The organism is Nonomuraea sp. NPDC054003 (assembly GCF_055585125.1).
In genome coordinates this window covers 167,670-280,727 of sequence record NZ_JBVJKR010000010.1, presented here as the reverse complement: position 1 = coordinate 280,727, position 113,058 = coordinate 167,670, and the positions used below count along the sequence as shown (strand labels likewise).

Genomic DNA, 113,058 nt, shown 5'->3' with positions numbered 1-113,058 from the left:
GACGAACCGCCGCTCCTCGCCGAGGAGCATCCGCTGCAGGGCGACGATGCCGAACCCGACCAGCAGGAGCGGGGACGCGACCGCGGCGGCGGCGCCGTAGTCCGCCAGGCCGGCGTTGGCGAAGAAGTACACCTCGGTCGTCAGGACCTTGACGTTCTTGATCGAGCCGAGCAGCAGGGGCGCCGTGAACTGGCCCAGGCCGAGCAGCAGCGCCACCGCGCCGCCGTAGATGAGCGAGGGCCGCACGACGGGCAGCAGGATGCGGAAGAAGACGCCCACCGGCCCGTCCCCGGCCGTGCGCCCGGCCTCGACCAGCTCGTAGTTGACCCGCAGCAGGCCCGCCCGCAGGAACACGTACACGAACGACGTCAGCCCGAGCGCCGTCAGGAACACGATCCACGGGACGGTGAAGACGTCGATCGGCCCGGTGTCGCCGCCGGTCCAGAAGGGCAGCGACCGGATGAACCGGTTGACCGTGCCGGAGTTCGGGGCGAGGAGCAGCCCCCATCCGATCATGCTGGCGACCGGCGGCACCACGATGGGCAGGATCGGGAGCGACGCCATCCAGCGCGCCCGGGGCGGCAGCTGGATCGAGTACCACGCCAGCACCGCCCCGAACACCAGCCCGATGACGAGGGAGCCGAGGCCGAGCAGCAGCGTCGTGAGGATCGTGCGCGCGATGTCGGCGGTGCCGAAGCCGCGGGCGTAGCCGGCGCCGCCGTCCGCCAGCGCGAGAAGCTGCAGGCGGACGAGGGGCGCCAGCACGAGGTACCCGATCACGATGATCGCGGCGATCGGCAGGGCATGGCGGCGCAGCGCTCTCCGGCGGGAGAGGCCGGACCTGGTCCCACCCTTCGGGTCCGCGCCGCGCCGGGCCGCCGCCGGCGGCGCCTCACTGATGCTTTTCACTACTACGGCCTCCGATGGAGCGGACTGGTGGAGAAGGGAGAGACGGGCGTCAGCGACCGAAGGTCTGCTTCCACTCGCTCTGCGCCGACCCGAGCCAGCCGGGCTTGGTCGCCCGGGTGAGGTCGAGCAGGGTGAGCTCCTTCGGGGCCTCGACCGCGCCGGCGACGTTCGGCAGGACGCTGAGATTGTCCTTGGCCAGCGACTCCTGGCCCTCCGCGGACGCCATGAAGTCGAACAGCACCTGGGCCGCGTTCGGGTTGTTCGACTCCTTGAACATGTAGCCCAGGTTCATCGGCGCCCAGCCGGGGTCGGGCATGAGCCAGTCGATGGGACCGCCCGAGGCCTTGATCGGCTTGACCGTCGAGTTGGCGCCCCACAGGGCGATGGAGATCTCGCCGGACAGCAACGCCTCCTGCAGCGGGACGGCGCTCGGGTAGAACTTCGGCTTGAGCGCCGCGAGCTTCGTCAGGTAGTCGGCGCCGTAGGTGTCCTCGAGCCAGGCGTACAGGTCGGCCATGGGAGCGGCCAGGTTGTCCACGAGCCCGAGCTGGCCGCCGCCGTACTTCGGGTCGACGAGACCCTCGTAGGTGGCCGGCGGGTCGGTCACCTTCTCCGTGTTCCACGCGATGCCGAGCGCGGTGAGCGCGGACGTCTGCAGGACATCGTCGATCAGGTAAGGGGTGCCCTTCCATTCGGGACCGGCGCCGTTGGGGCCGACCGGCTCGGCGAAGAGCCCCTCGTCCGCCTTGGTCTTCGCCCACTCGTAGTTGACGTGGTTGACGATGTCGGCCCCGAGCGACCCGGACTTGAGCTCGGCGTCGAGCTTGGCGCTGACCTCAGGTCCGACGATGCGCGTGATCTTGAGGTCGATGTCCGGGTACGTCTTCTCGAAGCGGGTCTCGAGCTCCTTGTTCACCTCGGGGAGCAGGGCCGAGTACAGCGACACCGTGCCCTCTTCAGACGCCTTATTCAGGACCTCGTCCCAGGTCGAGGCCGCCGTCGACATGCCGCCCCCGCCAGGGGCGGCCGCCTGGCCGCCGCACGCCGCCAGCAGTGCCGCCGCGACCACTGCGATGCCCACTCGGGTGGTTCTTCCCACTGATCCAAATCCTCTGCTCGTCAGCCTGGCGGGCAGGGTAGACAACCGTGCCACAGGCCCGTCTTTAGGCGAATCATAGGGATGATTATCAAGCAGGACAAGGGACAGTATGCGGTTAATGGTACGCATGGATCAGCGCAGCCCGGAGGCCGATTCCGGCAGAGTCGGGGCGTACGGGTCGGAGGGCCCGTCCAGGGCGTCCATGACAACGATATTCAAACGGAGTCCGGAGGACGCGTTGTGTGGGGCGGCGACGGTCGGGTAAGTCTGCTGCCATGCTCGACGCGCGCGACGAGGGACGGTTACTGACCGGACGCTACCGGCTGCGGTCCGAGCTGGGCCGGGGCGGCATGGGCACGGTCTGGCGGGCCTACGATGAGCTGCTCGACCGAGAGGTGGCGATCAAGGAGCTGTCCATCCCGGCCTCGCCGCCCGAGCACCGCGACGTCCTGATCGAGCGCACCATGCGGGAGGCGCGCATCGCCGCCCGGCTCCACCACCCGCACATCGCCGCCGTGTACGACGTGGTGCTGGCCAACGACCGGCCGTGGATCGTCATGCAGCTGGTCCGGTCGCGGAGCCTGGCCGACGAGATCTACGACCGCGGCGCGCTGACGGTGCCGACCGTCACCCGGATCGGGATGGAGGTGCTGGCCGCGCTGCGCGCCGCGCACGCCGCCGGGGTGCTGCACCGCGACGTCAAGCCGGCCAACATCCTGCTCACCGCCGACGGCCACGCCGTGCTCACCGACTTCGGGCTGGCCACCACGCTCGACGACGACTCCACGCTCACCCAGCAGGGCATGGTGATGGGCACGCCCGCCTACCTCGCCCCCGAGCGCGCCTCGGGCGAGCGGGCGACCGCGCTGTCCGACGTGTGGTCCCTGGGCGCCACGCTCTACACCGCCGTGGAGGGGCGGGCGCCGTTCGCCCAGGGCGGCAGCCGGGCCGACACGCTCAACGCCGTGCTCACCCGCGACCCGGCGCCCTTCGAGCAGGCGGGCGAGCTGGCGCCGGTCATCACGGCGATGCTGACCAAGGACCCGTCCGAGCGCGCCGACGCCGCGCGGGCGCAGGAGCTGCTGCGGCAGGTGCCCGGCCGGTCCAAGCGCGCGAGGACCCGGCCGTTGACCGCGGCGACGGCGCCGAGGGCCGCCAGGGCCGGGCGGCTGATGGCCTCGTGGTGGCGGGAGGCCGCCGCGGTCGCGGCCCTGGTCACCACCGTCGTCGCCACCGTGTCGCTGAACTCGGCGTCCGCGCCGCGCCGGCACGCCCACCCGATGCCGCAGCCGACGGCCGACGCGCCCAGCGGTGTCATGCGGGCCGAGCCCTCGTCGCGGCCGCGCGCCGGAGAAGCCCGCGAGCAGGGCGTCCAGGTCCGCACGGAGCACACGCAGCGCACCGCAGTCACCGGACACACCACGTCCCCCGCCAGACGGGCGGCCGACGGTTCCGGCCGGGCCCGTACGAAGACGCCCGGCAACTCACAGCCCCAGGGGAAGGCCAAGGGTCACTACAAGTGACTACGTAGATTCCCCGATGCGTGACCCGGGCGGCGCGCCTACTGTCGGCTGACCAGGCCGCGTCCGACGAAGGTGGGTCCATGCGCACGCTGACCGCGTTCCTCTCCACCGTCCTCCTTGCGACCGCGCTCACGGCGCCCGCCGAGGCCGCCCCGGAGAAGCCCGCCGCGGGCGCCGCCGACGTGGTGTTCGACCGGGCCGACTTCGCCGCCGGCACGCCCGAGGGCACCAGCGCGGGCGACGGGCTCGCCTTCGCCACCGCCGCCGGCACCACCTCCTACACCGACCGCCTCGGCACCAGGACGTGGGAGTACGCCCGCTGGACCGGCCCCGAGCGGCCGCTGGAGTTCACCGCCACCGAGCTGATCGCGTCCTGGACGGCCGACGTCCCGGCGGGCAGCTGGGTGCAGGTCGAGGCGCGCGCCCGCAACGCCGCCGGGCTGACGAAGTGGTACGTGCTCGGCCGGTGGGCCTACGGCGAGGGCGACATCGACCGCACGTCGGTGCCGGGCCAGGGCGACGACGACGCCCGGGTGGCCGTCGACACGCTGGTCGCGGCGGAGGGCAGGCAGATCTCGTCCTACCAGCTGCGCGTCACCCTCTACCGCGCGCCCGGCTCGTCCGTCGTGCCTCGGGTGCGCACGCTCGGCGCCATGGCCTCCAACGTGCCCGACCGCAAGACCGTGCCGGTGAGCCCCGGCGGCGGGGCCTGGGGCTCCGAGCTGGACGTGCCGCGCCGCTCGCAGAGCGTCCACTCCGGCCACTACCCCGAGTGGGACGGCGGCGGCCAGGCCTGGTGCAGCCCCACCTCGACCACGATGGTGCTCGGCTACTGGGGCCGCTGGCCGAGCGCGGAGGACACCGCCTGGGTCGACCCGTCCGATCCCGATCCGGAGGTCGACCACGCCGCCCGCCACACCTACGACCACGCCTACCAGGGCGCCGGCAACTGGCCGTTCAACACCGCCTACGCGGGCCGCTACGGCATGGACGGCTTCGTCACCCGGCTGCGCACGCTCACCGAGCTGGAGAAGCTGATCACCGCCGGCGTCCCGGTCATCACCTCGCAGTCGTTCAAGAAGAACGAGCTGCCCGGCGCGGGCTACGGCACGAACGGCCACATCATGGTCGTGGTCGGCTTCACCGCCGACGGCGACGTCATCGCCAACGACCCCGCCTCGGCCACCAACGCCGCCGTCCGCCGCGTCTATCCCAGGGCCGCGTTCGAGAACGTCTGGCTGCGCGGCTCCAGCAGCGGCGGCGTGGTCTACGTCATCCACCCGCCGGGCCACGACCTGCCCGCGACCACGCCCGGCCTGCCCGCCAACTGGTGACATGCGGGGGTGTAACGTCCGCGGACAGGGTGGATCATGGTGTTCGGGCCGTCTTCCCGTTCCCGTGGGGTTCACACCGCTATGCCCGAGAAGCCCCGCCGACGTGACGGAGATTTGAACCTCTTCGGCCCTGCCAGTCCCCCGCTTCGCGCGCCCAGGGGGACAGCATGGCTACGCGGCGTGAACGCGCCGTAACGAAAGGTGCGATACAGCCAAGTATCGCCTCGTTCAGGAGGTTTTCATGCTCAAGCGGACCCTCATCTCGCTTGCCGTTCCCGCCATGCTCGCGACCGGGCTCCTCGCGATGGGCGGGAGCGCGAGCGCCGCCACCGGCGAGCGCTTCGAGTGTCAGCTGCGGACCGTCGACAACGGCAACGCCTCGCTGGCCACCTGCCGCAACCGGGGCGAGTACGTCCACTGGATCCGGTGCGACAGCGGCACCCGGATCGTGGAGGTCAGGGACGAGTTCACCGGTCGCCGCCACGTGCTCGACTGCCCGAACGGCTACCGGCTGAGGAACCAGTCCATCGGCTTCTGAGCCGAAGCAGGAAAGGCCACCGCCTCCAGGGGCGGTGGCCTTTCGCGTGTGCTCAGCGGGTCGGGTCGAACTCGCGCAGGATCGCGGAGGTCTTGCCCGTGGTGATCTGCTCGGCCAGCATGCGACCGGTGGCCGGGCCGTGCGTGACGCCCCACATGCCGTGCCCGCCCGCCACGTAGACGCCGGGCACCCGGGTCGCGCCGACCAGCGGCTTGCCGTCGGGGGTGACGGGACGCGCGCCGACCCAGGTGTCGGTCCGCTCCTCCCAGCGCACGCCGGTCATGAGCGGCCGGGCCGACTTGATGATCGCCTCGACCCGGCGCTCGAACAGCGGCGCGTCCGCGTCGCGGAACTCCATCGTGCCCGCCACCCGCAGCTTGCCCTGGTACGGGGTGCAGGCGACGCGCACGGCCGCCAGGTAGAGGGGGCTCGGCACCGGCTCGTCGGTCGGCACCGTGAACGAGTAGCCGCGCCCGGCCTGGACGCGCGTCCGCACGCCCCACTCCGCGCCGAGCTTGTTCAGCCAGGCGCCGGTGGCGAGCACCACGGCGTCGGCCTTGACCTCGTCGCCCGCGCCGGACCGGACCACGTGCCCGCCGGCCTCGGACGTCACACCGGTGACCCGGAAGCCCGGCCGGATCTCGCCGCCACGCGCGGTGACGGCGGCGGCCAGGGCGTGCGTGAACGCGCCGGGGTCGATGTAGCGCTGGCCGTCGAGCCGGACACCGGCGGTGGCGCCGGCCGAGAGCTGCGGCATCTGCGCGCGCAGCTCGTCACCCTCGAACGCCGCGTAGCGGATCTCCAGGCCGGAGTCGTTGATGCGGCGCAGCTCGTGCAGCAACGAGACGGCCTGCTTCTGGGTCTCGAACGCCGCCATGATCGGCGCCTCGATGGTGGGAGCCTCGACGCCGTTGCCGGTGAGCACGTCGAACGCTTCCAGGCACTCCTCGTTGAACGGGAGGTTGGCCCGCACGGCGCGGCCCCACGAGCGCCAGTTGCAGTGCAGCGCGAACCGGGTCAGGAACGACCACAGCCCCACGTCAGGGGTCACCGGGACGTGCAGCGGAGCGTTCTTGTCGAGCAGCGAGCGCAGCCCGTAACGGAGCACGCCGGGCTCGTTGAGCGGAATGGCCAGCCCCGGGGACAGCCAGCCCGCGTTGCCCCATGACGCGCCCGCGGCGACCCCGTCGCGGTCGACCACGGTGACCTCCACGCCGCGTTCCTGCAGGAACCAGGCGGTGGACAGACCCACCACACCGGCGCCGATCACCACAGCCGTACGCGGCCCACCGTCGATGCCCATTGCTGCCATCCCCTTCCTCAGATAAGGGAAGGATTACCGGTACGCGAGCAAAAGGCGCTGTGCTGGGAGAACAACCGCTCAACGCCTCTTTGTCCATCGGCGACAAAGGCTCAACCCTGGTGGAGCGCGAGCCCGATGATCATGGCCAGGCGCTTCTCCGGCCGGTCGAGCTCCAGGCTGGTGACGGCGGCCATCTTCCGCAGCCGGTAGCGCACCGTGTTCGGGTGCACGCCGAGCCGGGTGGCCACGGCCGCGAGGTCGCCCTGCGCCTCCAGCCAGGCCCGCAGGGTCTCGACGTAGCGGGTGCCGTGTTCGGTGTCGTGGCGGGTCAGGTCGGCGACGGGGCCGCGGGCCGGGGTGCGGCCGGAGGAGGCGGCGGCGCGCAGCCGCTGGAGCAGGATCTCGTCCCAGGACTCGTCGTACACGACGGGGCCCGCGGGCACGGCGGCGCGCAGGGCCAGGCTCTCGTCGGCCTCCTGCCTGCTCGCGGGCAGCTGCGCCGGCTCGGCCGGCCCGCCCACCCCGGCGGGCACGATGACGCCGCGCGGCAGCACGGACACGATGGCGCGCACCCAGTCGCGGGCCGGGGCGGCGTCGTTCCCGCACGGCAGCACCGTGTAGAGCGTGTTGCCGAACAGCGCGCTGCGGCCCGGCCGCGACCAGCCGAACCCGGTGGTCGCCCGCTCGAACGCGGTGAGCACGGCCGCGTGCCGCTCCGCGCCGACGTGCGCCTGCAGCGCGATCACCCGGAACTGGCCGCCGGGCAGCCCGAGCCTGCTGATCAGCGCCGGGGCGTCGGTGGTCCCCTCCACGAGCTGGATCACCAGGTCGGACTCCACCTGGCGTTCGAGGTCGGCGCTCACCCGGGAGCGCAGCAGGTGGAGCGCCACGGCCCTGGCCCCGTCGGCCAGCCGGTCGCGCTGCCGCCCGGCGAGGGGACGCTGGCACTCGACCCAGATGGACCCGAGCAGCTCGCGCCCGGCACGCACCGCCACCACCATGCGGCCGCGCAGCCCGTGTTCGGGCGACGGCTCCACGAACAGCGGCTCGTCGGAGGCGGCCAGGTGGGAGAAGACGCCCTTGCCTTCCAGCAGCCCGCGCATCTCCTCGGGCACCCGCCGGCCGAGGATCGTCTCCAGCCGCACCGGGTCGGCCGTCTGCTGCGAGCCGGAGTAGGCGAGCACCCGCGACATCTGGTCCTCGACGGTGACCGGGTAGCCCAGCTCTCCGGCCAGCGTGTCGGCGAACGCGAACAGGTCGGTCGGGCCCCGGCCCGCCTCGGTCTCACGCCCTTCGAGCACCAGCCCGTACACGATCCCGAGCAACTGGCTCCAGGACACGGCCGGGTCGACCAGCAGCACCGCGACCCCCGCGGCCCGGCCCTCGGCCGCCGTGTCGTCGCCGCTGCCGCTGTCGCTGTCGCGCACCAGCACCGCGGCGGCCCGCGCGGCGGCGCCCAGCCGCACCGCCTCCGGCGCGGACCCGACCCCGACGGCCAGGAAGACGTCGCCGGTCGCCGGCCGCGGATCGGCCGGATCGTGGACCACCACGCTGCGCAGCGGCACGTCCCGGGAGGCGGGCGCGCACACCAGGCGCGTCCCGTATCCACCGAGGACGTTCACCAACCGATCGAGCTTCAGCATCTCCGCCGAAGCGTACCCGGCCTGGTCAGCCCGGTTGCTTCTGGCCGGCGGGCGGTTCCTTCGGCGGTTCTTCGGGCTGGGGGGCCTGGACCGGTGGTTCGAGCTTGTGGCGGGTGCCGAAGGTGTCCAGCAGCGCCAGGAGCATCGCCACCGTCGGGATCGCCAGCAGCGCCCCCGTCACGCCGAACAGCAGCGCTCCGGTGATCGCGGCCGAGAACGAGACCCCCGGGTGGATGTCCACCCCCCACGCGCTGATCCTGGGCTCCAGGGTGAGGTTCTCCACCTGCTGGTAGAGGATGCCCCAGGCGAGCGCCGCGAGCCCGATCCACGGCCGGTCCGAGACCAGCCCGACCACGACGGGCAGCGCGATCGCGATGTACGTGCCGATGGTGGGCACGAACTGGGCCACCACCCCGGTCCACACGCCCAGCGCCAGCCACGACGGCATGCCGAGCGCCAGGAACACGATGGTCGAGGCTGTGCTGTTGATCAGCGACAGGATCACCCGGGCGGCCACGTAGCCGCCGGTCTTGGCCAGCGAGATGTCCCACACGCTGGTGAAGACCTGCTGGAAGCGGCCGGGCAGCCGCCGCGCCAGCCACTGGCGGGCGCGCGGCCCGTCGGCCGACAGGTAGAAGGTCAGCAGCATGAGCGCGAAGATGTTGAACACCATCCCGGCCACGGTGCCCAGCACGCCGAGCACGCCCGCCAGGACCCCCTGCGCGTATCCGGCGGCCTCCTGGGGCGTCAGCTTGACCGATTCCAGGATGTCGGAGACGTTGTAGTTCGTCCCGAACTGCCGGTTGACCCACTCCGTCGCGGCGGCCAGCACGTCCGGCAGGCCCTTGACCAGCAGCGCCACCTGCTCCACGAAGAGCTGCCCGAACAGCACCAGGAAGATCGCCGCGAACAGGCCGAGCCCGGCCATCACCACCGCGGCCGCGGCGCCGCGCCGCATGTGCCGCGCGAGCCTGCCCACCGCCGGCTCCATCGCCAGCGACAGGAACCAGGCGATCACGACGAGGAAGAGGAACGAGCCCGCGTCGGTCAGCACGAACCGCAGGAACATCGCCAGGGCCAGGACGCCGACGACGACGAGCGCGGCCCTCCAGACGTTCCCCGGCGAGAACAGCACCCGGACGGTCGCCGCCGGCGCGGGCTCCGCCTTCTTTCCCGTCGTCATGGACCCTCCCGCGTGCGTCTCCGCCTACGATCTGCCAGGAACATGCCGTTTTACGCGGCTTTCACACCTGGCGGCACGCGTGATCGTCCGTCCTCGCAGGCAGCGTGGCAAGAACCGGTCGGGCGGTTCCCGAGGCGAACGCCGGGGCGGCGGTTCAGCGCGGTTCTCGGGCGGCCGGTGAAGGCGGCCCGCCGGCCGTCACTCGAAGTCGTCCGGGTTGAGCTCGGTGAGCCGGCGCAGCTCGTGCTCGTCGATGCTGTCCTCGATCCCGGGAGTGGCGCCCACCGGGCGGGGCGAGGTCTCCGCCGCCTCCCTGATGTCGCGCTCGACCTCATGACCTGGTTGCTCGCTCATGTTCTCCCCCTTGTCCCCCGTCCCCTGACCCCGGGCGGGTCACCTCAGACGGGCTGCGCCTCCGGACTCGGCACGGTGACCGCCCTCTCGCCGGCGGGCCGAGCGGCACGCCGTCCCAGCGCGTCGCCGGCCCACGCCGCGCCGCCGCCGATCGCGGCGCCCGCGAGCGCCACGCCGAGCTGGGTGGCGATCTTCGTCCCGGTACGGGCCGGCGGCGGCTCGGCGGTCCGCCGCCACGCGTAGAGCCAGCCCGCCTGGGCGGCGGCGTCGATCAGGTACGTGGGCGGGACCCGGCCGGTGAACACGTTGATCAGGTCCAGGCGCAGCTGGGTCAGGGCCGCCGAGGTGCCGAGGCGCTTGGCGTACGGCAGCCCTTCCGGGCGGGCGGCGGCCCGCAACTGGTTGAGCCCGACTCCGACGAGCAGACTCCCGACGGTACGGACCAGGAACCGGTCGGTCTTGGCCCCGTACACCTTCTCGTAGCTGGACATGGACAGTGAGGGCCAGAGCCCGCACGCCATGTTGAACAGTCCTTGCGCACGCGCCAGCCGGACGGCGTCGGCCCGGCGGCTGCTCCTTTCGGCCATGTTCCCGCGGCTGCCCTCGCGGGATGTCGGCAAACCGGGCGGCGTTCTAAGCTTGCGCCATGCGCGTAGTGGTGATCGGTGCCAGCGGCCACATCGGCACCTACCTGGTTCCCCGGCTCGTCGAGGCGGGGAACGACGTGGTCGCCGTGAGCCGCGGCACGCGGCGGCCCTACACCCCCCACGGCGCCTGGCAGCGGGTCACCACGGTGACCGCCGACCGGGCGGCCGAGGAGGCGGCCGGCACGTTCGGCGACCGCGTCGCCGGGCTGGAGCCCGACGCGGTCATCGACCTCATCTGCTTCGAGGAGTCCAGCGCCCGCCACCTGGCCGACGCGCTGGCGGGCCGGATCCGCCACTTCCTCCACTGCGGCACGGTCTGGGTCCACGGCCCCAGCGTCCACGTGCCCACCACCGAGGACGCCCCGCGCCGGCCCTTCGGCGACTACGGCGTCAAGAAGGCCGCGATCGAGGCCTACCTGCTCGACCGGGCGCAGCGCGACGGCTTCCCCGCCACGGTGATCCACCCCGGCCACATCGTCGGGCCCGGCTGGGTGCCGGTCACGCCGGCGGGCAACGTCAACCCGGTCACCTTCCAGATCCTCGCCGACGGCGGCGAGCTGGCGCTGCCCAACCTGGGCCTGGAGACCCTCCAGCACGTCCACGCCGACGACGTGGCCCGGCTGTTCATGGCCGCGCTCGCGGGCCGCTCGGTCACGCTCGGCGAGGCGTTCCACTGCGTCGCCGACTCCGCGGTCACGCTGCGCGGCTACGCCGAGACGGCGGCCGGCTGGTTCGGGCGGGAGGCGCGGCTGTCGTTCCTGCCGTGGGAGCGGTGGAAGGAGACCGTTTCGGCCGAGGACGCCGACGCCACCTGGGACCACATCGCGCACAGCCCCCACTGCGGCATGGAGAAGGCGGCGCGGCTGCTCGGGTTCCGGCCTCGATACTCGCCCTTCGAGGCCATCCGGGAGTCGGTCGACCGGCTGGTCGGGGAGGGTGTCGTCAAGACGCGGTGACCTGCGGCACCGCCTCATACTGCGACCAGTCGGCGCTGATCGCGCCGGCGGTCTTGAGCAGCAGCGGGAGATGCTCCTCGGTGAGCTTCTCCACCGAGGTCTCGGCGGCGTGCGCGTTGACGTTGACGGCGGCGATCACGTTGCCCATGCCGTCGCGCAGCGGGGCGGCCACCGACCTGATGCCGAGCGCCAGCTCCTCGTCGGTGAGCGCCCAGCCCTTGGCCCGCACCGCGCGCAGCGCGCTCTCGCGCTCCTCGCGGCCGGGCAGCCAGCGCGGCGTGATGCCCGACCGGCTCGGCTCGGCCAGCACCCGCTCCACCTCGGCGGGCGGCAGCGCGGCCAGCAGCACCTTGCCCAGCGAGGTCTGCAGCGCCGGGAACCGGGTGCCGATCTGCACCGACAGGGTGACGATCTTGGGGACCGCCACCCTCGCCACGTAGACGATGTCGGACCCGTCGAGCTGGGCGATCGACGACGACTCGTGCGTCCGCGCGACCAGCCACTCCAGGTGGGGCCTGGCGACCTCCCAGAGCCCCATCGAGCGCACGTACGACACGCCCAGCTCCAGCACCCGCGGCGTGAGCGCGAACCCGCCCTGCTCGGCCCGCGCGTAGCCGAGCTCGCTCAGCGTCAGCAGGATGCGGCGGGCCGTCGGCCGGGCCAGCCCGGTCGCGGTCGCCACCTCGGTCAGCGTCATGACGGGCCGGCCGGGCTGGAACGCCTTGATCACGTCGAGGCCGCGGGCCAGCGCCTCGATGAAATCGGGTCCGGTGTCAGCGCGTGCCATCGACGCCTCGCTCAGCAGGTCTCACGGGTAGGACTTTAACGGTCGCGCGTGGCGGAGCTTCGATAGTCGGTGTACGTGTACGGGTTGTCGAGGATCTTCGTTTCCGGGATGTCGGGGTTCATGCCCTTCAGCCAGGTTTCCTCCCCCATGGTGGAGCGCAGGTACTCGACCGTCGACTCCACCTGGCGGCGGGCCGCGGCCAGGTCGACGCCGACCAGCTCGTGCTCGTGCTTGACCACCCGGCCGTTGACGACCACCGTGTGCACGTCGCCGCGCTGCGCCTGGAAGGCGACGTGCCCGTACGGGTTGAGCAGCGGGAACGACACCGGCGACCGGTCGTTCTTGATGAGCACCAGGTCGGCCTTCTTGCCGGGCTCCAGGCTGCCGAGGTCGTCGCGGCCGAGCGCCCGCGCGCCGCCCCTGGTCGCCCACTCGACGACCTGGTCGGCGCGGAGCGCGCAGTGCGTGACGGTGTCGCCCTTGGCGTGCGCCTCCAGGTGGGCGCGGGAGCGGTCGGCGCCGAGCGTGGTGCGCATGGCGGAGAACAGGTCGCCGCTCCACCAGACGCTGGTGTCCATGGACAGCGAGACCGGGATGCCGTGCAGGCGGATCGCCCAGGTGGGCGGGTAGCCCTGGCCGGCGCTCTGCTCGCTCTCGGTGGACACCGAGATCGAACCGCCGGTGGCGGCGATGCGGTGGTAGGAGTCGGGCTCCAGCGTGGCGGCGTGCACGTAGACGGTGCCCGGGGTCATGAACCCGTGCTCGTACATCTGCCTGATGCCCTCGTCACTGGTGGCGCCCCAGACGCCCGCGTGGGTGGTGACGGAGACGCCCAGGTCGCGGGCCACCTCGAAGGCGGGCTTCTCCGGGAAGGCGGGGTCGCCCACTACGTCGAAGGCGAGCTGGAAGCCGAGCATGTCGTCGCCGGTGATGCGGCGGCTCACGAAGTCGCGGAACTCCGGCGCGGCGGTCCACTCGGCGGGCGGCGCCTGGATGTTGCCGTACGCGAGCACGAACCGGCCGGGCACCGACCGGAGCGCGTCCACGGCGGCGTCGGCGTGGTCGACGGTCTGCAGGCCGTGCGACCAGTCGACGACCGTGGTGACGCCGGCGTCGATCGCCTCGATGGCGGCGAGCGTGTTGCCCGCGTGCACGTCCTCGGGGCGGAACAGCCTGCCGTGTTCCAGGTAGTACCAGACGAAGTACTGGGTCAGCGTCCAGTCGGCGCCGTAGCCGCGCATGGCGGTCTGCCACATGTGCCGGTGGGTGTCGATCATGCCGGGCATGACGATGCCGTCGGTGGCGTCGATCTCGATCGTGCCGTCGGGCACCGCGAGCTCCGGCCCCACGGCGGCGATCCGGTCTCCCTCGACGAGCACGTCGGCGCCGGAGAGCACCTCGTGGCCGTCGGTCATCGGCAGCACCGTGCCGCCCCGCAGCACCACGGGGCGTCCGGCCTCGAATTCTGTCATGGTGGACTCCCTCACCCCGAATTCTGCGTACGACTGTCCGTCATACGGTCACCGCTGGTTAAGGGACACTCTGATGACGCTCGGGCGGCCTGTCAATGGTTGACGCTTCTCCTGTTGGATGGTGAGAATGTGCGTCACGGACATCTGTCCGTGTGACGGATATGGAGGGCGGAGCCGGATGACAGCAGGACCACTGTCCGGTGTGCTGGTGGCCGACTTCTCCCGCGTGCTGGCGGGCCCGTACGCCACGATGCTCCTCGCCGACCTCGGGGCCGAGGTGGTCAAGGTCGAGGGGCCCAAGGGGGACGACACCCGGTCGTGGACACCGCCGGCCCGTGGCGAGGCGGCCACCTACTACCTGGGCGTCAACCGGGGCAAGCGGTCGATCGCGCTGGACCTGCGCGACGAGGAGGACGCCGGGCTGGCCAGGGAGCTGGCGCGGCGGGCCGACGTGCTGATCGAGAACTTCAAGCCGGGCGGGCTGGACAAGTACGGCCTCGGCTTCGACGCGGTGCTGGAGGCGAACCCGGGCATCGTGTACGCGTCCATCAGCGGGTTCGGCTCCGGCCCTGGGGCCAAGGTTCCCGGTTACGACCTGATGGTGCAGGCCATGTCCGGTCTGATGAGCCTCACCGGCGACCCGGAGGGCCCGCCGTACCGGGCCGGCATCTCGGTGTTCGACGTGATGGCGGGCAACCACGCGGTCATCGGCATCCTGGCCGCGCTGCGCCACCGGGACGCCACCGGCCGGGGGCAGCACGTCGAGATCAACCTGCTGTCGTCGGCGCTGACGGCGATGGTCAACCAGAGCTCCGCCTACGTGGCGGGTGGCGTGGTGCCGTTCCGGATGGGCAACGCGCATCCGAGCGTGTTCCCGTACGAGCCGCTGCCGGCCGCCGACACCGACCTGATCGTGGCGACCGGGAACGACGGCCAGTTCCGCAAGCTGTGCGAGGTGCTCGGCATCCCCGAGGTGGCCGACGACCCGCGCTTCGCCCGCAACGCGGGGCGGACCGCGAACCGGGAGGAGCTGCGGCCGATCCTCGTGGACCGGCTGCGCGCCAAGACCGCCGTGGAGTGGTTCGACCTCCTGGTCGAGGCCGGGGTGCCGAGCGGGCCGATCAACACCGTCGACGGCGGGTTCGCGATGGCCGAGCGGTTCGGGCTGGACCCGGTCGTGGCGGTCGGCGAGGGCGAGCGGGCGGTGCCGACGACGCGGCACCCGATCCGGTTCTCCGAGAGCGCGCTCACGTACGAGCTGCCGCCGCCCGAGCTGGACGAGCACGGCGCGGAACTGCGCGCCTGGCTGTCCGAGCCGGGCGGGGAAGGCGGCGATCGTGGCTGACCGGGAGTATCCGACCGCGCTCGGCGCGTCCTCGGTCGAGAAGATCACCCTGCTGGGCCACGACCTCGCCGAGGACGTGATGGGCGAGGTGGGCTTCGGCGAGCTGGCGTTCTGGCTGGCCGCCCAGCGCAGGCCGTCACCCGGCGAGACGCGCGTGTTCGAGGCCGTGCTCGCCGCGCTGGCCGACCACGGGTTCACGCCCACCGCGATCGTCACCCGGCTCACCTACCTGTCGGCGCCCGACTCGATCCAGGGCGCGCTGGCGGCGGGGCTGCTCGGCGGCGGGTCCCGGTTCCTCGGCGTGACCGAGGACTGCGGCCGGTTCCTGCACGCCGTGCTGGAGTCCGCCGGCGAGCCGCCGGAGGACGACGCCGGGTGGGACGCGCTCGCCCTGGAGACCGTGCGCGCCCGGCGCGCGGAGGGGAAGTTCGTCCCCGGGCTCGGCCACCACGTGCACAAGAACGGCGACCCGCGCACCCCCCGGCTGCTGCGGATCGCCGCCGAGGAGGGGCTCTACGGGCCCCACCTGTCGCTGTTCGCCGCCATCGGCCGCGTCCACCCCGAGGTGCTCGGCAAGACGCTCCCGCTGAACGGGGCCGGCGTCTGCGGGGCGGCGCTGGCCGACCTCGGGCTGCCGCTGGAGCTGCTGCGCGGCTTCGCCCTGCTCGCCAGGACCGCCGGACTGATCGGCCAGCTCGCCGAGGAGCTGCGCCACCCGGTGGCCAACGACATCTTCCTGTCGGTCGATCTCAACAACCGGTCCGTCGCCCCCGACCCGTACCCCCCTGGAGGCACGCATGGCTGAACTCGTCGCCGTGATCGCATCCACCCACCATCCGTTCTACTACCGCGCCAGCACGGCCACCGGTGAGGACCGGCCGCCGTTCGCCGACGAGTGGGTGCGCAAGGTGGAGGCGTTCCGCGAGACCCTCACCAGGGCCAGGCCCGACGTGCTGGTGATGGTCGGGTCCGACCACTTCCATCAGCTCTGGCTCGACAACATGCCGCAGTTCCTGGTCGGCAAGGCGCCCTACTACGACGCGAACTGGTACAACGAGGAGCGCGAGTTCGGCCTGCCCCGGATGCTCTTCACCGGCCAGGAGGACCTCTCCTCCCACGTGCTGCGCGAGGGCCTCGACGCGGGCTTCGACCTGGCCTTCTCCAACGAGCTGCGGATCGACCACTCGATCACGTGCCCGATCATCACCCTGCGCCCGCAGAACGACCTGCCGATCGTGCCCGTCTACACCAACATCTTCGCGCCGCCGCTGCCTCGGCCGAAACGGTTCGTGGAGCTGGGCCGCACGATCCGGCAGCTGGTCGAGTCGTGGCCGTCGGACCAGCGGGTCGCCGTCATCGGCACCGGGCACCTGTCGCTGGAGCTGGGCGGGCCGCGCCAGTTCGGGCCGCACGGGCCGGACCCGGAGTTCGACGCCAAGGCCGTCGAGTGGATCGCGGGCGGCGACATCGAGGGCTGCCTGGCGGAGGTCACGCTCGACAGCCTGCACGCGCCGGGCAACGCCACCCACGGGTTCATGGACTTCATGCTGATGATGGGCGTCGCGGGCGAGGGCCAGAAGGCCGACTACGTCGACACCTACGATCTGTTCCACACCATGGAGGCGTACTTCACCTGGTACCCGCGCGGAGGCCGGTCGTGAGCAAGTATCTGCTGAACAAGTTCCTGTTCACCGTCGACCGCGACCCCGAGCTGGTCGAGCGCTACCGCGAGGACCCGCGCGGCACGGTCGAGTGGTGGGAGTCGACGCGGGCCAACCTCGTGCTCAACTGCCACGGCGGCGAGGCGTCGACCTGGCTGCGCTTCGACGACGCCGAGCGGGAGGCGCTGGCCGCGCACGACTACGTGCGGCTGTTCGAGATGGGCGCGCACCCGTTCCTCACGCTCACGCTCTTCATCGCCATGTTCGAGCGCGACTACGAGCCTCTCGGGTTCCAGAAGGAGTACGCCCGTAAGCTGGCCCACATGAGCCTGCCCTACCCGGACATCGCGACCTGACCATGCGCGCCGCCCAGATCCACACCTGCGGAGAGCCGCCGGCGGTGGCCGAGCGCCCCGCGCCCGCGCCCGGCCCCGGCGAGGTGCTCGTCGAGGTGTCCGCCGCCCCGGTGACACCGCTCGACCTGCTCTGCGCGACCGGCACGTCCTACTTCGGCACGCCGCCGACCCCGTACGTGCCGGGCGTCCAGGGGGTGGGCGCCGTCGGCGGCCGGATCGTCTGGTTCCCCACCACGGCGGGGATGGCGCCGGGCGACGGCAGCATGGCCGAGCTGGCCGCGGTGCCCGAGAGCGACCTGGTGGAGCTGCCGCCCGGCGCCGACCCGGTGGCCGTGGCGGCGCTGGGCCTGTCGGCCGTGGCCGCCTACATGGCGCTCGGCTGGCGCGGCGAGCTCAGGCCGGGCGAGCAGGTGATCGTGCTGGGCGCGGGCGGGACCGTCGGGCAGGCGGCCGTGCAGCTCGCCCGGCTGGCCGGCGCCCGGCGGGTGGTCGCCGCCGCGCGTTCCGCCGCCGCGCGGGAGCGCGCCGAGCGGGCCGGGGCCGACGCGGTGGTCCCGCTCGACGGCGACGACGCCGGCGAGCTGGCCGCCCGGCTGGCCGCGGCCCTCGACGGCCCCGCCGACCTGGTGCTCGACCCGCTCTTCGGAGTGTCGGCCGCGGCGGCGACCCGGGTGCTGCGCCCCGGCGGGCGCCTGGTCAACCTCGGCGGCTCCGCCTCCGAGACCAGCCCGATCGACTCCTCGACGCTGCGCGGCAAGTCGCTGCGGCTGCTGGGCTACACCAACAACGAGCTGACTCCGGCCCAGCGCGCCGCCGCCATCACCGAGATCGCCGGACACGCGGCGCGCGGCGCGTTGTCGGTCGTTCATGAGATCATGCCGCTCGACTACGCGGAAAAAGCGTGGCAACGTCAGGCGGCGGGCGCTCCTTCGGGGCGGATCGTCCTTTCCGTCCGTTGAGAAGCCGCTACCGTTGTCCGTAGCGCTCCGCGAACAGGAGATCACTCATGAGCGATGCCACTCAGCCGCCGAGCCCCGGCGTGTCGGCCAGCACGCCCAGTGTCGCTCGGATCAACAACTACTTCGCCGGCGGCAAGGACAACTTCGCCATCGACCGCGAGCTGGCGGAGAAGGTGCTCGCGCTGGCCCCCGAGGCCAAGGCCATGGGCGAGCACGTCCAGGAGTTCCGCCAGCGGGTGGTCGCCCATCTGGTCGAGGCGGGCGTGCGGCAGTTCCTGCAGATCGGCGCCTGGCTGCCGGTCGAGCGCAACGTCCACCAGATCGCCCAGGAGCTGGCGCCCGAGTCCAGGGCCGTCTACGTCGCCGACGACCCGGTCGCGCTCAACCACGCCCGCGCCCTGCTGGCCACCAACGAGCGCACCGGGGTGGCGGAGGGCGTCATCCTGGAGCCTGACGCGATCCTCGACCATCCGGTGACGCGGCGGCTCATCGACCTCTCCCAGCCGGTGATGGTGCTGCTCTTCGGCATGCTGCAGTACATCCCCGACGACTTCGGCGCTTACGAGAGCGTGGCCGCCCTGTGCGACCGGCTCCCGCCCGGCAGCTACGTCGCGATCACCCACGCGGTGTTCGACACGCGGCCCGACATCGCCGAGGCGGTCGCCGACATCTACCGCGACGCGCTCAAGCGCCCCTCGGGCGGCCCCCGCACCATGGCGGAGGCGAAGCGCTTCTTCGACGGCCTGGAGCTGATCGAGCCCGGCTTCGTCTACGTCAGGCAGTGGCGGCCGCACACCCCGGTGTCCGACGCCGAGGCCGTCAAGACCTGGATCGCCGCCGGAGTCGGCCGCAAGCCGGGCTGACGGGCTCAGAGCTCGGCGTGGCGTCCCTCCCGGGAGCCCTGGTAGGCGCCGCGCCGCAGACGGGCGAGCGACCCCTCGATCCGCAGCGACGGGTGCCCGTGCCGCACCGGGTCGAAGGACAGGTCCGCGCGCTCCGACAGCGTCGCCCGTACCCTGAGGGTCGCCAGCGGCCGGGCGGGCGTGTCCCGGCGCGCGGCCAGCAGGTGGAACAGCAGCGGGCCGCGCCTGAGCGCCGCGGGCAGCAGGGCGGGATCGGCCGGCACGTCCTCTCCTTCGGGCACGGCGACCAGCCAGACCGGCCCGGCGTCGCTGCCGTACGGCACCACGCTGGAGTACGGGCCCGCGGTGAACCCGGCCCTGGGCCGCAGCAGCCACGGCGCCGCCCCGCAGGTGGACAACAACAGGTCGACCGGGCCGGGCAGGCGCACCGCCAGGCCGAGCACGTCGGGCAGGCGGCCGGGCAGCGAGCCGCCCTTCGACAGGCGGGCGATCACCTCGTACTGTCCGCGCTCGTCCAGGACCGGCACGCCGAGCTCGCCCGCGCCGGTCACCTCCAGCGTGCCGGCCAGCAGGCGGCCCCTCGGGTGCAGGACCCGGCCGCGACGCAGCCGGGCCCCGAGCGTGGCTAGTCTCCTCATCGGCGCCTGAGACTCGGCACCGGGTGGGGACCTTCGGTCTCCAGCCGGTACTCCTCGCCGGACTTGTGCACGTTCTCCTGCATCGCCACCTGCGACGGCGCGGGCTCGCCGCCCATGATCTGCTCCTGCATCCTCTCGAACCGCTCGTGGGCCTCCTGGACGTAGCCGGTGCCCAGCGTGGTGTAGTCGATCTGGGTGGCGAGCAGCTCGCGGATGTAGTCCTTGTTCGGCTCGAACGTGACCGGGGCCGGCAGCTCCGGCGCCAGCACCTGCTCCGGGTCGCGGCCGTCGTGCGTCTTGAACAGCTCGGCGGCCAGGCGCAGGTGCTCCAGCTCCATGTTGAGGTGGAGCTCCCAGATGCTCTTCACCTTCGGGTCGGACTCGGTCTCCATGAACGAGTGGTAGAGGTAGCACTCGTTGTACTCGTGGTTGAGCAGCATCTCCCACCAGCTCTCGCCCGGGTCGACCAGCGACTCGTAGTGGGTGACGTGCTCCTCCTCGATCAGCCCGATCTCCTGGTAGAGCTGGCGGGCGATCGGCTCCATGTAGGTCGGGCCGACGTTCATGTAGAAGTTCATCGTCTGCTGCTCGGCGGCCATGATGGTGAGCGCGTGCAGCTTGGAGATGGGCGCCGCGGTCGACCTGTCGTACGGGTCGCGGACGTTGTCCATCGGGTCGCGGTGGTGCAGGGGGGTCGGCCTGCCCGGCATGATCTCGGTCAGGTTGTCGACGATCTTCTCGGCCTTGCGGTGCTCGATCATCTCGTACAGGTTGGAGTACCTGTAGAGGTGGTCGAAGTCCTCCAGGACACCGAACTGGTAGGCCTGCTTGAGGTACGGGTCGGGCTCCATCCGGGCGACCCAGGCGGTCAGGTCGACGGCGACCTGCTCGTAGGCGATGGTGGTCTCCAGCACCGAGGCGACGCCCGGCAGCAGCCAGTTGACCACCTTCTGCTGCTGCGCCTCGATGTAACGGACCCGGGCGAGCTGCTGCTTGAGCTCGGTGTCCGGGCAGTGACGTGCCAGGTGGTGGCTGAAGAAGATCGCCTCGGTCTCGATGCCGTTCATCGCGATGACGCGGCAGCGCGTGTACGGGTCCGCGTGATCGGGGTCGATGGGCATGACGTTCAGTTCACGCCAGTTACGTATCTGCTTGTCCAGCGGGATGCCCCGCTCCCGCAAGGGATTGAAGGTCATGTGTTTCGCGCTCCTTCGGCTGCTCGACTCGCGTGCGCCGGGGGGTGGGCGACGTCCGAATCGGGCCTACCCGAGGCTTTCGGGAGCAATCTCCTCAGGTCACCGCCGGTCCCTCCAGAAACGGCAAGCGCATGCGTGACCAGCCGGACCACGGGTAGGCACCCGCCGTAATCCGAGAGGAGATGGACCGTGACGAAGACAGTTCCCGAGAAGATGGAAGAGACGGACGTCATCGAACTTCTGATCGCCCAGCACGGCATGATCAGGAATCTGTTCGACGAAGTCGAGCAGGCGCCGCCAGAGCGGCGCGGCGAGTCCTTCACCCGCCTCGTGCGGCTGCTGGCCGTGCACGAGACGGCGGAGGAGGAGATCCTCCACCCCTACGCCCGCACCAAGCTCGACGGCGGCGCGGGCGTCGTCCAGGACCGCCTCGAAGAGGAGCACGAGGCCAAGAAGCTCCTCCAGGAGATGGACCAGGCCGGCCCGGACGCGCCGAACTTCATGCGCAACCTCCTGGCGCTGCGCGCCGCCGTCGAGGCGCACGCCCGCGCCGAGGAGCGGTACGAGTTCGCGAAGGTCGTCCAGCACACCTCCCAGGCCGAGCGGCGCGCGCTGGGCGCCGGCGTCAAGGCCGCCGAGGCCATGGCCCCGACCCACCCGCATCCCGGCACCGAGTCGGCGACCAAGAACGTGCTCGTGGGCACCCCGATGGCGATGATGGACCGTGCCAGGGACGTCATCAGGAAGGCCAGGGACAAGAAGCACTGACTGGGCTGTCCCGGCCGGCCTGTCAGTCGTCCGGCGGCGCGTTCTCCGCGCGCTTGCGCCACATCGGATAGGGCAGGCCGGCCGCCCGGTTGATGACGAAGCCCTGCAGGACGATGACGAACACCGCGACCATCATGATCAGCAGGTGTTCCGGGGTCCGAATCAGGCCCAGCGAGACGATCAGGGTGGTGGCGCCGGCCGGCGGATGCGCCGCCTGGAAAATCGGCATCAGCCCGCAGGTCAGGCCGAGCGCGATGGCGCAGGCCAGGATCCGCTGCCAGTCGATCTTCTCCAGGTCGGGCGGCACGGCGAGCAGCCCGGTCACCGCCAGCGAGAACCACCCGGCCAGCAGGCCTATCAGGTGCCCGACCAGGGTGTTGTGCGGGGCGGACGCGGCGGCCAGCGGCGTGTAGAACAGCAGGAAGGCCGTGGGCCCGAGTGACGGGAAGACGAACGGGGCGTGGGTGTTGTAGGCGATGATCGCCATGAGGAAGATCGAGATGAAGCTGTTGACGCCCGTGTAGACCGAACGCACCGCCCACCTGGGATACCGGTCCTCCAGCGACTCCAGATAGTAGGGCTTCGCCTCGCGGGTCATACGTCGCTCCGCTTCCACCCCGGCCGGAGCGCCGCGGTGCCGATGTTGCGCGGGTCGCGGGCCCGGTAGACGATGTACGGCCTGAACAGGTAGTGCACGGGCGCGGTGAACGCGTGGACCAGCCGGGTGAAGGGCACGATCGCGAACAGCACCAGCCCGGAGATCGCGTGGATGCGGTACTCGATCGGCGTGCGCGCCATGAGCGCCACCTCGGGCTGGAACACGAAGAGGCTGCGCACCCAGGGCGAGACGTCGACGCGGTAGTTGTAGTGCAGCGTCGAGGCGTTGATCAGCGTGGTGGCCAGCCCGAGCGTCAGCGCCGCGACCAGGAAGACGTACATGAACTTGTCGTTGACGGTCGTGGCCAGGAAGACCGGCCCGGTGGTGCGCCGCCGCCAGACGAGCAGGGCGATGCCGGCGTAGGTGAGCACGCCGGCGGCGACGCCGAGCGAGATCGCCAGGAAGCTGTAGACGGTCTCGCTGACCCCGATCGCGGCCGTCCAGCTGTCCGGGATGAACAGGCCGAGCAGGTGGCCCATCAGCACGACGAGCAGCCCGATGTGGAACATCGGGCTCCCCCACCGCAGCAGCCGCGACTCGTACAGCTCGGACGAGCGGGTCGTCCAGCCGAACTTGTCGTAGCGGTATCGCCAGACGAGGCCGGTGACGAGGATCGCCACGGCGATGTAGGGGAACGCGCCCCACAGGAAGACGTCGACGGGTGAGATCACTTGAGACCCCCGGTGATGGCGAAGGGAAGCGACGAGGGGAGTCCGATGGTGTCCAGCCCGACCAGTTCGGGTCCGCCGCCGATCGGGCGGCGGGCCATCCGGGCGGCCTCCTCGGGGGTGCCGGGAGAGGCCCCGGGCAGCGTGCCGCACACCGCCTCCAGCAGTCGCGCGTACGGCGTGGCGGCTTTGACCAGGGCGAACCTCAGCAGTTCGAGCCCGGCCCGGTGTTCCTGGAGCAGCTCCGTGCCGTCCTCGCGCTCCAGGGTCGCGTACTCCAGGACGACGGGCAGGTAGTCGGGCAGTTCGTCCCTGCCCGGAGGCGTCAGGCCGTGCGCCCGGTAGCGCGCCTTGATCGCGGCGAGGGAGAACCCCCGGCGGCGGGTGTCGCCGTCGGTCCACCAGGTCAGGTGCAGCGAGCGGCGGTTGCGGACGTCGAAGACCGCCACGTAGTGCTCCTCGGCCCGCAGCGGCTCCAGGCCCGCCAGGTGCTCGGCGAACTCGGCGACGGCGGACACCGGCGGATGCGCGCCGGTCTCGGCGAGCGCGGCCCTGATCAGCGGCAGCCGGTCGAACAGGGCCCGGTCGGGGTAGCGCAGGCACATCCCGGCCGCCCGCCGCACCACGGCCACGCCGTCGGCGGACAGCCGGGGCCGCCGCGAGGTCCAGGGTGACTTCATCACGACTCTCCGCGCTCGCCTCGTTCGCTGATCTCGCCGGGTTCGGCGCCCAGATCCTCGCCCCTGTCCACCTGACCGCCCCGGGCGCCGCCTTTTGCCCGGTACGGGAACAGCCCTTCGGGGAGGCCGCGGCCGTCCCAGTTGAGCAGGTTGATCCGGCCCTCGTGGCCGGAGGTGTCGGCGGCCGACTCCGAGGTCTGGCGCTGCCGCAGGACGTGGAAGGTCTCCACGGCCTGCGGCGCCGGCCGGCCGGACGCCTCGCCGAACGGCCCCGACGACTCGGTGCCGCCCATCCCCGGGCCGCCCTCGTAGTCGAGGCTGCATCCGCTCAGCGCGGTCTCCTCCAGGCTCCGTACGTCTCCGGCGGCGGCCGTCGGGATGACGTAGCGTTCCTCGTACTTCGCCAGGGAGAGCAGCCGGAACATGGCGTCCAGTTTCTCGACGTCGAAGCCGACCGAGGCGGCGATCTCCGGGTCGACCGGCTCGCCGAGGTTGATCCGCCGCCGGTGGGAGCGCATCGCGGCCAGCCGCCGCAGCGCCAGCTCGACGGGGGCCGGGTCACCTGCCGTGAAGAGCTCGGCCAGGTAGGAGACCGGGATGCGGAGCGTGTCGATGGCGCCGAACAGGTTCCGGTAGTCCTCGCCGTCGTGGCCCGAGGCGGTGATCGCCTCCACCACGGGCGACAGCGGAGGCACGTACCAGACCATCGGCAGCGTGCGGTACTCCGGATGCAGCGGCAGCGCCACGCCGTAGGTGGCGATCAGGTCGTAGACGGGCGAGCGGCGGGCCGCCTGGATCCAGTCGTGCGGGATGCCCGCCGCCTCGGCGGCCCGCCGGACGTCCGGGTCGTGCGGGTTCAGGAACAGGTCGAGCTGCGCGGGGTAGAGGTCCTGCTCGCGCGGGGTGGCGGCGGCCGCCGGGGCCCGGTCGGCGTCGTACAGCAGCACGCCGATGTAGCGCAACCGGCCGACGCAGGTCTCGGAGCAGACGGTGGGCTGGCCGACCTCGATGCGCGGGAAGCAGAAGGTGCACTTCTCGGCCTTGCCGGTGCGGTGGTTGAAGTACATCTTCTTGTACGGGCAGCCCGTGACGCACATCCGCCAGCCGCGGCAGCGGTCCTGGTCGACCAGCACGATCCCGTCCTCCACGCGCTTGTAGAGCGCGCCCGACGGGCAGGACGCCACGCACGACGGGTTGATGCAGTGCTCGCAGATGCGCGGCAGGTAGAACATGAAGGTCTGTTCGAGCTCCATGCGCACCTTGTCCTGGATCCGCTGCAGGACGACGTCGTCGCCCTCGTGCTGCGGCATGCCGCCCAGGTTGTCGTCCCAGTTGGCCGACCAGGTGATGTTGTCCATCCGCCGGCCGCTGATGAGCGAGCGGGGCGCCGCCACCGGGAAGTCGTCACCTGCGGGGGTGTCGAACAGGGCGTTGTAGTCGTAGGTCCACGGCTCGTAGTAGTCGCGGATGTTGGGCAGCAGCGGGTTGGCGAAGATGCTCGCCAGCCGGCGCATCCGGCCGCCCGCCTTGGGCACCAGCCGGCCCCGCGCGGTCAGCTTCCAGCCGCCCCGCCAGCGTTCCTGGTCCTCGTAGCGGCGCGGATAGCCCTGCCCCGGGCGCGTCTCCACGTTGTTGAACCACACGTACTCGACGCCGGGCCGGCTCGTCCACGTCTGTTTGCAGGTGACCGAGCAGGTGTGGCACCCGATGCACTTGTCCAGGTTCATCACCATGCAGATCTGGGCCATGACGCGCATCAGTACTCCACCTTCTGCGCCCGCCGCCGGATCACCGTGATCTCGTCACGCTGGGTGCCGACCGGGCCCATGTAGTTGGGGAAGAAGGAGAGCTGGGCGTACCCCCCGATGAAATGGGTGGGTTTGACGAGCACGCGGGTCAGCGAGTTGTGGATGCCGCCCCGCCGTCCGGTGGTCTCGCTCTTGGGGACGGCGATGACGCGGTCCTGGGCGTGGTGCATGTAGACCGTCCCGGCCGGCATCCGGTAGGACACGATGGCCCGGGCGACCACCACGCCGTTGCGGTTGACCGCCTCGATCCAGTCGTTGTCGGCGACGCCGATGGCCTCGGCGTCCTGCGGGCTGATCCAGATGACCTGACCGCCCCGCGACAGCGACAGCATGATCAGGTTGTCCTGGTACTCCGAGTGGATGGACCACTTGTTGTGCGGGGTGAGGTAGCGCACGGTCACCTCGCGCGCGCCGTCCGGGCCGAGGACGGGCTCGCCGAACAGCCGGTGCATGTTCAGCGGCGGCCGGTACGTCGGCAGGTTCTCGCCGAGCTCGGCGATCCAGTCGTGGTCCAGGAAGAAGTGCATGCGCCCGGTCAGGGTGTGCCAGGGCTTGCCGTGCTCGGTGTTGATGGTGAAGGCGCTGTACTGGCGTTCGGTGGTCTCGATGCCCGCCCATTCGGGGCTGGTGATGGTGGTCTGCGGGTGCGCCTGGGTGGCGGCGTAGGTGATGCGGCGGTCGGCGTCGGCGCGGGCCAGGCCTGCCAGCCCTTCGCCGGCGCCCACCTTCCGGGCCAGGGTGCGGAAGCCCTGGTCGGCGAGGCGTCCGTTGGTGGAGCCGGACAACGTCAGGATCGCCTCGCACGCCTTCTTGCCGGTGTCGATCAGCGGCAGGCCGTCGGCGGGACCGCCGCGCGCGACGCCGTTCACCTGACCCAGCAGCATGATCTCGTGATCCACCTGGTAGGTGACGCCCTTGCAGGGCACGCCCTCGGACGCGGCGAGCGGGCCGAGGGCGCGCAGCTGGGCGGAGATCGCCGTGTAGTCCCGCTCGACGACGGTCACGCTCGGCATGGTCCGGCCCGGGACAGGGGTCGATCCGTCGGCCCGCCAGTCCCGCGCCGCGCCCGCAGGGTTGCCCAGTTCGCCTGGTGTGTCGTGCTGGAAGGGCGTGGCCACCAGGTCGTACCGGGTGCCCAGATGCTCGCCGGCCAGCTCGGACACGCCGTCGGCGATGTCGTTGAAGATCTCGAAGTCGGTGCGGGCCTGCCAGGGCGGCTCCACCGCCGGGTTGAACGAGTGCACGTACGGGTGCATGTCGGTCGAGTTCAGATCGTGCTTCTCGTACCAGGTCGCGGCCGGCAGCACGATGTCGGACAGCAGGGTCGTGGACGTCATCCGGAAGTCCAGCGAGAGCAGCAGGTCGAGTTTGCCCTCGGGCGCGGGGTCGCGCCAGCGCACGTCGCGCGGCCGGACGTCCTCCGGCGCCTCGGTGGCCCGCAGGTTGCTGAGCGTGCCCAGCAGGTGGCGCTGGAAGTACTCGGCGCCTTTGGCGGACGAGCCGAGCAGGTTGGCCCGCCACGCGATGAGGATGCGCGGCCAGTTGCCCGGATGGTCCGGGTCCTCGGCGCAGAACTTGAGCCTGCCCGCCGCCAGCTCACCTGCGACGTGCTCGCCAGGGTCCCGGCCGGAGGCGCGGGCCTCGTCGGCCAGGTCCAGCGGGTTGCGGTCGAAGGTGGGATAGGAGGGCATCCAGCCGAGCCGGGCCGACTGGGCCAGGATGTCGACCGCCGTCATCCCTTCGAAGCGTCCCTCGCCGAGCGGCGAGGCCAGGGCGTCGGCGCGGAAGTGGTCGTAGCGCCACTGGTCGGTGTTGAGGAAGAAGAAGCCGGTGCCGATCATCTGCCGGCTCGGCCGTTTCCAGTCGTTCGCGGTGGCCAGCGTGGTCCAGCCGGTGAGCGGGCGGCACTTCTCCTGGCCGACGTAGTGGGCCCAGCCGCCGCCGTTGCGTCCGATGCAGCCGGTGATCAGCAACAGCGTGATGAAGTTGCGGTACGTGGTCTCCGAATGGAACCAGTGGTTGGTGCCGGCGCCCATGAGGATCATGCAGCGGCCGTCGGTGCTCTCGGCGGTCATGGCGAACTCGCGGGCGATCCGGATGGCCGCGGCGGCCGGCACCGAGGTGATCGTCTCCTGCCAGGCCGGGGTTCCGGGCGAGGCCGCGTCGTCGTAGCCGGTCGGCCAGTCGCCTGGCATGCCGTCCCGGCCGACGCCGTAGCGCGCCAGCATCAGGTCGTACACGGTCGTGACCAGCGGCCCGCCGGGCGTCAGCCGTCTGGCCGGGACGCCGCGCTTGAGCACCGCCCCCGAGCCGTCGGCGGTGTCGAACCGGGGAAGCAGCACCTCGGCGCCCACGCCGTCGGGCAGGCCGTGCAGGGTGAGCCGGGGCAGGACGTCGCCGAGGTCGAGGTTCCAGCGTCCGTCCTCGTGCGACCATCGGTCGGCGACGGAGCCGGAGGGAACGACCACGTCGCCGGTGGCCTCGTCCAGCAGCACGGTGCGCCATTCGGCGTTCTCGGCCGCGGCGTGCTCCCCGCCGAGGTCGGCGGCGCGCAGGAACCGCCCCGGGACGTACGCGCCGTCCTTCTCCTCCAGCCGGACCAGGAACGGCATGTCGGTGAAGCAGCGCACGTAGTCGAGGAAGTACGGCACCTGCCGCTCGACGAAGCACTCGCGCAGGATCACCTGGCCCATCGCGTGGGCCAGCGCGCCGTCGGTGCCGGGATGGGGGTGCAGCCAGTCGTCGGCGAACTTGCTGTTGTCGGCGTAGTCGGGGGAGACCACGACCACCTTCTGGCCGTTGTAGCGTGCCTCGACCATCCAGTGCGCGTCGGGCGTGCGGGTGACGGGGACGTTGGAGCCCCACATGATCAGGTAGGCCGCGTCCCACCAGTCGCCGGACACCGGCACGTCGGTCTGGTCGCCGAACACCTGCGGGGAGGCCACCGGCAGGTCGGCGTACCAGTCGTAGAACGACAGCGCCTGGCCGCCGATCAGCGACAGGAACCGGGTGCCGATCGCGTGGGACAGCATCGACTGTCCGGGGATGGGGGTGAACCCGGCGATCCGGTCGGGGCCGTGCTCCTTGATGGTGTGCACGTGGGCGGCGGCGATCATCTCCAGCGCCTCGTCCCAGGTGGTGCGCACCAGCCCGCCCTTGCCGCGCGCCTGCTGGTAGCGGCGCCGCCGCTCCGGGTCGCCCACGACGTCCGCCCAGGCCAGGACCGGGTCGCCGAGCCGCCTGCGGGCCTCGCGGTACATCTCCACGAGGACGCCGCGCGCGTACGGGTAGCGCACCCGGGTCGGGTGGTAGGTGTACCAGGAGAACGCCGCTCCGCGCGGGCAGCCCCGGGGTTCGTACTCGGGGCGGTCGGGGCCGGCCGTCGGATAGTCGATCTCCTGGGTCTCCCAGGTGATGATGCCGTCCTTGACGTACACCTTCCAGGAGCAGGAGCCCGTGCAGTTCACCCCGTGGGTCGACCGCACGATCTTGTCGTGCGACCAGCGGTCGCGGTAGAAGACCTCACCCGCCCGTCCGCCCCGATAGGACACGTCCCTCAGGTCGCCCGAATAGACGCCCCGGCTGAAGAAGTCTCCGATCCGCAGGAGGGCCCCGGTGGCTCCCTCCTTGGGCTCCTCGGCCGTTCGCTCGTTGACCATGTCGTGTATCTACCAACGGTGACCGTGAGCAACCGATCGAAACCTTATGCGCAGAGTAATGACTCGATTCCGGAGAGTCCGTTCGGGCGGTCGCGTTAGCGCCTGCCCGCGGAGGGCAGACGGCGGATCCACAAGAGACCCGTCCCGAGGGAGCTCCTATGAACACCCCCGTACAGCCGGCACCCGGACCCCCGTGCAATTAGCGGCACTCGTCACGGGAGCCGTGTTCCTGCTGGTCGGTGTGCTGGGGTTCGTTCCCGGCATCACCACGGACTACGACCAGCTCCAGTTCGCCTCGCACGACTCGGAAGCGATGCTCCTGGGCGTGTTCCAGGTGTCGATCCTGCACAACATCGTGCACCTGCTGTTCGGGGTCGCCGGCATCCTGCTCGCCCGCACGGTGTCGGGCGCCCGCAACTTCCTCGTCGGCGGCGGCGTCGTCTACCTGCTGCTGTGGATCTACGGCATGCTGGTCGACCACGACAGCGCGGCGAACTTCGTGCCGGTCAACAACGCGGACAACTGGCTCCACCTGGTCCTGGGCGTGGGCATGATCGCCCTGGGGCTGCTCCTGGCGCGACGCCGCCCGCACGCCGTCCGCTGACCACCCGCCGTTCCGGCCTCAGGACCCGGTCTCGCGGCCCCGGGGCCGGAACGCCGGCACCGCGCGCGACAGCACCCAGCCGACCGCGCCCACGACCAGCCCGACCATGACCCCGGTGAACACGCTGCTGCCGAACGCGAACGTCCGCATCAGCGCCTCCTCCGCGCCGGGCGACAGCCCGCCCGCCAGGTTGCCGCCCAGCCGCGGCGCGTCCTCACCGAACGCCGACGACCAGAGCAGCTGGTGGGTGATCGCCAGCAGCACCCCGTAGGCGCCGCCGATCGCCAGCAGCGTCAGGAACGGGTTCGGCACCCGCCTCCACAGCACGACGCCCAGCCAGATCGCGACCGGCAGGAACACCAGCACGGCGTTGACGACCGGGCCGACCAGCCCCAGATCGTGCGCGATCACCCGCGGCACGCCGAGCGCGGCCAGCCCCGCGACGGCGACCGGTGACATTCCGAGAGAGTTCGTCTTCCTCATCGTCCGACGGTAGGAGCACGGCTCGGCGCGCGGCGTCGCCCCGCGGTTGTCTCCCCCGTACGCGCCCGCGAGTACGGGAACGCGGGCCCCGTAGGCAGAAAGATGTACGCGCCTCTTCGGCCATGAGCAGGATGCGACGACCGAGGCCGCTCGGCCAGGATCGGTGACATGACCACCGGCCTGCTGCTCACCCTGGCCGCCCTCGCGATCGTCGACAGCACCAGCTTCGGCACCCTGGGCATCCCCGTCTACCTGATGGTGGCGTCGGAGCGCGGGCAGGCGCCGCGGCTGCTCCTCTACCTGGCGACGGTGGCGGTGTTCTACTACCTCGTCGGTGTGGGCCTCATGCTCGGGTTGTCCACAGCCATGGAGAACTTCGGCGACGCACTCCACAGCGAGGCCGCGTACTGGGTGCAGCTCGTGCTGGGCGTGGGCCTGTTCGCGCTGAGCTTCCGCTTCGACGGCAAGCGTGGCAAGGGCCCGCGGCTGGAGCCGCGGATGGGCGGGCCGCGGGCGATGGTGCTGCTCGGGCTGACGGCGGGAACGCTGGAGGTGGCCACCATGGTGCCCTACCTCGCGGCCATCGGGATCATGACGACCGCGGCGCTCCCCGCCGGTCAGTGGCTGCCGCTGCTCGCCGCGTACGTGGCCCTCATGTTCGTGCCGGTGCTGGCGCTGCTCGGGCTGCGCGCGACGGCCGCGGCCTGGGTGGAGCCGAAGCTGGTACGGCTCCGCGCCTGGCTGGCCAGGCACGCGGCGTCGGCGGTGGGCTGGACGCTGGGCATCGCCGGCTTCCTGCTGGCCCGCGACGCCGCGGCCTTTCTGTTCTTCGCCGGAGGGTGAGATCAGGCGCTGGCCGCGCCGTCCACCACCAGGTCGTGGCCGGCGACGAAGCTCGACCGGGCCTCGGCCAGCCAGAGCACGGCGGCGGCCACCTCGTCGGGGTCGGCGACGCGGCCGAGCGGCATCGACGGCGCGAGCCTGGCGTCCCGCTCGGCGGGGCTCTCGCCGGGCAGGAAGCTCATGGTCGTGTCGGTGGCGCCGGGGCTGACGGAGTTGATCCGGATGCCGTCGGCGGCGTACTCGAGCGCGGCGGCCTTGGAGAGCACGCTGACGCCGGCCTTCGAGGCGGCGTACGCGGCCATGCCCGGGATGCGGCGGTGCGCGCCGATGTTGGAGGCCACGTTCACGATCGATCCGCCGCCGTGCTCCTTCATGTACGCGATCTCGTACTTCATGGAGTGGAACACGCCCGTCAGGTTGGCGCCGAGCAGGGCCGCCCAGTCGTCGGGGTCCAGGTCGGCGAGCGGGCCGGGGCGGCCCAGCACGCCCGCGTTGTTGACGGCGACGTGCAGGCCGCCGTGCCGGTCGGCGGCGGTGGCGACCATGCGGGCGCAGTCGGCGGCGCTGGAGACGTCGGCGGCGATCCAGTCGGCGGCGAGCCGCTTGGCCGCGTCGGCGAGCCGCCCCTCGTCCCGCCCGGTGATCACGACCGTGGCGCCCTCGGCCGCGAACGCCCGGGCGGTCGCGTAGCCGATGCCGGAGGAACCGCCGGTGATGAGAACGACCTTGCCCTGCATGACAAACCCCTTTATCGAGAACGATCGGTCTAGAATTTGAGCATGAAAAAGGCCGCGTCAGCCCAGCACGGCCAGCGCCTGGTCGGCGGCGTCGTCCAGCCGGGCGGCGCCGCCGGGAGTCCGGCCGAGCACCCGCATCCCCTGCATGAGCACCAGCAGCATGCGGGCGACGGCCCGCGGGTCCTTGCCCCGAGCCAGCTCGCCCTGGGCGCGCGCCCTGGTCAGCGCCGAGGTCAGCACCGTCTCCAGGTGGCTCCAGCTGGCCTCCACGAACGCGGCCGCGGCCGGGTCGCGCGGCGCCAGCTCGACCGCGGCGTTCACGACCATGCAACCCCGCCGGTCGTCGCCGCCGGACTCTTCCGCGTACGTCCTGATCAGCGCGCGCACGGCCGGCAGCACCGGGCCGGGCTGGGACAGCGCGTCCAGGACGGCCGGGTCCATGTTGTGCAGGTAGCGCTCCAGGGCCTTGAGGTAGAGCTCGCGCTTGCCGCCGAACGTGGCGTAGATGCTCGCCCGCGCTATGCCCAGGTGGGCCACGAGGTCGGCCATGGAGGTCGCCTCGTAACCGCGCTCCCAGAACAGCTCCAGCGCACGCTGCAGCGCCGCGTCGGGGTCGAACTCCTTGCTCCTCGCCATACCGGAGAACCTAGCTCTATCCAGAACGATCGGTCAAGTTGAGCAACCGGAGTGTGGCCTCCCGCTCATGGGCCGCCCCGATCCGCCCCCACATCTCCGCCGACTCGCTCAACGCCTCCCGGTCCCCCCGCAACCGCCCTTGGGCCCGCTTCAGGCAGGCGGCGGCCCACGCGTTCTCCTCACCCGCCGCCTTCGCCGCGGCCACCCGCTCAGCGGCATCCGCCTCCCCGCGGACCACGGCCAGCTCCGCCACCGCCGCGATCGCGTACCTTCCGAACATCCCACCGCCACCCTCTCGCCCTTGGCCGTCCGCCGGCGGCGAGGTGTGCGCGAGGGCGAGGTCGGCTTGGTGGATGGCGAGGCGGGCGTCGATGAAGGTGATCAGAGGGGCGTAGCGGGAGACCGGGCCGATGTGGCCGACGGCGATCGCGCGGGCCCGCCACGCCTGGCATGCCGTGTCGTCCCCGCGCAGGCCGTGGGCCAGTGCCACCATGCCGAGGGCGGGAGCCATCCACCGTCCGGGCGGGGCGTCCACGCGCGCCTGGCCGTCCACCATCTCGGCCGCCCGCGCCAGCGCCTGGTCGAAGTCGCCCGCGAGCACCAGCGGGGGCACCAGCCTGCTGCCGGCCAGCGCGGGATGGCTGCCCGTGACGTCGTCGTCCGCCGCCATCCGGGCCGCCTCCAGGGCCCCATGCAGGTCGCCGACGGCGACGGCGAAGAAGGACGCGGTGTGCAGCGCGTCGACGATCTCGATACCGGTCCGCGGGTCGTCGCCGTCCATGGCGGGCAGCAGCTTGAGCCGCTCCCCCGCCAGCCGGTACGCCTCCCTGGCCCGTCCCCCGCGGTCGGCGGCGCAGATGACGGCGTCCAGCGCGGAGCTGGTCAGCACCGGGTCCCCGGTGGCCCGTGCGGCTTCCAGCGCTCGCCCGGCCACGTCCGGCCGCCCGGTGCTCCAGGCGCGCGCCGCCGCCACGTGCGCGGCCACGTACGGATCGTCCAGGTCTCCCGCCGCGGCCGCCTCCGCCGGCAGCGCCCGCACCCGCTCCTCCTCCGGCTCGTCGTCGAACCCGAACCCCGGATGCCTCTCGGCGATCACCGCCGCCCGCGCCAGCGCCACCGCCTCGGCGTTCCCGTCCCCGGCCGCCCGCGCCCTCTCCGCGGCGCCGAGCTGCAGCCGATACGCCTGCCCCGCACGCGCGAACGCCAGCGCGCACTCGGCGGCGTCGGCCAGATCCCGCGCCGCCTCCCCATCCCCAGGAGCAAGCACCGCCGCCTGCTCATAACGCGCGACAGCCTCCCGCAAAAACCTCCGCCCATACGTCAGCCCCGCCAACCGCCTAGCCAGCCGATGCGCCTCCCCACCAACGCCCACCACACCCGACCCGTCACCGTCCGTGCCGGTTCCCCCATCCACGCCCACGCGAGCACCGGCACTCTCCCTCGCACCCGACCCGTCAGCGTCCGTGCCGGTTGCCCTATCCACGCCCACGCGAGCGCCCGCACTCTCCCCCGCACCCATCCCGTCAGCGTCCGTGCCGGTTGCCCTATCCACGCCCACGCGAGCGCCCGCACTCTCCCCCGCACCCGTCCCGTCAGCGTCCGTGCCGGTTGCCCCATCCGCAGTCCCCGCCGCGAACGTCCCCTCGGGGGACGGGAGGGCGGCGGCGTCAGCGGTCGTCGCGGTGGCGAGGGCGGCTCGCAGGTCGTCGGCCACCGCGTCGAAGCGGCCCCACCAGGCGGTGTCGAGGTCGTCCGCGCGGGCGGTGGTGAGCGCGTCGGCCGTTTCGACCGCCCAGGCGAGGTGACGCCGCCGGGCGTCCGGGAGCTCGCCGCTCTCCTCCAGGCGTTCGGCTGCGAAGGCGCGGACCGTTTCCAGCAGGCGCCAGCCGCCGGCGTCGCGACAGTGGACGACCAGGCTCTTGTCGACCAGCCTGCCCAGCACGTCGGCGGCGGCACTCCGGCTGCCGCCCGTCACGGCCACCACGGCATCCAGGCCGAACCCTCCGGCGAACACCGCCAGCCGCCGGAACAGGGCGCGCTCGTCCGCCTCCAGCAGGTCGTGGCTCCAGCCCAGCACGGCCCGGAGCGACCGGTGCCGCCGGTCGCCGCCACGCCCGCCCGCCAGCAACCGCAGGTTGTCGTCGAGCGCCGCCAGCAGACCATCGGCTCCCAGCGCGGCCCCCCGGGCGGCGGCCAGCTCGATCGCCAGCGGGAGCCCGTCGAGCCGGGCGCAGATGCGCGAGGCGACGTCCCGTCCGGCGGCGAACCCGGCGGCCCCCGCCCGGTCGAGGAACAGCTCGACCGCGTCGGACCCCGGCGGCAGCGGCTCGACGGAGACGACCCGCTCCCCGGGGACGCCGAGCCGCTCGCGACTGGTCACCAGCGCCCGGGTGGCAGGACAGACCGCCAGCAACCGGTCCACGAGCGCGGCCACCGGATCGAGCAGGTGCTCGCAGTTGTCCAGCACCAGCAGCGCGCGCCCGCGCCCGAGCCGGTCGGCGATCGCGTCCTCCAGCGGCTGCCCCGGCCGCTCCGCCACGCCGAGCGCCGCGGCCACCGCCTCCGCCACGAACCCGTCGCGCACCGGCACCAGGTCCACGAACGCGCCGCCGTGCGGGAACGACGGCGCCGCCGCCCCGGCGACCGCCACCGCCAGCCGGGTCTTGCCCACCCCGCCGGGCCCTGCCAGCGTCACCAGGCGGGAGGACTCGAAGGCCGCGATGATCTCCGCGCGCTCCGCCGACCTCCCCACGAAGCTCGTGCGCGCCGCCGGCAGCCCCGCAAGTTCCCCCGTCCGGCTCTGCCGGGCGAGCGCGGCCAGCTCCTTGCGGTCGGCGGCCCCGTGCTTGCGCAGCAGCGACGAGACGTGGCTCTCGACGGTGCGGACGGAGATGTGCAGGCGGGCGGCGATCTGCGCGTTGGTGAGGCGGTGCCCGAGCGCGGCGAGCACCTCGGCCTCGCGCTCCGACATCCCTCCGCCCGTCACGGCCCCATCATCGCCCACCGCGCCAGAACGGGTGCGGGTGGGCGGTGAATCCGTGGTGGATCCGTGGTCTATACGGATGCCCCCCGCGGGCGTGCCGCAGGAGCCTGAGTTCAGGTCAACCACCGAAGGGACGCATCATGCTGACGAACATCGCCGACCGGATCGACGGCTTCACCGGTGCCGTGCACCTGCCGGGTGACGAGGGCTACGAGCTGGGCCGGCAGTCGCTGAACCCGGCGGTCGACGCGCGGCCCGTCATGGTCGCGGAGGCGGCGCGGACGGAGGACGTGCGGGCCGCCTTGGTGTCCGCCAGGACGTGCGGGCTGCCGCTGGCCGTGCAGGCCACCGGGCACGGGACGCACGTGCCGGCCGACGGCGGGATCCTGCTGCGCACGGGGGCGCTGGACCGGGTGGAGATCGACCCGGCGAGGCGGGTGGCCCGGGTCGGGCCCGGTGTGCGGTGGGGGCGGGTGCTGCGGGAGGCCGCGGCGTACGGGCTGGCGCCGCTGTCGGGGTCGTCGCCCGACGTCGGGGTGACGGGCTACACGCTCGGCGGCGGGGTCGGGTGGCTGGCGCGCAGGTACGGGCTCGCGGCCGACAGCGTCGTGAGCGCCGAGGTGGTCACCGCCGACGGCCGGACCGTCACGGCGGACGCCGACCGGCACGCCGGCCTGTTCTGGGCGCTGCGCGGCGGGGGCGGCAACTTCGGGATCGTCACCTCGCTGGAGTTCCGGCTCTACCCGGTCGACCTGGTCCATGCCGGGATCGCCTTCTTCCCGTACGAGCGAGCGGCCGAGACCCTGGCCCACTACCGCGCCTGGGCGGCGCAGGCCCCCGACGAGGTGAGCACGGCGGTCATGCTCACCACGCTGCCGGGCGGGACCGAGCGGGTGCTCGGGATCAAGGCCATGTACGCGGGAGCGCCCGAGCGGGGCGAGCGGGTGCTCCGGCCGCTGTGGGAGGTGGCCGGGCCGGCGATCAGGGACGAGGTGCGGCCGGTCCGGTACGCGGACGCGGCCATGGGCGGCACCCCGGCCCGCTACCTCGACTTCTTCCACGACCTGCCGGACGCGGTGATCGGCACGCTGGTGGAGGCCGGGCGGCACGCCACCGTGGAGATCAGGCACTGGGGCGGCGCGATGTCCCGTCCAGGCCCGGACGCGGGGCCGGTCGGGCACCGGGGCGCGGCGTTCTCGGTCATCGTGAGCGAGCGGCTCGCCGGCATGGCCGACGCGCTGTCGCCGCACGGGACCGGCGGCACGTTCCTCAACTTCCTGGCCGACGCCGGGCGGGTCGCGGACGCGTACACGGAAGCCGATCACGCCCGGCTGGCCGAGGTGAAGCGTACGTACGACCCGGACAACCTGTTCCGGCTCAACCTCAACATCGCGCCCCGGTGACGTCGTGCCCCGGGTCACGTCCTGCGACGGGACGTCCATCGCGTACCGCACGGACGGGGAGGGACCTGCGGTGGTCCTGGCCGGGTTCCCCGATCGGGCGGCGGCCCTGCTGGCGGAGCGTTTCACCGTATACCGCTACGACCGGCGGGGCACCGGCGGCAGCGGGACGACCGCCCCTTACGCGGTGGCGCGGGAAGTGGAGGACCTCCTGGCGGTCCTGACGGCCGTCGGGGGCACCGTGGCGCTGGCCGGGTGGGGTCCGGGGGCGGTCCTCGCCCTGGAGGCCGCCCGTCGCCTCCCGCCCCTCGCCTGTCTCGCCATAGCCGGCCTGGGGCCCCTCGTCCCCGCCACCTGCCCGGATCACTCCCACGCTGAGGGCCGCGCGGCCGACACCCACATCGAGGCCGCGCTGCGGCGACTGGTCTCCCACGCTGAAGCGCCGATCCCGGCGGATCTCGCCGCCGCCCGCTGGACGTGGCTGACGGTGCCGGTGCGCGTCATCGGAAACCCCGCGCTGGCGGCCGTCCTCTCCGAAGGCGTCCGGCAGGACGGCTTCACCACCTGAGATTCCCCAGGTCACCGGCTCCGACCATGCGGTCGCCCGCTGCTGAGAGCCAGCGTGACCCGAAGTACGCGGAGCGTCTCCTGGGCGGTGGGAGAACCCTGGCCGAGTGTCTCACTCGAAGAGCTTGTCCACGGAGTCGACCAGCGCGGCCCGCTGCAGCCATCTTTCCAACGTCTTGATGTCGGTGCAGGACATGATCCGATCCCGGTCGTCCTCGGTCACCCGGAACCCGCGCGCCTCCAGCACGACGAGCAGCCCTTTGGCCTCACCCCGGGCCTCACCCCGGGCCTCGCCCTTCGCCATGAGGCTTTGTGCATATTCGCCCTGGTAGAGGTAGGTCTGTGTGGCCATGAGCCGCTCCATTTCTTTCTGCGCGTCCCCCGCCAGTGCCACGGTGACATACTCAGCGTAGCGTCCTGCCTTCTCCGGGTCGATGTGGTCCAGAGCTTCTGTCAGGGTGGCGAGAATGGCTTTGATCTGCGGGTTCTCACTATGGGTGATCGCAGCGATAGCCGCCAGGCCGATGTTGCCGACGGCCTCGGCTACGTCGGTGATGACGGGCGTGTTATCGGGGCCGATCACGAAGGGACGCAGGACCAGGCCCGGATGGCCGGTCTGGATGTGCTGGGACGCCCATGCGGCAACGGCGCGGTTGGGGCAGATGACGACCAGCAACGCCTGACAGCGGTCGCGGGCACGCATGTTGGCGATGTAGGCCAGCCACGTCCAGTGTTTGGTGTCGTCGCGCTGACGTTGCACCTCGGTGATGACCGCCAGTTTGACCTTTCCTTCGGTGAAGAGGAGTGCGGCGTCTGCCCGATAGACAGAAGGGCTTATCTCCGACAGCTCGTTGGAGATGACTTCAGAAGTGGATGAGGGGATGCTTAGGAGTGCGCGGCCACCAATCCGACGACCATGGTCAGAAGGCCCACCGAGGTGGTCACGATCCCCACCGTGACCGCTCGCCTGCGCGCCCGCGGCCCACCCCACCAGTACGCGAGCACGTACGGGAGGAAACCGAGACCGGCGAGCCCGGCGGCCGGGACGGCGGAGACGGCGAGCACGCCCTTGGCCCCGTCGGGGAGCGCGCGGGTGCCGTCGGGGGTGAGGCGGGCGTGCGTCACGTCGCCCGCGTCCGAGTCGGGGGAGGTCGCCACCATCACGGGCCGGCCGCCGTCGTCGGGGACGAACCGGCCGCGGCAGTCGTACCGGCCCCGGCTCAGCGACTCGCAGGACACCACCGTGAGCGTCCCGGGCGTGCCGGTGTGGCCGAGCGTGAGCAGGTAGTCGGGCACCGCCACCGGGATCGGCGCCAGGCAGACCGCCAGCCAGAGCAGGATCAGGACGATCCGCGGGAAGTTTCCCATGCGGGACAGAATGGCGACCGCGGCTTGCGGGTGACTTGGCACCGGCTGCCTCGACCGCGCCGGTGTCGTCAGGCGGGCTTCGGCACCAGCGGGCCCTCGCTGGCCTGGACCAGGACGAAACCCTGGCCCTGGAAGGCCAGTTGCATGGCCTCGCCGCTGCCCCGGCCGATCAGCGCGCCGGCCTTGAAGGTGCGGTTGACGCCGACGTGCAGGGCGGCGCTCCAGCACACGGCCGACTGCCCGTCGGCGAAGGTCGGCATGCGGCTCGCGTCGAGCATGACCGGGGTGCCGTGGGTGGTGACGGCGACCCATCCGGTGCCGGTGAGCGTGGTGTTGAACAGCCCGCCCGCCGCGACCCCGGCCCCCTGCACCCGCTGGATGTCCCAGCTGATCTGCGGCTGGAAGGCGAGCAGGTTGCGGCCGTTGACGGTCAGGCCCTCGTTCTCGAGGTAGAACAGGTGGATGTCGTCGGCGTTGTCGGCGAGGTAGAGCGCGCCCTGCCCGCGCACCCGCATGAGCGAGGCGCCCTCGCCGGTCATGGCCTTCTTGAACAGTTTGCCCAGCCCGCCGGAGCCTTCGTAGTCGAAGTCCCAGTTGCCCTGGAAGGCGACCATCGACCCCTGCTTGGCGAGCACCTCGGGGAGCTCGACCCGGAGCATCTTGCCGTTCTGCAGGGCGAAGCCGGGCGGGAGCTGCTGGGTGTCGAGGTTGCCGAAGATTGGGCTGCGCACGGGTTTACCCTTCAAGATCAGGCGGGGATCCTCTGGTCCACGATATGCGGCGCGGCGGCGGGGCGCGCGAGAGCGGGCCGGGTGAGCATCAGCTCGGCCAGGCTCGCCTTCACCAGAGCGGTTCCGCGCAGCACGGGGGCCAGGGTGATGGCGAACAGCAGGCCGATCACGGTGTTCCAGACCACGAACAGCGCCGGGCTGGCGCCGAACCCGAGCAGGTCGGGCAGCCCTGTCTCGACGGCCCCGGGGATGCCCGCGATGATCCACCCGTACAGCGGGAAGGTCAGCCCGGCCAGCGTGCCCACCCACCAGACGGCGGCCACCACGAACCCGGCGACGGCGATCGGGAAGGCGATGATCACGTGCAGCAGGTCCATGATCGCCTGACCGCTGGCCAGCGGGTTCATCATCCGGCGGAACCAACCGGCCCAGACGGGCGCCTCGCGGTAGCGGGGACGGGCGACGGGGTGGCCCAGCACGCCGGGCAGGGAGGCCCGCTCGACGTCGGCGACGTTCCTGGCGAGCCCGGCGGTGGCGGCCAGCACGGGCAGTCCGACGAACGCGACGGCGGCGCCCAGCCCGGCGGAGACACCGGCGACGACCAGCGGGAACGTGACGAGGGCGGTGGGGAAGGACAGGAGCAGGTAGCGGGAGTCGGCGGCGATGCGCTGCTGGAGGGTCGTCATACCGGCAACGCTACGGATCGGCGGCGGCCGAATCAGTCCCGCGAGCAGGCGGAACGGGGGTAGGGCTATCCCTACCCCCGTGGCGGTCAGCGCTTCAGCCGCGCCCGAGGCTTGTCCTCACAGCGAGCGAGGCCGACGCTGCCGTCAGCCCGGTGCCAGCAGGGCCGCCAGTGCGTCGGGCGCCGCCGGGTGGCGGGCCAGGAGGTCACCTGCCGGGCCGGGGCCGGTCGCCCCGGTGGCCTGCCAGGTGCCGTCGCAGCCCAGCAGGGCCGCGAGCGCGTCGGTGGTGGCCGGGTGGGCGGCGAGCAGGTTCGTGACCGGGCCGCCCGCCGGAGTGGGGACGGGAGTCGGGGCGGGCGCGGCGGTCCATGGCGGGGTCCACGCGTCCACCGCCGCGAGCGTGCCGGGGAACGTCCGTCCGGCTTCGCGTACGAGAACCGGCACCAGCTCGGCGGCCTCGTCCTTCAGGGTGGTGATGAGCTTGGGCAGCCACGGCAGCAGCACGCTGTCGGGCAGGGTCGCGAAGGCGTCGGAGATCAGCTCGACCACGAACGGCGTCAGCGCGGGCGCGGATTCGAGCGCCTGCACGAAACCGCTCAGGTACTGCGGGAACGACGGCACCACCAGCGGGTTGGCCAGCAGCTCGGCACAGCGCGCCCGCAGCTCCGCCGACGACAGCAGGCCGAGCTGGAACCTGGCCGCCCACAGCAGCGCGACCTTGCCCGGCGTCTCCGGGTGCGACTGCTTGACCGCCAGCTCCAGCTGGGCGCGGTCGCAGCCGAGCGAGATCGCCAGGCTCTCCATCCCGGACAGGAACCCCAGCATGGCCGCCACCTGCCGCACCCCGGTGTCGTCGGCCACGAAGGCGCTCGGCAGCAGCGTGCAGTAGTGCGCGTATCCGGTGGTGACGAACCGTTCGACCCAGGCGGGCAGCGCCGGCTCGGCGGACCGGTAGTGCGTGAGCAGCCGGCGGATGCGGCGCAGCACGTCGGGCGCGTCGTCGACGGTGCGCTCGGCCGCCAGCAGCTCCACCGCCCGCGCCCCGAGCTCCTCGGTGAACCGGCGGCTCCCCAGGAGCACGATGGACTCCTCCACCGCCTCCAGCGCGACGGCGGCGGTGGCCTCGGGATCCGTCACCATCTTGCGCAGCCGCTGCTCCAGCACCTGCTCGACGGTGACGCCCTCGTAGCCGAGCTCGATGAGTGCGCGCTGGTGGTGGCCGATGGCCACGTCCCAGCTCTCCTGCCTGGACCGCTCGCCCAGCGCGCGGTTGCCCATGATCGGCCGTACCGCGCCGTCCGGCATCAGGCGGCGCAGCATCCACAGCAGGTGGGAGCAGGGCTCCAGCTCGGGGTCGGTGCCGAAGTCGAGCAGCACCCGGTGCACGGCCCGCTTCCGCACGTCGACGCCGAGCGGCTCCAGCCGGTCGTAGACGTCCTGGGCGAGCGGCGGCAGCGCGGCGTAGCCGACCTCGCCGATCCGGTCGCCGCCGAGCAGGATCTCGCAGAGCTGCGCGACGTCCCTGCGGCCGGGCACGGCGTCCTTCTCGATGCAGGTGACGGCCGCGTCCTGGAAGTCGTACGGGGTGGGTCTGGCGCGGTTGCGCATCCCGGCCAGCAGGATCGACGTCTCGAACACCGCGATGGCGTCGGCGGTGCTGGCCAGGTAGCCGTTGCGGCGGGCCAGCCGGACGATGTCGACGCACCAGCCGAGCAGCTCGGCCTCGTCCAGCGCGTCCAGCGCCGGCGGGCTCGACAGGAATCCGGTCAGCCGGTCGGTCACCGGCCCCTCCGCGACCGGAGCCGCCTTGCGCGGCCTGGTCGTCGCCTGCCGGCCCTTGAGCTGGTAGGTCTTGACGCCGCCTCGGGTGACCGCCTTGGCGTAGGTGGCGGCGGCGATCGACACCGAGCCGGGTGCCAGCCCGAACTGGGCCTCGACGGCCGAGTGGCTGGCCGGGACGATCCCGTACTGCCAGGTCGTGCCGGTGCGCGGGGTGACCTCGTAGGCGGGCTCCGCCGCGCGCAGGCCGAACTCCTCGACCCGGCTGGCGGCGTGGAAGGCGCCGCACACGTACAGGCAGCGCCCGGGGTCGGCGCCGGAGGCGGCCAGGTGCTCGCGCATGCGCGTCCACATGTGACGCTCGCGCTCCTCGTCGCCGGCCAGCCGGGGCGAGTCCTCCGGGGTCAGCCGCCGGAACAGGCTGCCGATCAGCACCATGACCTGCCGGTAGGTGGCGTAGTCGGCTCCGGAGAGCGGCTGCTCCACGTACTGGTCCCACCACTCGGACCAGTGGCGGACCTTGGCGTGGTGCAGCAGGTGCCGCTCCAGCTCGGCGAAGCGGGGCCGCAGGTCGCCGATCTCGATGCCGACGGACTCGTCAGGACGTTCCTGCGGCAGCCACTGGTAGACGTGGTCGGCCGAGCGGTCCACCAGCACCAGCTCCACGCCGGGCGTGTCGAGCGCGTACGCGATGGCCTGGTATTCGGCGGACGCCTCGGTGATGGGCGCGACCACGTTGAGCGGGCCCCAGCCCTCGGGGAAGCCGTCCAGCTCGGTGGCGAACGCCTGCAGCGCGACCGGCAGCCGGCAGTTGCGCAGCTCGTCGAGCACCGGCCGCAGGTCCTCGCAGAGCTCCAGGTAGACGACCTCGGGCTGCTTCTCGCGCAGCCTCCTGGCCATGGCCAGCGCCGAGGCCGGGGAGTGGTGGCAGACCGGGAAGATCTCCAGCGGCTCGGCCAGCGCCCGGTCGACGTCGTCGACCAGGCCCGACAGGATGCCGGAGAGCGCGCCGGGCCCGTCGGCGAAGGTCTCGGCGGCGGCGTGCAGCTGCTCGCGCAGCGCGGCGAACGGGCTCATGAGAGCGTGGCGATCGCCTGGCGGCCGCCTTCGAGGAAGCCCTGCCACTCGCCGCCGTCCTTCTTGCTGCGCGGCTCGACCACGCCGTGCCAGAACTTGTTGAGTATGGCCAGGTCCTCGGGGCTGCGCCGGGCCAGCGAGCCGACCAGTGACCCGGCCAGCGTCGAAGCCCGCAGCGTGCTGTCGCCGAAGAAGTTGCTGTGCAGGATCGCGTCCTCCAGCACGCCGATCTGCTCGGCGGTGGACAGCGCCGACTCCAGCTTCTCGTCGTCGCTGGTCGCCGACTGGGCTGCGGCGCGCAGGTCGGCGAAGCTCTGCAGCAGGATGTCCAGCAGCGACGGCGGCACCTCCAGCTCGATGCGGTGCCTGCGCAGCAGCTCGGTGGTGCGGAAGCGGACGATCTCCGCCTCGCTCCGCTTGTTGGTCACGACCGGGATGCGGACGAAGTTGAAGCGCCGTTTGAGGGCCGACGACAGGTCGTTGACGCCCCGGTCGCGGCTGTTGGCGGTGGCGATGACGGAGAAGCCGGGCTTGGCGAAGACGATGTTGTCGTCGTCCAGTTCGGGGATGGACACGTACTTCTCCGACAGGATCGAGATCAGCGCGTCCTGCACGTCGCTGGTGGAGCGGGTCAGCTCCTCGAACCGGCCGATCACGCCCTGCTCCATCGCGGTCATGATCGGGGACGGGATCATCGACTGGCGCGACTGGCCCTTGGCGATCACCATGGAGACGTTCCACGAGTACTTGATGTGGTCCTCGGTGGTGCCGGCGGTGCCCTGCACGACCAGCGTCGAGTTGCGGCAGATCGCCGCCGACAGCAGCTCGGCCAGCCAGCTCTTGCCGGTGCCGGGGTCGCCGATCAGCAGCAGGCCGCGGTCGGACGCGAGCGTGACGATGGCGCGCTCGACGAAGCTCCGGTCGCCGAACCACTTCTGCTTGATCTCCCGGTCGAGGCCGTCGGAGCGCTCGGAGCCGAGCACGAACAGCCGGACCATGCGCGGGCTGAGCCGCCAGGAGAACGGCTTGGGCCCGTCGTCGACCGACTCCAGCCAGTCGAGCTCCTCGGCGTACTTGGCCTCGGCGGGGGCACGCAGCATCTCATCGGTCATGGCGTATCTCCTAGGTGAGGAAGCTCTTGAGCTCGAACACGAGTTTGTTGATGTTTCCCGAGATGACGGGCGTGCCCAGGTCCTTCAGTTTCTGGCGGAACCACGGGTCCACGCTCTGATGGCCCGAGCTGGTCACCGACCCGACGGGGATGAACCTGGTCCCGGAGCGGTGCACGGCCTCGAACTCCCGCTGCAGGTCGCGGACGTCGTAGAAGTCCGAGATCCACACCATCGCGGTGTTGCGCGGGTCGACGATCTTGGGGCGGGCCAAGGTCATCGCGACCGTCCCGTTCGTGCCGCCGCCGAGTTTGGTACGGAGCAGCACCTCGAACGGGTCACTCACCCACGGCGTCAGGTCGAGCGCCCTGGTGTCGTAGGCGATCAGGTGGACGTCGACCTTGGGCAGCCCGGCGAAGATCGAGGCCAGGATGGTGCAGTTGACCATGGAGTCCACCATCGAGCCCGACTGGTCGACGACCACGATCAGGCGGGCGGGGGTGGTGCGGCGGGCGGTGTGCCGGTAGAAGAGCTTGTCGACATACAGTCGCTCGTCCTCGGCGTTCCAGTTGGTGAGGTTCTTCCAGATCGTCCGGTCCAGGTCGAGGTTGCGGAAGACCCTCTTGGGCGGCACCGAACGGTCGACGGCGCCCACGCTCGTCTGCTGCACCTGGGTGCGGAGCACCTGGGCGACCTCGTCCACGAACCGGCGGATCAGCGCCTTGGCGTTGGCCAGCGCCACCCCCGACAGATTGGACTTGTCGCGCAGCAGCTGCTCGATCAGCGACATGCTGGGCGTGAGCTGCCTGGCCAGCGCGGGGTCGGCGAGCACCTCGCGCAGCCGCATCCGGCGCACCAGGTCGCCTTCCAGCCCGGCGAGCATCCCGCCCAGCTCGCTCTGCCCCGGCTGGGCGCGCAGCTCGCCGGCCTCGCAGCCGAGCGCCTGCTCGAACCAGCCCGCGTCCTGCTGCCAGGCGGCCAGCCGGGTGGCGGTGACGTCGCCCGTGCCGGTCGCGAACAGGTTGAGCAGCAGCTTGGCGGCGAGCGCCGCGGTACGGGCGCGGTCACGGTCGTCGTCGCCCGTCATGAGGCCGCGGAACTCGGGGCCCAGCTCGGGGAAGCGCTGCACCAGGTTGTCCACGGACACGGACGGGTCGAGCAGCTGGGCCGGCAGCCCGAGGTCCTCGACGATGGCGACGCTGGCGGACTCCAGCGCGGGCTGCTCGTCGGCGCCGAACACGCGGGCCAGCAGCCGCCAGAGCAGCACCTGCCGCCGATTCGCCTCGGCGGCGCCGTGGGCGGTCGCGTCGCCGTGGGCGGTCGCGTCGTCGTGGGCGGTCGCGTCGGCGTGGGCGGTCGCGTCGCCGGTGGGGTTGTGGTCGGTGGTCATTTGCGCAGCAGCCGTCCCGCTCGTTCGCGGAGCACGCCGACCGGGTCGCCCGTCTTGGCCAGCGCCTTGGCCGCCTTGGGGTCGGTGGTGCCCAGCGCCCAGTCGCCGTTGTGCGCGGCGACCGGCTTCTTCTTGACCGTGGCCTGGACGGCGAGCGGCTGCAGCAGCCACCCCCCGGCGTCCCAGCGCAGCAGCCCGACGCACGCGGTGGAGGCGGCGAGCAACTCGGGGGTGAGCGGCCCGCACCCCGGCAGCCGCCCGGTGGCGAACGGCATGGTGGCGCCGTCGAGCGTGAGCGTGACCCCGCCGCCGGCCTTGGCCGCCTTGTATCCCTCCACCAGGACCGGCTCCGCGACGCGCGCCGGGTGACGGTCCAGCGGCGGGGTCTCCCCGGCCACCGCGCCCGCGAGCAGCACCCGGGCGGTGGCGAACGGGTCGGTGAGCTCGGCCGCGGTGGCCTTCTCCTCCTGCCAGACCAGGTCGCCGCCGGGAAGCAACGGCATGCCGTCGATCTCCGCGGCCAGATGCTTGGCCAGCGTCGCCAGCAGCACCGGATACGCCTGGAACAACCCCCACACGGCCGGCCCGGTGATGGTGTCGACCTTGCCCGCGGCGACGCTCACCCGTACCAGCCGGGACGTCCCGCCGCCGGCGGGCTCCAGCACCGCGTGCACCTGCACCTGGACGGCGGTGCCGTGCTCGTGCATGTCCGCCCCGAGCGGCAGCAACCGCCCGGACACCGTCTCGGCGCCCTCCCCCGCCCCCGGCCAGCCGGGCTCGGCCAGCAGCGTGGCCCGCGTCCACAGGTCGGCCCAGCGCCGTAAGGGCAGCCGTTCCATCGTGGACACCGGCGACGAGTCACGGAGCTCGGCGGCCAGCCCGTCGAGCAGCACCGCCAGCCGGCGCGCCCCCGGCTCCGCGAGCACGGCCTCGATGGCCTGGTCACCGGCGGCGGCCAGATCGTGCCCCACTCCCCGCCACCCGGTGATGGCCAGCTCGTACAGCCATGACCGGCACCCGACGAGCAGATTGCCCGGTACGGACGAGTCACCGGCGGCGGGCGGGCCGGAGGGAGACCTCGTCCTGCCCAGCGACTCGTCCAGCCGGGTCAGGAGGGCGTCGTGGGCGGCGCCCAGGAGGGCGGACCGCGCGGCGGCCAGGGCCGTCAGGTGCTCGCCGCTCACCGATCCGGCCGACACCTTCGCGGCCGCCTCCGCCACCCGGTCGCCCAGCGGCGTCGCCGCCACCGCTCCGGCCAGCGCGGCGATCGCCGCGGCCCGCTGCTCGCCCACCCGGCCGAAGCCGTGGGACAGCGCGTCGTCGAAGCCGTCGACCAGCTCCAGCGCCTCGGCGAGGCCGTCGGGCAGCCCGCCGACCAGGTCGTTCAGCTGCATCCCGAGCATCAGCGCACCGTCCCGGGGAACCAGTGCATCTCCGCGAGCGGCGCCGTGGTGACCGGCAGCTCCAGGTAGCCCAGGTGGCGCAGGAACCGGCTGAACACCACGGCCGCCGGCTGCGACTCCTGCTGCCCGTCCAGCCTGGCCGCCAGGTCGGCCCCGGACGCCACCGTCTCGGCCCCCTCGACCCGGAGGTATCGGGCGACCCGCTCCGCTCCGTACTGCACGATCGCCTCGTCCACCAGCGACCGCAGGTGCTTGCAGAGCGAGCCGTAGAGACCGCCGCACGGGCGGTTGTTGTTGGTGCTGCAGTTGAAGTCGTGGGATCCGGCGGCGATCGAGGAGACGTACACGCGAGCGATGTCGGAACCGCTCGACACCACCCCCTGCAGCCTGCCGTCGGCCAGCTCGACGAACGGCACCTTGGCCAGCTTGCGCGGCTGGACGGGCGGCACCACGCACGTCACGCTGCTCTGCTCCCACACGGTCGGGTCAGCGGGCACGGTCAACGACCTCCAGCCGGGCTCGGCAATGATCAACGGAACCGGAATGTAGCGAACCTCACCGACAAAGACCGGCGGATCTCTCTCAGCAGACCTTCATGTGACTCACCTAACGTCGAAACCCCATCGAAGGGAGCGATATGGGACACGATCACGAAGGGCAGCGCGTCAGCAGGCGGCGGATGATCGCGGGCATCGGCTCTCTCGGGCTCGGCGGGCTGATCGCCGCGTGCACGGGGCAGCCGGTCACCACCTCCACCGGCGAGTCCGTCACCCCTCAGGCGACCACCGCCCAGGACCTCACCTCGCTCTTCGACGGCGCGAACACCTGCACGCTGACCCCCGCCACCACCGCGGGGCCGTACTACTTCGACGCCGACAAGGTCCGCGCCGACATCCGCGAGGACCGGGAGGGCGTCCGGCTCCGGGTGGCCGTCAAGGTGCAGGACAGCGGGAGCTGCCGGCCGATCAAGGACGCGGTGGTGGAGATCTGGCACTGCGACGCGGGCGGCCTCTACTCGGGCGCCGAGGCGATGTCCCGTGGCGGCGGCGCGCTCTCCGCCTCGTCGCCCGACCTCGACCCGCAGGACGACCAGCGCTACCTGCGCGGCGCCCAGGTCACGAACGCCGACGGCGTCGTCGAGTTCACCACCGTCTGGCCCGGCTGGTACCCGGGACGCTGCGTGCACATCCACGCGATGGTGCACGTCAGCGACGCCCGGGTGCTGACCACGCAGATGATGTTCGACGAGGCGCTCAACGACCGGATCCTGGCGGGGCGGCCGTACGCGGCCCGGGGCGAGCGGGACACCCGCAACGACGGCGACGGCATCTTCCGGGACGAGATGCTCATGAAGGTCACCCCCGACGGCGACGGCTATGTGGGCGCGATCGTGCTCGCCGCGGACCCGGACGGCCGATAGCGGGTGACAGCCGCGCGGGGTGGCGTATAACGTCGCCACCACTGTCCGAGTCCGGCTGACGACGGAGGGCGAGCGGTGCGGTCCTGGGCTGCGTTACCGACCGGCAAGGTCGTGCGCCTGGAGGGCGCCGGCCCGCTGCCGCTCGCCGTCGACTCGCTGCCCCGCGAGGCCCCCGCGATCCTCACCTGCACCGCCCGGGAGGCGCGCTCCCCGAAGGCGCTGGCCTCCGCGATATTGGACGAGCTGGACGCCACGGTGCTCGGCCTTTTCCCCGCCTGGCTGCCGGACGCCGAGGGCATCGACGGGCCCGGCGGGGCGGGCCTGGCCGCCGTACGCACCCTCGCCCTCCGCACCGCCGCCACCAGCGCCCACTTCGGACCGTTCCTCGCCGAGCTGGCGGAACGCGCCCTGCGCGCCCGCCCCGGCCGGCTCCCGGACCTGCGGGCGAGCCTCTCCCCCGAGATCCGGCCCAGCGGGTTCCCGCCGGCGGTGCGGGCCGCGGGGCTGGCCAGGGCGCTGGCCGCCGCCTTTTCCCGGCCCGGCGCGGCGCTCCTGGTTGACGTGCCGGAAGGGCTGTCGCCCGCCGGTCAGGAAGCCCTGGTGGCAGCGGGCGAGTGGCTGGCGCACCGCGCCGGGCTGGGCATCTGGCTCTCGGGACCGCTCCCCGCCGTGGACCGGGTGGAGACCGTCCTCGTCGCGGAAGCACCGGCCCAGGCCGCCTCCCGTCCCGAACAGCAGATCACCCCGGGCAGGACCGGCCACCCGCCCGTCGCCGGCCGCCCGCACCCGGCGAGCGCCGCGGAGCACGCACTGGAGGCCGCGCTGAGCGGGTGCGCGTGGGCCGCCGGCCGGGCCTGGAACCAGACGATCCACCCCGGCGCCCTGGCCTCTCCGGTACGGGCCGACCTGCTGTGGCAGGACGAGTGGTGCGTCGTCGAGCTGGACGGACCGGATCACCGTGAGCTGGACAAGTTCACCACCGACCGCGCCCGCGACGTGCGCCTGCAGATCGCCGGTTACGCCGTGCTCCGGTTCACCGATGTCCAGGTGCTGACCGATCCCCAGGCCGTGGTCCGTCACATCGAGCTTTTCCTGCGGAACCGTCGAGTCTCTCAAGAAGGATGAAACATGTCAGAGCGAAAGCTGTCGCTCCCTGAATTCGCCGCCCTGATGGCGCTGGCCGAGGAGAACGGCGAGATCTCCAACCCCGACCTCCAGGAGCGGCACGGCCTGACCATCGACGGCAAGAGACGCCTCAAGCTCAACGAGCTGAAGCTGGTCGACAGTTGGCGGCAGGGCCGGTCATACGTGCACGTGCTCACTGACAGCGGCTGGGCTCGCCTTGAGGAGGACCTGCGCGCCGGAGCGCTTCCCGCGATGACCGGCTCGCCGAAGGTGATCGCCCGTGGCCTGCAGGGCTGGCTGCGGAAGTACATGGACCGTTCCGGCTTGCGACTGGCCGACGTGTCCACGCCCCTGGAAACCGCTCCGTCTGGAGAGGAGGCCCCGGTGGACGAGCCGGTCGGGCTGCTACCAGGAGACCTGGAAGCGCGGATCCGCGCCGCGTACGCGCGGTTGGCTCCCCGGCCCGGCTCCTGGGTGGGGCTGGCCCGGCTGCGTCCCCTGCTCGGCGACGCGCCCAGGGACGCGGTCGACGCCGCGCTCGTCCGGCTGGAACGGCTGCCGGACGTGAACATCGTCCCCGAGTCCAACCAGAAGATCCTCACGCCCGCGGACCGGGAAGCCGGGGTGATCATCGGGGGTCAGGAGAAGCACCTGCTGTGGATCGGGGAAGCATGACAGGGCCCGGCACCGAGGCGCTCACCGCGCTCAGCTTCAACTACACCGAGGGCGCCGACGACGTCTGGCGGCCCTCGGCGTTCCATGTCGAAGGGCTGCACGGGCACTCGGCGAAGATCCTGCTCGACGGCCTGGCGGAGGCCGGCGGCCAGCGGGAGACGAGCCCGATCGGCGTGGTCCTGCAGGGCCAGCGCGGCACCGGCAAGACCCACCTGCTCGGCTGGCTGCGCGAGGTGACCCAGCGCCAGGGCGGTTACTTCGTGCTGGTCGGGCTGCTGGACGCCAAGGAGTTCTGGGAGAGCGTCATGGTGTCGCTCCTCGACAGCTTCTCCCGACCGGGCGAGGGCGGTGAGACGCAGCTCAGGGCGTTCCTGTCACGACTGGCCGCGCGCGCCGACCTGTCCCGGATGGCCCGCAGGGCCGTGACCGGCAAGAAGACCCTGTCCAGGGAGGAGCTCGACGCGTTCGTCCACGCGCTGCGGGCGATGGACGAGAAGGTCGGGCGCGAGTGTCAGGACACCGCGCGGGCGCTGGTGCTCTACGCCTCCCCCGACCCGGCCCTGCAGGACCTCGGCGAGGCTTTCCTGTACGCGATGCCGGAGGGCGAGACCGGCGACCGGGCCCGCTGGGGCATCCGGCCGATCAACAAGTCGCCGCAGGAGATCGTCAGGGACGTCTCCCACCTGCTGGCGCTCACCGGCCCGACGATCATCGCGGTGGACCAGATCGACCCCCTGATCGCCCAGTCCAGGATCTCCACCGACACCGCGACGGATGACGGCCACGGCGACAAGCTGCTCCTGGAGCGGATCGCCGGCGGCCTGATGGCGCTGCGCGAGGTGACCAGGCGCACCATGACGGTCGTCTCGTGCATCCCCCAGACCTGGACGCTCGTCGAGCGGATGGCGGTCGACACGGTCCGCGACCGGTTCCGTACGGCCGTGCAGCTCATGACCATCCCTGACCCCGAGACCGCGCGCGAGCTGGTCGCCAAGCGGTTCGACGTGCAGTACGGGGCGGCCGGGGTCGAGCCGCCGTACCCGACCTGGCCCGTGCGGCCGGAGGCGTTCGACGAGGCGCCCGGGTTCACCGCGCGGCAGTTGCTCATCACGATCGACAAGCACGTACGGGCATGCCTGCTCAGCGGCGAGGTGTCGGAGCTGACCAGCCTCACCGCGCGACCGCAGCCTCCGGTCGAGGAGCCCGCACGTACCGCGGCCGTCACGGAGGCGGCGGCGCTCGCCGGGCTGGACGCCCGCTTCGCCACGCTCCGCGACGCCGGGGAAGCCCCTGACGTGAACGGCGCCACCGAGGACGTGCTGATGCCCGCGCTGCTGGCGGCCGGGTTGGCCGCGTGGATCACCGAACAGGGCGAGGACGGCCAGGCGTTCAGCGTCGACCCGCCGCCCAGCGCCAAGCCGCCCCTGCACGCGCGGCTGCGGTTCACGCTGGACGAGACGACGGAGGACGAGGCTCACTGGGCCTTCCGGGCGATCACCGCCGAGCACGCGGTCTCGGCGCTCAACCGGATACGCAAGGCGTCGGTGGCGGCCGGTCTGGACGCCGAGGTGCCCAAGCGGCGGCTGTTCCTGCTGCGTAAGCAGGACTGGTCGAAGGGGGCGCGGACGCGGGAGGTGGTCGCCGCCTTCGAGCGCGCGGGCGGAAGGACCCTGTCCTTCACCGACACCGACCTGCGCGTCCTGGCGGCGCTCAGGCACCTGCGCGCGGAGAACCCGCCGGGCCTGGCGTCGTGGCTGTCCTCCCGCCGCCCCACCCGCACGGTCACCTTCCTGGCCGAGGCCCTGGCGGATGTCCGGACCGTCCCGCCCGCGACCCGGGACGACGGCCTGAGGACCGGCGATCCCGCCGTCGGGCGTGCCGAAGAGCAGGAGAGGCCGACAGGTCCGACGGGCCCCGGGCCTGCTCCGTCCGATGACGCCGCCGTACGGAGAGAGGACGCGTCCCCTTCATCCCACGGTCCCCTGGCGCCCTCGCCATCCCGTGAGGACACCCCCCACGTCCCCCTGGGGAGGGCCGTCGGGAGCGGGCAGCCCGTCCAGGTACAGCTGGAGGCGTTGCGGAAGCATGCGGCGATCTTCGCCGGTTCCGGCTCGGGCAAGACGGTGCTGATCAGGCGGCTGGTCGAGGAGTGCGCCATGCACGGCGTGTCGGCCATCGTGCTCGACCCGAACAACGACCTGGCCAGGCTGGGCGACCGGTGGCCGGAGCGGCCGCAGGGCTGGCTCGACGGGGACGAGGGGAAGGCCGCCGACTATCTGGCCGGGACCGAGGTGGTGGTCTGGACGCCGAGGCGCGCGGCGGGCAGGCCGCTCAGCTTCCAGCCGCTGCCGGACTTCGCCGGGGTGGCCGGTGACCCCGACGAGTTCGCCGAGGCGGTGGAGTCGGCGGTGGCGTCGATCGCGCCCCGGGTGAAGGTGGACGCGCGGACGAAGAAGGCGGATCTGGGCCGGGCGGTGCTGCGCAAGGCGCTGGAGCACTACGGCCGCGGGGGCGGGTCGAGCCTCAAGGGGTTCGTCGCCCTGCTGGCCGACCTGCCCGACGGGGTGAGCGAGCTGGCCGACGCCCCCCGGCTGGCGGCCGACCTGGCGCAGTCGCTGCAGGCGGCGATGGACAACGACCCGCTGTTCGGCGGTGGCGGCGAGCCGGTGGACCCCGGCGTGCTGCTGACGCCGTCGCCGGGCAGGCGGGCGCGCGTCTCGGTGATCAGCTTCGTCGGGCTGCCGAACGACGAGCAGCGGCAGAGTTTCGTCAGCCAGCTCCAGATGGCGCTGTTCGCCTGGATCAGGAGGAACCCGGCGGGCGACCGTCCGCTGGGCGGGCTGTTCGTGATGGACGAGGCGCAGACGTTCGCCCCCGGCGGAGGGCGGGTGACGGCCTGCACGCACAGCACGCTGGCGCTGGCGTCGCAGGCCCGCAAGTACGGTCTGGGCCTGGTGTTCGCCACCCAGGCGCCCAAAGGTCTGCACAACCAGATCCCCGGCAACGCCGCCACCCAGTTCTTCGGCCTGCTGAACGCGCCGGTGCACATCGAGGCGGCCAAGGAGATGGCGCGGGCCAAGGGCGGCTCGACGCCGGACATCGCCCGGTTGAGCTCGGGCGAGTTCTACGTGGCGCTGGAGGGGAGCGCCTTCGTGAAGGCGCGGGCGCCGATGTGCCTGAGCCACCACCCGAGGGCGCCGCTGACGACGGAGGAGGTGCTGGCCCGCGCCGCCCGCTGACGGCTAGCGGGTGGACGCCGGGTTGACCTCGCTGAAGGTCCTGCCCACCGCGATGTTGTCGTGGAAGATCGTGCGGCTGTCGACGTCGGTCTTCCCGGAGGCCCACGCGGGCTTGTAGATGCCCCACTTCAGGTAGCCGCTGGTGGTCTTGTCGTCGTTGAAGGTGTTGGGACCGCCGGCGGTCAGGACCTTGCGCCATCCGGGGTTCTTGTGGGTCTGGTACCAGCCGTCGATCTTCCCCTGGCTGCCATGGCTCCAGGTGAACTTGAAAACGAAGTCGTGCCACTGCCCTGGCTTCACGTCGGCCAGGTCGAAGCTGGTCTTGCGGACGGATTCGGGGGTGGAGCAGGCGTTGCCGTCGGAGTTGACCCGGAGCCGCCATTTTCCGGAGGGCTGCACGCTGAGGAAGGCGCTGGGGAACTTGTCGGTCTCGCACGCGTCGCTCCAGGGCTTCCACTGGAACACGATGTCTTCCCTGGAGTCGCGCTGCCAGGTGCTCAGGAGGTAGACGCTGAACCCGTAGTAGACGGTGTCGCCGGAGCGGAAGTGGGTCTCCTTGGTGTGGAGGGTGTGGCTCTCGGCGCGGGTGCTGCCCGCGACCTTCGGGTCGCCGTACTTCAGCACGCTGCGTACCGCGTACTCGCCGGTCCTCGGCAGGTCGTCGACCGTGATCGAGTGGCTGCAGCACTCGTTGAGGCCCACCTTGGGGTGCGCCCCGTTCTCGTAGTCGACGCGGAACGGCGCCGCCGCCGCGAGCTCCGCGGACGCGGGGGCCGGAGCGCCCGCCGTGGTGAGACCGGCGACGGCGAGCGCCGCCGCCGTGATCTGTCGGGGCTTTCCCATGTGCGTGAAGTCCTCTCCGTGACCTGAGATCCCGCGGCAGCTTGCCAGCGGTCGGTATGGAGCCGGTATGCCGTGAGGATGGGAGAGCGCTCTCCGACCTGCTCCACTCTGTGCCTTAACACTCCCTTCCTGCTGACAGGCGACTTGACAGATTTTCCTGACACCATCACCCTCACTTTAGGGAGCGCTCCCCCCTCGCTCCCTGAGGAGACCTCCGTGAGTCCACCCCGCCTGGGGACGCTCGTCACACTCGTCCTCGCCCTCGTCGCCCCCCTCCTCGCGGCCCTGCCCGCCCAGGCCGCCGCCGCCCTGCTGTCACAGGGCAGGCCCGCCACCGCCTCCTCCACCGAGAGCGCGGCCTTCCCCGCCTCCGCCGCCGTCGACGGCGACGCCGGCACCCGCTGGTCCAGCGCCTTCTCCGACCCGCAGTGGATCCAGGTCGACCTGGGCTCGTCCGCCGCGCTCTCCCAGGTGGTGCTGCGCTGGGAGGCCGCCCACGCCACCGCCTTCCAGATCCAGGTGTCCGCGAACGGCAGCGCCTGGACCACCGTCCACACCACCACGTCCGGCCCCGGCGGCACCCAGACCATCGACGTGTCGGGCACCGGCCGGTACGTCCGCGTGCACGGGACACAGCGGGCCACCCCGTGGGGCTACTCGCTCTGGGAGTTCCAGGTGTACGGCACCGGGAGCGGCGAGCGGCTGCTCTCCTACGGCAGGCCCGGCGTCGCCTCCTCCTCGCAGCACGACTCCACCTGCTGGGAGTGCACCCCGGCGCGCGCCTTCGACCTCGACCCGGCCAGCCGGTGGGCCACCGCCGCCTGGGCCGACCCCGGCTGGATCTACGTCGACCTCGGCGCGACCGCCCAGATCACCAGGGTCGTGCTGCAGTGGGACCCGGCCTACGCCCGCGCGTTCCAGATCCAGGTCTCGCCCGACGCCTCGGCCTGGACCACGATCTACTCCACCACGTCGGGCACCGGCTTCAAGCAGACGCTCACCGTGAGCGGAACCGGCCGCTACGTCCGCGTGTACGGGACGCAGCGCGCGACCTCGTACGGCTACAGCCTCTGGGAGTTCCAGGTGTACGGCACCGGCGGCGCGCCCATCACCCCACCGTCCCCCGCCCCCGACCCGGCCGACCCGCCGCGGCTCGTCTGGCAGGACGAGTTCGACGGCCCGGCGGGCGCCAGGCCCGATCCGGCCAAGTGGACCGTCGATCCCGGCACCGGGCCCAACAACGAGCTGGAGCACTACACCGACAACGGCAACGCCGCCCTGGACGGCCAGGGCCGGCTGGTGATGGAGGCGCGCAAGCAGGCCACCCCGGGCTCCGCCTGCCCGCGTGACCCGCTCACCGGCAGCACCACCTGCCAGTACACCTCCCACCGGATGAACACCGGCGGCAAGTTCCACTTCACCTACGGCCGCGTCGAGGCCCGGATCAAGGTGCCCAGGGGCAACGGGCTGTGGCCGGCGTTCTGGATGATGGGCGCCGACTTCCTGACCGGGCGGCCGTGGCCGTACAACGGCGAGATCGACATCATGGAGGTGCTCGGCAAGGACACCCGCACGTCACACTCCACCGTGCACGCGCCCGCCTACAACGGAGGCGGCGGCATCGGCGGCTCCTACACGCTGCCCGGCGGCGCCGACCTCGCCGACGACTTTCACGTCTGGGCCGCCCACTGGGACAGCCGCGGCATCACGTACACGCTCGACGGCCGCACCGTCGTCACCCTCAGCAAGGAAGAGGTGGAACGCACGCGCGGCCCGTGGGTGTTCGACCACCCGTTCTACATCATCCTCAACCTGGCCGTCGGCGGCGACTGGCCCGGCCCGCCCGACGCCTCCACCCCGTTCCCCGCCCGCATGCTCGTCGACTACGTGCGCGTCTACCAGTGAGGACCCCGCCATGAGACTGTTACGCCTGTTCGCTGTGCTCGCGGTGCTGATGGGTGCGCCGCTGTCGGTCCAGCCCGCCCAGGCCGAACCGGTACGGGTGGCGGAGTTCCTCGCCGACTGCCCCTACAGCCACCGGCTGCCCGACGACCCGATCATCTTCCCCGGCCTGCCCGGCGCCTCCCACATGCACAGCTTCTTCGGCAGCCGGATCACCAACGCCCACACCACGCTGGCCGACCTGCAGCGCGGCGCCACCAACTGCAACCCGTCGGTGGACAGGTCCTCCTACTGGGTGCCGACGCTCTACCGGAACGGCACGCCGGTCGAGCCGACGATCACCACGTTCTACTACCTCGGCGAGGGCGTTCGGCCTGACGTGACCGCGCGCATCCAGCCGTTCCCCCTGGGGCTGCGGATCGTGGCCGGCAACGCGCGCGCCGCCGGGCCCGGCGACTCCACCATCGCCCGCTGGTCCTGCCTGCACGCCGGGCACGTGCCGGCCTCGAAGGACTTCGTCACCTGCCCGCCCGGCACGATGCTGGAGTCGTACCTGGACTTCCCGCAGTGCTGGAACGGGCGCGACCTCGACTCGCCCGACCACAAGAGCCACATGGCCTACCCGGTCGGCGACGACTGCCCGAGCAGTCACCCGGTGCCGGTGCCCAAGCTCCGCCAGGTGCTGCGCTACCCGGTCAGCGGTGACCCGTCCGGGTTCCGGCTGGCCTCGGGCGGCGGCTACACCATGCACGGCGACTTCTTCAACGCCTGGCCGGTCGCCGAGCTGGAGCGCCGGGTACGCGACTGCATCCGGCCGATCATCAAGTGCGGGGCCGACGGCAGGCCGTCGTGACCTCCCCGGGCGGGCCGTCTCCAGCGGCCCGCCCGCCTTGGCCGTTTGGGGATGGTTTGCTGGCGGTAGCGATGGAATAGTCAGGGCAATACCCGCGCAAACGGTCTGCGTTAGGGGTGTGCGATGGTCTCGGCTCGACGGCTGCTCGGCAAGCTGGTCTACGGCTCGCGCTACGACAAGGTGCCCTGGGGGCAGCGGGTCTACGTACGCCCCGGAGAGCGGCTGATCCGCGAGGCGCAGTGGCGCAGGCTGCTGAGACGCTCGCCGATCGTGGAGCCCGAGGACTACCAGGCACGCATGCCGCTGGGCGAGATCGAGGAGTTCATCGACTGCACGCTCTGCGGCGAGCCGCGCATGCAGCCGCTGTACGAGCCGGTGGGCGAGGACGGCAAGTGGCGCTACCACGTGGTGCGCTGTCCCTCCTGCGGGTTCCTCTACCGCAACCCGAACATCCGTCCCGAGCGGCTCGGCGACCTGTACGCCAAGGGCTACAGCAAGTTCCTGACCGGCAAGTACGCCGCCAACCGGCAGCGCCGCTACCAGCTCACCATGGACGCGTTCTCCCCGGTCTTCGACGACGGCGCCGGGCGGCGACTGCTCGACTTCGGCTGCGGCGCCGGGCTCTTCCTGGAGCTGGCCGAGCAGCGCGGCTTCGACGCGGTCGGCGTGGACCTGTCGCCCGACTCGGTCGCGCAGGCCAACGAGCGGCTCACCCGGGGACGGGCGTACCTGGGCGCGCCGGAGGACGTGCCGGAGATCGCCGCCGGCGGCTTCGACGTGATCACCCTCTGGTCGGTGCTGGCGCACCTGCCCAGGCCGGTGGACGACTTCCGCCGGTTCCGCGAGCTGCTCGCGCCGGGCGGGGTGCTGATGATCCTCACGGTCAACGCCAACTCGCTGCTGCTCAAGGCGTACGAGTCGGCGTGGAGCGGCTTCACCAAGAACCACCTGATGTTCTACTCGGCCGACACGCTCCCGGTGCTGCTGCGCCGTACCGGCTTCGCGGGGGCGGGCTACGCCCCCTTCTACGGCGACACGATCGAGGCCCGCACCACCAACCTGCCGGAGTCGCTGCGGGCGCGGCTGCGCCGCACGGTGCAGGCCACGGACGGGGGCAACATGCTGCGCGCGATGGCCTTCGCCGACGAGGAGGCGATCACCCGCTGGTCCGGCTCCCGCGAGGTCCGCCGTCTGCGCGCGGAGCCGGCGGCCACCAAGTCCGCGCCGCTGGATCTCACCGGGACGTGACTACCCGGAGGTAGTTGAAAGGCGTACTGTTGGGCCATGGCTGCAACCCCGGAAACGGTGCACTGGCGTGGCGTCCACCACCTCGCCCTCATCACCGCGGACATGGACGCCACCGTCAGGTTCTGGCACGGCGTCCTGGACGCGCGACTGGTCGCCACCCTGGCCGTGCCCGCGTTCAAGCACTACTTCTTCGAGGTCGGCGTCGGCAGCACCATCGCCTTCTTCGAGTACGCCGACCAGGAGCTCGACAGCTTCGCCAAACCGGCCGGCGTCCCGTACGCGAAGGCCGCCCAGTTCGACCACCTCTCCCTGCACCTGCCCGACGAGGACGCGCTGGTACGGATGCGCGACCGGCTCAAGGAGCACGGCTGCGAGGTCACCGACGTCATCGACCACGGCTTCCTGCGCTCGATCTACTTCAGCGACCCCAACGGCATCGCCCTGGAGGCCTCCTGGTGGGCGCTCGACGCGACCGGCAGGCCGGTGGACTACACCGACGAGCGGCTGTTCGCCGACCCCGACCCGGTGCCCGCCGCCCGCGAGCTCCGCGACACCGGCAGGCTGACGCACACGGTCAGCACCCGGCTGGTGGACGGCGTCATCGAGGACCTGCGACGGGAGGGCATCACCCTGGAACGTTGAGGCCCAACACCTGACCGGATTCGCCTGTAAGCACCGTAAACTCCGCGTGGCGACCTCCGGCGTGGGGAAGTCTGCGTACGCCCGGCACCCGGCGACGCAGCCTCACGCCAAGGAGAGACCATGGAGCACCCGATCAAGTCGACCGTGGAGAAGGTCGTCGACGCGGTGACCGGCGGCGGGCCCGCCGAGATCCCCGGCGTCCCCAACAGCGAGCCGCCGTCGCTGGAGGAGCCCACGGAGCCTCGGGAGCCGCTGGCGCCCAAGCCGGACCAGAGCGGGCCGGACACCTTCTCCCCCACCGGCCAGCCCACCGGCGTTCCGCAGGACAAGGTTGCTCAAGGCGGGGCATACCTGACGACCGCCCAGGGGCTCCGGCTGCCCGACACCGACCACTCGCTCAAGGCGGGCCCGCGCGGCCCGGTCCTGCTGCAGGACCACCACCTGCGCGAGAAGGTCATGCACTTCGACCACGAGCGCATCCCCGAGCGCGTCGTGCACGCGCGCGGCGCCGGGGCGCACGGCGTCTTCCGGGGCTACGGCGCCGCCTCGAACGTCACCAAGGCCGCCTTCCTCGCCAAGGACGTCGAGACGCCGGTCTTCGTGCGCTTCTCCACCGTGATCGGCTCACGCGGCTCGGCGGACACCGTACGCGACACGCGTGGCTTCGCGACCAAGTTCTACACCTCCGAGGGCGTGTTCGACCTGGTCGGCAACAACTGCCCGATCTTCTTCATCCAGGACGCGATCAAGTTCCCCGACGTCATCCACGCCGCCAAGTGGCATCCGGACCGGGAGATCCCGCAGGCGCAGACCGCTCATGACACGTTCTGGGACTTCGTCGGCCTGCACACCGAGGGCACCTTCCACACGATCTGGAACATGTCGGACCGCGGCATCCCGCGCTCCTACCGGATGATGGAGGGCTTCGGCGTGCACACCTTCCGCCTGGTGAACGCGGAGGGTGCGACCACGCTGGTCAAGTTCCACTGGAAGCCCAAGCTCGGCGTGCACTCCCTGGTCTGGGAGGAGGCGCAGCTGCTCAACGGCGTGGACCCGGACTTCCACCGGCGCGACCTCTTCGACGCGATCGAGGCGGGCGCCTATCCGGAGTGGGAGCTGGGCATCCAGGTCTTCCCCGACACGCCGGAGCAGATGTTCGAAGGCATCGACCTGCTCGACTCGACGAAGATCGTCCCTGAGGAGCTGGCCCCGGTCCAGCCGATCGGCCTGCTCACCCTCAACCGCAACACGTCCAACTTCTTCGCCGAGACCGAACAGGTCGCCTTCCACGTCGGCCACCTGGTGCCCGGCATCGACGTCACCGACGACCCGCTGCTGGCCGGGCGGTTGTTCTCGTACCTCGACACGCAGATCACCCGGCTGGCCGGGCCCAACTTCCCGCAGATCCCGATCAACCGGCCGCACGCCCCGGTCAACGACATGCTGCGGGACGGCTTCCACCAGGCGGCCGTGCACCGGGGCGTCGCCCCGTACCGGCCGAACTCGCTCGACGGCGGCTGCCCCTTCACGGCGGGCGCGGCCGAGGGAGGGTACGTCGAGGTGCCCACGCAGGTGTCCGGGCGGAAGGTGCGCGAGGCGCCCGCGTCGTACGCCGACCACTTCAGCCAGGCGCGGCTGTTCTGGCTGAGCCTGACGCCGGTCGAGCGCGAGCACACCATCGCGGCCTACACCTTCGAGCTGGCCAAGTGCTACGAGCAGGCGATCAAGGAGAGGTACCTGCGGGTGCTCGCGAACATCGACCCGGTCCTGTGCGAACAGGTCGCCGAGGGGCTCGGGCTGCCCGCGCCGGCTGGTTCCGAGCCGCTGGCGGACCCGCGGCCCAGCCCGGCGCTGTCCCAGGTCGGGCGGACCTGGCCGGCCGACGGCCGGATCATCGGCATCGTCGCAGGCGACGACGACGCGGCGGCGGTCGGCGACCTGCGCCAGGCGGTGCTCGACGGCGGCATGGTGCCGCTGATCATCGCGCCGACGGGCGGCATGCTCGGCGGGACGCTGCCGGTGCAGCGCACCTTCGTCACCGCGCGCTCCGTCGAGTTCGACGCGCTGCTGGTGGCGAGCGCTCCCGCACCCGGCAAGGACGCGTACGGGGCCCGCGACGCGAAGGCGGGCGGCGGTTCGGACGCGGCGGTCGACCCGCGCGTGCTGCTGCTGATCACCGAGGCCTACCGGCACGCCAAGCCGATCGGCGGCTGGGGCACGGCCTCCCAGGTCTTCACCCAGGCGGGCATTCCCACGCAGGCCCCGGGCGTGCTCCTCGGCGACGACGGCACGACGGTCCTGCGGGAGACACTCCAGCTCCTGGCGGCGCACCGGGTCTGGGACCGCTTCCCCGCCGCGGCCGCCCTGACCTGATCAGCTAGCGCCGCTTGCCGGCCCGCTTGACCAGCACGACGACCAGCCCGGCCACGGCAGCCGGGATCAGCAGGAAGATGAAGACGAGCATCAGCAGTTCCGGCAGACCCACGTTCACAGCGGTTTCTCCCCTCGAAGCCGGGGTGAGCGTCCCACGGCGAACCTGCCCGCCACAAGGCGGGCAGGTCACCGGCCCTGGATCCGGAAGAGCAGGTTCGGCCGGCCCGCTGCTCCGGCGCCGGCAGAGGACTACCTCATGTCCAGTGTTTGGATCGTTCCTCCGGGATGGATCAGCGCGATTCTGTTTCCCTGCGCGACCTGATCGGTCAAGAACTCCCACATCGTCACAGCGCGACCGATTCCGTCGGTCAGGGACACTCTGTTGGCTTCAGCGAGCCGCTGCAGGGTCCGCATGGTCTCCCGCTCCACGTTCACCGTGAGGCGCACGAATGAGGGAGGCGCGTGAGAGGCGTTCTGGCCGGCGCCTGCGGCCCGGCCGTCGGTACACCGCGGATCAGACATAAGCAGGCTCTTCCCATCGTCGGTGGACGTGCGAGAGCCACTGCCATACGGATGCGGTGAAAGGGGCGGGCGTAACCAGACCCCTCCTAACCCTCGCGTCGAGCTGTGATTGATGTTCATGCCCCTTCCCTCCCCATTCTCCCGAGGTGGACCCACCTCTCCTGCACCACCACCCCAAGCTGATGGGGACCCCCTGATATCAACCTAGGATCCACATCCACGCCCCATTATGGGCCAGCTCCCCAGGAATGCAAGGCCCGGTACGGCATTCATCCATACCCGCGCTACATTCACTATGGTCGAGATGTTGATCCGATACACATCAAAGGCGTAGATTCGACACATCGATGTAACATCGGTGCATGGGTGTCCGGGGGCGAGAGGCGGACGACGGAGTCCGCCTCGGGAGACAGTAGGAGGCGAAAGTGCCCGAGTCGCACGACCCGCAGGGCGCGGGCGAAGACGTCTGCCCGCGCTGTCACGGCACCGGCATAGCTGACGACGTGGCCGACGCTCCCGAGCCGGAAGAGGTGATCGTCGACCGGACCCTGCCGAGCGAGGAGGGGAAGGACGCCCTGCGACTGGCGATGCGTGAGAAGAGCGCGATCCGGAACCGTAAGTGGATCATGACTATTCTTCTGGTCCTCTTCACGCTTTCGATGGTCGCGAGCCCGGTCGCCGCCGCGCTCCTGCCGGAGCCGAAGGAAACGATCGAAGAGGTCAACAAGGCGAGGGAGCTGATCGCGCCCATCGTCTCGCTCATCGTGGGCTATTACTTCGGGACGCAGAGCAGAGAGTAATTCAGCCCATGTGCTCACTATCCTCCGCAGCCGTGGAGGATAGTGAGCTCGCAGTAAGTCTCAGCATTCAGGGCTCCCGGGTGAGAAACCCGTCAAAGCACCAGCACTTTCCGCACGTCTCCGTTGGGCTCGATGACCGCCAGCTCGTTACCCTTCTCGGTCTGCTCCTCGACAAACTGCCAAACCTTGATCGCACGCCGGACACCATCGGTGATGGACAGGCCCTTGGCCTCGATCAGCCTCCTCAGGATGTCCATCGTCTCCGTGCTCAGGTTTATGGACAGACGCACGAACCCCTTTTTCGCCTCTTTGGGTTTCACCTCTGCGAGCTCCTGCTCACGATCTTGCGCCACTCGCCATACCTCCAGCCTGCTCCAGTAAGGGCCTTCCAGGAAGATTTTGACTACAACCTGTCATGTACCCGCTACCACACGATGCATGTTATCGATCCACATGAAATCCACATGATGAACCGCCCGACCACGCCCTCTGATTCGGACGAAGACAGTCATATATTACACACTTTTTGTGGCTTTTGTCGGAGTTTACGCTGCTAGAAGTGAGGAAGATTCAGTATGCCCAGCACTCGAACCATAGTCGAGCGTCTGATCCAGTTCATCACCACCTACGTACGGTTGCTGTAACATTCACTCAACCGTCGACGGCTTTCATCCAGCCTGAGCGGGGGCGAGAACACACCATCGCCGTGCACGATGCGCACGTGCGGGGCCTGGGGAGGGCTCGCTTCATAGGTGGGGGCCTACTGCAGGTAGGTCATGGATCCTGGCTGGAGGAGGTTGGATGACCCAAGCCCAGGGCTCTCCCAGGGACAAGTCAGACAGGTGTCCCGCGTGCGACGGCACGGGAAGCGCCGGCGACAAACCGGCCGACCCCCGGCCTGACAGCGTGGTCGTGGACCACGCTCTGCCGAGTGCGAGGGATGACGCGTTCAGGCTCGGCGAAGTGTTCGACAGGCGAGAGTAGAACGTTCCAAGCCGCAGGGCCCCTGCACCTACCCCCACCGGGGACCCTGCGGCCGTGGAGTATGCCGCTAGATGCGGAAGCCGCCGCCGTCGGTTTCCGGAGTGCGGGGCAGGGCGAACCAGGTGGCCTTGCCGAGCCGGTCGGGCCAGGTGAGGTAGCGCTGCGGGTGGCAGCCGTAGAAGCCCTCCGACAGGATGGCCACGATGTGCAGCCCTCGGCCGCGCTCGTCGCCGCTGCCGGGGGTGCGCGGCGCGGGCAGCGGCGGGCCGCTGTCGACCACCCCGCAGACGATCTCCCTGCGATCGGCGCTCACCGCCATCTCGTACGGCGGATCGCCGTACAGCAGCGCGTTGGTGACGATCTCGCTCATCATCAGCACCGCGTCGTCGACCAGCTCGGGGTCCACGCCGAGCCCTTCCAGCGCCTTCCGGGCGGTGGCGCGGGCCGTGGCCACCGCCTGGGCGTCGCCGGGCAGCGGCCACGCGTCCTGCGAGCGGCTGTGCGGAGCTGGGCGCAGCGTGGTCATGACGGGCCTTTCCCGAGGACGCCGTTTTCAGACTGTACGAAGACAGGAGCACGGCAGGTTGAGTCCCGGGGTGTCGCCTGGGCGTGACATCTTCGTCACGCATGGGTCAGGTGGCCGAGGCGACGGCGATCCCGAGGCACATCTCGTCGGCGGTGCCGTCGCCCCACACCACGTAGCGCGGGTCGAGCTCCCGGAGCTGCGGGATCTTGGCGCGGAGCCCGGCGTCGTGGGTGCAGGTCACCCGGACCACGTCGCCCCGCCCGACCGCGACGGGCTCGGGCAGCGGCCGGAACGCCTGGTCGTCGAAGTCGTACGCGGGCACGTCGAGCAGGGTCCGCGCCTCCGGCGTGCCGGGGTTGACCTCCACCTTGATGGCGCGGCCCAGCAGGTGCATGTGACCGGCCATGGCGTGGATCCTGGCCGGCCGTTCCACCGGCAGGTCGCAGTGCTGGGTCGGACCCGGCTCCGGCCGGCCGCACCGCTGCGCCAGGGCGTCGACCTGGTCGAGCGACTTCTCGCCGAACCTGCGGCCGAGGTCTTGCACCGCGGCGGCGCGGTCGCAGAGCGGCCCGGACTCCTCGGGCGTGCAGGGCAGCTCGATCGGGGCGGAGAAGAGGACGGTGTCGAACGGCTGGAGCGTCCGGTCGGTCACCCGCAGCCGGATCCCGGACCGGTCGGTGCCAGGCCGCCCTTCCACGCCGAGCGTGTTGTAGTGGACCTGCATGACGAGCCGGCTGCCCGGCGGCATCGCGTAGCCGTGCGACGGGTCGAGCAGCACCTCGTCGGTGCCGGGCGCCCAGTGGGCCACCCACGCGGCGGCGACCCCGCCGTCGCCGAAGCAGGTGTAGCCCTGGCCGGGCGCGCTCTCGTCGAGCCGCTCGGCCTCCGCGACGTGCTCGGGGCCGACCCTGAAGAAGATCGCGTGGTGGACCAGCTCGGTGTTCTGCGGCAGGAACTGGGCGCCGGTCAGGAACACCTGCTCCTCCAGCCCCGGGTCGATGAGGAAGCACCGGTAGTCGTCGGTGCCGCCGTTCGGCGGCGCCGGGGTGTACAGCTCGGGCATGCCCAGGGTCATGAACCGCTCGCCGTCGCGCAGCGGCGAGGGCTCGGGGTCGTGCGCGCCGTGCCCCGCGTGGCCCGTGCCGGGCTCGTACGGGCTCGTCGTGGCCGTCGCGCCGCAGGCGGCCAGCAGCACGGCCGCGGCCAGGGCGGACGCCGTGCGGGTCAGTCGCGTCATGCTTCCACCCTGGCCCATGGGGCCGCGCCGGGCACCCCCTAAAGAGGAGCTACTGACCCCCCAGCCCGGTGTGCGCGACGCCGCGTACGATCTGCCGCTGGAACAGCACGAACACCACCATCAGCGGCAGTCCGGCGAGCACCACCGAGGCCATGATCTGCGCGTACCGGAGGCCGAAGGTGCCCTGCACCACGTTGGCCAGGCCGACCGGCAGGGTCATCGTGTTCGGGTCGGTGGACACCAGGAACGGCCAGAGGAAGTTGTTCCACGTGGTGATGAACGTGAAGATCGACACCGCGGCCAGCACCGGCCGCGAGAGCGGCAGCACGATCGTGAAGAACACCCGCCAGCGGCCGGCCCCGTCCACGAACGCGGCCTGCTCCAGCTCCGGCGGCACGTCCTGGAAGAACTTGTACAGGATGAAGACGATCAGCGGCGCCGCCACCTGCGGCAGGATGATCGCCCACCAGGTGTCGACCAGCCCGAGCGACACCATCTCGGCGAACAGCGGCGCGATGAGCACCTGCGGCGGCACCATGATCCCGGCCAGGATCAGCCCCAGCAGCGCCCGCTGCCCCTTGAACTGGGTGCGCGCGAACCCGTACGCGGCCATCGCCGAGAAGAGGACGGTCAGGAACGTGACGATCACCGCGGTCACCGTGGAGTTGACGGCCCACGTGATGATGCCGCCGGTGCCCAGCACGAGTTCGTAGGCGTCGAGCGTGACGGTGCTGCCGAACCATTCCAGCGGCAGCTTGGTGGTCTCGTCCTCGGGCTTGAGCGAGGTGGCCACCGCCCAGGCGATCGGGGCGATCCAGATGACGGCCAGCACCGAGGCGACCACCAGCAGGACGAGCTGGCTCACGCTGAACCGCTTGGTCATGAGGAGACCTCCGCGCGCTTGCGGAACAGCCGGAGCTGCGCCAGGGAGACGATGACGATCAGGACGAAGAGGATGTAGGAGACGGCTGACGCGTAGCCGATGCGGTAGCCGGTGAAGCCGACGTCGTAGGCGTACTCGATGATCGGCCGGGTGGCGTCCTCGGGCCCGCCGCCGGTCATGAGGTAGATCTGGTCGAACACCTTGAGCGAGGCCAGCAGCTGCAGCACGACGATCAGCGCCGTCGTACGGCCGAGCATCGGCAGCGTGATGGACCTGAGCTTGTCCCAGGCGGACGCCCCGTCGATGGCGGCGGCCTCGTACAGGTGCTGCGGGATCGACTGCAGGGCGGCCAGGTAGAGCAGGAAGTTGAAGCCGACCGTCCACCAGACGGTGGTGAGCACCACCGACCACATGGCCGTGCCGGGGTCGCCGAGCCACAGGACGTCGGTGCCGAGCGTGCCGTTGAGCAGGCCGTACTCGGGCGGGTAGATCATCTGCAGCCACAGGATCGACACCACGGCCGAGGGCAGCAGGAAGGGGCCGAAGAACGACAGCCGCCACAGCCACTGCACGAACCGCAGGTTGTGCACCAGCAGGGCCAGGCCCAGGCCGAGGAGCACCAGCGGGACCGTGCTGAGCACGGTGAAGACGAGCGTGTTCCACAGCGAGCGCCACATGCGCGGGTCGCCGAACGCCTCGGCGTAGTTGGAGAAGCCGACGAAGCGGTCGTTGCTGCCGGCGATGTTGACGTCGGTGAAGCTCATGCGCAGGCCGAGCAGCGTCGGCCAGACGAGGAAGGCGACGTAGACCAGCAGGAAGGGCGCGACGAACAGCAGCCCGTGCTGCGTCCAGCTCCGCTTGACCTGGGCCTTGGCGGCGGGGGCTGTGGTGGCGGGGGCGGCGACGGTGGTCGTCATCATCGCTCCTCGGCGGGGAAGGGGTTCGGGGCGGACATCAGCCGGCCCAGCGCCGCCTTGGCGTTGGCCAGCCCCTCTTCCGGCGTGCGTTCACCGCTGATGACCGGGGAGAACGCGCCGCCGAACTCGATCCACAGCCGGGAGGCCGAGCCGGTGTACCAGACCTGGGGGTCGAGGGCGACGTCGGTGATGACGGAGCGGTACTCCGACTGCGGCTGGAGCGCCAGGTAGTCGGGCTCCTGGAGTGCGGGCAGGTAGGAGGGCACGTGGCCGGCCACCGCCCAGTCGGCGCTGTTCTTCACCAGGTAGGCGATGAACTGGTAGGTCGCCCGTTCCACCTCGGGGTCGCGGTCGCGCTGGTGCGGCAGCACGAACACGTGGCAGTCGGCCTGGGCGGCGCCGCTGCCGAACACGCTGGGGAAGCGCGTCATGCTGAACGGCGTCTTGCGCTCCTTCAGGCCGGTGACCTCCCAGTCGCCGTTCCACAGGAACGCGGCCTCGCTGTTGGTGAACTTGGCCACCGAGGCGCCGTAGTCGGTGGTCGGGTCACACAGCCCTTCCTCGCCGAGCCGGCGCATGAACCGCAGTGCTTCCAGCGCCTTCTGGTCGTCGATGGTGACCTGGCCGCCGTCCTCCGAGAGCAGGGTGCCGCCGCTCTGCGGGTAGAGCGAGTACCACACCCGCCAGGGGCCGACGGTGCCGAGGCCGAGCGCGTCGAAGACCAGCGGCGGCTTGCCGCCGAGCACCTCCTTGGCCTTGCGGAGCTGCTCCAGGAGCTGGTCGGCGCCGGTGGTGGGTCGCAGCTTGCCGTCGGCGCCGAGCAGGCCGGCCCGCCCGCAGAGGTCGGTGTTGTAGTACTGCACCATCGGGTGCGCGTCGAACGGCACCGCGTACAGCGTGCCCTGGTAGTGGGCGCGTTCCCAGATGGGCGGGCTGAAGTCGGCCGCCCGGAGGCCGACCTCGGTCAGCAGGTCCACGTTGATGGGGTCGAGGATCTCGCCCGCGCCGATGCCGGCGAGCCTGGCCAGGTGGAAGGTCGCGACGTCGGGCGACCGGCCGCCGGCGCCCGCCATGGCGATCTTCGTGTAGTACGGCTCGCCCCAGGCGAGCACGTTCTCCTCGACGAAGACGCCGGGGTTGTCCCGGGCGAACGCGCCGACCATCTGGTTCATGATGATGCCGTCGCTCGCGCCGAGGAAGTGCCAGTACTTCACGCGGGTCTGGGACGAACCGAGTCCCACGGGGATGGCGCAGCCGGAGGCGGCGGCGCCGAGGAGGGCAAGGCTTCCGCCGAGCAGGTGCCGGCGGGTGATGGCTGGGGGGTCTTGCACAGTGGCCTCTTCCTTCGCCGAGGAATGTTCTCGCTAACACCAAGGGGCACTGGGGTGGCTATGGGTCATGTTTCGGCGGGGTTACCCGAGTGTTAGCGGTAACAAGCACGCTGTCAAGGTTTGTGCGGCAAGCGCTTGCCACGCCCTTGACCTCGCGGGTTGATAACGCTAACAATCTCTGGAGCACCACCAACCGCGAGGAGCCCCCCGTGCACGACGCCCGCCTCACGATCGATCCCGCGTTCCGGGTGGCGCCGGTGCGGCGCCGGACCTTCGGCACCTTCGTCGAACACCTGGGCCGGTGCGTCTACACCGGCGTCTACGAGCCGGACCACCCGGGCGCCGACGAGGACGGCTTCCGCCGCGACGTCCTCGACCTCACCCGCGAGCTGGGCGTCAGCACCGTCCGCTACCCCGGCGGCAACTTCGTCTCCGGCTACCGCTGGGAGGACGGCATCGGCCCCAAGGAGAGCCGCCCCCGCCGGCTCGACCTGGCCTGGCACAGCACCGAGACGAACGAGGTCGGGGTCGACGAGTTCGTGCGCTGGTGCCGCAAGGCGGGGGTCGAGCCGATGATGGCGGTCAACCTCGGCACCCGCGGCATCGCCGAGGCGCTCGACCTGCTGGAATACTGCAACCACCCGTCCGGCACCGCGCTGTCCGACCTGCGCGCCGCCAATGGCGCCAAGGAGCCGCACGACATCCGGATGTGGTGCCTCGGCAACGAGATGGACGGCCCCTGGCAGACCGGCCACAAGACCGCCCGCGAGTACGGCCGGCTGGCCGCCGAGACCGCCAGGGCCATGCGCATGGTCGACCCCGGCCTGAAGCTGGTCGCGTGCGGCAGCTCCGGCTCGACCATGCCGACGTTCGGCGCGTGGGAGTCGACCGTGCTGGAGGAGACGTACGACGTCGTCGACTTCATCTCGTGCCACGCCTACTACGAGGAGAAGGACGGCGACCTCGGCAGCTTCCTGGCCTGCTCGACCGACATGGAGTACTTCATCCGTTCGGTCGTCGCCACCGCCGACTCCGTGGGGGCCCGGCTCAAGTCGCGCAAGCGGATCGACATCTCGTTCGACGAGTGGAACGTCTGGTACCTGTCGCGCTTCCAGGCGGCCGAGCCGCCGCGGGACTGGCCGGTGGCGCCGCCGCTGCTGGAGGACCACTACCACCTGGCGGACGCGGTGGCCTTCGGCGGGCTGCTCATCACCCTGCTGCGCAACAGCGACCGGGTGACGGCCGCCTCGCTGGCCCAGCTCGTCAACGTGATCGCGCCGATCATGACCGAGCCGGGCGGGCGGGCCTGGCGGCAGACCACCTTCCACCCGTTCGCCCAGGCCAGCCGGCACGCGGCCGGCGACGTGCTGCGGGTCGAGCCGGTCTCTCCCCTGTACGAGACCGCCCAGTACGGGGAGGTGCCGCTGCTGCACGCGGTCGCCACCCACGCGGACGAGGGCGTCACGATCTTCGCCGTCAACCGGGCCACGGACGGGCCGCTCTCGCTGGAGATCGACGCCCGCGCCCTCGGCGGCGCGCGCATCACCTCCGCCACCACCCTCAACGGCCCGGACGTCTACGCCCGCAACACCGCCGACGACCCCGACCAGGTGGCCCCGCGCCCCAACGAGAACGTGGAACAGGACCCGATGCGCGTCCTCCTCCCCCCGGTGAGCTGGAACGTCATCCACCTGTCCTGAAGACCTTTCCAACCCGCACGTACGTGTGCACGCTGGTGGAGATGGGTGGCCTCCTCGATCTCCGCCAGCGGCGTATGCGATTGAGCTTCTCTCCAGGGTTAACAGTTTTTGTAGCGTCAATACACTTGTTTAAGATGGTCGCATGGCTGTACCCTGGTGGCACAGTGAAAGCCTTCCGAGGCGGGATTCATAACGGCTACTGGTCAGGAAAAGCCGTGCCCCGGGCGGCATGCAGAGCAGAGGCGGACCCGGGGCTTACGAAACTCAGCATACCCGAGGCGCCGCTGCACGTCAGCCATGACTTCGGAGGGGCCGCCTTGCATACCGAACTGCCCGGATGGGTTGAGCGGGTGATCTCCGTACCGCGCTTCGCCCCTTATCTCGGCGCGCTCTCGGGTGATCGTCTGATCGCATGGGACTTGTACCAGTGGAACGTCCAGGTCTCCGAAGCGTTCTACGGGCCGCTGCACTGCCTGGAGATCTGCCTGCGCAACGCCGAACACGACCGGCTGCGGACCCGGTTCGGGACGGACGAATGGTGGCGGGTGGCTCCTTTGCACGAGTCCGAGACGGCGAAGGTCGCCACGGCGAAGCAGAAGCTGGCCAGGAAGGGCGTCAGCTTGCCCTCCGCTGATGACGTGGTCACCGAGCTGTCGTTCGGCTTCTGGGTATCGCTCCTGAGCCGGAAATACGATCGGCACTTGTGGGTCCCGGCCTTGCACCGGGCGTTCCCGCGCTATTCGGGCAGGAGAGAGTCTCTACGTGACAGTCTGCAGACTATGGTCCTCCTGCGAAATCGCATCATGCATCATGAGCCGATCCATCACCGGCATCTGGCAGCGGACCATGCCAAGATTTACAAGTTGCTGGGCTACGTGGAGCCGCAGTTCGTCGGCTGGCTGCGAGCCTTTGACCGGGTGCCGGAGGTGCTGACCCGCCGACCCGTGGGGACGAGACCTTGACCTCTCCGCAGGGTTTCGTCTCCCGGGCCGAGATCGCGCGACTGGCTCAGGTGAAACGCCCTGCCGTGAGCAACTGGGAGCGCCGTCACAAGGAATATCCCCGGCCGCGACTCGTCGAAGGAGAGCAACTGTTCTTGGTCGAGGCCGTACTGGAGTGGCTCGACCAGCGCAGGATCCCGAGCAACGCGCTCCTGGCGGATGAGCGGCCAGGCGCGACCTTCGGCGAACGGTTTCGCAGGAATCTCGCGAGCCCTGCAGCACAGCTCCCGCAGGCCCGTCCTGCATTCAGGAGCGAACTCCCCACGACAGCCGACTTGTGGCGGACGCTGGAGCGGCTGAGAGGGACCTACGACATCGTCCGTTACCGCGATCTGGTGCTCAGCCTGATCTATACGCGAGCGCAGGATCGAGTTGAGTGGTCAGACGTCCTCGCAGGCAGCCGAGGTGACGCAACCGCACGGACGACCCCCATCGTCAGCAAGCTCAGAACTGGTGACACGGCCCTCAACGTGGACACGAACATCTCCGCGGAGCTCGTCGAGTTCGCCGACACCGCGGTTGGTGAACTGGGCGGCGCTGGAGCTTTTCGCGCTCTGCTGGATCGTTTCGCCATGTTGGAGCGCAAACGTGGCGGGGAGTTCTACACGCCTCCGTCCGTCGTCCGCGTTCTGGTGGACGTTCTCGCCGCCGAGGCGCCTGGGGAGATCTACGATCCATGCTGCGGCTCGGGGGAAATCCTGCTCACCGCGGCCCTTCAAACCCCGGGCCTCACCGTCCACGGCGACGCCCTCAATGCCGAGGCCCTGGTCCTGGCCAAGATGAACATGGCGCTGCACGGTGTCGACGCCAAGCTAGGCAGTCAGTCGATCGACGTCCTGAGCCGTCCCGGTCAAGCCTTGTCCAGCTATTCCTATATCGTCGCGAACCCTCCATTCGGCATACGCGACTGGTCGCGGGAAGATCCGGCGTTGAACAGGTCCTGGCTCTACGGACCGCCGCCTCGAGGCAACGCGGACTTCGCCTGGCTGCAGTTGGTGCTGGAGCGGCTAGAGCCAGGTGGGCGTGCCGCGGTCGTCATGCCGGCCGGAGCCGCCTTCCGTGGAGGACGCGAGCGCGTGATCCGGCAGGCCATGGTGGCGGACGGCTGCATCGAGTCAGTCATTGCACTGCCTCCGATGCTCTTCTACGGCACGGCGATCGGCGCCACTATCTGGGTCCTGCACCGCTCTACGCACCCCCGGCAGGAGCTTCTCTTGGTGGACGCCACAGGGCTGGGCCGGTTGTCACAACGTGCTCGGCGAGAGTTTTCTGAGGAGGACCACGAGGCGATTCGGGATGTTCTCGCCAACTGGCGTGCGGGTGTGGTTCCGGCTCGCGAGGCGTTGCCCACCGCCGTCGTGACGACTGAGGAACTGAGCAGCAGCGACTACGACCTCACGCCCGGCAAGTACGCCATCAGGAAGCCCGCCGCCAGTACGGACGACTGCCGTCAAGACATCGCAACGCTTCTCCGTGAGCTGGATCGTCTACAGGAACAGGCGGCGAGGGCCGACTTGGCGATGGAACAGGTGATCAGGCGAGCTCAGATCCTCGAATCCCCGTTCGGCGAGTTGCCGCCGGGCTGGCGCGAAGTGACCCTCGTCGACATCAGCGAGCTTACTTCGGGCCCCTTCACCCGTTTCACCCGCGCCTCGGACGACGGTTCTGTGGGCGTCGTCAAGCCACGCAACCTCGACGGCGGGCGTATCTCAGGAACCTTTGACCGAGTAGATGAGGACACTGCCGGCAAGCTGGCAAACTATCGGCTCGCGGAGGGTGACATCGTCTGCACGCGGACAGGAACGTTCGGTCGGCACGCCCTGGTGACCTCCGCGCACGAAGGGTGGATATGTGGAACAGGGCTGATCAGGATTCGTCCAAGAGAGGCAGTCGACCCGCAGTACCTGAGCGACTATCTGAGCTCCCCATGGGTGCTTGACTGGTTGACTCGCAATTCCGCCGGGAGCGTGCTTCCCAGCATCAACACTCGCGTTCTGGGAACCCTGCCTGTGGTGCTTCCTCCTGCGGAGGTGCAGGGGACGATAGGCCGTACCCTCCATGCCTTGAGCGACAAAATCACCGCGCATGAACAGATCGCACGGACTACGGTGGCGCTCCGGAACGCGCTGTTTCCTCTCCTGACCTCGGGGAGAGTCATCCCGCCCGAGTGATACGGCATCAGCTCGTGTCGAATGGCGGTCAGCGCCTCGACCGTCCCTGCTCTGTCTTCCCCAAGAAGGGGTGTCTCTCAGGGAGAGGGCTTCGAGAGAGGACGTATCAGCTTGAGATAGGTGCGGTGCTCTCTCGGACGAGGGCGTCACGATCTTCGCCGTCAACCGGGCCACGGACGGGCCGCTCTCGCTGGAGATCGACGCCCGCGCCCTCGGCGGCGCGCGCATCACCTCCGCCACCACCCTCACCGGCCCGGACGTCTACGCCCGCAACACCGCCGACGACCCCGACCAGGTGGCCCCGCGCCCCAACGAGAACGTGGAACAGGACCCGATGCGCGTCCTCCTCCCCCCGGTGAGCTGGAACGTCATCCACCTGTCCTGACGGTTTCGAGCAGCGTGGTGAGCTCCTTCACCTCGGTGTGGTTGTCGAGCTGCGCGAAGAGCCGCCGGGCCGCGCTCCAGGCCGTACGGGCCTGGTCCGGATCGGCGGTCGCGTGCAGGGCGCCGAGGAACTTCAGGGCCTGCGCCTCATGGAAGGGGCTGGCGAGCTCGCGCCAGATCTCCAGGGCGGCGACGGTGTGGGCGACGGCGAGGGCATGGTGGCCCTCGGCCGCTTCGAGCTCGCCGAGCGCGCCCAGCGACGTGGCCTCCTGGAATCGCGCCCTCCACCGGCGGGCCAGCCGGATGCTCCGGCCGAGCACGTCCCTGGCCCGCGGGTCGCGCAGCTTGACGTAGGTCATGCCGAGGTGCGGCAAGATGGTGATCTCGTCGCTCAGGCTCCGGAGCGAACGGGCCAGCGTCACGCCGCGCGTGAAGTGCGCCTCGGCCTCGACGAGGCTGCCCTCTTCCCGCCGTACGATCCCGAGCAGGCTGTGGATCCGGCACAGCTGCGACGGGAGGGGCACGTCCTCGGCCAGTCGCAGGCTGGCCTCCAGGTGGACGGTGGCCCGCTCGGGGTCTCCCAGGACCCGGTGGCCGTACCCGAGCTGCCACTCGGCCTCGACCTGACCCAGCACGTAGCCGGCGTCCCTCGCCTTCGCCAGCGCCGCGTCGAGGTAGGCCACGGCCTTTCCGGGCTCTCCCCGGACCAGGAACGCGGTGCCGGCGAGAATCCGGGCGTCGACCTCGCCGTGGACGTCGCCCAAGCTCTCGAAGAGCGCGACAGCGGACAGGGCGTGGTCCAGCGCCTCGTCCTCGGCGTGCCTGGGCCCCATGCGCAGGCACTCGGTGAGGTCGCGCAGCATGAAGGCGCGGCCGCGCGCGTCCCCGGCGCGCTCGCAGACCTCCAGCGCGATCCGGCCGGTCGACTCCCAGTCGTCGTAGTAGTCGTGCAGCTCGAAGAAGTTGACGGCCGCATCGGCGAGCTGCCAGCACAGGTCGTGCGCGCCGAGCGCGGCGGCCTGCGCCACCGCGGCCCGGAGCGCGCCTCTTTCGGCCTCGAACCAGGCGCAGGCATCGGAGATCTCGACGTGCGGCTCGTGCGGCGCGCCTTCGGCCGGGAGCGTCGGGAAGACTCTGCCGGGCAGCCCGGTGTCGGCCCGCCGGGCGAGGACCAGCCAGCCGCCGAGCGCGCGGGTCACGGCCGCGTGGATCTCGTGCGGGGCGGCCTCGGCGTCGGCGCGGTCGCGGGCGTGCAGGCGGATCAGGTCGTGGAAGCGGTAGCGGGACTGGCCTGCGGCGTCGGTGCCCGCGACGGTGAGGAGGTTGGCGCTCAGCAACTCGCCGAGGCGGCGCTCGGCCTCCTCCGGGGACGTGTCGAGCACGGCCGCGGCGACCCAGCCCGCGAAGTCGGGGGTGTGCAGCACGCTGAGCAGGTAGTAGAGGCGCCGGGCCGGGGGCGACAGTGCCGTGTAGCTCAGCCCGAGCGAGGCCCGTACGGTGAGGTCCCCGACCGCGAGCTCGTCGAGGCGGCGTCGCTCGTCGCGCAGGAGATCGGCGATGCGGGCGAGGGGCCAGTCGGGCCGGGACGCCAGGCGCGCCCCCGCGGCACGGACGGCGAGCGGCAGGTGGTCACAGAGCCGGACGATCTCGGTCGCCTCCCCGGGCGCGGACCGCACCTGTTCCGGCCCGGTGATCCGGGCCAGCAGCTCGATGGCCTGGGCGGGCCGGAAGACGTCCAGGCGCAGGTGCCGGACGCCGGCCAGGCCCACCAGCCGGGGACGGCCGGTGATCAGCACGCCGCAGGCGCCCGACCCCGGCAGCAGGGGGCTGACCTGCGATTCGTCGGCCACGTTGTCGATCACCACGAGCATCCGCTTGTCGGCCAGGAGCGACCGGTAGAGGGCCGTGCGGTCGCCGATCGACTCAGGGACGGCGGCTCCTTCGACGCCGAGGGCGCGCAGCATCGACTCCAGCGCGCGGGCCACGGCGGTGCGGTCGTCGGCGCCGGTGAAGCCGACGTAGAGCTGGCCGTCCGGGAACGCGCCGGCGAGCTGATGCGCCACGTGCAGGGCGAGCGTGGTCTTGCCGACCCCGCCCATGCCGGAGATCGCGCAGATCGTCGGCGCCTGGCGCCGGGCGGGGGACAGCGCGTCCCTGAGCGTCGCCACTTCGTCGTCCCGGCCGGTGAAGTCGGCGACCGTGGGCGGGAGCTGGCGAGGGACCACAGCGCCTCCGGTCGACGGCCACGCGCCCGACCTCGCGGGCAGGTCGATCCGCTCGTCGCCGCGGAGTATCGCCTCGTGCACGCGGCGCAGCACGGGGCTCGGTTCGAGGCCCAGCTCGTCCGCGAGCAGGTCGCGGACGGCGGCGTAGGCCTCCAGGGCCTCGGTCTGACGGCCGGACCGGTAGAGGGCGAGCATGAGGAGCGCGTGCAGGCTCTCCTGGTAGGGGTGGGCCTTCGCCACCTCGCGCAGCTCGGCCACCGCCTCCGCGTGCCGCCCGAGTGCCAGCTCGGTCTCCGCCCAGCGTTCGTGGACGGTGAGCCGGAGTTGTTCGAGGGACAGCGCCTCCTCCGCGATCGGCCCGGAGTCGAGGAATTCGGCGAACGCGGGCCCCCGCCACAGATCCAGGGCGCGCCGGAAACAGCGACCGGCGGATTCGTGATTTCCTCCGTCGAAAGCCGCCGACCCCTCCGCCGCGAGTTTCCGGAACTGCGCCGCGTCCACCTCGCCGTGGGTGACGAGCAGATATCCTTCCGGCTTTCTCAGCAGTCGCTCCGCGCCCAGTTGGACGCGGAGCTGATGCACGTACGACTGGAGATTGCTGCGCGCCGAGACCGGCGGCCGGTCACTCCACAGAACGGTGGACAGGAAATCGCTGGAGACCGGCTGGTCGGCCCTGGAGATGAGACCGGCGAGCAGTGTCCGTAATTTCCGGGCGTTGCCGAGAAAGTGGTGCCGGCCGTCCTGGATCACCTGGAGTGGGCCTAGGATCTCGAAACGCATCCAGTGTCGCTCCGCCCTGGACATTCATAGAGGAGATCGCCGGCAGTGATCCGCCGCTCGGTCATGCTCGCTGGGGGTGCGGCTCGACGGGTTGGCGTGCCGATTTTAGGTCGTCGCCGTGCCGGGCGCAAAGGGCTTTCCGGGCGTGTCCGGAAGGTCGTGATCTACCTGCCCGTTCGCGGGGAGACGGCCTGCTCGGTGGCCGCTCCGCCGCCGTCACGCACCCGCCACCGTCGGTGATGTAGAGCGGCCATGGCGGCGGTCCGTAGATTCTGGACATCCTCAGGGATCGAATTGACGGCGCGGAAATACACCGGGAGGTGGGCATGGAGACGCAGAAGAACGAGACCAAGAAGCTTGAGCTCAAGGTCCGCAAGCTCGAGAAGATCGAGACGACCAAGCTCCGTGAGGGCAGCGGCTGAGCCAGGACGACACGCCGGAGCCGATCGAGTGTCGATCGGCTCCGGCGTTCCATGCAACGAAAGAGTGCGCGCATGCGGAAACCTCGTGTCAAACGCGTTCATCTGCCGATGGTCCTCCCGGACGGCCGGATAAGAATCGGCCTCGGTCAGTACGGCGTGGCCGCCGAATTGCAGGACGACGCCGAAGGGAACATCGCGCGAATTCTCACCCTCATGGACGGCACCCGGGATATCGAGCAGATCTGCTCCGGCTTCCTGGCGAGCAGTCCGGAGGTGGACCGGGAGAACGTCCGCGAGATCGTCGAGGCGCTCATCGACGAGGGGTTCGTCGAGGATGCCGAGGCGGAGCCGCCCGGCAACCTCTCCGCACGGGAGCTGGAGAGGTACGCGCGCGCCAGCCACTTCTACTCCTGGATCGACACCGTCCCGCGGGAGTCCCCCTACACCGTCCAGTCGAAGATCAAGCAAGCCAAGGTGGGTCTGCTGGGCGTGGGCGGCACCGGGTCCGCCGTCGCGGCGGGCCTGGTGGCGAGCGGCGTCGGCGCCCTGCACGTGGCGGACTTCGACGAGGTCCAGGAATCCAACCTGACCCGGCAGCTCCTCTACACCGAGCAGGACATCGGCGAGTCCAAGGTCGAGCGGGCGGTCGCCCGGCTTCGGGCGCTGAACAGCCTGGTCACGGTGACGGGCAGCGACGTCAAGGCGACCGGGGCCGACGACATAGCCGCGTTGATGGCCGGCTGCGACGTGTTCGTGCTCTGCGCCGACGAGCCCCAGCCGGACATCATGCTCTGGACGAACGAGGCCGCACTGCTTACGGGAACGCCGTGGTTCGTCAGCTTCTACGCCGGGCCGATGGCGGTGGTCGGCTCCTTCCACCCGGGCGAGACGGGATGCTGGCTCTGCGCGCGCCGTGACGAGGACGCGAGGAAGGACGCCTCGGGGGAGCGACAGCTCTTCGCCGAGGGCCGTCCGCCGAACGCGGTGGTCGCCGCCAGCGCCAACATCAGCGGTCACCTGTGCGCGCTGGAGGTGCTGTACCACCTCGGCGGCCTGCACACCCAGGCGCGCGGACGGATCTTCCACTGGAACTTCGCGGTCTGGGACCACACCTACGCCGTGGACGTGGTGCGCCACGACGAGTGCCCCGCCTGTGACTCGGTGGGCGGATGACGGCGCCCGTCGCCATCGACTCGACCGGCACGCTCCTGCTGCGCCCGCTGAGCATCCAGGCGGACGACGACCCGGACAGCGTCATCGTCGGGCGGCCGGAGCTCGGCGAGTTCGTCAGCCTGCCCGCCCTCTACGGCAAGGCGATCGGGCTGCTGGGCGACGGCCTCCCGATCGGCGTGGTCCAGCGCCGGATCGAGGACGAGCACGACGTCGAGCTGGATGTCGTGCAGCTCGTGGAGGCACTCGTCGACCTCGGCTTCGTCGCCCGGCTGAACGGCGCGGACCTGCCGGACGCGGCCGACGAGGCTCCGCCGCCCCACCTGCCCTGGCTGACGGAGAGGCACGTGAGCTGGCTCTTCGGCCGTCCGATGGGGGTGCTGTGCGCGGTCGTGGTCGGCGCGGCGCTCGTCACCCTGTTCGGCCGGCCCGATCTGGTGCCGGTGTACCACGACTTCTTCTGGAGCGACTACATCGGGCTCACGACGCTGGTCAACACCGCGATGTTCTCGGTGGTGATCAGCCTGCACGAGCTGATGCACCTGGCGGCCGCGCGGTCGCTCGGCACTCCGGCGCGCATCGGGTTCGGCACCCGGCTGCACAACCTGGTCGTGCAGACGGACGTCACCGCGATCTGGTCGGTGCCGAGGCGCTCGCGTTACCGCGTCTACCTGGCCGGGACCTACTGCGACCTCTTCCTCCTGGCGATCCTGCTGCTCGTGCTCGCCCACGCGAACCCGCCGGAGGGGGTCGCGGCGCTCCTGCGGGCCCTCGCGCTGGTCACCATGCTGAGCGTGCCGATACAGGCGCACGTCTACATGCGGACCGACTTCTACTTCGTGCTCGCCGACCTCCTGCGCTGCCGCAACCTGTTCGGCGACGGGCTCGGCTATGCCCGCTACCTGCTCCGCCGGGCGGTCGCCGTCGTGAGGCGGGCGCGGCCCCCCGCCGACCCGAGCGCCGAGCTGTCCGCCCACGAACGGCGGGCGGTGCGGATCTACGCGGTGCTGCTCGTCCCCGCCGCGACGGTCGCCCTCGGCACGTTCGCGATCTACACCCTGCCGATCATCGTCAGCTCGCTGATCCAGGCGCTGGTCGCCGTCTGGGGTGGGCTGAACGGCGGCTCCGTGCTGCAGGGCGTCGACGGCGGCCTCTTCCTGCTCGTTGAGGGCGGCATCCAGACGCTGTTCCTGATCACCTTCGTCAAGTCGCACCCCCACTGGTTCCGCCGCTGAGGGTCAGCCGGGGGCGGGGCCGGTGCTCTCCCGTACGACCAGCTGAGGTTCGACCAGGCGGCGGGCCGGCTCGGTGTGGCCCGCCATGCGGTCGAGCAGCAGGTGGAAGGCGTGCCTGCCGACCTCGCCGAACTCCTGGCGGACCGTCGTCAGCGGCGGCCAGAAGTAGGCCGCCTCAGGGATGTCGTCGAACCCGACCACGCTCACGTCGTCCGGCACCCGGCGGCCCGCCTCGCGCAGGGCGCGCATGAGGCCGAGCGCCATCTGGTCGTTGCCCACGAAGATCGCCGTCACCGAGGGGTCGTCGGCCAGGCGCCGGCCGAGCTCGTGGCCGGAGCGCGGGCTCCAGTCGCCCCGCAGCGGCTCGGGGACCGGGCGGCCCGAGGACTCCAGCACCTGCCGCCAGCCGTCGATCCGGTAGTTGGCGTCCAGCCAGTCGACCGGCCCGCCCAGGTGGTGGACGGTCCGGTGGCCCAGGTCGAGCAGGTGGCGGGTGGCCCTGGCCGCCCCGGCGCGCTGGTCGACGGTGACGACGGGGACGGGGATGTCCTCACCGGCGTCGACCGCCACCACGGGCAGGTCGCGCGGCAGGTGGCGCAGGCCGTCGGCGGCGGATTCGTGCGGGGCGAGGATGACGACGCCGTCGACCGCCTGGGCGCGCAGCCGCCGCACCGCCTCCTCGATGGACCGCCTGCTGAGCAGGCTCAGGCTGGCGATGCTGACGCTGTAGCCGCTGAGCCTGGCGGTCTGCTCGATGCAGTAGAGAGTGGACGCGGGACCGTACAGGGTCGTGTCGATGCTGACCACGCCGAGCACGCCCGAGCGGCCGGTGACGAGCTGGCGGGCGGCCAGGTTGGGCCAGTAGTCGAGCTCGCGTACGGCGGCGAGCACGCGCTCGCGGGTTTCCGCCCGCACCCGGTGCGGTGCGTTGAGCACCCGCGAGACCGTCATCGCCGAGACCCCCGCCAGTGCTGCCACGTCGCCCAGCACGGCGGGCCTGCGCGGGGCCTCGGATTCGTCCCCTTTAGCGGCCATGCGCTCACCCCCCTAGATTTGCAATAACGCTAACAGGGAGGCAAAGCCGGTTTCGCGCTGCCTTTCCATCGGACGATTGACGGAACCGAATAACAGAATTAGGTTCGGCCGCTGAGGAGGACCATTGAACCTGCCCCGTATCGGGAAGACGGCCGAGGACCTGCTGGCCGAACTCGCCCGGCTCACCGAACACGACCTGCCCGTGCGCGGCGGCCAGGTGACCTCCTATGTGTACGACACCGGGCGGCCCGAGGTGCACGACGCGGCGGCCCGCGCCTATGCGGCGATGCTGGAGGTCAACTGCCTGGACCCGACGGCGTTCCCGAGCATCGTCGAGATGGAGAAGCAGGTCGTCGGCGCCGTCGCGGACCTGTTAGGCGGCGGCCACGGCATCTTCACCAGCGGCGGCACCGAGTCGATCATGCTGGCGGTGAAGGCGGCCCGCGACGCGGCCTCCCGGCCCCGGGCTAACCTGGTGCTGCCGGTCACCGCCCACCCGGCCTTCCACAAGGCGGCCCATTACTTAGGGGTGGAGGTCAGGCCGGTGCCGGTGGACCTGGGGACGTTCAAGGCCGACGTGCGGGCGGTCTCGGCGGCGATGGACGAGGACACGGTGCTGGTCGTCGCGTCCGCTCCCTCGTACCCGCAGGGGGTGATCGACCCGGTCGGCGAGATCGCGGCGATCGCAGCTGAGGCGGGCGTGTTCTGCCACGTGGACGCGTGCGTGGGCGGCTGGCTGCTGCCGTGGCTGCGCGAGGCGGGCGCGGACGTGCCGCCGTTCGACCTGTCGGTGCCGGGGGTGACGTCGATCTCCTGCGACCTGCACAAGTTCGGGTACGCGCCGAAGGGGGCGTCGGTGGTGCTGTTCGCCGACCCGGCGATGCGGCGGCGGGCGTACTTCGCGTCGGCGGCCTGGCCCGGCTACACGATCATCAACGCGACGGTGCAGAGCTCCCGGTCGGCGGGGCCGCTGGGCGGGGCCTGGGCGACCCTCCAAGCCCTCGGCCGGGAGGGGTACGTCGAGCTGGGGCGGGCCACGCTGGAGGCGGCGAACCGGCTGCGCGCGGGCCTGGCCGGGATCGGCGGGCTGCGGGTGCTGGGCTCGGGATCGACGCTGGTGGCCTTCACCTCCGACGACGTGGACGTGTTCGTGCTCGCCGACGAGGCGCGGGCGCGCGGGTGGTTCCTGCAGCCGCAGCTCTCGTACGCCGGGATCCCGGCGAACCTGCACATCACGGTCACGGGGGTCACGCTGGCCGGGGTGGACGCGATGCTGAAGGTGATCGCCGAGTCGGCGGAGGCCGCCCGGCGGCTCGGGCCTCCCGTTGTCCCCGACGGGCTGGTGGAGCTGATCACCGGGCTGGACCTGGACGCCCTGGACGACGCGACCTTCGCCGAGCTGGCCGCGTCGGTGGGGGTGGACCTGCGGCCGGGGTCCGGGCAGCCTCGGATGGCCGTGGTCAACGCCGTGCTGGACGCGCTCCCGGCCGAGCTGCGGGAGGCGATCCTGGTGCGTTTTCTGTCGGTGATCTATAGCTAGTACGGTTTGCGGTCGTGCTCCCGTTATCCCGTGCCGCCTGGGCAGCCGCCGTCTTCATCGCTCTCCTGCCCACGTGGTGGTTGTGGGAGGAGTGGTCGGCGCCGGAACCGCTGCAAACGCTGGAGTGGGCCGGGCTGGAGGATTTCGAGGACCACGGCGACGTCTACGGCATGGTCCGCCTCTACAGCGGTTCGAAGCCGACGCCGGTGCTGTCGCCGCTGGTCGGCGACCTCGGCGCGGTCGCGGAAGTCGCCTACTGGTATGCGCTCCCGGCGGTGCTGGTGCTGGCCGGGTTCCTTGGCTGCCTGCGGCAGAGCGATCCGGAGGCGGTGGGGCGGCGGGTCGCGTGGGGGCTGGTGGCGGTGGCGGCGGCGGGGCCGGTCACCGCGCAGGACTTCTCGCTGACGGTTCTCAGCCCGGAGTGGTTCGTGGCCATGGCTGACTGCTGGGGGCGTGACCAGGTCTGCTACCTGCTCGCGGCCCTGCTGGTGCTGGCCGCCTCGCTCGGCATGCCGCGCCGTCCCGGCCAGGCCGCCGAAGGGACCGGGCTCAGGGCGGCGGCGCTGCTGGCCGACTACGTGATCTTCTGCGCGGCGCTCGGCCTGGTGATGCCGCTGCTCCCCGAGAGCCGTGACTTCGGGGGGCTGCTCTCCCACTGGGAGCCGGGGACGCTACCGGTGGGTCAGGATCTGGCCCTGCTGGCGCTGCTGTTCCTGTACGTGTGGATCCCGCGTGGCACGACCGTCGGCAAACGGCTGCTCGGGCTCCGGGTGGAGGGCGCCGGGCCGGGGAAGGCGGCGCTGCGGGCGCTGCTCTTCCCCGTCGCCGTGCTGTGGCCCGAGTACGGGGTGCTGTGGCTGGCCGCCGACGCGCTCTGGTCGTTCGCGGACCGGGACGGGCGGATGCTGCACGACCGCCTGCTGGGCACCTCGGTCACGGCTCGTTGACGCAGCGGAGGACCGGGGGCGAGGTGAGCGACGAGGGGTCCAGGGCGGCGTCCGAGGTGACGTGGAAGGTGGCGGTCTCGCCCGGTAGGAGGGTGACCAGCATGGTGTCCACCGACGCGGCGGGGTCGAGGCGGTCCGGGAAGAGGGCCAGGTCGCGGAGGATCGTGCGGGCGGTGACCGTCACGCGGTAGCCGCCGTCCACCCGGTCGGCGGAAGCGTCGTAGGACGCCGGAGGGAAGGCCACGGCCGGGTCCTCGGCGAAGAAGGACAGGGTGCGCGAGTCGCCGAGGCGGACCGAGAGGAGTTCGCGGGAAGGGTCGTCGGGGGTGGCGACCGAAGGCGGGAGCGGCGCCCGCGCCACCGACCGGGGTTCCGCCGAGACCTCCAGGACGTCCTTGGCCAGCGGTTCCCCGTCCAGCCCGAGGCGCGTGACCAGCAGTGAGCCCTGCCACGCCGTGCCCGAGTCGTTGACCACCGCCACCGAGGAACCCTGCACGGTGAGCAGCCGGTCGGCGTAGAGGCGGCGCAGCGCGTACCACAACGGCTTGCGCCTGCCGTCGCCGTCGACCGCCGACCAGGAGGTGACCGGCCAGCAGTCGTTGAGCTGCCAGACGATCGTGCCCATGCAGTACGGCGCCAGCGCGCGGAACCGCTCGACGCCGAAGGTGATGGCGCGGGCCTGGTTGAGCTGGGTCAGGTAGTGCCAGTCGTCGAACGAACCCGGCGCGGGCAGGTGGTCGCCGAGGCCGCGCAGCAGCTTGCCGTTGCCGTCGTCGGCCTTCTGGTGGTGCAGGACCAGCGGGGCGTCGGCGGCCAGCTCCCCGGAGACGGCGCGGCGGAGCGTGGCGTACGCGGGCGGCCCCTGGAAGCCGAACTCGGCCACGAACCGGGGCGTGTAGGTCGCGTAGTGGCGGTAGTCCTCCCGGTTCCAGACGTCCCAGATGTGGATGGTGCCGGTGGACGGGTCCTGCGGCGGGGCGGCGGGGTCGGCCGAGAACGGGCTGCCGGGGATATACGGGCGGGTCGGGTCCAGCTCGGCCACGATCGACGGCAGCAGGTCGTGGTAGAGGCCGCCGCCCCAGCTCCGGCCCGCCAGCTCGTCCTGCCAGCCCCAGTCGGCGTGCCCCTCCAGGTTCTCGTTGTTGCCGCACCACAGCACCAGGCTGGGATGCGGGGCGAGCCTGGTCACGTGCTCGCGCGCCTCGGCGGCCACCTCCGACCGGAACGGCTCCTCCTCCGGGTAGGCCGCGCAGGCGAACGGGAAGTCCTGCCACACCAGCAGCCCGAGCTCGTCGGCCAGGTCGTAGAAGTCCTCGCTCTCGTACAGGCCCCCGCCCCATACGCGCAGCAGGTTGACGCCCGCGCCGACGGCCTGGCCGAAGCGGGCGGCGAGCCGGTCGCGGGTGATCCTGGACGGGAAGCAGTCGTCGGGGATCCAGTTGACGCCGCGGGCGAACACCGGCGTGCCGTTGACGACGAGCCTGAACGCCTCCCGTTCCAGCTCGACCGTCCGGAACCCGATCTTCCCGGTCCACGACGACTCCCCGAGCCGCACGGCCAGCTCGTAACGGTGCTGCTCCCCGTACCCGCGAGGCCACCACAGCCTGGGCGAGGGCACGGTCAGCGGCACGACGGCGGTCCGCTGACCGGCGGCGAGCCGCACCTCCGCCGAGACCCCGGCCACCTCGGCGACCAGGGTGAGCGGCGCCTCGGTGGCGCGCTCGACGCTCACGTGCACGTCCACCCGGCCCGAGCCGTCGGCGGCGACGGTGGCGAGCGGGCGGACCGCGGCCGGCCGGGCGCCGGTCCAACTCTCCAGCCCGATCGGGCGCCAGATGCCGGCGGTGACCAGGGCGGGCCCCCAGTCCCAGCCGAAGTTGCAGGCCATCTTGCGGATGAACGCGTACGGCGCCTCGTAGGCGCCGGGGCGGGACCCGAGCGCGGCCCGCCGCTCCTCGGCGTACTCCAGCGCCGAGCCGAAGGTGACGGTCAGCGTGTTCTCGCCCTCGCGCAGCAGGTGGCGCACCGGGAACCGGTAGGAGCGGTGCTGGTTGGCGGTGGCGGCGACGCGCACCCCGTTCAGGGCGATCTCGGCCACCGTGTCCAGCCCCTCGCACACCAGGTCCGTGCGCTCGTGCTCGTCGCCCGACCAGGAGAACACGGTGGTGTACGTCCACGCGGTGCGGCCGATCCAGGCCAGCCGGTTCTCGTTGTCGTCCAGGTACGGGTCGTCGATGAGACCGGCGGCGAGCAGATCGGTGTGCACGCAACCGGGCACCGTGGCGGACACTGTGGCAGGCACTGTGGCGGGCACGTCCCCCGATGCGGCCGACAGGACCCAGCCGTCGTGCAGGGGTCGGTACGAGCTCACGTGGTTCTCCTTCAGCAGTCGTCGAGCTTGGCGCAGGCCACGAAGTGACCGGGCTCGGCCTCGTACAGGCCGCCGGTCGCGCCGCGCTCGTGATACAGGCAGGTCTCCACCGGCGGGGCGTCCTCCCACGGGGCGTGCAGCCGGGGGACGGACGACAGGAGCTGCCTGGTGTAGGGGTGCAGGGGGTCGTCGAACACCTTGTGCGTCAGCCCCATCTCGACGACCGCGCCGCTGCGCAGCACGACCGTGCGCTCGGCCAGGTAGTGGCCGAGCGACAGGTCGTGCGTCACGTACAGCACGCTCAGCCCGCGGCCCTTGAGCTCGGCGAGCAGGTTGAGCACGTCGATGCGGGTGGAGGCGTCGAGCATGCTGGTGATCTCGTCGGCGATCAGCAGCTTCAGGTCGAGCAGCAGCGCCCTGGCGATCAGCAGGCGCTGCAGCTGGCCGCCGCTGAGCTGGTGGGGGAACTTGCCGAGCACCTCGCGCGGGTTGAGCCGCACGTCCTCGATGGCCGAGTGGACCCGTTCGGTCCACTCCTTGCCGGGGACCGACGGGTAGTAGCTGTCCTTGATCAGCTGGAACACCCGGTCGGCCTTGAAGACCGGGTTGTAGCAGCTGAACGGGTCCTGGAAGACGCCCTGGACGGACCGGTAGTAGTCCCGGCCCGGCCTGACGGGCACGCCGTCGACGGTGATCGTCCCGCCGGTCATCGGGATCAGGCCGAGGATCATCTTGCCGATCGTGCTCTTCCCGCTGCCGCTCTCCCCGATGAGGGAGACGACCTCGCCGGGCCGCACCTCGAAGCTCACCGCGTCCACGGCCGTCAGCGTCCGCCCGCCGAAGGTCCCGACCTTGTAGACCTTGGTGACGTTCTCGACTTTCAGCATCAGGCCTTCCAGCACGCGACGAAGTGGTTGGGCTCGATCTCGTTCACCGGCGGCTCCTCGGCGCACTCGTCGCCGGCCAGCGGGCAGCGGTCGCGGAAGCGGCAGCCCCGCGGCGGGTTGAGCAGCGACGGCGGGCTGCCGGGGATGCCGGCCAGCTTGCGTTCCTCGTAGCGGACGCCGATCTCCGGCAGCGAGTTGATCAGCAGCTTCGTGTACGGGTGCTTCGGCGCCTTGATCAGTTTCTCCGACGGCGCCTTCTCCGCCAGCTTGCCCGCGTACATCACCATGACCGTGTCGGCGATGTGCGAGGTCAGCGCCAGGTCGTGGGTGATGAAGATCATGCTCTTGACGTAGCCGCCGTCGCGGAAGCCGAGCAGCGCCTTGGCCACCGCCTTCTGGGTGGACACGTCGAGCGCGGAGGTGATCTCGTCGGCGATCAGCAGCGCCGGGTCGAGCAGCGTGGAGATGACCATGACCATGCGCTGCTTCTGGCCGCCGGACAGCTCGATCGGGTAGCGGTCGAGCACCTCGCGCGGCAGCCCCACCATGCCGATCCGGCTCTCCAGCTCCTTCCTGTCGAGCGTCACGCCGCGCGAGCGGAGCAGCTCGGTCACCATCCTGCCGATCCGGCGGGTCGGGTTCATGGCGCTCATCGAGTACTGCGGGATGAGCGAGATCTCGTGGAAGCGGTAGTCGTTCATCGCCCGGTCGTCGCCGATCGGCAGCTCGCGGCCGTCCAGCTCGACGGTGCCGCCGACGTGGCGCATCCGGCCGTCCATGCGGATGAGGCTCTTGCCCAGCGTGGTCTTGCCGCAGCCGGACTCGCCCGCCAGGCCGAGGATCTCCCCGTCGTCCATGGTGAAGGAGACCCCGTCGAGCGCCTTCACATCGCCTCTGAGTGTCTTGTAGTGCACCCTCAGCTCGCTGACCCGCAGACTCATGTTTCCCTCAACTTCGGGTTGAAGACCTCGTCCAGACCGACGTTCGCCACGTACAGGGCGCCGACGACGGCGGTGATGGCCGCGCCCGGCGGCACGAACCACCACCAGAGGCCGAGCTGGAGCGCGCTCCACTGGGTCGCGTTCTGCAGCATCAGCCCGAGCGAGACGCCCTCCGTGGGCCCGAGCCCGATGAAGTCCAGCGAGGCGGCGATCAGCACCGAGCTGCCGAACAGCAGGATGAACGTCATGAACAGGTAGGAGCTCATGTTCGGCGCGATCTCCCGCGCGATGATCCTGGGCGTGCCGACCCCGCTCAGCCTGGCCAGGTCGACGAAGTCCCTGGACCGCAGCGAGAACGTCTGGGCCCGGATCGCCCGCGCCGCCCACGGCCAGGAGGTGAGGCCGATGAGCAGCGCCTGCATGCCGACGCTGCGGATGCCGAGGTAGGCGTTGATGATCAGCAGCACGGCCAGGGTCGGGATGACCAGCACGATGTTGGTGAGCATGTTGAGCACCTCGTCCACCATCCCGCCCCGGTAACCGGCGACGAACCCGATCACCATGGCGATCACGGCCGCGATGCCGCCGCCGATCGCGCCGGCCAGGATCGTGGTCCGCAGCCCGTACACGAACTGGACGAAGACGTCCTGTCCCTGTGTGGTCGTCCCGAACCAGTACTCCGACGAGGGCGGCAGCATCGGCATCGCCACGTACTCGTTGGGCGCGTCCACCCCCAGGATGACCGGCCCGAACAGGCCGGTCAGCGCGAGCACGAGCACGATGGAGAAGCCGATGACCAGTTTCGGGTTCCGTACGGCGAAGTAGAGCGCCTCGCGGCGCACCACGCGCTCCTCGGTGGGCAGTGCCGTCGTCGCGGTCATGCCTGCGCTCCCGCCATCCCGGTGCGCGTGCGTGGGTCGATGAGCACGTACACGATGTCGATGATGAAGTTGGCCACCAGCACCCCGATGACGATGAACATGAACGAGCCCTGCAGCAGGAAGAAGTCCTGGTTCTGGATCGCCTTGAGAATCAGGCTGCCGATCCCCGGATAGGAGAAGACGATCTCGGTGACCAGCGCGCCCGCGACCAGCACGCCGAGCTGCAGCGCCAGGCCGGTGATCTGGGGCAGGATCGCGTTGCGGTAGGCGTAGCGGCGGATCAGCTTGGCCGGCGCGCCGAGCGCCGCCAGGTAGTTGGAGTAGTCCGACTCCAGCTCATAGATGATCATGTTGCGCATGCCGATCGCCCACCCGCCCAGCGCCACCAGGAACAGCGACAGGAACGGCAGCGCCCAGTGGTGCAGCAGGTCCACGAAGAACGTCCAGGACCAGCTCGGCGTGAGCGAGAAGCTGTAGCCGCCGGCGATCGGGAACCATCCGGCCACCACGCCGAACCCCCAGGCCAGCAGCACGGCCAGCCACATGTACGGGGTCGCGGTGAGGACGTAGCCGACCGGCAGCACGGTGTTGTCCAGCAGCTTCCTGCGCGCGGCGAACGCGCCGAACCGGTTGCCCACCCAGTAGCTGAGCAGCACCGCCGGGATCATCAACCCCAGCGTGTACGGAACAGCGCCCATGATCAGGTCGGTCACCGGCACCGGGAAGACGTAGATGCTGATGCCGAAGTCGCCCCGGAAGAGCGCGCCCCAGAAGTTCAGGTACTGCTGCCAGATCGGCTCGTCGAAGCCGAAGAGGTTGGTGTAGTAGACCCGCATCGCCTCGACGGCCTCGGGCTGTGAGACGCGGGCCCTGGCCAGCATGCTCGCGACCGGGTCGCCGGGCATGAAGCGCGGGATCACCCAGTTGACCGTGACGGCGGCCACGAAGGTGAGGCCGTAGATGAACAGTTTCCTGCCGAAGTATTGGCGCACGAAGATCTCCCCAAGGGACCCCCTCCGCCCGGAGGACGGGCGGAGGGGGCGCCGTTGTGTCAGGTCAGCCGGCCGCCGGCTGGAGCTGGGTCAGCGTCTCGAAGCCGCCGAGCTCCATCCAGTTGCGCCACATCGTGGGCGCGTGCTTGGGGGCGCCTTCCGCCGCGGAGGGCCAGTTCTTCCAGGTGGCGTTGCTGGCCTGGGCCCACATGCCGTTGTACCAGAGCGGGATGATCGGCATGTCGTCCATGTGGATCTTCTGGATCTTGGAGATGACCTCCTTCATCCCCTCGACGTCGTCCGTCTTGACCTTGTCGAGCTGCTGGACCAGCTCCCAGGCCTCCTTGTTCTCGTAGCGCCCGAAGTTGGTGGTGTTCTGCACCTTCCGGATCGGGAGCTGGAACATGTAGTCGTAGTAGGTCCACGGGCTGCTGGACAGCTGGCGCTCGTTGTTGATGACCAGGTCGAAGTTGCCCTTGCCGCGCTTCTCGACCAGGGCGTTGAAGTCGGGGAACTCGGGGGTGATCTCGATGCCGGCCGCCTTGCCGCTGCTGGAGATGACCCGGGCCGCCTCCATCCAGTCGGTCCAGCCGGTGGGCACCTCGATGGTCAGGCTGATCTTCGAGCCGTCCTTGTTCTCCACCAGCCCGTCGCCGTCGCGGTCGCGGTATCCGGCGTCGGCCAGCATCTTCTTGGCCTCGTCGGTGTTGAACGTGAAGCCGTCGGAGCTCACCACGGCCTGGTCGACGAACTGGTCCCACTGCGGCAGCAGGCCGGTCGGGCTGGCCGCCTTGACCAGGTTGCCGTAGACGCCCTCGACGATCTTCTTGACGTCGACCGAGGTGGCCAGCGCCTTGCGGAAGGCGGGGTCGTCCATCGGCTTCTTGGTGGTGTTGGGCACCAGCCAGGCGGTGTTGGCGGACAGCATGTACGGCGGCTCGTCGTAGTACGAGGTGATGCCGAAGTTGCCGTTGATCAGGTTCGCCACGCCGGGCATGAAGTTGTTGCTGAGGTCCAGGCCCTTCTGCAGCAGCATGCCCATGGCGACCTCGTTGCTGGGGTTCGCCACGTCCACGATGTACTTGGGCTTGGGCTCCATGCCGAGCGCGGTCTTGCCCCACCAGTCGTCACGCTTGACCCAGACCACGCGGTCCTGGTCGTGGCTCTGGTACTTGTAGGCGCCGCTGCCCACCGGGTTCTCGTTGACGCCGTTGAGCACGTCCTCCTCGGAGCGGCCGCTCCACACGTGCTCGGGGACGATCACGCGGCTGTAGAGGTTGAAGTCCCACTCCTGGTAGTTGGCCTCGGAGAAGGAGAAGCGGACCGTCTGGTCGTCGACCGCCTCGACGTTCTCCAGCCAGTCCCAGATGTTGTGGAACGGGACCGTCTCCATCTTGCCGAGGCCGTAGGAGAAGGCGACGTCCTTGGCGGTCAGCGGCTTGCCGTCGGCCCAGGTGACGCCCTGGCGGATCTTGGCCTCGTACGTCTTGTCGTCCGTCCAGCTGCCGCTCTCGGCGATCCAGGGGACGAGTTTGCCCGCGTTCGGGTCGTAGTGGAAGAGCGTCTCGTACACCAGGCCCTTGGTCCCGGTGGCGGAGTCCCACTCGCGGATCGGGTTGAAGTTGGCCGGCGGGCCCCACTGGGTGCCGGTCGTGTACAGCGTCTCGTTGCGGGGCAGCGCGCCGGCGTTGCCCTGGGCGGGCGGGCTGCCCGCCTGGGAGGTCGCGGGTGTCGGTGCGGCGGTGCCGCCGCCACCGGTACAGGCGGCTGCGGCCAGGCCCGCCGCGAGGAGCGGTATGAGAATCCGCGCCCGGGTCTGCATCTGTGCTCTCCTTCCCCCGCCTCGTCGGCGGAGGTCGACCGTCTGTCCAACCCCCGAACGTTGGGCGGCCCGGGACATACGCCGCCGCACGGCCGTCCGCTACTGCCTTGTGGGAGCGCTCCCGAAATGTCGCGGACGGCTTGTCGCTGAACCGGATAAGTACCGCGACGGTAAAATCGGCGCGACGATCGCGTCAAGGGTCGTAACGAGTTTGAGATGCACCTTTCGGAGGACCGGTTAAGCCGAGGGAGCGCTCCCAAGGACGGTTTCGCAGGTGCGCGCCCCTCTCGCCGGTAGTAAGGTGCGTTCACGTACCTGACTAACCGGTTCACATCCAGGGGGCTCGGTGAAGCGACCAACGATCGCCGACATCGCGCGCAGGGCGGGGGTCTCCAAAGTGGCCGTCTCCTACGCGCTCAACGACCGCCCCGGCGTGTCGCCCGCGAAACGCGCGGCGATCAAGGCCATCGCCGAGGAGATCGGCTGGCGGCCCAACAGCGCCGCCCGCGCGCTCAACGGCGCTCAGGCCCGCTCCGTCGGGCTCACCCTGTGCCGCCCCGCCCGCATCCTCGGCGTCGAGCCGTTCTTCATGGAGCTGATCAGCGGCATCGAGACCGAGCTGTCCGCCCGCTCCTACGCCCTCATGCTCCAGGTCGTCACCGCCCCCGAGCAGGAGACCGAGGTCTACCGGCGCTGGTGGGGCGAGGGCCGCGTCGACGGCGCCATCCTCGTCGACCTGCGCTTCTCCGACCCCCGCGTCACGGCGCTGCACGAGCTCGGCATGCCCGCCGTCGTCCTCGGCGACCCGTCCGAAGCCGGCGCGCTCACCCCCGTCTGGGCCGACGACGCCGCCGCCGTCCGCGAGACCGTCGAGTATCTCCACGCCCTCGGCCACCGCCGCGTCGCCCGCGTCGCCGGGCTGCCCGACCTCGTCCACACCGTCCTGCGCGACCAGGCGTTCACCGCCGCCTGCCGGGAGCTCGGGCTGGAGTGGCACACGATCATGCACACCGACTACACCGGCGAGGAGGGCGCCCACGCCACCCGCCGGCTGATGAGCGCCGCCACCCGCCCGACGGCCATCATGTACGACAACGACATCATGGCGGTCGCGGGCATGTCGGCGGCCGACGAGCTGCGGCTCCGGGTGCCGGCCGACCTGTCGATCGTGGCCTGGGACGACTCGCCGCTCTCCCAGATCGTCCGGCCCGCCCTCAGCGCGCTCACCCGCGACATCCCGGCCTACGGCGCGCACGCGGCGCGGGCGCTGCTGTCACTGATCGAAGGGCAAGAGGTCGAGGCCATCCGCGACCAGGCCCCCCGCCTCGTCCCCCGCGGCAGCACCGCCCCTCCCCCGGCCGCACAGCGGCCTGGCTGACCCTGCCGACCACGAGGCCGCCGAAGCGGAACAAGCTCAGCCATCGAGCTGACCAAGAGGTCTCAGCTTGGGCACATCGAGAGCTCGGGTCAGTCCTTGAGCGCGCTCGTGACGGCCTCGGCGAGTGGGGTCGGGGGCCGGCCGATGAGCTGCCGCAGGTCGTCGGAGGTACGGGTGAGCAGGCCGCGCTCGATCGCCCGGTCGATGTCGGCCACCAGGTCCGCCACCGGCTCGGGCAGCCCGGCGCCGAGCAGGAGGCCCCGGTGTTCATCGGTGGTCAGCGGCCGGTACTCGACCGCCCGGCCCGACTGCTTCGACAGCTCGGCCGCGAACTCGGCGAAGGACCACGCCGTGTCGCCGCACAGCTCGTACGCCCTGCCCTCGTGACCCTCGCCGGTGAGGACGGCGACGGCCGCGGCGGCGTAGTCGGCCCGCGAGGCGGTGGCGATCCGCCCGTCGCCGGCGGAGGCGGTGACGGCTCCGCGCTCCAGGGCCTGGGGGATGGTCTCGGTGTAGACCTCGTGGTAGAAGCCGTTGCGCAGGAACGTGTACGGCACCCCGGCGTCGAGGATGGCCTGCTCGGTGGCCTTGTGGTCGGCGGCCAGGACGAAGTCGGCCTCGGGCCCGCCGAGCACGCTGGTGTAGGCGAGCAGCGCCACACCCGCGTCGCGGGCCGCCTCGACGACGTTGCGGTGCTGGGGCTCGCGCCGCCCCGGCTCGCTGCCGGAGACGAACAGCACCCTGTCGCCGGCGCGGAAGGCCTCACGCAACGCCTCGGGCTCGTCGTAGTCGGCGACCCGCACCTCCACACCCCGCTCGGCGAGACGGGCGGCCTTGTCCTTGTCGCGGACCACGGCGGCGACGGGCTCGCCCGCCTTCAGCAACCCGTCCACGACCAGGCCGCCGAGGTGTCCGGTGGCTCCGGTGACGACGAAACTCATGATGCGTGACATCCCTTCTGCCGTTTCCGCCCAGCTTAGGCAGGAAACTCACCCTGGAAGGAGTACACACTTCAAAGTAAGGTACTGACATGAAAGTAAGGGTCACGGAGGAGACGTGCCCGTACCGGCTCGTCCTGGAGCACGTCACCAGCCGCTGGGGCGTCCTCATCCTGCTGGCGTTGGAGAAGCGCACCCACCGCTTCAGCGAGCTGCGCCGCGAGATCGGCAGGGTCAGCGAGAAGATGCTCGCCCAGACCCTCCAGACCCTGGAGCGCGACGGCTTCGTCCGCCGCGACGCCCGTCCGGTCATCCCGCCCCACGTCGACTACTCCCTCACCCCCCTCGGCCGCGAAGCCGCCACCCAGGTCCGCTCCCTCGCCGAATGGACCGAACGCCGCCTCCCGGCCGTCCAGACAGCCCGCGAGGAGTACGACTCCGCGAAGGGCTGAGCGTCGCCTACTCGCCCGTGAGGCCGTCGATCGACTCGCGGATGAGGTCGGCGTGGCCGTTGTGGCGGGCGTACTCCTCGATCATGTGGCACAGGATCCAGCGCAGGTTGGGGGTGTCGCCGTTGGGCCAGGTGCGGCGGGCGAGTTGCTCCGGGCCGCCGACGGCCAGCGCCTCCTTGACGGCGGCGCGGGAGCGGCTCACGGCGTCCTGCCAGAGCTCCATGAGCTGCTCCGGCGTGTCCTGGTCGGCCGAGTGCCAGTCCCAGTCGCTGTCGGCCTTCCAGTCGACCGCGTCCCACGGGGCGTGCGCGTCGCGGCCGTGCAGGAACACCGAGAACCAGTAGTCCTCGACGTAGGCCAGGTGTTTGATCATGCCGCCGAGGGTCATCGAGGAGGCGGCGACGGTCACGTTCAGGCCGGCCGCGTCCAGGCCGCCGATCTTCCACTCGAACGTGGCACGCTGGAAGTCGAGGAAGCCCAGGAGGGTGCCGGTCTCGTCGGCGTTGACAGGAGGTTCCGGCCTGCCCTGCTCGTCTATGTTCGTCATGATCGGTGAGTCTAGAGGCCGATTCTGGGCGGTGTGCCCGCGCCGGCGAGCGCGTGGACGAGGTCGTCCGGATGGGTCAGCTGAGGGTAGTGGCCGGCTCCCTCGATCACCGTCACCGGCCGGTCCACGGGCGTGACAAGCGGGTCGGCCGAGCCCACGACGATGTCCACGGGCACCGTCACCCGGGACAGCGTGCTCGCGAGGTCGGCGCGGGCGGCTCGCAGGGCGGCGACGACGCGGCGGGCGTGACCGGGGCGGGCGAGGTTCGCGGCGGCGCTGACGGTGGCGGGGCTCTCGGGGACGCCGAGTGCGCGGGCCAGCCGGGCGGAGGTCATGCGCCGCAGCACGGGGACGGCGAGCGAGGAGCGCCGCGGCCACGGGACGGGAGCCTGGAGGAACGCCGGGGCGACCAGCACGAGGCGGGAGAGGCCGTCGGGATGGGCCGCCGCGTGGCGGATGGCCGGACCGCACGCCAGGGAGTGGGCCACCAGCGTGGGCCTGCTCCCGACCGTACGGAGGAGCTCGGCCAGCCAGTCCTCCAGAGGCCCGTCGGCGGGGGACGACCGGCCGAGACCGGGCAGGTCGGCGGCGAGGACGGGGGCGTCGAGCCGTTCGACCACCTGCGACCACGACGCGGAGTCGAGCGGCAGCCCGTGCAGCAGGACGTGGGACGGGTGCTCGCGCTCCCCGGTCAGCCACGTCGCGCTGCCCGCCACCCGGTGGAACCCGTACGGTCCGCGCGGCGGGGCCGACGTGCCGAAGCCGGTGGCGACGAGGTCGTCGGCCCACCGCTTGAGCGCCGGTCCGACCGGGGGCATGGGACGCTTGGCGACGGCCTGGGCGGAGGCGGTGTCGTAACGGTCCGCGGACAGGAAGGACAGGGTCTCCGGCTCTGCTCCGGTGATCGTACGGGGGAGGCGCCGCAGCAGCCCGACCGGGATCGTCCGTTCCGGCGCCGGGACTCCGAGGTGTCCGGCGATCAGCTTGACGAGGTCGGGCAGGTGGGGAGTCGCCTCGTCGAGCACCCAGTAGGCGTTGCCCTCGGTCCTCTCGTCCGAGGGGAGGTCGGCGAGGAAGGCGGCGAGATAGCCGAGGTCGACCACGGGCACGAACACCTCGGGGCCTCCCGGGACGGCGGGCAGCCGGCCGCGCCAGAGGTCGGACACCAGCGAGGCGAGGCCGATGAACTGGCCGGGGCCGATCACGGTGGCCGGGTTGGCGATGGTCAGCGGGATGCCCCGCTCCCGGGCGCGGGCCCGTACCGCCGTGTCGCCCTCCCGCTTGGACCCCTCGTAGGCGCCCAGCCTGCGGTAGTCGGGGGCGCCGGCGCCGCTCACCCGGTATCCGCTGATGTGCACCACCCGGCGCAGGTACGTCAGGGTGGCGGCCCAGTCGAGGACGTTGAGCGCACCGGTGACGTTCACGGCTCGCGCCTCCGTGACGCCCAGGCCGAAGGCGAACCGGGCGGCGGTGTTGTAGACGTCGCGTACGTCTGCCAGGTCGTCCGCCAGACCGAGGCCGGGGCGGGTGATGTCGGCGGTCACGACGCGGAGGCCGTCGAGGGGGACGTCGCGCCCGGCGAGTGCGGACGCCAGGCGGTCTCCCCCGCCGCGGACGGCGGCGGCGACGCCGTGGCCGCGCCGCAGGAGCTCCTCGACCAGGGCACGGCCGACGAACCCCGCGGCGCCGAAGACGATCGAGTCGGGTCTCATGGCAACTCCTTGAGAATAGATCGGTCTACATATTTCGTGGGCATGGGTCGGCCGGCCCCGGCCGTCGTTCACAGCAGGGCGGCGACCTTCCGGGCCGCCCGGTCCAGGGGTTCGCGGCTCCGTCGCGCTCTGGCCAGCAGCAGCGCGCCCTCGATCAGGGCCAGGACGGTCGTGGCGGTGTCATCAGCGTCGGGGTGCCCGCCGGCGGTGAGCCGCTCCCGAAGTATGGCCTCCCACGACTCGTACACCTCGGCGCAGACCTGCTGGAGCGCGTCGTTCCCGGCCGCCATCTCCAGGGCGACCGTGGCCACCGGGCAACCCTTGCGCCAGCCCGACGCCTCCAGCCGGTCGGCCAGCAGGTGGATGACGCCGGTCACCAGGGAGACGGTGTCGGGGGCGGTGTCCGCGAGGTCGCGCACGGCCTGCTCGATCTCCCGGCCGGCCCGCCGCAGCGCCTCGGCGACCAGGTGGTCCTTGCCGCCGGGGAAGTGGAAGTAGAGCGATCCCCTGGGCATCCCGCTGGCGGCGATCACCTGGTTGAGCCCGGCGGCGGAGTATCCCCCGGCCTCGATCAGTTCCTGCGTCGCGTCGAGCAGTCGCGCCCGCGTCTGGTCCCCTTTGCGTCCCACACGAGTGAAAATAGACCGGTCTTCATATAAAGCGCAACCGTCCGGCAGTTCTCACCTGCGCACGCCGGGCCCGTCCGCGCGTTCGCCCCGGAGGGCCGAGTTCTGCTGCCACCGCTCGATGACCTGCCGGAAGGCCTCGCTCAGGAGGAGGAGGAGTTCGGCGGAGGTCTCGAAGCGGGCGCCCGCCGGCGTCGTGACCCCGAGGATCTCGGCCCCGCGCCGTGACGCGGCCGCCAGGGCCTCGTTCATCCGCAGAGCCGCGAGGAGGTTCGGGAGCCAGATCTCATCGTCGACGACATAGCGTTCGCGACGCGCGCCGGGAACCCGCTCGCGCCTCAGCATTCCCTGCTGTTCGAGGAAGGCGATGGCGTGCGAGATCGACGCCGGGCTGACGCGGAGCCGCTGGACCAGGTCGGCGGCGGTGAGAGTGCCGGAGTCCGTGATGTACAGGCAGGCCAGCACCCGGGCCTCCATCCGGGGCAGCCCCTGCTGGACGAGAAGCTCGGTGAAGGACTCCGTGAAGTCGAGCACCGCTCGGGGATCACGCCCGTGGTCGTCGTCGGGGATCGGCGGCGCCGGCGGCCGGGACGGCTTGTGCCGGCGCGCACGATGCCGCGCGGCCTCGTGGGCCCGGTCCGCACGGTAGTCGTCGGGCCCGCCGTTGCGGGCGACCTCCCGCATCACGGTCGAGGCGGGCCGCCCCAGGCGCCGGCCGATCTCCGCGTATCCGAGCCCCTCGGCCAGCCCTTCGGCGATGTGCCGACGGTCCTCGTCAGTGAGTCTGCCTCCGGGCATCGGTGTTCGTCTCCCATCCGCCGGCATGCGCGCGCTCGCTGCACAGTATGCATTCACTCCGAGTCTGTTGCAATGTCTGCCTGATCATTCATTGCGTTCAGCTCCAGTCTCATTGCAATGCAAGCATCTAGATACTGCTTCAACAGGAAGGATGCATGCTTTTTTGTGTTGACTGATTCTTGAATGCAATGTAGCTTTCCATGTGTTCAAAGATTTCCGAACAGACGGTGAGCGAGGGGATGATGATGGAACACAGCAACGGCGGCTTCTCCGCGGCAGGGCTACGCAAGATGCGCGAGGTGCTGGCCGAGCATGTCAACTCCGGGAAGATCCCCGGGCTCGTCGCCCTGGTCAGCCGTGGCGGCCGGACGCATGTCGAGGCGCTCGGGACGATGCACCGCGACGGCGGCGCGCCGATGAGCCGCGACACGATCTTCCGGATGGCCTCCACGTCCAAGCCGGTCACGGTCGCGGGGGCGATGGTGCTGCTGGACGAGTGCCGGCTGCGGCTGGACGACCCGGTGGAGCCATGGCTGCCCGAACTGGCCGACCGGCGGGTGCTGAGGCGGATCGACGGCCCGCTGGACGACACCGTGCCGGCGCGGCGGCCGATCACCGTACGTGACCTGCTGACCTCCACGTTCGGGCTCGGCATGGACATGATGGCGCTCGGCACGCCGATCATGAACGCGGTCTTCGAGCGAGGGCTCACGCCCAACCTGCCGGTGCCGATGCCCGAGCCTGACGAGTGGATGCGCCGTCTGGGCGAGCTTCCGCTGATGCACCAGCCCGGCGAGCACTGGCAGTACCAGATCAGCAACGACCTGCTCGGGGTGCTGGTGGCCCGGGTCACCGGCCGGTCGTTCGAGGATTTCCTGCGCGAGCGCGTCTTCGACCCGCTCGGGATGAACGACACCGGTTTCCACGTGCCCGCCGACCGGCTCGACCGGCTGCCGGCTCTCTACGCCCCCGACCCGCAGACCGGCGAGTTCCTGGTGTGGGACGAGGCCAAGGGAGGGCGGTGGAGCGAGCCGCCGGCGTTCCAGGGAGGCGGCGGCGGGCTGGTGTCCACCGTCGACGACTACCACGCCTACTTCCGGATGCTGCTGAACGGCGGGGTGCACGAAGGGAAGCGGATCCTGTCGCGGCCCGCCGTCGAGCTCATGACCACCAACCGGCTCACGCCCGAGCAGACCGCCGCCCGCACCGCCGTGGCCGTCGACAACGTCCACATCTCGCACGGCCAGGGCCAGCACGGCGGCTGGGGCGTGGGGATGGCGGTGCGCACCTATCGCGGCGACTACGCTCCGGTCGGCCAGTTCGGCTGGGACGGCGGCACCGGCACCACGAGCTACGCCGACCCGCACAACCGGCTCGTCGGCATCCTGCTCACCCAGGTCGGGCTGTCCGTCCCGGATCCCGCGCGGTTGATCCACGACTTCTGGACCACGCTCTACCAGGCCATCGACGACTGACACCGACCCCGCGAAGGAGCACACCACCATGTCCATCACCCTCACCGACCAGGACAAGCGCACCCTGCGCACCGCCGCCTACGGCGCCGTCTCGCTGCTGGCCGCCGCCTCCGGCAAGCCCCACAAGGTCGCCACCGGCGGCTCCGTCGCTCTGTACTCCGCGACCGGCCCGGTCGGGCACGCGCTCGCCGAGAAGACCAGAGACATCGACCTGAACGGCAAGTCCGTGGCCGCGCTCGCCGACCATGTGCTGCCGGCCCTGACGGAGGCCATGAGCCTGCTCAAGCGGCAGGATCCGGCGGCGGCCGGCGACTTCCGCGACACCGTCCTCATCGCCGTCGAAGCAGCCGCCCGGGCACAGGAAGGCGAGCCCGGCCCAGTCATGGCGGAGATGGCCCGCAAGATCACCGCAGCCCTCGACGCCGGCTGACGGGATGTCCCGGGGTCCTCTCCGGATCCCGGGACGCGGCGTGCCGGGACCCGGAGAGGACCCCAGGCGCCGCCCGGTCCGTGCGCGAGAGGAAGACCCCGGCGATCACGAGGACCCCGCCCGCGACGACGTTCCAGCCCAGCGGTTCGCCGAGCAGCGTCACGCCGAGCGACGTCGACCACACGGGGGTCACGTACGTCACGGTGGCGGCCACCGTGGACCCCGCCGAGCGGATCACCCGCAGGTTCAGGATGTACGCCAAACCCGTCCCGACGGCGCCGAGCACCACGAGCGCCGCCGCGGCCGGCACGCCCGGCCAGGACGGGCCGCCACCGCCGAGGGGAGCGAAGACGGCCAGCTGGGCGGTCGCGCAGACGATCTGCACGGCCGACAGGGCGGCGGCGGAGCCCTCCCGCGCGGAGTAGAACCTGCGGGTGTAGGCGAAACCGGCCCCGTAGCAGGTCGTCGCCGCCAGGCAGGCGAGGCTCCCGGCCACCGGGGCGCCGTCCACGCCCTGCCAGATCCCGAGGACCACGAGGACCCCCGCGAAGCCGACGAGCAGCCCGAGCAGGCGCCGGGCGGTCGGTCTCTCCTGCGGCACCATGAGGATGACGAACACCAGCGTGGTCAGCGGCGTCGTCGCGTTCCACACCCCGGCGAGCACCGAGCTCACCAGCGTCTCGCCGTACGCGAGGAAGGTGAACGGCACCGCGTTGAGCAGCGCGGCCACCACCAGCGCGTGCCCCCACACGGTGCGGTCGCGCGGAAGGCGCTCGCGCCGGAGCGCGCACACCGCGAGGAGAGCCAGCGCGCCGAAGAGACATCGCCAGAACGCGACCCACAGCGGCGGGACCCCCGCCTCGACCGCGATCTTGATCAGCGCGAAGCTCGCCCCCCAGATGACCGACAGCATCACGAACCCCGGCATCCAGCGCATCCGGCCTCCCTCGGTGTGGCTATGGACGGCATCCTGCTCACGCGGGAATCATGAGTCCAACAAGTCGGACCACCGATGCCATGAAGGATGCTCATGACGGTGCACATCGCGCAGCTGAAGGCGTTCGTGGCGGTGCTGGACGAAGGCGGCTTCGGCGCCGCGGCCGACAGCCTCGGGGTGAGCCAGTCGGCCGTCTCCCACTCCGTCGCCGCGCTGGAGCGGACGCTCGGCACTCCGGTGCTGCTCCGCCAGGGCGGGCCGCGGCCCACCGCGTTCGGCGAACGGATCCTCGCGCACGCCCGCGCGGCCGTCGCGGCCGCCGTCGCCATCGAGGACCTCGTCGCCCGGCGGGACGGCGTGCCGAGCGGGGCCATCAGGCTGGCCGCCCCGCCGAGCGTGTGCCAGGGGCTCCTTCCCGGCCTGCTGAACCGCTGGAGGTCCGACTTCCCCAAGGTCGAGATCACCGTGTTCGAGGGCGAGGACGACGAGGTCGCCGACTGGCTCGCGGACTCCACCGTCGAACTCGCCGTGCTGGTCGATCCGCCTGCGGGCGCCGGGGCGGTCGTCGGCGAGGACGCCTTCCACGCCCTGCTCCGCCGGGACCACCCTCTCGCCGGGGAACCGTCCGTCAGCATGGCGGACCTGGCGGACGACGCCTTCCTGCTGTCGTGCGGCGGCTGCGAGCCGCACATCAGGGAGGTCTTCCGGCGGGGAGGCGTGCCGTTCACGCCCACGCACCGGATCCGCGAGATGGGCACGCTGCTCGCCATGGTGCGCTCCGGCGTCGGGGTGACCGTCGTGCCCGGCCTCACCGCCGCGATGATCGACACCCGGCTCGTCCTGGTGCCGCTCGACCAGCGGGTCACCAGGAGACTGGTGCTCACCGGCCCGCCCGGCCGGCCCTGGCACCCCGCCGCGGAGGCGATCGTGGACACCGTGCGCTGACGCAGAGTTCCCGCCGACCTCTTCACAGGAAGCGCGGCGAGTGTTAAACGATTAACTATGAGCGGGATCGTACGGGACCGCGCCTCGCACAGCAGAGGCATCGGGCATCATCGCACGGTCATCAAAACCCTCTTTACATATAGGGAATACTACGTTATACGTATAACATGCGACCCACCGCCAAGCAGGTAGCCGAGCTGGCCGGGGTGTCGACCGCCACCGTCTCGTACGTCCTCAGCGGGCGGGACCGGCGCGTCGGCGCCGAGACCAGGCAGCGCGTCCTCGACGCCGCCGCCCGGCTCGGCTACACCCCCAACCAGGCCGCCAGGAGCCTGCGCAGGCGCAGGACGCAGCGGGTGTGCCTGGTCCAGGGCTCGTTCGGCGGGGTGCCGACCGACGAGCGGCTGGCCCGCGACCTGCACGAGATGGCCGACGGCCACGGATACTCCGTCGTCACGCTGGCCGTCTACTCCGAGGCCCGCGCCGTGGCCGCGGTCGACGTGCTGCGCGGCGGCATCGCGGACGCGGTGCTCGTCAACAACGTCGGCGACCACCTCACCGAGGAGCTGCTCGCCCAGGTCGTGTCCGCCCGGCTGCCGACCGTCGTGATCGGCAACGGCCCCGTGCCGCCCGGCTGCGACGTCGTACGGGCGCCCGAGACCGAGGTGTCGGCCGAGGCGGTGGAGCACCTGATCGCCCAAGGGCGGCGGCGCGTCGCCTTCCTCGCGCAGCGCTACGAGCTCTACCGCGACCGGCCGATCGGCCGGCTCCTCGGCTACCACACGGCGCTCGACCGCCACGGGATCGAACAGCGGACCGTGGTGTCGGGCGCCGACGACCGGGTGAGCGCCTACCAGGCGGCGACCGGTCTGCTGCGCTCCCCCGACCCTCCCGACGCCGTCTTCGCCGCCAGCGACCGGGCCGCGATCAGCACGATCTGGGCGGTCAGGGACGCCGGGCTGCGCGTGCCCGCCGACGTCGCGGTGGTCGGCGTCGGCAACATCGACGAAGGCCTCATCACCAACCCCCAGCTCAGCACCGTTGGCCCCATCCGGCACGACTACACCGACGTCGTCCGCCTGCTCTTCGACCGGCTCCAGGCCGAGGAGCCACCGCCCGCCCGCGAGATCGTCCGCCCGTGGACGTTCGTGCGGAGGGGCTCCTCCTAGAAGGGAAACCGACGCAGATGTCTCCCCACCTTTCCCGCCGGGACCTGCTCCGCCTCGCCTCCGCCGCCGCGACCGTACCCATCCTGTCCGCGTGCGCCGGCGCCCCGCCCGCGCCGGGCGCCGAGCCCGGCACGTTCACCGTCTACTGGAACGCCGGCCACGACTACCAGGCCTACCGCAAGGTGATCGCCGAATTCGAGCAGGCCAACAAGGTCACCGTCAACTTCCAGAAGTACCAGTGGCCCGACCTGCGCACCCGGCTGCTGGCCGACTTCGCCTCCGGGGTCGTGCCGGACGTGGTCGAGGAGCCCGGCGGGTGGGTGCAGGAGTTCGCGCTCTCCGGCAACGCCCGCTCGCTCCAGGAGTACGTCGACCGCGACGGCGCCGCCATGGGCTTCCCCGCCGACTGGCAGCCGGTCACGGTCGAGCGCAACTCCTACCAGGGCCAGGTGTACGGGGTGCAGCTCCACCTGACGTGCACCCTGCTCTTCTACAACAAGGGGATGCTCGACGCCGCCGGCGTCCGGCCGCCCACCACCTGGGAGGAGCTGCTGGAGGCGGCCAGGAAGCTCACCAAGGGTGACGTGTACGGCATCGCGCTCAACCAGGACCACACCTACGCCAACCCCTGGCTGCTGCAGGCCGGCGTCCGCCACTACGACCCCGGCACCAAGGAGGTGCTGACGCCGCGTGACAAGGCGGTCGAGGCCATGCGGTTCCAGGCCGACCTGGTGCACAGGCACAAGGTGGCGCCGGTGCCGGTGTCGGGCACCGACTACTCGGGACCGCAGAAGCTGTTCTCCGCCGGGCGGGCCGCGATGATCATCACGGGACCCTGGGACCTCGGGCCGATCAAGGAGACCAGCCCCGACATCGAGCTCGGCCTGGCCGCCCCGCTCAAGAAGGACGGGCAGGCCACCAACGCGGCCGGCACCAGCCTGCTCGTGCCGTCCAAGGCCGCCAGGCCCGACCTGTCGTGGGACTTCATCAAGCGCATCACCGCCCTGGAGGTCGAGCGGGCGGCCACCGAGGAGGTCGGCATGCTCATGCCGCGCGTCTCCTGGGCCGAGCTGCCCGAGGTGGGGAACGACCCGCTGATCAAGCCCTTCGCCGATGCGCTCGGCTACGCCCAGGACTCCAGCCAGGAGATCCGGCTGACCGGCCAGTCGGGCAGGTTCGACGAGGAGCTGAAGAAGATGTACCAGTCGGTGGTGATCCAGAACCGGCCGGCGGAGGAGGCGATCGAGGCCCTCGCCGAGACGGCCAAGGGCTTCCTGAAGTGAGCGTGCTCCGCCCGCGCACCCTGTCGGCCAGGTACGCCCGCACCGCTTACCTGTTCCTGCTGCCGGCGATCCTGTTCTTCGCCGCGTTCTTCTACCTGCCGATCGGGAACGTCGTCTCCACGAGCCTGATGACCGGGCCGCAGGCGGACCGGTTCACGGGCCTCGGCAACTACGCCCAGGCCCTGGCCGACCCGTCGGTGCGCCACTCGTTCCTGGTGACGGTCGCGTTCGCGGTGGCGGTGGTGGCGGGGTCGATCGTGCTCGGGCTGGCCCTGGCGCTGGCCCTGGACCGGCCGCTGCGGGGCCGGGTGGCGTTCCGGATGATGCTGCTCGTGCCCTACCTGACGTCGGTGGCGATCGTCGGGCTGCTGTGGCGCAACATCCTCGACCCGGAGCTGGGCGTGCTGAACCGGTCGCTGTCCGCCGTCGGGCTGCCCGAGCAGCAGTGGCTCAACACGCATCCGCTCCTCACCATCGCCGCGATCACGCTCTGGCAGAGCGCGGGCTACACGATGGTGCTGTTCCTGGCCGGGCTGCAGGGCATCCCGGAGACGTTCCACGAGGCGGCGAAGATCGACGGGGCCGACGGCTGGCACCGGTTCTGGCGGATCACGCTGCCGCTGCTGGCGCCGACGACGCTGTTCGTGTCGGTGATGGCGGTGATCTCGGGGCTCCAGGCCTTCGGTCAGGCGTACATCATCACCAACGGCGGGCCGGGCGACGCCACCGACCTGTCGGTGTTCCACATCTTCAACGTGGCCTTCCGCGCCCGCGACTTCGGCTACGCCTCGGCGCAGTCGGTGCTGCTCCTGGTGGTGATCGTCGCCTTCACCCTGATCCAGCTGCGGGCCGGGCGGCGTGGGGAGGTGCAGTACTGATGCGGCGCGCGCTGATCTACCTGATGCTCACCGTCGCCTCGCTGGTGATGGTGCTGCCGCTGCTCTACATGCTCTCGCTGTCGCTGCAGACGGAGGCGGAGACGCTCGCGGCCGAGGCGGTGATCGTGCCGGAGAGCCCGCAGTGGGGCAACTACGCCGAGCTGTTCGAGCGGGCGCCGTTCGGCGACTTCATCGTCAACAGCCTCGTCGTGGCGGGCGCGATCACGCTGGCCCACCTGCTGTTCGACCCGCTGGTCGGCTACGTGTTCGCGAAGTTCCGCTTCCCGCTGCGCAACACGCTGTTCGTGGCGCTGCTGGCGACGCTCATGGTGCCGTTCTTCGTGCGGATGATCCCCTTGTACGTGCTCATGGCGCATCTCGGGTGGATCAACACGTACCAGGGATTGATCACCCCGTTCCTGATGGACGCGTTCGGGATCTTCCTGATGCGGCAGTTCATCCAGCCGATCCCGGACGACCTGATCAGCGCGGCCCGGATCGACGGCGCTTCGGAGTTCGCGATCTACCGGCGGATCATCCTGCCGCAGACCCGGCCGGCGCTGGCCGTGCTGGGGCTGTTCACGTTCGTGTTCCAGTGGAACGAGTTCCTGTGGCCGCTGGTGGCGACCACGACGCCGGAGATGCGGACGATCCCGGTCGGGCTCACGCTGTTCAACCAGGAGTACTTCACGCTCTGGCATCTCACGGCGGCGGGCTCGGTGATCCTGTTCGTCCCCACCGCCGTGCTGTTCATCGTCAGCCAGCGATACTTCGTGCGCGGTATCGCGCTGACCGGCCTTCGTTAGGAGTCATCGAGTGCGCCCGAACGTGATCGTCGTCCTCACCGACCAGCAGCGGTGGGACACCGTCGGCCCGGCCTTCACCCCGAACCTCGACCGCATGGCCAGGTACGGGACGCAGGCCGCGGTGGCGCTGACCCCGCAGCCGGTGTGCGCTCCGGCCCGGTCGGCGCTGCAGACCGGGCGCTACCCGACCACGACGGGGGTCTACCGCAACGGCATCGTGCTGCCGCCGGAGGAGCGGACGCTGGCCCACCACTTCGGCGCGGCCGGTTACGCCACCGGTTACCTCGGCAAGTGGCACCTGGGCAGCCGGGATCCGGTGCCGGCGGACGAGCGCGGCGGCTACCGGAGCTGGCTGGCGTCCAACATCCTGGAGTTCACCTCCGACGCCTACCGGACGATCACCTACGACGACGCGGGCGAGCCGGTGTTCCTGCCGGGCTACCGCTCGGACGCGCTGGTCGACGCGGCGATCCGCTACGTCGCCGACCACAGCCGCGAGCCGTTCTTCCTGTTCCTGTCGTTCATCGAGCCGCACCACCAGAACGAGGTGGACAACTACCCGGCCCCCGACGGGTACGAGGAGCGCTACCAGGGGAGCTGGCTGCCGCCCGACCTGGCCGCGCTGGGCGGCACCGCGCACCGGCACCTGGGCGGCTACCTCGGCCAGATCAAGCGGCTGGACGAGGGGCTCGGCAGGCTGCTGGACGCGCTGCGCAGCATGGAACTGCTGGACGACACGATCGTGGCCTACACCTCCGACCACGGCAGCCACTTCAAGACCCGCAACGACGAGTACAAGCGGTCCTGCCACGACGCCTCGCTGCGGGTGCCGCTGGCGCTGCGCGGGCCGGGCTTCGACGGCGGCGGCGCGATCGCACGGCCGGTGTCGACGATCGACCTGCCGCCCACGCTCCTGGAGGCGGCCGGGCTGCCGGTGCCGGAGGAGATGCAGGGCCGCTCGTTCCTGCCGCTGCTGCGCGACGCCCGCGCCGACTGGCCGGAGGAGGTGTTCTTCCAGGTGAGCGAGTCAGAGGTGGGCCGCGGCATCCGCACGGAACGGTGGAAGTACTACGTGGTGGCCGAGGACGCCGACGGCTGGCACGACCGGGCCGCGCCCCGCTACCGGGAGCAGGCCCTCTACGACCTGGCCAGCGACCCGCACGAGCTGGTCAACCTGGCCGGGCTGCGCTCCCACGTCAAGGAGGCGGCCGGGCTGCGGGAGCGGCTGGCGCGCAGGATGGTGGCCGCGGGCGAGGCCGAGCCGGTGATCGAGCCGGCCGTGGAGAGCGACACGGAGGAGAGGGCGCTGGCCGACCCGGTCGTGCGGCTGGGCGGGCTCGAACCCGTCAGGTTCGGTCACCAGCGCCCGGGTGGTTCGTAGCCCTATACTCCTCCCGTCCTATTGGGAGGATGTGCGCCTTTGACCGCCCCGGTTCCCTCCGCCAGGAAGGCGGCCGAGCCGCTGTGCTACCCCGCGGGCTCCCTGGTGATCATCACCGGGCTGCCGGGGGCGGGCAAGTCGACGCTGCTGGGCCGCCTCTACCCGCTGACCGGAGCCGAGAGTTCCCCGGTCAGGGCGGGTGGCGCGACGGTCGTCGACTCGATGCAGTCCCGGCTGCGCTGGGCGGCCGCGCTCGCCTGGGCGCCGAAGCCGGTGCGCACGGCCGTGGTGTTCGTCACGCACATCCGGCGCATCCGGGCCGCGCTCGGGCGGGGCGAGTCGGTGGTCGCGCACAACCGGGGCTGCGGCCCGCTGGTGCTGCGCGGCTTCGCCCGGCTGGCCCGCCGCGCCGGCGCGGGCTTCCATCTGGTGATCCTGGACGTGCCCGCCGGCGCGGCGATGGCGGGCCAGCGCGCCAGGGGCCGGGTCGTCCCCTGGCGCACGTTCGCCCGTCACCGGCGCCACTGCGCGGCGCTGCTCGCCCGCGTCCGGGCCGGCGACCCGGCCCCGGCGGCCACGGCCCGGGTGCTGGACCGGGAGACCGCCGCGCGGCTGGCGGGCATCAGATTCGAGTGATGCGCACCGCGTCGGCGATCACGTAACCGGCCGTCGTCGTCCAGCGGCTCACGCCGACCACGTTGTACGTGCCCGCGTTCAGGGAGAAGGTGCCGATGCTCCGCCAGGCGCCGCCGCCGGTGCGCTGGTCGACGGTGACGGTCTGGTTGCCGCCCGAGGCCGCGACGATGTGCGGGGTCGCGCTGTTGTACCCGGCGTTGCCCGGGTACCAGACCTCGACGCGGTACGTGCCCGCGCTCGGGATGGTCGCCCGGAACCAGGCCGGGTCGCTGGCGGCCACCGGGTCGGCGAAGCGGTAGTCGGCGCTGTGGCGCTCGGCGGAGAACGCGGAGGAGCCCCAGTTGGCGCCGGCGGTGAAGGCGGCGTCGGCGTTGTCCACGGTGACGGAGAACCCGCCGCCCGAGGCGGTCACCGCGCGGCCCGCGCTGGGCGCGCTCTCCTGGTGGGTGCGGGCGAGCGCGGTCACGTAGTAGGTGTAGGCGGTCCCCGCGGCGGCCGTGGTGTCGGTGAACGTCCTGGACCGGGTGGTGCCGAGCAGGTTGCGGGCGTCGGCGAACGCGCACGGGTCGGCGGCCGAGGGGGTGCCGTTCACCCGGTAGACGGCGTAGGCGGTGCCGCCGCCGTTCCAGGCGAGGGACACGCCGGTCGAGCCGCGGGTGGCGGAGGTGATGGCGGGCGCGGCGGGGGCGGCGGCCGTGCCGCGGGGGTGCGGCAGCGACGGTTTCGCGTAGTGGGCGGCGGCGAGGATGGAGAAGGAGTTGATCCGGTTGGCCCTGACGTCCTTGGCGCTGAAGAAGATGTCGCCGGCCACCTCGGGGTGCTGCCGGTTGAGGTGCAGGTGGTCGCTGAGCTCGTCCGGGTCCTGCCAGTCGGCGCCGTGGCTGCTCACCCCGGCCCGGTAGGAGGCCTGGCCGGCCAGGAGCCGCACGCCGGTGTTCCTGACCACGTCCGCCCACCAGGCGATCAGCACCCGGTAGTCGGCGACGGAGTAGCCGATGTGCCAGTAGAGCTGCGGCGCGATGTAGTCGACCCAGCCCTGCTTCACCCATCGGCGGGTGTCGGCGTAGATGGCGTCGTACGACTGCAGGCCGGAGGTGGCCGAGCCGAGCGGGTCGGTGCCGGAGTTGCGCCAGATGCCGAACGGGCTGATGCCGAAGGCCACGTGCGGCTTGGCCGCGTGGATGCGCTGGTCGAGCTCGCGTACCAGCAGGTTGACGTTCTCCCGCCGCCAGTCGTGCACGCTGGCGAAGCCACCGCCGTACTGGGCGTACGCGGCCGAGTCCGGGATGGTCTGGCCGCTGGCCGGATACGGGTAGAAGTAGTCGTCGAGGTGGACGCCGTCGATGTCGTACCTGGTGACCGCTTCCATGATCACGTCTTCGATGAAGCCGCGCACCTGCGGCAGGCCCGGGTTGTAGTAGAGCTTGCCGTCGTAGGCGAAGCGCCAGGAGGGGTTGCGGCGGGCCGGGTGCGAGGAGACCAGCTGGTTCGGGTCGGCGTGGTTGGCCACCCGGTACGGGTTGAACCAGGCGTGCAGCTCCAGGTTGCGGCTGTGCGCCTCGGTGACCATGAACGCGAGCGGGTCGTAGCCCGGGTTGCCGCCCTGGGCGCCGGTCAGCCACTGCGACCACGGTTCGAGCGAGGACGGCCAGAACGTGTCGGCGGTGGGCCTGACCTGCACGACCACGGCGTTCATGCGCCGCTGGACGGCCAGGTCCAGCCAGGCGCGGAACTCCGCCTGCTGGGCGGAGACGCTCAGGCCGGTCCGGCTGGGCCAGTCGATGTTGGCGACGCTGGAGATCCACATCGCCCGGAGCTGGCGCTTGGGGGTGGCCGGATCGGTCGCGCAGGCGGCGTGGGCGGTCACGGCGGCGGCGGGGGCGGCCGGGACGACGAGGGTGCCGAGCGCGGCGGTGAGTGCCACCAGGACGAGGCGCAGGAGCATGGTCACGAAGATAAGTTTCAGCGCATCGCCATCAGGGTGCAATAGTTTTCACAGCTTTCGCGGGGGCCCAACTTTGCCGGGCCGCCGACGCGCGGGCGGAAAGTTTCCTTTAATACCTGAGTAATGTCAATTATCGACATCTGTCATGAAAGTCCCTTACTGTGCGTGCGGTACCCCCCAGAGTGGAGTTCTCATGACACTGGTACGCACTCGATTAGTAGCCCTCGTCGCCGCCGCCCTCTCCACCCTCCTGGTCCTCGCCGTCCAGCCGGCCCTCGCGGAGCGCGGCACCCCGCTGTCGGACGCCTTCGCCAAGGCCGCCGCCGCCCACGACGTCCCCCGCGACCTGCTCGTCGCCCTCGGCTACGCGGAGACCCACCTCGACGGCCACGCCGGCGAGCCCAGCGCCAGCGGCGGCTACGGGCTCATGCACCTCGTCGACAACCCCACCAACAAGACCCTCGCCGAAGCCGCCGCCCTCACCGGGCAGCCGGCCGCCACGCTGAAGAAGGACGACGCCGCCAACATCCTCGGCGCCGCCGCCGTGCTGCGCTCGTACGCCGACAAGCTCGGCCTCGACGAGGCCGCCAGGAAGGACGCCGGCCGCTGGTACAAGGCGGTCGCCGAGTACGGTCACGCCTCCTCGCCCGAGACGGCCCGCCTGTACGCCGACGCCGTCTACGAGATGCTCGGCCTCGGCCTCCAGGCCCGCGGCGTGACCGTCGAGCCGCAGGAGGTCACCGCCGACCGCGGCGACCTGGCCAAGGCCCGCGACCTCAACGCGCAGGCCGCGGTCGCCAGCCCCGACTACCCGCCGGCCGCCTGGGTCGCCGCCTCCTCCAGCAACTACCGGGTGTCCAACCGCGAGACCAGCTACAACATCGACCGCATCGTCATCCACGTCACCCAGGGCTCCTACGCGGGCACGATCTCCTGGTTCCAGAACCCGGCCGCCCAGGTCTCGGCGCACTACGTGGTCAAGTCGTCCAACGGCGCCATCACCCAGATGGTGCGTGACAAGGACGTCGGCTGGCACGCCGGGAACTCCACCTACAACAACCGTTCCATCGGCATCGAGCACGAGGGCTGGGTCAACGACGCGTCCTGGTTCACCGACGCGATGTACCGCTCCTCGGCCGCGCTGACCCGCCACCTGGCCGACAAGTACGGCGTGCCGAAGAACCGCACCGGCATCATCGGCCACAACGAGGTGCCCGGCGCGACCCACACCGACCCGGGTCCGCACTGGAACTGGACCACGTACATGAACTACGTGAACGGAGGCACCACCAACCCGCCGACCTGGACCACCACGGTCGACAACGCCAGCTCCCAGTTCACCGCCAGCACCAACTGGGGCACCTCGGCGTACTCCAGCCAGCGGCACGGCGCCGACTACCGGTTCGCCGACCCGGTGGCCGCCAGCGACCCGGCCTGGTACTCGGCGGCCATCCCCAGCGCCGGCACGTACCGGATCGAGGTCTGGTATCCCAGTGATCCCGGATACAACAGCTCGGCCCCGTACATCGTGGCGGCGGCAGGCGGTAACCAGACCGTCTACGTCGACCAGCGCTCCGGCGGCGGAGCCTGGCGGAGCATCGGCACCTTCCAGCTCAACGCCGGCACGCAGAACGTCGTGGGCGTCAGCCGGTGGACCGGCGGCACCGGCTACGTGATCGCCGACGCCGTGCGCATCTCCCGCATCTAGATCGCACCCGCGCCTGACGGGAAGCGCCGCGCCGGTGCTCCCCGTCAGGCCCTCCTTCAGGACAGGAGCAGGCTGTCGTCGCCTCCGCTGATGCGGGCCTGCACCATGCGGATGGTCTCCACGGCCTCACGCGTCCGCGCCGCCTCCTTCCGGATGAAGCCGTGGGAGTGCTTCCCGCCGTGCTCCTCCGCCGACCGCGCCATCCGGCCGAGGATCCGCACCCGCTCGTCCAACCGCTGGATGGCGATCCACAGGGCTCTCTCCACCGCGTCCGACTGGGCGCCGACCAGGCTCTCGTCGGACCAGGCGTGTCCCACCCGGCAGACGAGGCGCGCGAGGCCCTCGTCCCTCTGTTCGTACATCGGACCGCCGCATTCCGGGCAGCCGAGTCCGGAGAGGGTGCCACCGGGCTCTGCCAGGGCGGGCTCCTCGCTCAGGAACCGCCCGACCTCCCGCATCATCTCCGTGTCGTCCATCCTGGCCTCCGTGATGACAGGCGTTCTGCTCTGCCGCACCAGCCAGTCGGCGAGCTCCCGTACGGGAAGCGACGGCGCGTTCGGGACCGCGGCGACGGCCGCCTCCGGCATGCCGGGGAAGGCCGCTTCGCCCGGATCCTGCACCGCCACCGCGCCTCCTCTGCGGTCCACCGCGACGCACCCCCGCACGCCGTCGTCGAGCATGCCGCTCAGCACGACGGCGGCCACCCGCTCCCCCGCGTCGAGCGCCGCGCTCATGAAGAGCGGATCGGCCGCGGGGCGGTGACCGTTGTGCCGGGGGCCGCGTGACAGCCGGACCTTGCCCTCGTGGACGAGCAGGTGGTGATCGGGCCTGGCCACGTAGACCCGCCCCCGGCGCAACTCCTGCATGTCCTCGGCCGGGACCGCCTTGAGCGGGCCCGCCCTGTCGAGGATCCCGGCCAGCACGCCGCCGCCCTGGGGCGGCAGGTGGAGCACCACGAGCACCGTGGCGGGGAGATCAGCGGGCAGTGATCCGACCAGCGTCCGCAGCGCCTCCACTCCTCCGGCGGAGGCCGCCACCACGATCGTGTCTCGTCCTACTGTCCACACCTTCTCCCCCTGTCCCGCAGGCGCGGGCTTATGCGTGCGAAGCGGTCGCCTGCCCGGCCATCCGTACGCGCGACTCCATGGCCTCTCAGGGGCCCGGCCCGCTCGCGCAGCGGCTCCGGGCGGAGGGTGATCGGCCGGGTGCCGAAGGCGGCATCGTGCCGCGCCGCCGGCCCGTGACAGGCCGCGCGGGGAGCCCCCGCAGCAGCGGCAGGTGACGAGGTCCCGGGGGCGCCGGCTCCGCGCACACGCCACAGGCGGCCAGCGCCTGGGGCAGGGTGTCGAACACCGGCAGCGGCGACCTCCGGCCCTTCTCCATGAGCGAGATGAGCCGGCGGAGCGCCGGGCTCGCCTCCGCGAGGAACAGGTCGCCGCCCTTGACCCGCAGGCCCCGGCGGGCGGCCACGAGCCGGCTCACCCCTCTCAGGTCGCAGAACCAGAGATCACCGGCCGCCACGACGACGCACATGGCCGGGGACGCGACCAGCGGTTCGAGCGTCTCGGAGAGGATCGGGACGGTCATCGCGTCCAGCTCACCCGCGAGGGCGACGACCATCGTGGTGTCCGCTATCGGCTTCAAGTGAACCGACAAGTACATGTCCGGCCTCTCCTTCGACTTCTCGACACCGCCGTGCGCTTGCGCTCCTTCAGGTGCGGCGCCAGCGGGACTCGCCGAAGCAGTAACCGGCGAACAGCACCAGCCCGAGCGCGACCGCGATCAGCAGCCAGGGCCCGACGGGAGTGTCGGCGAAGGAGCGCAGCGCCTGGTCGATGCCTCCGGCCTTGTCCGGGTCATGGGTGATCGCCGCCTGGATGACGAGGAACCCGGCGAGCCCGGCGATGACGCCGCGGGCCACGTAGCCGGCCATGCCCAGCTTCTCCATCACCGAGCGGGCCCGGTGCGACATCCGCCCGAGGTCAAGCTCCTCGCGGAACTTCTTGGTGACGCCCTGCCGCACCCAGTAGACGCCGAGCGCGATGACGCCGAGGCCGACGGCGCCCACGATCCACTCGCCGGCCGGGAGGTCGAGCAGCATGCCGGTCACGTCCTGCGACTTCTCGTCCTCCGACGCGGCGCGCCCGGCCAGCAGCACGCTGAGCAGGGTGAACACGATCAGTCCGT

The 113,058-nt window shown here is 71.2% G+C and carries 99 protein-coding genes (2 of these 99 running past the window's edge); 45 read left to right on the top strand and 54 right to left on the bottom strand.

Annotated elements, in window-relative coordinates; genetic code table 11:
- Together ACZ6YG_RS26945 and ACZ6YG_RS26940 are read right to left on the bottom strand one after the other, a co-directional pair.
- On the bottom strand, nucleotides 1-909 hold the 5' portion of the coding sequence (locus ACZ6YG_RS26945) for an ABC transporter permease (protein ID WP_466019525.1). Its footprint begins 831 nt before the window's first position; the window shows 909 of its 1,740 coding nt (coding positions 1-909); it begins with the start codon at nucleotides 907-909; its stop codon lies beyond the left edge, outside the window.
- Between the two features lie 49 nt (nucleotides 910-958).
- Nucleotides 959-1,990 (bottom strand): ABC transporter substrate-binding protein, encoded by a 1,032-nt coding sequence (locus ACZ6YG_RS26940; protein ID WP_466019524.1) that lies wholly within the window; start codon nucleotides 1,988-1,990, stop codon nucleotides 959-961.
- Between the two features lie 293 nt (nucleotides 1,991-2,283).
- Between ACZ6YG_RS26940 and ACZ6YG_RS26935 the strand changes: the two genes are divergently transcribed.
- The 3 genes from ACZ6YG_RS26935 to ACZ6YG_RS26925 all read left to right on the top strand — a co-directional run bounded on the left by ACZ6YG_RS26935 (nucleotide 2,284) and on the right by ACZ6YG_RS26925 (nucleotide 5,403).
- The gene (locus tag ACZ6YG_RS26935; RefSeq protein WP_466019523.1) at nucleotides 2,284-3,531 is read left to right on the top strand and encodes a serine/threonine-protein kinase; all 1,248 of its coding nucleotides are present in this window, start codon (nucleotides 2,284-2,286) and stop codon (nucleotides 3,529-3,531) included.
- Between the two features lie 80 nt (nucleotides 3,532-3,611).
- On the top strand, nucleotides 3,612-4,865 hold the full coding sequence (locus ACZ6YG_RS26930) for a C39 family peptidase (RefSeq protein ID WP_466019522.1): 1,254 nt from the start codon (nucleotides 3,612-3,614) through the stop codon (nucleotides 4,863-4,865).
- A gap of 241 nt (nucleotides 4,866-5,106) precedes the next feature.
- Nucleotides 5,107-5,403, top strand: a complete 297-nt coding sequence (locus tag ACZ6YG_RS26925; protein ID WP_466019521.1) for a hypothetical protein — start codon at nucleotides 5,107-5,109, stop codon at nucleotides 5,401-5,403.
- A 52-nt stretch (nucleotides 5,404-5,455) separates the two neighbouring features.
- Here the strand turns inward: ACZ6YG_RS26925 and ACZ6YG_RS26920 are convergent, their stop codons facing one another.
- The 5 genes from ACZ6YG_RS26920 to ACZ6YG_RS26900 form a co-directional block, all read right to left on the bottom strand.
- A complete protein-coding gene (locus ACZ6YG_RS26920) occupies nucleotides 5,456-6,715 on the bottom strand; it encodes an NAD(P)/FAD-dependent oxidoreductase (RefSeq protein ID WP_372452394.1) in 1,260 nt (419 codons plus the stop codon).
- Between the two features lie 101 nt (nucleotides 6,716-6,816).
- Nucleotides 6,817-8,349, bottom strand: coding sequence for a PucR family transcriptional regulator (locus ACZ6YG_RS26915; protein WP_466019520.1), 1,533 nt, complete (start codon nucleotides 8,347-8,349; stop codon nucleotides 6,817-6,819).
- Nucleotides 8,350-8,374: 25 nt separating this feature from the next.
- The gene (locus ACZ6YG_RS26910; RefSeq protein ID WP_148035455.1) at nucleotides 8,375-9,532 is read right to left on the bottom strand and encodes an AI-2E family transporter; all 1,158 of its coding nucleotides are present in this window, start codon (nucleotides 9,530-9,532) and stop codon (nucleotides 8,375-8,377) included.
- A 198-nt stretch (nucleotides 9,533-9,730) separates the two neighbouring features.
- Entirely contained in the window at nucleotides 9,731-9,886 is a 156-nt protein-coding gene (locus tag ACZ6YG_RS26905; protein WP_187281501.1) for a hypothetical protein, read from the bottom strand.
- A 44-nt stretch (nucleotides 9,887-9,930) separates the two neighbouring features.
- Nucleotides 9,931-10,473 carry a hypothetical protein gene (locus ACZ6YG_RS26900; RefSeq protein WP_187281502.1) on the bottom strand — a complete coding sequence of 181 codons (543 nt, stop codon included), beginning with the start codon at nucleotides 10,471-10,473 and terminating at the stop codon, nucleotides 9,931-9,933.
- A 59-nt stretch (nucleotides 10,474-10,532) separates the two neighbouring features.
- On the opposite strand from ACZ6YG_RS26900, the gene ACZ6YG_RS26895 reads away from it, so the two are divergent.
- Nucleotides 10,533-11,489 carry an NAD-dependent epimerase/dehydratase family protein gene (locus ACZ6YG_RS26895; protein WP_466019519.1) on the top strand — a complete coding sequence of 319 codons (957 nt, stop codon included), beginning with the start codon at nucleotides 10,533-10,535 and terminating at the stop codon, nucleotides 11,487-11,489.
- On the opposite strand, the gene ACZ6YG_RS26890 is transcribed toward ACZ6YG_RS26895, so the two are convergent.
- Nucleotides 11,476-12,276: an IclR family transcriptional regulator domain-containing protein gene (locus tag ACZ6YG_RS26890; protein WP_148035457.1), complete on the bottom strand. Its 801-nt coding sequence runs from the start codon at nucleotides 12,274-12,276 to the stop codon at nucleotides 11,476-11,478. The genes ACZ6YG_RS26895 and ACZ6YG_RS26890 overlap by 14 nt on opposite strands.
- Before the next feature lie 35 nt (nucleotides 12,277-12,311).
- Nucleotides 12,312-13,748, bottom strand: coding sequence for an amidohydrolase family protein (locus ACZ6YG_RS26885; RefSeq protein WP_364229365.1), 1,437 nt, complete (start codon nucleotides 13,746-13,748; stop codon nucleotides 12,312-12,314).
- Between the two features lie 178 nt (nucleotides 13,749-13,926).
- Between ACZ6YG_RS26885 and ACZ6YG_RS26880 the strand changes: the two genes are divergently transcribed.
- Genes ACZ6YG_RS26880 through ACZ6YG_RS26855 form a run of 6 tightly spaced genes read left to right on the top strand, consistent with a single transcriptional unit; the run spans nucleotide 13,927 to nucleotide 18,932 of the window.
- Nucleotides 13,927-15,093 (top strand): CaiB/BaiF CoA transferase family protein, encoded by a 1,167-nt coding sequence (locus ACZ6YG_RS26880; protein ID WP_466019518.1) that lies wholly within the window; start codon nucleotides 13,927-13,929, stop codon nucleotides 15,091-15,093.
- Entirely contained in the window at nucleotides 15,086-15,898 is an 813-nt protein-coding gene (locus ACZ6YG_RS26875) for a citryl-CoA lyase (protein ID WP_466019517.1), read from the top strand. The genes ACZ6YG_RS26880 and ACZ6YG_RS26875 overlap by 8 nt, the downstream gene beginning before the upstream one ends.
- Complete coding sequence (locus tag ACZ6YG_RS26870; RefSeq protein WP_148035461.1) at nucleotides 15,891-16,754, top strand: DODA-type extradiol aromatic ring-opening family dioxygenase; 864 nt, start codon at nucleotides 15,891-15,893, stop codon at nucleotides 16,752-16,754. The genes ACZ6YG_RS26875 and ACZ6YG_RS26870 overlap by 8 nt, the downstream gene beginning before the upstream one ends.
- The gene (locus tag ACZ6YG_RS26865) at nucleotides 16,751-17,110 is read left to right on the top strand and encodes a hypothetical protein (protein ID WP_148035462.1); all 360 of its coding nucleotides are present in this window, start codon (nucleotides 16,751-16,753) and stop codon (nucleotides 17,108-17,110) included. The genes ACZ6YG_RS26870 and ACZ6YG_RS26865 overlap by 4 nt, the downstream gene beginning before the upstream one ends.
- Before the next feature lie 2 nt (nucleotides 17,111-17,112).
- Nucleotides 17,113-18,069 (top strand): quinone oxidoreductase family protein, encoded by a 957-nt coding sequence (locus ACZ6YG_RS26860; RefSeq protein WP_466019516.1) that lies wholly within the window; start codon nucleotides 17,113-17,115, stop codon nucleotides 18,067-18,069.
- A gap of 47 nt (nucleotides 18,070-18,116) precedes the next feature.
- Nucleotides 18,117-18,932, top strand: a complete 816-nt coding sequence (locus tag ACZ6YG_RS26855; RefSeq protein ID WP_148035464.1) for an SAM-dependent methyltransferase — start codon at nucleotides 18,117-18,119, stop codon at nucleotides 18,930-18,932.
- Between the two features lie 5 nt (nucleotides 18,933-18,937).
- Here ACZ6YG_RS26855 and ACZ6YG_RS26850 read toward each other — a convergent pair whose 3' ends face one another.
- Both ACZ6YG_RS26850 and ACZ6YG_RS26845 read right to left on the bottom strand, forming a co-directional pair.
- A complete protein-coding gene (locus ACZ6YG_RS26850; RefSeq protein WP_148035465.1) occupies nucleotides 18,938-19,570 on the bottom strand; it encodes a phosphodiesterase in 633 nt (210 codons plus the stop codon).
- Entirely contained in the window at nucleotides 19,567-20,766 is a 1,200-nt protein-coding gene (locus ACZ6YG_RS26845) for a hypothetical protein (RefSeq protein ID WP_148035466.1), read from the bottom strand. Before ACZ6YG_RS26845 ends, ACZ6YG_RS26850 begins: the two co-directional genes overlap by 4 nt.
- 189 nt (nucleotides 20,767-20,955) lie before the next feature.
- On the opposite strand from ACZ6YG_RS26845, the gene ACZ6YG_RS26840 reads away from it, so the two are divergent.
- Nucleotides 20,956-21,534, top strand: a complete 579-nt coding sequence (locus ACZ6YG_RS26840; RefSeq protein ID WP_397196126.1) for a hemerythrin domain-containing protein — start codon at nucleotides 20,956-20,958, stop codon at nucleotides 21,532-21,534.
- 22 nt (nucleotides 21,535-21,556) lie between these two features.
- On the opposite strand, the gene ACZ6YG_RS26835 is transcribed toward ACZ6YG_RS26840, so the two are convergent.
- From ACZ6YG_RS26835 to ACZ6YG_RS26815, 5 genes are read right to left on the bottom strand one after another with little or no spacing between them, the layout of a single operon-like run.
- Nucleotides 21,557-22,132 (bottom strand): HPP family protein, encoded by a 576-nt coding sequence (locus ACZ6YG_RS26835; RefSeq protein WP_466019515.1) that lies wholly within the window; start codon nucleotides 22,130-22,132, stop codon nucleotides 21,557-21,559.
- Complete coding sequence (narI, locus tag ACZ6YG_RS26830; RefSeq protein ID WP_466019514.1) at nucleotides 22,129-22,863, bottom strand: respiratory nitrate reductase subunit gamma; 735 nt, start codon at nucleotides 22,861-22,863, stop codon at nucleotides 22,129-22,131. Before narI ends, ACZ6YG_RS26835 begins: the two co-directional genes overlap by 4 nt.
- The gene (gene narJ / locus ACZ6YG_RS26825; RefSeq protein WP_397196128.1) at nucleotides 22,860-23,540 is read right to left on the bottom strand and encodes a nitrate reductase molybdenum cofactor assembly chaperone; all 681 of its coding nucleotides are present in this window, start codon (nucleotides 23,538-23,540) and stop codon (nucleotides 22,860-22,862) included. Before narJ ends, narI begins: the two co-directional genes overlap by 4 nt.
- Entirely contained in the window at nucleotides 23,540-25,297 is a 1,758-nt protein-coding gene (gene narH, locus ACZ6YG_RS26820) for a nitrate reductase subunit beta (RefSeq protein WP_466019513.1), read from the bottom strand. The genes narJ and narH overlap by 1 nt, the downstream gene beginning before the upstream one ends.
- Nucleotides 25,297-29,007 (bottom strand): nitrate reductase subunit alpha, encoded by a 3,711-nt coding sequence (locus ACZ6YG_RS26815; RefSeq protein ID WP_466019512.1) that lies wholly within the window; start codon nucleotides 29,005-29,007, stop codon nucleotides 25,297-25,299. Before ACZ6YG_RS26815 ends, narH begins: the two co-directional genes overlap by 1 nt.
- Nucleotides 29,008-29,200: 193 nt before the next feature.
- Here ACZ6YG_RS26815 and ACZ6YG_RS26810 point away from each other — a divergent pair, with 193 nt between their 5' ends.
- On the top strand, nucleotides 29,201-29,611 hold the full coding sequence (locus ACZ6YG_RS26810; protein WP_466019511.1) for a DUF4383 domain-containing protein: 411 nt from the start codon (nucleotides 29,201-29,203) through the stop codon (nucleotides 29,609-29,611).
- 18 nt (nucleotides 29,612-29,629) lie between these two features.
- Here the strand turns inward: ACZ6YG_RS26810 and ACZ6YG_RS26805 are convergent, their stop codons facing one another.
- Entirely contained in the window at nucleotides 29,630-30,094 is a 465-nt protein-coding gene (locus ACZ6YG_RS26805; protein ID WP_187281503.1) for a hypothetical protein, read from the bottom strand.
- A 168-nt stretch (nucleotides 30,095-30,262) separates the two neighbouring features.
- Here ACZ6YG_RS26805 and ACZ6YG_RS26800 point away from each other — a divergent pair, with 168 nt between their 5' ends.
- A complete protein-coding gene (locus ACZ6YG_RS26800) occupies nucleotides 30,263-30,937 on the top strand; it encodes a GAP family protein (RefSeq protein WP_466019510.1) in 675 nt (224 codons plus the stop codon).
- Nucleotides 30,938-30,939: 2 nt separating this feature from the next.
- Here ACZ6YG_RS26800 and ACZ6YG_RS26795 read toward each other — a convergent pair whose 3' ends face one another.
- The 3 genes from ACZ6YG_RS26795 to ACZ6YG_RS26785 are packed head-to-tail and all read right to left on the bottom strand — an operon-like array spanning nucleotide 30,940 to nucleotide 35,296.
- The gene (locus ACZ6YG_RS26795; RefSeq protein ID WP_466019509.1) at nucleotides 30,940-31,674 is read right to left on the bottom strand and encodes an SDR family NAD(P)-dependent oxidoreductase; all 735 of its coding nucleotides are present in this window, start codon (nucleotides 31,672-31,674) and stop codon (nucleotides 30,940-30,942) included.
- 57 nt (nucleotides 31,675-31,731) lie between these two features.
- Nucleotides 31,732-32,310: a TetR/AcrR family transcriptional regulator gene (locus ACZ6YG_RS26790; protein ID WP_271277832.1), complete on the bottom strand. Its 579-nt coding sequence runs from the start codon at nucleotides 32,308-32,310 to the stop codon at nucleotides 31,732-31,734.
- 16 nt (nucleotides 32,311-32,326) lie between these two features.
- The gene (locus ACZ6YG_RS26785; protein ID WP_466019508.1) at nucleotides 32,327-35,296 is read right to left on the bottom strand and encodes an ATP-binding protein; all 2,970 of its coding nucleotides are present in this window, start codon (nucleotides 35,294-35,296) and stop codon (nucleotides 32,327-32,329) included.
- A gap of 137 nt (nucleotides 35,297-35,433) precedes the next feature.
- Between ACZ6YG_RS26785 and ACZ6YG_RS26780 the strand changes: the two genes are divergently transcribed.
- Together ACZ6YG_RS26780 and ACZ6YG_RS26775 are read left to right on the top strand one after the other, a co-directional pair.
- A complete protein-coding gene (locus tag ACZ6YG_RS26780; RefSeq protein ID WP_466019507.1) occupies nucleotides 35,434-36,696 on the top strand; it encodes an FAD-binding oxidoreductase in 1,263 nt (420 codons plus the stop codon).
- A 4-nt stretch (nucleotides 36,697-36,700) separates the two neighbouring features.
- Nucleotides 36,701-37,261: an alpha/beta fold hydrolase gene (locus ACZ6YG_RS26775; protein ID WP_148035478.1), complete on the top strand. Its 561-nt coding sequence runs from the start codon at nucleotides 36,701-36,703 to the stop codon at nucleotides 37,259-37,261.
- A gap of 111 nt (nucleotides 37,262-37,372) precedes the next feature.
- On the opposite strand, the gene ACZ6YG_RS26770 is transcribed toward ACZ6YG_RS26775, so the two are convergent.
- The 9 genes from ACZ6YG_RS26770 to ACZ6YG_RS26730 form a co-directional block, all read right to left on the bottom strand.
- The gene (locus ACZ6YG_RS26770; RefSeq protein WP_466019506.1) at nucleotides 37,373-38,020 is read right to left on the bottom strand and encodes a hypothetical protein; all 648 of its coding nucleotides are present in this window, start codon (nucleotides 38,018-38,020) and stop codon (nucleotides 37,373-37,375) included.
- A gap of 125 nt (nucleotides 38,021-38,145) precedes the next feature.
- A complete protein-coding gene (locus ACZ6YG_RS26765; RefSeq protein WP_466019505.1) occupies nucleotides 38,146-38,628 on the bottom strand; it encodes a hypothetical protein in 483 nt (160 codons plus the stop codon).
- Nucleotides 38,629-38,696: 68 nt separating this feature from the next.
- A complete protein-coding gene (locus ACZ6YG_RS26760) occupies nucleotides 38,697-39,359 on the bottom strand; it encodes an AIM24 family protein (RefSeq protein WP_187281504.1) in 663 nt (220 codons plus the stop codon).
- Between the two features lie 17 nt (nucleotides 39,360-39,376).
- Nucleotides 39,377-40,045, bottom strand: coding sequence for a sensor domain-containing protein (locus ACZ6YG_RS26755; protein ID WP_271277838.1), 669 nt, complete (start codon nucleotides 40,043-40,045; stop codon nucleotides 39,377-39,379).
- 144 nt (nucleotides 40,046-40,189) lie between these two features.
- Nucleotides 40,190-42,901, bottom strand: a complete 2,712-nt coding sequence (locus ACZ6YG_RS26750) for a DUF5682 family protein (protein WP_466019504.1) — start codon at nucleotides 42,899-42,901, stop codon at nucleotides 40,190-40,192.
- Nucleotides 42,898-44,013 (bottom strand): ATP-binding protein, encoded by a 1,116-nt coding sequence (locus ACZ6YG_RS26745; protein WP_466019503.1) that lies wholly within the window; start codon nucleotides 44,011-44,013, stop codon nucleotides 42,898-42,900. Before ACZ6YG_RS26745 ends, ACZ6YG_RS26750 begins: the two co-directional genes overlap by 4 nt.
- Before the next feature lie 10 nt (nucleotides 44,014-44,023).
- A complete protein-coding gene (locus ACZ6YG_RS26740; RefSeq protein ID WP_466019502.1) occupies nucleotides 44,024-45,400 on the bottom strand; it encodes a VWA domain-containing protein in 1,377 nt (458 codons plus the stop codon).
- Nucleotides 45,397-46,803 (bottom strand): hypothetical protein, encoded by a 1,407-nt coding sequence (locus ACZ6YG_RS26735; protein WP_466019501.1) that lies wholly within the window; start codon nucleotides 46,801-46,803, stop codon nucleotides 45,397-45,399. Before ACZ6YG_RS26735 ends, ACZ6YG_RS26740 begins: the two co-directional genes overlap by 4 nt.
- Nucleotides 46,803-47,300: a hypothetical protein gene (locus tag ACZ6YG_RS26730; RefSeq protein WP_466019500.1), complete on the bottom strand. Its 498-nt coding sequence runs from the start codon at nucleotides 47,298-47,300 to the stop codon at nucleotides 46,803-46,805. The genes ACZ6YG_RS26735 and ACZ6YG_RS26730 overlap by 1 nt, the downstream gene beginning before the upstream one ends.
- A 140-nt stretch (nucleotides 47,301-47,440) precedes the next feature.
- On the opposite strand from ACZ6YG_RS26730, the gene ACZ6YG_RS26725 reads away from it, so the two are divergent.
- The 4 genes from ACZ6YG_RS26725 (at nucleotide 47,441) to ACZ6YG_RS26710 (ending at nucleotide 53,262) form a co-directional block, all read left to right on the top strand.
- The gene (locus tag ACZ6YG_RS26725; RefSeq protein ID WP_466019499.1) at nucleotides 47,441-48,223 is read left to right on the top strand and encodes an intradiol ring-cleavage dioxygenase; all 783 of its coding nucleotides are present in this window, start codon (nucleotides 47,441-47,443) and stop codon (nucleotides 48,221-48,223) included.
- A 75-nt stretch (nucleotides 48,224-48,298) separates the two neighbouring features.
- A complete protein-coding gene (locus ACZ6YG_RS26720; protein ID WP_466019498.1) occupies nucleotides 48,299-49,348 on the top strand; it encodes an endonuclease domain-containing protein in 1,050 nt (349 codons plus the stop codon).
- Nucleotides 49,349-49,351: 3 nt separating this feature from the next.
- The gene (locus ACZ6YG_RS26715) at nucleotides 49,352-50,023 is read left to right on the top strand and encodes a hypothetical protein (RefSeq protein WP_466019497.1); all 672 of its coding nucleotides are present in this window, start codon (nucleotides 49,352-49,354) and stop codon (nucleotides 50,021-50,023) included.
- A complete protein-coding gene (locus ACZ6YG_RS26710; protein WP_466019496.1) occupies nucleotides 50,020-53,262 on the top strand; it encodes a helicase HerA domain-containing protein in 3,243 nt (1,080 codons plus the stop codon). Before ACZ6YG_RS26715 ends, ACZ6YG_RS26710 begins: the two co-directional genes overlap by 4 nt.
- A 3-nt stretch (nucleotides 53,263-53,265) precedes the next feature.
- On the opposite strand, the gene ACZ6YG_RS26705 is transcribed toward ACZ6YG_RS26710, so the two are convergent.
- Entirely contained in the window at nucleotides 53,266-54,105 is an 840-nt protein-coding gene (locus ACZ6YG_RS26705) for a polysaccharide lyase (RefSeq protein WP_466019495.1), read from the bottom strand.
- 216 nt (nucleotides 54,106-54,321) lie between these two features.
- On the opposite strand from ACZ6YG_RS26705, the gene ACZ6YG_RS26700 reads away from it, so the two are divergent.
- The 6 genes from ACZ6YG_RS26700 (at nucleotide 54,322) to ACZ6YG_RS26675 (ending at nucleotide 62,445) form a co-directional block, all read left to right on the top strand.
- Nucleotides 54,322-56,010: a galactose-binding domain-containing protein gene (locus ACZ6YG_RS26700; protein WP_466019494.1), complete on the top strand. Its 1,689-nt coding sequence runs from the start codon at nucleotides 54,322-54,324 to the stop codon at nucleotides 56,008-56,010.
- A 10-nt stretch (nucleotides 56,011-56,020) separates the two neighbouring features.
- Nucleotides 56,021-56,860 (top strand): DUF1996 domain-containing protein, encoded by an 840-nt coding sequence (locus tag ACZ6YG_RS26695; RefSeq protein ID WP_466019493.1) that lies wholly within the window; start codon nucleotides 56,021-56,023, stop codon nucleotides 56,858-56,860.
- Nucleotides 56,861-56,983: 123 nt separating this feature from the next.
- Nucleotides 56,984-58,108, top strand: a complete 1,125-nt coding sequence (locus tag ACZ6YG_RS26690; RefSeq protein WP_271277625.1) for a class I SAM-dependent methyltransferase — start codon at nucleotides 56,984-56,986, stop codon at nucleotides 58,106-58,108.
- Nucleotides 58,109-58,144: 36 nt separating this feature from the next.
- Nucleotides 58,145-58,750, top strand: coding sequence for a VOC family protein (locus ACZ6YG_RS26685; RefSeq protein WP_148035494.1), 606 nt, complete (start codon nucleotides 58,145-58,147; stop codon nucleotides 58,748-58,750).
- 120 nt (nucleotides 58,751-58,870) lie between these two features.
- The gene (locus ACZ6YG_RS26680; RefSeq protein WP_466019492.1) at nucleotides 58,871-61,123 is read left to right on the top strand and encodes a catalase; all 2,253 of its coding nucleotides are present in this window, start codon (nucleotides 58,871-58,873) and stop codon (nucleotides 61,121-61,123) included.
- A 947-nt stretch (nucleotides 61,124-62,070) separates the two neighbouring features.
- Nucleotides 62,071-62,445, top strand: coding sequence for a hypothetical protein (locus tag ACZ6YG_RS26675; protein ID WP_466019491.1), 375 nt, complete (start codon nucleotides 62,071-62,073; stop codon nucleotides 62,443-62,445).
- A 92-nt stretch (nucleotides 62,446-62,537) separates the two neighbouring features.
- On the opposite strand, the gene ACZ6YG_RS26670 is transcribed toward ACZ6YG_RS26675, so the two are convergent.
- The 6 genes from ACZ6YG_RS26670 to ACZ6YG_RS26645 form a co-directional block, all read right to left on the bottom strand.
- The gene (locus tag ACZ6YG_RS26670) at nucleotides 62,538-62,798 is read right to left on the bottom strand and encodes a ribbon-helix-helix domain-containing protein (RefSeq protein WP_148035497.1); all 261 of its coding nucleotides are present in this window, start codon (nucleotides 62,796-62,798) and stop codon (nucleotides 62,538-62,540) included.
- A 698-nt stretch (nucleotides 62,799-63,496) separates the two neighbouring features.
- Complete coding sequence (locus ACZ6YG_RS26665; protein ID WP_466019490.1) at nucleotides 63,497-63,955, bottom strand: ATP-binding protein; 459 nt, start codon at nucleotides 63,953-63,955, stop codon at nucleotides 63,497-63,499.
- A gap of 106 nt (nucleotides 63,956-64,061) precedes the next feature.
- Complete coding sequence (locus ACZ6YG_RS26660) at nucleotides 64,062-65,192, bottom strand: monooxygenase (RefSeq protein WP_466019489.1); 1,131 nt, start codon at nucleotides 65,190-65,192, stop codon at nucleotides 64,062-64,064.
- A gap of 49 nt (nucleotides 65,193-65,241) precedes the next feature.
- Nucleotides 65,242-66,075 (bottom strand): carbohydrate ABC transporter permease, encoded by an 834-nt coding sequence (locus ACZ6YG_RS26655; protein WP_397196138.1) that lies wholly within the window; start codon nucleotides 66,073-66,075, stop codon nucleotides 65,242-65,244.
- Nucleotides 66,072-66,992, bottom strand: a complete 921-nt coding sequence (locus tag ACZ6YG_RS26650) for a carbohydrate ABC transporter permease (protein WP_219543052.1) — start codon at nucleotides 66,990-66,992, stop codon at nucleotides 66,072-66,074. The genes ACZ6YG_RS26655 and ACZ6YG_RS26650 overlap by 4 nt, the downstream gene beginning before the upstream one ends.
- Complete coding sequence (locus ACZ6YG_RS26645; RefSeq protein ID WP_466019488.1) at nucleotides 66,992-68,323, bottom strand: extracellular solute-binding protein; 1,332 nt, start codon at nucleotides 68,321-68,323, stop codon at nucleotides 66,992-66,994. Before ACZ6YG_RS26645 ends, ACZ6YG_RS26650 begins: the two co-directional genes overlap by 1 nt.
- 209 nt (nucleotides 68,324-68,532) lie before the next feature.
- Between ACZ6YG_RS26645 and arfA the strand changes: the two genes are divergently transcribed.
- The 4 genes from arfA to ACZ6YG_RS26625 all read left to right on the top strand — a co-directional run bounded on the left by arfA (nucleotide 68,533) and on the right by ACZ6YG_RS26625 (nucleotide 73,580).
- A complete protein-coding gene (arfA, locus tag ACZ6YG_RS26640; RefSeq protein WP_466019487.1) occupies nucleotides 68,533-70,023 on the top strand; it encodes an arabinosylfuranosidase ArfA in 1,491 nt (496 codons plus the stop codon).
- Nucleotides 70,024-70,157: 134 nt separating this feature from the next.
- Nucleotides 70,158-70,985: a hypothetical protein gene (locus ACZ6YG_RS26635; RefSeq protein WP_261808948.1), complete on the top strand. Its 828-nt coding sequence runs from the start codon at nucleotides 70,158-70,160 to the stop codon at nucleotides 70,983-70,985.
- Complete coding sequence (locus ACZ6YG_RS26630; protein ID WP_466019486.1) at nucleotides 70,982-73,195, top strand: type I restriction-modification system subunit M/S; 2,214 nt, start codon at nucleotides 70,982-70,984, stop codon at nucleotides 73,193-73,195. The genes ACZ6YG_RS26635 and ACZ6YG_RS26630 overlap by 4 nt, the downstream gene beginning before the upstream one ends.
- A gap of 151 nt (nucleotides 73,196-73,346) precedes the next feature.
- Nucleotides 73,347-73,580, top strand: coding sequence for an alpha-L-arabinofuranosidase C-terminal domain-containing protein (locus ACZ6YG_RS26625; protein WP_364229784.1), 234 nt, complete (start codon nucleotides 73,347-73,349; stop codon nucleotides 73,578-73,580).
- Here the strand turns inward: ACZ6YG_RS26625 and ACZ6YG_RS26620 are convergent.
- Nucleotides 73,564-76,584, bottom strand: coding sequence for an AfsR/SARP family transcriptional regulator (locus tag ACZ6YG_RS26620; RefSeq protein ID WP_466019485.1), 3,021 nt, complete (start codon nucleotides 76,582-76,584; stop codon nucleotides 73,564-73,566). The genes ACZ6YG_RS26625 and ACZ6YG_RS26620 overlap by 17 nt on opposite strands.
- Nucleotides 76,585-77,078: 494 nt before the next feature.
- Here ACZ6YG_RS26620 and ACZ6YG_RS26615 point away from each other — a divergent pair, with 494 nt between their 5' ends.
- Both ACZ6YG_RS26615 and ACZ6YG_RS26610 read left to right on the top strand, forming a co-directional pair.
- Entirely contained in the window at nucleotides 77,079-78,179 is a 1,101-nt protein-coding gene (locus tag ACZ6YG_RS26615; protein WP_466019484.1) for a TOMM precursor leader peptide-binding protein, read from the top strand.
- Nucleotides 78,176-79,411: a hypothetical protein gene (locus ACZ6YG_RS26610; protein ID WP_466019483.1), complete on the top strand. Its 1,236-nt coding sequence runs from the start codon at nucleotides 78,176-78,178 to the stop codon at nucleotides 79,409-79,411. Before ACZ6YG_RS26615 ends, ACZ6YG_RS26610 begins: the two co-directional genes overlap by 4 nt.
- A gap of 3 nt (nucleotides 79,412-79,414) precedes the next feature.
- Here ACZ6YG_RS26610 and ACZ6YG_RS26605 read toward each other — a convergent pair whose 3' ends face one another.
- The gene (locus ACZ6YG_RS26605) at nucleotides 79,415-80,446 is read right to left on the bottom strand and encodes a LacI family DNA-binding transcriptional regulator (protein WP_219542838.1); all 1,032 of its coding nucleotides are present in this window, start codon (nucleotides 80,444-80,446) and stop codon (nucleotides 79,415-79,417) included.
- A 124-nt stretch (nucleotides 80,447-80,570) separates the two neighbouring features.
- Here ACZ6YG_RS26605 and ACZ6YG_RS26600 point away from each other — a divergent pair, with 124 nt between their 5' ends.
- Nucleotides 80,571-81,986, top strand: coding sequence for a pyridoxal phosphate-dependent decarboxylase family protein (locus ACZ6YG_RS26600; protein WP_466019482.1), 1,416 nt, complete (start codon nucleotides 80,571-80,573; stop codon nucleotides 81,984-81,986).
- A gap of 14 nt (nucleotides 81,987-82,000) precedes the next feature.
- Nucleotides 82,001-82,933: an RDD family protein gene (locus tag ACZ6YG_RS26595; RefSeq protein ID WP_466019481.1), complete on the top strand. Its 933-nt coding sequence runs from the start codon at nucleotides 82,001-82,003 to the stop codon at nucleotides 82,931-82,933.
- Here ACZ6YG_RS26595 and ACZ6YG_RS26590 read toward each other — a convergent pair.
- From ACZ6YG_RS26590 to ACZ6YG_RS26565, 6 genes are all read right to left on the bottom strand, one after another.
- Nucleotides 82,920-85,304: a glycoside hydrolase family 2 protein gene (locus ACZ6YG_RS26590; RefSeq protein ID WP_466019480.1), complete on the bottom strand. Its 2,385-nt coding sequence runs from the start codon at nucleotides 85,302-85,304 to the stop codon at nucleotides 82,920-82,922. The genes ACZ6YG_RS26595 and ACZ6YG_RS26590 overlap by 14 nt on opposite strands.
- Nucleotides 85,305-85,315: 11 nt before the next feature.
- On the bottom strand, nucleotides 85,316-86,191 hold the full coding sequence (locus tag ACZ6YG_RS26585; protein WP_364229270.1) for an ATP-binding cassette domain-containing protein: 876 nt from the start codon (nucleotides 86,189-86,191) through the stop codon (nucleotides 85,316-85,318).
- On the bottom strand, nucleotides 86,191-87,132 hold the full coding sequence (locus ACZ6YG_RS26580) for an ABC transporter ATP-binding protein (protein WP_148035512.1): 942 nt from the start codon (nucleotides 87,130-87,132) through the stop codon (nucleotides 86,191-86,193). Before ACZ6YG_RS26580 ends, ACZ6YG_RS26585 begins: the two co-directional genes overlap by 1 nt.
- On the bottom strand, nucleotides 87,129-88,013 hold the full coding sequence (locus ACZ6YG_RS26575) for an ABC transporter permease (RefSeq protein ID WP_148035513.1): 885 nt from the start codon (nucleotides 88,011-88,013) through the stop codon (nucleotides 87,129-87,131). The genes ACZ6YG_RS26580 and ACZ6YG_RS26575 overlap by 4 nt, the downstream gene beginning before the upstream one ends.
- Nucleotides 88,010-89,005 (bottom strand): ABC transporter permease, encoded by a 996-nt coding sequence (locus ACZ6YG_RS26570; RefSeq protein WP_148035514.1) that lies wholly within the window; start codon nucleotides 89,003-89,005, stop codon nucleotides 88,010-88,012. The genes ACZ6YG_RS26575 and ACZ6YG_RS26570 overlap by 4 nt, the downstream gene beginning before the upstream one ends.
- Nucleotides 89,006-89,069: 64 nt before the next feature.
- Nucleotides 89,070-90,827, bottom strand: coding sequence for an ABC transporter substrate-binding protein (locus ACZ6YG_RS26565; RefSeq protein ID WP_466019479.1), 1,758 nt, complete (start codon nucleotides 90,825-90,827; stop codon nucleotides 89,070-89,072).
- A gap of 346 nt (nucleotides 90,828-91,173) precedes the next feature.
- On the opposite strand from ACZ6YG_RS26565, the gene ACZ6YG_RS26560 reads away from it, so the two are divergent.
- On the top strand, nucleotides 91,174-92,205 hold the full coding sequence (locus ACZ6YG_RS26560) for a LacI family DNA-binding transcriptional regulator (RefSeq protein ID WP_271277603.1): 1,032 nt from the start codon (nucleotides 91,174-91,176) through the stop codon (nucleotides 92,203-92,205).
- An 89-nt stretch (nucleotides 92,206-92,294) separates the two neighbouring features.
- Here the strand turns inward: ACZ6YG_RS26560 and ACZ6YG_RS26555 are convergent, their stop codons facing one another.
- A complete protein-coding gene (locus ACZ6YG_RS26555) occupies nucleotides 92,295-93,146 on the bottom strand; it encodes an SDR family oxidoreductase (RefSeq protein ID WP_466019478.1) in 852 nt (283 codons plus the stop codon).
- A gap of 89 nt (nucleotides 93,147-93,235) precedes the next feature.
- Between ACZ6YG_RS26555 and ACZ6YG_RS26550 the strand changes: the two genes are divergently transcribed.
- Nucleotides 93,236-93,595, top strand: coding sequence for a winged helix-turn-helix transcriptional regulator (locus ACZ6YG_RS26550; RefSeq protein ID WP_148035518.1), 360 nt, complete (start codon nucleotides 93,236-93,238; stop codon nucleotides 93,593-93,595).
- 7 nt (nucleotides 93,596-93,602) lie between these two features.
- On the opposite strand, the gene ACZ6YG_RS26545 is transcribed toward ACZ6YG_RS26550, so the two are convergent.
- From ACZ6YG_RS26545 to ACZ6YG_RS26530, 4 genes are all read right to left on the bottom strand, one after another.
- On the bottom strand, nucleotides 93,603-94,142 hold the full coding sequence (locus tag ACZ6YG_RS26545) for a DinB family protein (protein WP_466019477.1): 540 nt from the start codon (nucleotides 94,140-94,142) through the stop codon (nucleotides 93,603-93,605).
- Nucleotides 94,143-94,153: 11 nt separating this feature from the next.
- Nucleotides 94,154-95,854, bottom strand: a complete 1,701-nt coding sequence (locus ACZ6YG_RS26540; protein ID WP_466019476.1) for an alpha/beta fold hydrolase — start codon at nucleotides 95,852-95,854, stop codon at nucleotides 94,154-94,156.
- Between the two features lie 68 nt (nucleotides 95,855-95,922).
- Nucleotides 95,923-96,483, bottom strand: coding sequence for a TetR/AcrR family transcriptional regulator (locus ACZ6YG_RS26535; protein ID WP_466019475.1), 561 nt, complete (start codon nucleotides 96,481-96,483; stop codon nucleotides 95,923-95,925).
- Between the two features lie 51 nt (nucleotides 96,484-96,534).
- Nucleotides 96,535-97,278: a GbsR/MarR family transcriptional regulator gene (locus ACZ6YG_RS26530; protein ID WP_466019474.1), complete on the bottom strand. Its 744-nt coding sequence runs from the start codon at nucleotides 97,276-97,278 to the stop codon at nucleotides 96,535-96,537.
- A gap of 245 nt (nucleotides 97,279-97,523) precedes the next feature.
- On the opposite strand from ACZ6YG_RS26530, the gene ACZ6YG_RS26525 reads away from it, so the two are divergent.
- Entirely contained in the window at nucleotides 97,524-98,753 is a 1,230-nt protein-coding gene (locus ACZ6YG_RS26525) for a serine hydrolase domain-containing protein (protein WP_466019586.1), read from the top strand.
- 28 nt (nucleotides 98,754-98,781) lie between these two features.
- A complete protein-coding gene (locus ACZ6YG_RS26520) occupies nucleotides 98,782-99,183 on the top strand; it encodes a hypothetical protein (RefSeq protein ID WP_148035523.1) in 402 nt (133 codons plus the stop codon).
- Here the strand turns inward: ACZ6YG_RS26520 and ACZ6YG_RS26515 are convergent.
- On the bottom strand, nucleotides 99,158-100,120 hold the full coding sequence (locus ACZ6YG_RS26515; protein WP_466019473.1) for a DMT family transporter: 963 nt from the start codon (nucleotides 100,118-100,120) through the stop codon (nucleotides 99,158-99,160). The genes ACZ6YG_RS26520 and ACZ6YG_RS26515 overlap by 26 nt on opposite strands.
- A gap of 93 nt (nucleotides 100,121-100,213) precedes the next feature.
- Here ACZ6YG_RS26515 and ACZ6YG_RS26510 point away from each other — a divergent pair, with 93 nt between their 5' ends.
- The 7 genes from ACZ6YG_RS26510 (at nucleotide 100,214) to ACZ6YG_RS26480 (ending at nucleotide 107,218) form a co-directional block, all read left to right on the top strand.
- Entirely contained in the window at nucleotides 100,214-101,065 is an 852-nt protein-coding gene (locus tag ACZ6YG_RS26510; protein ID WP_466019472.1) for a LysR family transcriptional regulator, read from the top strand.
- Nucleotides 101,066-101,232: 167 nt separating this feature from the next.
- Entirely contained in the window at nucleotides 101,233-102,234 is a 1,002-nt protein-coding gene (locus ACZ6YG_RS26505) for a LacI family DNA-binding transcriptional regulator (RefSeq protein WP_148035526.1), read from the top strand.
- Nucleotides 102,235-102,251: 17 nt separating this feature from the next.
- Nucleotides 102,252-103,517: an ABC transporter substrate-binding protein gene (locus ACZ6YG_RS26500; RefSeq protein WP_466019471.1), complete on the top strand. Its 1,266-nt coding sequence runs from the start codon at nucleotides 102,252-102,254 to the stop codon at nucleotides 103,515-103,517.
- Entirely contained in the window at nucleotides 103,514-104,395 is an 882-nt protein-coding gene (locus ACZ6YG_RS26495; RefSeq protein ID WP_219542813.1) for a carbohydrate ABC transporter permease, read from the top strand. Before ACZ6YG_RS26500 ends, ACZ6YG_RS26495 begins: the two co-directional genes overlap by 4 nt.
- Nucleotides 104,395-105,201: a carbohydrate ABC transporter permease gene (locus tag ACZ6YG_RS26490; RefSeq protein ID WP_148035528.1), complete on the top strand. Its 807-nt coding sequence runs from the start codon at nucleotides 104,395-104,397 to the stop codon at nucleotides 105,199-105,201. Before ACZ6YG_RS26495 ends, ACZ6YG_RS26490 begins: the two co-directional genes overlap by 1 nt.
- Before the next feature lie 10 nt (nucleotides 105,202-105,211).
- Nucleotides 105,212-106,582 (top strand): sulfatase-like hydrolase/transferase, encoded by a 1,371-nt coding sequence (locus ACZ6YG_RS26485; protein ID WP_466019470.1) that lies wholly within the window; start codon nucleotides 105,212-105,214, stop codon nucleotides 106,580-106,582.
- A gap of 39 nt (nucleotides 106,583-106,621) precedes the next feature.
- Nucleotides 106,622-107,218 carry an AAA family ATPase gene (locus tag ACZ6YG_RS26480; protein WP_148035529.1) on the top strand — a complete coding sequence of 199 codons (597 nt, stop codon included), beginning with the start codon at nucleotides 106,622-106,624 and terminating at the stop codon, nucleotides 107,216-107,218.
- On the opposite strand, the gene ACZ6YG_RS26475 is transcribed toward ACZ6YG_RS26480, so the two are convergent.
- The gene (locus tag ACZ6YG_RS26475; RefSeq protein ID WP_466019469.1) at nucleotides 107,205-109,163 is read right to left on the bottom strand and encodes a family 10 glycosylhydrolase; all 1,959 of its coding nucleotides are present in this window, start codon (nucleotides 109,161-109,163) and stop codon (nucleotides 107,205-107,207) included. The two genes, ACZ6YG_RS26480 and ACZ6YG_RS26475, sit on opposite strands and share 14 nt — an antisense overlap.
- A gap of 193 nt (nucleotides 109,164-109,356) precedes the next feature.
- Here ACZ6YG_RS26475 and ACZ6YG_RS26470 point away from each other — a divergent pair, with 193 nt between their 5' ends.
- Nucleotides 109,357-110,871, top strand: coding sequence for a golvesin C-terminal-like domain-containing protein (locus tag ACZ6YG_RS26470; RefSeq protein ID WP_148035531.1), 1,515 nt, complete (start codon nucleotides 109,357-109,359; stop codon nucleotides 110,869-110,871).
- Between the two features lie 56 nt (nucleotides 110,872-110,927).
- Here the strand turns inward: ACZ6YG_RS26470 and ACZ6YG_RS26465 are convergent, their stop codons facing one another.
- The 3 genes from ACZ6YG_RS26465 to ACZ6YG_RS26455 all read right to left on the bottom strand — a co-directional run.
- Nucleotides 110,928-111,938, bottom strand: coding sequence for a chemotaxis protein CheB (locus ACZ6YG_RS26465; protein WP_271278468.1), 1,011 nt, complete (start codon nucleotides 111,936-111,938; stop codon nucleotides 110,928-110,930).
- An 85-nt stretch (nucleotides 111,939-112,023) separates the two neighbouring features.
- Nucleotides 112,024-112,533, bottom strand: a complete 510-nt coding sequence (locus ACZ6YG_RS26460) for an STAS domain-containing protein (protein ID WP_148035533.1) — start codon at nucleotides 112,531-112,533, stop codon at nucleotides 112,024-112,026.
- Between the two features lie 49 nt (nucleotides 112,534-112,582).
- A protein-coding gene (locus ACZ6YG_RS26455; protein ID WP_148035534.1) for a DUF1206 domain-containing protein crosses the window boundary here: on the bottom strand, nucleotides 112,583-113,058 show its 3' portion. The gene runs 343 nt beyond the window's last position; the window shows 476 of its 819 coding nt (coding positions 344-819); its start codon lies beyond the right edge, outside the window; the stop codon is at nucleotides 112,583-112,585.

Bases quoted from the DNA above. Each gene is read 5' to 3' on its own strand.
- ACZ6YG_RS26520 (WP_148035523.1), top strand. From the start codon at position 98,782: ATGTCCATCACCCTCACCGACCAGGACAAGCGCACCCTGCGCACCGCC.
- ACZ6YG_RS26780 (WP_466019507.1), top strand. From the start codon at position 35,434: ATGCTGACGAACATCGCCGACCGGATCGACGGCTTCACCGGTGCCGTG.
- ACZ6YG_RS26665 (WP_466019490.1), bottom strand. From the start codon at position 63,955: ATGACCACGCTGCGCCCAGCTCCGCACAGCCGCTCGCAGGACGCGTGG.
- ACZ6YG_RS26715 (WP_466019497.1), top strand. From the start codon at position 49,352: ATGTCAGAGCGAAAGCTGTCGCTCCCTGAATTCGCCGCCCTGATGGCG.
- ACZ6YG_RS26915 (WP_466019520.1), bottom strand. From the start codon at position 8,349: ATGCTGAAGCTCGATCGGTTGGTGAACGTCCTCGGTGGATACGGGACG.
- ACZ6YG_RS26655 (WP_397196138.1), bottom strand. From the start codon at position 66,075: ATGACCAAGCGGTTCAGCGTGAGCCAGCTCGTCCTGCTGGTGGTCGCC.
- ACZ6YG_RS26695 (WP_466019493.1), top strand. From the start codon at position 56,021: ATGAGACTGTTACGCCTGTTCGCTGTGCTCGCGGTGCTGATGGGTGCG.
- ACZ6YG_RS26895 (WP_466019519.1), top strand. From the start codon at position 10,533: ATGCGCGTAGTGGTGATCGGTGCCAGCGGCCACATCGGCACCTACCTG.
- ACZ6YG_RS26565 (WP_466019479.1), bottom strand. From the start codon at position 90,827: ATGCAGACCCGGGCGCGGATTCTCATACCGCTCCTCGCGGCGGGCCTG.
- ACZ6YG_RS26845 (WP_148035466.1), bottom strand. From the start codon at position 20,766: ATGACCTTCAATCCCTTGCGGGAGCGGGGCATCCCGCTGGACAAGCAG.
- ACZ6YG_RS26475 (WP_466019469.1), bottom strand. From the start codon at position 109,163: ATGCTCCTGCGCCTCGTCCTGGTGGCACTCACCGCCGCGCTCGGCACC.
- ACZ6YG_RS26870 (WP_148035461.1), top strand. From the start codon at position 15,891: ATGGCTGAACTCGTCGCCGTGATCGCATCCACCCACCATCCGTTCTAC.
- ACZ6YG_RS26510 (WP_466019472.1), top strand. From the start codon at position 100,214: ATGACGGTGCACATCGCGCAGCTGAAGGCGTTCGTGGCGGTGCTGGAC.
- ACZ6YG_RS26525 (WP_466019586.1), top strand. From the start codon at position 97,524: ATGGAACACAGCAACGGCGGCTTCTCCGCGGCAGGGCTACGCAAGATG.
- ACZ6YG_RS26650 (WP_219543052.1), bottom strand. From the start codon at position 66,992: ATGACGACCACCGTCGCCGCCCCCGCCACCACAGCCCCCGCCGCCAAG.
- ACZ6YG_RS26920 (WP_372452394.1), bottom strand. From the start codon at position 6,715: ATGGCAGCAATGGGCATCGACGGTGGGCCGCGTACGGCTGTGGTGATC.
- ACZ6YG_RS26850 (WP_148035465.1), bottom strand. From the start codon at position 19,570: ATGAGGAGACTAGCCACGCTCGGGGCCCGGCTGCGTCGCGGCCGGGTC.
- ACZ6YG_RS26505 (WP_148035526.1), top strand. From the start codon at position 101,233: ATGCGACCCACCGCCAAGCAGGTAGCCGAGCTGGCCGGGGTGTCGACC.
- ACZ6YG_RS26855 (WP_148035464.1), top strand. From the start codon at position 18,117: ATGAGCGATGCCACTCAGCCGCCGAGCCCCGGCGTGTCGGCCAGCACG.
- ACZ6YG_RS26740 (WP_466019502.1), bottom strand. From the start codon at position 45,400: ATGACCACCGACCACAACCCCACCGGCGACGCGACCGCCCACGCCGAC.
- ACZ6YG_RS26705 (WP_466019495.1), bottom strand. From the start codon at position 54,105: ATGGGAAAGCCCCGACAGATCACGGCGGCGGCGCTCGCCGTCGCCGGT.
- ACZ6YG_RS26685 (WP_148035494.1), top strand. From the start codon at position 58,145: ATGGCTGCAACCCCGGAAACGGTGCACTGGCGTGGCGTCCACCACCTC.
- ACZ6YG_RS26555 (WP_466019478.1), bottom strand. From the start codon at position 93,146: ATGAGTTTCGTCGTCACCGGAGCCACCGGACACCTCGGCGGCCTGGTC.
- ACZ6YG_RS26575 (WP_148035513.1), bottom strand. From the start codon at position 88,013: ATGACCGCGACGACGGCACTGCCCACCGAGGAGCGCGTGGTGCGCCGC.
- ACZ6YG_RS26460 (WP_148035533.1), bottom strand. From the start codon at position 112,533: ATGTACTTGTCGGTTCACTTGAAGCCGATAGCGGACACCACGATGGTC.
- ACZ6YG_RS26585 (WP_364229270.1), bottom strand. From the start codon at position 86,191: ATGCTGAAAGTCGAGAACGTCACCAAGGTCTACAAGGTCGGGACCTTC.
- ACZ6YG_RS26710 (WP_466019496.1), top strand. From the start codon at position 50,020: ATGACAGGGCCCGGCACCGAGGCGCTCACCGCGCTCAGCTTCAACTAC.
- ACZ6YG_RS26860 (WP_466019516.1), top strand. From the start codon at position 17,113: ATGCGCGCCGCCCAGATCCACACCTGCGGAGAGCCGCCGGCGGTGGCC.
- narJ (WP_397196128.1), bottom strand. From the start codon at position 23,540: ATGAAGTCACCCTGGACCTCGCGGCGGCCCCGGCTGTCCGCCGACGGC.
- ACZ6YG_RS26745 (WP_466019503.1), bottom strand. From the start codon at position 44,013: ATGACCGATGAGATGCTGCGTGCCCCCGCCGAGGCCAAGTACGCCGAG.
- ACZ6YG_RS26545 (WP_466019477.1), bottom strand. From the start codon at position 94,142: ATGACGAACATAGACGAGCAGGGCAGGCCGGAACCTCCTGTCAACGCC.
- ACZ6YG_RS26635 (WP_261808948.1), top strand. From the start codon at position 70,158: ATGGTCGCATGGCTGTACCCTGGTGGCACAGTGAAAGCCTTCCGAGGC.
- ACZ6YG_RS26500 (WP_466019471.1), top strand. From the start codon at position 102,252: ATGTCTCCCCACCTTTCCCGCCGGGACCTGCTCCGCCTCGCCTCCGCC.
- ACZ6YG_RS26795 (WP_466019509.1), bottom strand. From the start codon at position 31,674: ATGCAGGGCAAGGTCGTTCTCATCACCGGCGGTTCCTCCGGCATCGGC.
- ACZ6YG_RS26755 (WP_271277838.1), bottom strand. From the start codon at position 40,045: ATGACGACCCTCCAGCAGCGCATCGCCGCCGACTCCCGCTACCTGCTC.
- ACZ6YG_RS26765 (WP_466019505.1), bottom strand. From the start codon at position 38,628: ATGGGAAACTTCCCGCGGATCGTCCTGATCCTGCTCTGGCTGGCGGTC.
- ACZ6YG_RS26660 (WP_466019489.1), bottom strand. From the start codon at position 65,192: ATGACGCGACTGACCCGCACGGCGTCCGCCCTGGCCGCGGCCGTGCTG.
- ACZ6YG_RS26880 (WP_466019518.1), top strand. From the start codon at position 13,927: ATGACAGCAGGACCACTGTCCGGTGTGCTGGTGGCCGACTTCTCCCGC.
- ACZ6YG_RS26930 (WP_466019522.1), top strand. From the start codon at position 3,612: ATGCGCACGCTGACCGCGTTCCTCTCCACCGTCCTCCTTGCGACCGCG.
- ACZ6YG_RS26615 (WP_466019484.1), top strand. From the start codon at position 77,079: ATGCGGAAACCTCGTGTCAAACGCGTTCATCTGCCGATGGTCCTCCCG.
- ACZ6YG_RS26515 (WP_466019473.1), bottom strand. From the start codon at position 100,120: ATGCGCTGGATGCCGGGGTTCGTGATGCTGTCGGTCATCTGGGGGGCG.
- ACZ6YG_RS26725 (WP_466019499.1), top strand. From the start codon at position 47,441: ATGGGACACGATCACGAAGGGCAGCGCGTCAGCAGGCGGCGGATGATC.
- ACZ6YG_RS26750 (WP_466019504.1), bottom strand. From the start codon at position 42,901: ATGAGCCCGTTCGCCGCGCTGCGCGAGCAGCTGCACGCCGCCGCCGAG.
- ACZ6YG_RS26490 (WP_148035528.1), top strand. From the start codon at position 104,395: ATGCGGCGCGCGCTGATCTACCTGATGCTCACCGTCGCCTCGCTGGTG.
- ACZ6YG_RS26530 (WP_466019474.1), bottom strand. From the start codon at position 97,278: ATGCCCGGAGGCAGACTCACTGACGAGGACCGTCGGCACATCGCCGAA.
- ACZ6YG_RS26905 (WP_187281501.1), bottom strand. From the start codon at position 9,886: ATGAGCGAGCAACCAGGTCATGAGGTCGAGCGCGACATCAGGGAGGCG.
- ACZ6YG_RS26900 (WP_187281502.1), bottom strand. From the start codon at position 10,473: ATGGCCGAAAGGAGCAGCCGCCGGGCCGACGCCGTCCGGCTGGCGCGT.
- ACZ6YG_RS26815 (WP_466019512.1), bottom strand. From the start codon at position 29,007: ATGGTCAACGAGCGAACGGCCGAGGAGCCCAAGGAGGGAGCCACCGGG.
- ACZ6YG_RS26580 (WP_148035512.1), bottom strand. From the start codon at position 87,132: ATGAGTCTGCGGGTCAGCGAGCTGAGGGTGCACTACAAGACACTCAGA.
- ACZ6YG_RS26890 (WP_148035457.1), bottom strand. From the start codon at position 12,276: ATGGCACGCGCTGACACCGGACCCGATTTCATCGAGGCGCTGGCCCGC.
- ACZ6YG_RS26910 (WP_148035455.1), bottom strand. From the start codon at position 9,532: ATGACGACGGGAAAGAAGGCGGAGCCCGCGCCGGCGGCGACCGTCCGG.
- ACZ6YG_RS26680 (WP_466019492.1), top strand. From the start codon at position 58,871: ATGGAGCACCCGATCAAGTCGACCGTGGAGAAGGTCGTCGACGCGGTG.
- ACZ6YG_RS26540 (WP_466019476.1), bottom strand. From the start codon at position 95,854: ATGAGACCCGACTCGATCGTCTTCGGCGCCGCGGGGTTCGTCGGCCGT.
- ACZ6YG_RS26620 (WP_466019485.1), bottom strand. From the start codon at position 76,584: ATGCGTTTCGAGATCCTAGGCCCACTCCAGGTGATCCAGGACGGCCGG.
- ACZ6YG_RS26605 (WP_219542838.1), bottom strand. From the start codon at position 80,446: ATGGCCGCTAAAGGGGACGAATCCGAGGCCCCGCGCAGGCCCGCCGTG.
- ACZ6YG_RS26925 (WP_466019521.1), top strand. From the start codon at position 5,107: ATGCTCAAGCGGACCCTCATCTCGCTTGCCGTTCCCGCCATGCTCGCG.
- ACZ6YG_RS26790 (WP_271277832.1), bottom strand. From the start codon at position 32,310: ATGGCGAGGAGCAAGGAGTTCGACCCCGACGCGGCGCTGCAGCGTGCG.
- ACZ6YG_RS26735 (WP_466019501.1), bottom strand. From the start codon at position 46,803: ATGCTCGGGATGCAGCTGAACGACCTGGTCGGCGGGCTGCCCGACGGC.
- ACZ6YG_RS26550 (WP_148035518.1), top strand. From the start codon at position 93,236: ATGAAAGTAAGGGTCACGGAGGAGACGTGCCCGTACCGGCTCGTCCTG.
- ACZ6YG_RS26800 (WP_466019510.1), top strand. From the start codon at position 30,263: ATGACCACCGGCCTGCTGCTCACCCTGGCCGCCCTCGCGATCGTCGAC.
- ACZ6YG_RS26885 (WP_364229365.1), bottom strand. From the start codon at position 13,748: ATGACAGAATTCGAGGCCGGACGCCCCGTGGTGCTGCGGGGCGGCACG.
- ACZ6YG_RS26470 (WP_148035531.1), top strand. From the start codon at position 109,357: ATGACACTGGTACGCACTCGATTAGTAGCCCTCGTCGCCGCCGCCCTC.
- ACZ6YG_RS26835 (WP_466019515.1), bottom strand. From the start codon at position 22,132: ATGACCCGCGAGGCGAAGCCCTACTATCTGGAGTCGCTGGAGGACCGG.
- ACZ6YG_RS26610 (WP_466019483.1), top strand. From the start codon at position 78,176: ATGACGGCGCCCGTCGCCATCGACTCGACCGGCACGCTCCTGCTGCGC.
- ACZ6YG_RS26690 (WP_271277625.1), top strand. From the start codon at position 56,984: ATGGTCTCGGCTCGACGGCTGCTCGGCAAGCTGGTCTACGGCTCGCGC.
- narH (WP_466019513.1), bottom strand. From the start codon at position 25,297: ATGCGCGTCATGGCCCAGATCTGCATGGTGATGAACCTGGACAAGTGC.
- ACZ6YG_RS26935 (WP_466019523.1), top strand. From the start codon at position 2,284: ATGCTCGACGCGCGCGACGAGGGACGGTTACTGACCGGACGCTACCGG.
- ACZ6YG_RS26805 (WP_187281503.1), bottom strand. From the start codon at position 30,094: ATGAGGAAGACGAACTCTCTCGGAATGTCACCGGTCGCCGTCGCGGGG.